This is a genomic window from Micromonospora sp. WMMC241, assembly GCF_027460165.1.
Taxonomy (GTDB): domain Bacteria; phylum Actinomycetota; class Actinomycetes; order Mycobacteriales; family Micromonosporaceae; genus Micromonospora; species Micromonospora humi.
Genome location: NZ_JAPZBF010000001.1, coordinates 2,449,131 through 2,564,473, shown reverse-complemented (window position 1 = coordinate 2,564,473; position 115,343 = coordinate 2,449,131). Strand labels below are relative to the sequence as shown.

The 115,343-nt window shown below is 74.1% G+C and carries 98 protein-coding genes, 1 pseudogene and 2 riboswitches (2 of these 101 cut by a window edge); of the genes and pseudogenes, 43 read left to right on the top strand and 56 right to left on the bottom strand.

Translation table 11 applies throughout. The annotated features are described in order from the left end of the window. From O7598_RS11855 to O7598_RS11845, 3 genes are all read left to right on the top strand, one after another. Window positions 1-287, top strand: partial view of a flavin monoamine oxidase family protein gene (locus O7598_RS11855; protein WP_269691376.1) — the 3' end only. It extends 1,021 nt beyond the left edge of the window; only the last 287 of its 1,308 coding nucleotides appear in the window; its start codon lies beyond the left edge, outside the window; its stop codon occupies window positions 285-287. Between the two features lie 125 nt (window positions 288-412). Next, window positions 413-1,159 carry a lysozyme gene (locus O7598_RS11850; RefSeq protein ID WP_269691375.1) on the top strand — a complete coding sequence of 249 codons (747 nt, stop codon included), beginning with the start codon at window positions 413-415 and terminating at the stop codon, window positions 1,157-1,159. 68 nt (window positions 1,160-1,227) lie between these two features. After that, window positions 1,228-1,887, top strand: coding sequence for a peptidoglycan recognition protein family protein (locus O7598_RS11845; RefSeq protein ID WP_269691374.1), 660 nt, complete (start codon window positions 1,228-1,230; stop codon window positions 1,885-1,887). A gap of 96 nt (window positions 1,888-1,983) precedes the next feature. On the opposite strand, the gene O7598_RS11840 is transcribed toward O7598_RS11845, so the two are convergent. Genes O7598_RS11840 through O7598_RS11825 form a run of 4 tightly spaced genes read right to left on the bottom strand, consistent with a single transcriptional unit; the run spans window position 1,984 to window position 6,992 of the window. Next, complete coding sequence (locus O7598_RS11840) at window positions 1,984-4,182, bottom strand: MMPL family transporter (RefSeq protein WP_269691373.1); 2,199 nt, start codon at window positions 4,180-4,182, stop codon at window positions 1,984-1,986. Then, window positions 4,182-4,895 carry an LmeA family phospholipid-binding protein gene (locus O7598_RS11835; protein ID WP_269691372.1) on the bottom strand — a complete coding sequence of 238 codons (714 nt, stop codon included), beginning with the start codon at window positions 4,893-4,895 and terminating at the stop codon, window positions 4,182-4,184. Before O7598_RS11835 ends, O7598_RS11840 begins: the two co-directional genes overlap by 1 nt. A gap of 55 nt (window positions 4,896-4,950) precedes the next feature. Continuing rightward, window positions 4,951-6,309, bottom strand: coding sequence for a sensor histidine kinase (locus O7598_RS11830; RefSeq protein WP_269691371.1), 1,359 nt, complete (start codon window positions 6,307-6,309; stop codon window positions 4,951-4,953). Then, window positions 6,306-6,992 carry a response regulator transcription factor gene (locus tag O7598_RS11825; protein WP_269691370.1) on the bottom strand — a complete coding sequence of 229 codons (687 nt, stop codon included), beginning with the start codon at window positions 6,990-6,992 and terminating at the stop codon, window positions 6,306-6,308. Before O7598_RS11825 ends, O7598_RS11830 begins: the two co-directional genes overlap by 4 nt. 84 nt (window positions 6,993-7,076) lie before the next feature. On the opposite strand from O7598_RS11825, the gene O7598_RS11820 reads away from it, so the two are divergent. The 4 genes from O7598_RS11820 to O7598_RS11805 all read left to right on the top strand — a co-directional run bounded on the left by O7598_RS11820 (window position 7,077) and on the right by O7598_RS11805 (window position 9,281). Continuing rightward, on the top strand, window positions 7,077-7,442 hold the full coding sequence (locus O7598_RS11820) for an ArsR/SmtB family transcription factor (RefSeq protein WP_269691369.1): 366 nt from the start codon (window positions 7,077-7,079) through the stop codon (window positions 7,440-7,442). Further along, window positions 7,439-8,080, top strand: a complete 642-nt coding sequence (locus O7598_RS11815) for an SRPBCC family protein (protein WP_269691368.1) — start codon at window positions 7,439-7,441, stop codon at window positions 8,078-8,080. The genes O7598_RS11820 and O7598_RS11815 overlap by 4 nt, the downstream gene beginning before the upstream one ends. A 120-nt stretch (window positions 8,081-8,200) precedes the next feature. Continuing rightward, window positions 8,201-8,761: an NADAR family protein gene (locus O7598_RS11810; RefSeq protein ID WP_269691367.1), complete on the top strand. Its 561-nt coding sequence runs from the start codon at window positions 8,201-8,203 to the stop codon at window positions 8,759-8,761. Window positions 8,762-8,771: 10 nt separating this feature from the next. Continuing rightward, window positions 8,772-9,281, top strand: a complete 510-nt coding sequence (locus tag O7598_RS11805; protein ID WP_269691366.1) for an NUDIX domain-containing protein — start codon at window positions 8,772-8,774, stop codon at window positions 9,279-9,281. Window positions 9,282-9,284: 3 nt separating this feature from the next. Here the strand turns inward: O7598_RS11805 and O7598_RS11800 are convergent. Beyond that, window positions 9,285-9,449, bottom strand: a pseudogene (locus O7598_RS11800) (LLM class flavin-dependent oxidoreductase); the annotation flags it as partial. 58 nt (window positions 9,450-9,507) lie between these two features. Between O7598_RS11800 and O7598_RS11795 the strand changes: the two are divergent. The 4 genes from O7598_RS11795 to O7598_RS11780 are packed head-to-tail and all read left to right on the top strand — an operon-like array spanning window position 9,508 to window position 13,060. Continuing rightward, window positions 9,508-9,672, top strand: coding sequence for a hypothetical protein (locus O7598_RS11795; RefSeq protein WP_269691365.1), 165 nt, complete (start codon window positions 9,508-9,510; stop codon window positions 9,670-9,672). A gap of 16 nt (window positions 9,673-9,688) precedes the next feature. Beyond that, the gene (locus O7598_RS11790) at window positions 9,689-11,095 is read left to right on the top strand and encodes a selenium-binding family protein (RefSeq protein WP_269691364.1); all 1,407 of its coding nucleotides are present in this window, start codon (window positions 9,689-9,691) and stop codon (window positions 11,093-11,095) included. After that, window positions 11,092-11,730 carry a hypothetical protein gene (locus O7598_RS11785; protein WP_269691363.1) on the top strand — a complete coding sequence of 213 codons (639 nt, stop codon included), beginning with the start codon at window positions 11,092-11,094 and terminating at the stop codon, window positions 11,728-11,730. Before O7598_RS11790 ends, O7598_RS11785 begins: the two co-directional genes overlap by 4 nt. Before the next feature lie 52 nt (window positions 11,731-11,782). Next, window positions 11,783-13,060 (top strand): sulfite oxidase, encoded by a 1,278-nt coding sequence (locus O7598_RS11780; protein ID WP_269691362.1) that lies wholly within the window; start codon window positions 11,783-11,785, stop codon window positions 13,058-13,060. On the opposite strand, the gene O7598_RS11775 is transcribed toward O7598_RS11780, so the two are convergent. From O7598_RS11775 to O7598_RS11760, 4 genes are all read right to left on the bottom strand, one after another. Next, window positions 13,047-13,595 carry an RNA 2'-phosphotransferase gene (locus tag O7598_RS11775; protein ID WP_269691361.1) on the bottom strand — a complete coding sequence of 183 codons (549 nt, stop codon included), beginning with the start codon at window positions 13,593-13,595 and terminating at the stop codon, window positions 13,047-13,049. The two genes, O7598_RS11780 and O7598_RS11775, sit on opposite strands and share 14 nt — an antisense overlap. Before the next feature lie 76 nt (window positions 13,596-13,671). Continuing rightward, window positions 13,672-14,778, bottom strand: a complete 1,107-nt coding sequence (locus O7598_RS11770; protein WP_269691360.1) for a hypothetical protein — start codon at window positions 14,776-14,778, stop codon at window positions 13,672-13,674. Between the two features lie 342 nt (window positions 14,779-15,120). Next, window positions 15,121-16,170 (bottom strand): aldo/keto reductase, encoded by a 1,050-nt coding sequence (locus tag O7598_RS11765; protein WP_269691359.1) that lies wholly within the window; start codon window positions 16,168-16,170, stop codon window positions 15,121-15,123. A gap of 78 nt (window positions 16,171-16,248) precedes the next feature. Continuing rightward, entirely contained in the window at window positions 16,249-18,189 is a 1,941-nt protein-coding gene (locus O7598_RS11760) for an ATP-binding cassette domain-containing protein (RefSeq protein WP_269691358.1), read from the bottom strand. A 223-nt stretch (window positions 18,190-18,412) separates the two neighbouring features. Here O7598_RS11760 and pgi point away from each other — a divergent pair, with 223 nt between their 5' ends. Together pgi and O7598_RS11750 are read left to right on the top strand one after the other, a co-directional pair. Then, entirely contained in the window at window positions 18,413-20,047 is a 1,635-nt protein-coding gene (gene pgi / locus O7598_RS11755; RefSeq protein WP_269691357.1) for a glucose-6-phosphate isomerase, read from the top strand. 389 nt (window positions 20,048-20,436) lie between these two features. After that, a complete protein-coding gene (locus O7598_RS11750; RefSeq protein ID WP_269691356.1) occupies window positions 20,437-21,861 on the top strand; it encodes a vanadium-dependent haloperoxidase in 1,425 nt (474 codons plus the stop codon). Window positions 21,862-22,108: 247 nt separating this feature from the next. Here the strand turns inward: O7598_RS11750 and O7598_RS11745 are convergent, their stop codons facing one another. The 5 genes from O7598_RS11745 to O7598_RS11725 are packed head-to-tail and all read right to left on the bottom strand — an operon-like array spanning window position 22,109 to window position 25,927. Continuing rightward, window positions 22,109-22,519 carry a type II toxin-antitoxin system Phd/YefM family antitoxin gene (locus tag O7598_RS11745; protein ID WP_269691355.1) on the bottom strand — a complete coding sequence of 137 codons (411 nt, stop codon included), beginning with the start codon at window positions 22,517-22,519 and terminating at the stop codon, window positions 22,109-22,111. Window positions 22,520-22,557: 38 nt separating this feature from the next. After that, window positions 22,558-23,100, bottom strand: coding sequence for a GNAT family N-acetyltransferase (locus O7598_RS11740; protein ID WP_091055706.1), 543 nt, complete (start codon window positions 23,098-23,100; stop codon window positions 22,558-22,560). A 50-nt stretch (window positions 23,101-23,150) separates the two neighbouring features. After that, a complete protein-coding gene (locus O7598_RS11735) occupies window positions 23,151-24,872 on the bottom strand; it encodes an acyl-CoA dehydrogenase family protein (RefSeq protein ID WP_269691354.1) in 1,722 nt (573 codons plus the stop codon). Then, window positions 24,869-25,447 carry a PadR family transcriptional regulator gene (locus O7598_RS11730; RefSeq protein ID WP_269691353.1) on the bottom strand — a complete coding sequence of 193 codons (579 nt, stop codon included), beginning with the start codon at window positions 25,445-25,447 and terminating at the stop codon, window positions 24,869-24,871. Before O7598_RS11730 ends, O7598_RS11735 begins: the two co-directional genes overlap by 4 nt. A 39-nt stretch (window positions 25,448-25,486) precedes the next feature. Next, entirely contained in the window at window positions 25,487-25,927 is a 441-nt protein-coding gene (locus O7598_RS11725) for a hypothetical protein (protein ID WP_269691352.1), read from the bottom strand. A 109-nt stretch (window positions 25,928-26,036) separates the two neighbouring features. Beyond that, window positions 26,037-26,147, top strand: a riboswitch (SAM riboswitch). Window positions 26,148-26,389: 242 nt separating this feature from the next. Between O7598_RS11725 and O7598_RS11720 the strand changes: the two genes are divergently transcribed. Genes O7598_RS11720 through O7598_RS11710 form a run of 3 tightly spaced genes read left to right on the top strand, consistent with a single transcriptional unit; the run spans window position 26,390 to window position 28,802 of the window. Continuing rightward, the gene (locus O7598_RS11720; protein ID WP_269691351.1) at window positions 26,390-27,247 is read left to right on the top strand and encodes an ABC transporter substrate-binding protein; all 858 of its coding nucleotides are present in this window, start codon (window positions 26,390-26,392) and stop codon (window positions 27,245-27,247) included. 38 nt (window positions 27,248-27,285) lie between these two features. Next, window positions 27,286-28,062, top strand: coding sequence for an amino acid ABC transporter permease (locus O7598_RS11715; RefSeq protein WP_269691350.1), 777 nt, complete (start codon window positions 27,286-27,288; stop codon window positions 28,060-28,062). After that, window positions 28,059-28,802, top strand: a complete 744-nt coding sequence (locus tag O7598_RS11710; protein WP_269691349.1) for an amino acid ABC transporter ATP-binding protein — start codon at window positions 28,059-28,061, stop codon at window positions 28,800-28,802. Before O7598_RS11715 ends, O7598_RS11710 begins: the two co-directional genes overlap by 4 nt. Here O7598_RS11710 and O7598_RS11705 read toward each other — a convergent pair whose 3' ends face one another. From O7598_RS11705 to O7598_RS11565, 29 genes are all read right to left on the bottom strand, one after another. Next, complete coding sequence (locus O7598_RS11705; protein ID WP_269691348.1) at window positions 28,803-29,723, bottom strand: carbohydrate ABC transporter permease; 921 nt, start codon at window positions 29,721-29,723, stop codon at window positions 28,803-28,805. It abuts the gene before it with no gap. Further along, window positions 29,720-30,733: an ABC transporter permease gene (locus O7598_RS11700; protein ID WP_269691347.1), complete on the bottom strand. Its 1,014-nt coding sequence runs from the start codon at window positions 30,731-30,733 to the stop codon at window positions 29,720-29,722. Before O7598_RS11700 ends, O7598_RS11705 begins: the two co-directional genes overlap by 4 nt. Then, a complete protein-coding gene (locus O7598_RS11695) occupies window positions 30,730-32,409 on the bottom strand; it encodes an extracellular solute-binding protein (protein WP_269691346.1) in 1,680 nt (559 codons plus the stop codon). Before O7598_RS11695 ends, O7598_RS11700 begins: the two co-directional genes overlap by 4 nt. A 102-nt stretch (window positions 32,410-32,511) precedes the next feature. Continuing rightward, window positions 32,512-33,201: a RibD family protein gene (locus O7598_RS11690; RefSeq protein ID WP_269691345.1), complete on the bottom strand. Its 690-nt coding sequence runs from the start codon at window positions 33,199-33,201 to the stop codon at window positions 32,512-32,514. Then, entirely contained in the window at window positions 33,198-33,827 is a 630-nt protein-coding gene (locus tag O7598_RS11685) for a GTP cyclohydrolase II (protein WP_269691344.1), read from the bottom strand. The genes O7598_RS11690 and O7598_RS11685 overlap by 4 nt, the downstream gene beginning before the upstream one ends. Before the next feature lie 68 nt (window positions 33,828-33,895). Continuing rightward, entirely contained in the window at window positions 33,896-34,837 is a 942-nt protein-coding gene (locus tag O7598_RS11680) for a lysylphosphatidylglycerol synthase transmembrane domain-containing protein (RefSeq protein ID WP_269694844.1), read from the bottom strand. Between the two features lie 195 nt (window positions 34,838-35,032). After that, window positions 35,033-35,839, bottom strand: a complete 807-nt coding sequence (locus O7598_RS11675; RefSeq protein ID WP_269691343.1) for a class I SAM-dependent methyltransferase — start codon at window positions 35,837-35,839, stop codon at window positions 35,033-35,035. Continuing rightward, window positions 35,836-36,873, bottom strand: coding sequence for a glycosyltransferase family 4 protein (locus O7598_RS11670; protein WP_269691342.1), 1,038 nt, complete (start codon window positions 36,871-36,873; stop codon window positions 35,836-35,838). The genes O7598_RS11675 and O7598_RS11670 overlap by 4 nt, the downstream gene beginning before the upstream one ends. 4 nt (window positions 36,874-36,877) lie before the next feature. Then, window positions 36,878-37,276, bottom strand: coding sequence for a 6-pyruvoyl trahydropterin synthase family protein (locus tag O7598_RS11665; protein WP_269691341.1), 399 nt, complete (start codon window positions 37,274-37,276; stop codon window positions 36,878-36,880). Between the two features lie 2 nt (window positions 37,277-37,278). Continuing rightward, window positions 37,279-38,256: a zinc-dependent alcohol dehydrogenase gene (locus O7598_RS11660; protein ID WP_269691340.1), complete on the bottom strand. Its 978-nt coding sequence runs from the start codon at window positions 38,254-38,256 to the stop codon at window positions 37,279-37,281. Window positions 38,257-38,350: 94 nt separating this feature from the next. After that, window positions 38,351-38,626: a hypothetical protein gene (locus O7598_RS11655; protein ID WP_269691339.1), complete on the bottom strand. Its 276-nt coding sequence runs from the start codon at window positions 38,624-38,626 to the stop codon at window positions 38,351-38,353. A 110-nt stretch (window positions 38,627-38,736) separates the two neighbouring features. Further along, complete coding sequence (locus O7598_RS11650; RefSeq protein ID WP_269691338.1) at window positions 38,737-40,764, bottom strand: heavy metal translocating P-type ATPase; 2,028 nt, start codon at window positions 40,762-40,764, stop codon at window positions 38,737-38,739. Window positions 40,765-40,816: 52 nt separating this feature from the next. Then, the gene (locus tag O7598_RS11645) at window positions 40,817-41,167 is read right to left on the bottom strand and encodes a DUF1622 domain-containing protein (RefSeq protein WP_269691337.1); all 351 of its coding nucleotides are present in this window, start codon (window positions 41,165-41,167) and stop codon (window positions 40,817-40,819) included. A 131-nt stretch (window positions 41,168-41,298) separates the two neighbouring features. Further along, a complete protein-coding gene (locus O7598_RS11640; RefSeq protein ID WP_269691336.1) occupies window positions 41,299-42,684 on the bottom strand; it encodes a cellulose binding domain-containing protein in 1,386 nt (461 codons plus the stop codon). A 20-nt stretch (window positions 42,685-42,704) separates the two neighbouring features. Continuing rightward, window positions 42,705-44,108 carry a pectinesterase family protein gene (locus O7598_RS11635; RefSeq protein ID WP_269691335.1) on the bottom strand — a complete coding sequence of 468 codons (1,404 nt, stop codon included), beginning with the start codon at window positions 44,106-44,108 and terminating at the stop codon, window positions 42,705-42,707. 172 nt (window positions 44,109-44,280) lie between these two features. Next, window positions 44,281-46,425: a sigma-70 family RNA polymerase sigma factor gene (locus O7598_RS11630; RefSeq protein WP_269691334.1), complete on the bottom strand. Its 2,145-nt coding sequence runs from the start codon at window positions 46,423-46,425 to the stop codon at window positions 44,281-44,283. 103 nt (window positions 46,426-46,528) lie between these two features. Then, window positions 46,529-47,194, bottom strand: coding sequence for a TcmI family type II polyketide cyclase (locus O7598_RS11625; protein WP_269691333.1), 666 nt, complete (start codon window positions 47,192-47,194; stop codon window positions 46,529-46,531). Window positions 47,195-47,222: 28 nt separating this feature from the next. Continuing rightward, window positions 47,223-48,449 (bottom strand): cytochrome P450 family protein, encoded by a 1,227-nt coding sequence (locus O7598_RS11620; protein ID WP_269691332.1) that lies wholly within the window; start codon window positions 48,447-48,449, stop codon window positions 47,223-47,225. Further along, window positions 48,446-48,757, bottom strand: coding sequence for a putative quinol monooxygenase (locus O7598_RS11615; protein WP_245716202.1), 312 nt, complete (start codon window positions 48,755-48,757; stop codon window positions 48,446-48,448). The genes O7598_RS11620 and O7598_RS11615 overlap by 4 nt, the downstream gene beginning before the upstream one ends. Before the next feature lie 5 nt (window positions 48,758-48,762). Further along, a complete protein-coding gene (locus O7598_RS11610; protein WP_269691331.1) occupies window positions 48,763-51,042 on the bottom strand; it encodes an FAD-dependent oxidoreductase in 2,280 nt (759 codons plus the stop codon). Between the two features lie 184 nt (window positions 51,043-51,226). Further along, the gene (locus O7598_RS11605; protein ID WP_269691330.1) at window positions 51,227-53,914 is read right to left on the bottom strand and encodes a helix-turn-helix transcriptional regulator; all 2,688 of its coding nucleotides are present in this window, start codon (window positions 53,912-53,914) and stop codon (window positions 51,227-51,229) included. 120 nt (window positions 53,915-54,034) lie between these two features. Next, on the bottom strand, window positions 54,035-54,928 hold the full coding sequence (locus tag O7598_RS11600) for an alpha/beta hydrolase family protein (RefSeq protein ID WP_442929850.1): 894 nt from the start codon (window positions 54,926-54,928) through the stop codon (window positions 54,035-54,037). Between the two features lie 111 nt (window positions 54,929-55,039). Continuing rightward, complete coding sequence (locus O7598_RS11595) at window positions 55,040-56,149, bottom strand: glycoside hydrolase family 26 protein (protein WP_269691329.1); 1,110 nt, start codon at window positions 56,147-56,149, stop codon at window positions 55,040-55,042. Then, window positions 56,143-57,999 carry a glycosyltransferase family 2 protein gene (locus O7598_RS11590; protein ID WP_269691328.1) on the bottom strand — a complete coding sequence of 619 codons (1,857 nt, stop codon included), beginning with the start codon at window positions 57,997-57,999 and terminating at the stop codon, window positions 56,143-56,145. Before O7598_RS11590 ends, O7598_RS11595 begins: the two co-directional genes overlap by 7 nt. Window positions 58,000-58,056: 57 nt before the next feature. After that, window positions 58,057-59,205 carry a glycosyltransferase family 39 protein gene (locus O7598_RS11585; RefSeq protein WP_269691327.1) on the bottom strand — a complete coding sequence of 383 codons (1,149 nt, stop codon included), beginning with the start codon at window positions 59,203-59,205 and terminating at the stop codon, window positions 58,057-58,059. A gap of 178 nt (window positions 59,206-59,383) precedes the next feature. Continuing rightward, entirely contained in the window at window positions 59,384-61,708 is a 2,325-nt protein-coding gene (locus O7598_RS11580) for a glycoside hydrolase family 3 N-terminal domain-containing protein (RefSeq protein ID WP_269691326.1), read from the bottom strand. Between the two features lie 39 nt (window positions 61,709-61,747). After that, window positions 61,748-62,608, bottom strand: a complete 861-nt coding sequence (locus O7598_RS11575; RefSeq protein WP_091055644.1) for a carbohydrate ABC transporter permease — start codon at window positions 62,606-62,608, stop codon at window positions 61,748-61,750. 3 nt (window positions 62,609-62,611) lie between these two features. Next, window positions 62,612-63,610 (bottom strand): carbohydrate ABC transporter permease, encoded by a 999-nt coding sequence (locus O7598_RS11570; RefSeq protein ID WP_091055641.1) that lies wholly within the window; start codon window positions 63,608-63,610, stop codon window positions 62,612-62,614. After that, window positions 63,607-64,920 (bottom strand): ABC transporter substrate-binding protein, encoded by a 1,314-nt coding sequence (locus tag O7598_RS11565; protein WP_269691325.1) that lies wholly within the window; start codon window positions 64,918-64,920, stop codon window positions 63,607-63,609. The genes O7598_RS11570 and O7598_RS11565 overlap by 4 nt, the downstream gene beginning before the upstream one ends. 135 nt (window positions 64,921-65,055) lie before the next feature. Between O7598_RS11565 and O7598_RS11560 the strand changes: the two genes are divergently transcribed. Next, window positions 65,056-66,060 (top strand): LacI family DNA-binding transcriptional regulator, encoded by a 1,005-nt coding sequence (locus tag O7598_RS11560; protein ID WP_269691324.1) that lies wholly within the window; start codon window positions 65,056-65,058, stop codon window positions 66,058-66,060. 7 nt (window positions 66,061-66,067) lie between these two features. Here O7598_RS11560 and O7598_RS11555 read toward each other — a convergent pair whose 3' ends face one another. Then, a complete protein-coding gene (locus tag O7598_RS11555; RefSeq protein ID WP_269691323.1) occupies window positions 66,068-67,552 on the bottom strand; it encodes an RICIN domain-containing protein in 1,485 nt (494 codons plus the stop codon). Window positions 67,553-67,726: 174 nt separating this feature from the next. On the opposite strand from O7598_RS11555, the gene O7598_RS11550 reads away from it, so the two are divergent. After that, window positions 67,727-68,920: an endo-1,4-beta-xylanase gene (locus O7598_RS11550; protein ID WP_269691322.1), complete on the top strand. Its 1,194-nt coding sequence runs from the start codon at window positions 67,727-67,729 to the stop codon at window positions 68,918-68,920. A gap of 7 nt (window positions 68,921-68,927) precedes the next feature. Here O7598_RS11550 and O7598_RS11545 read toward each other — a convergent pair whose 3' ends face one another. The 4 genes from O7598_RS11545 to O7598_RS11530 all read right to left on the bottom strand — a co-directional run bounded on the left by O7598_RS11545 (window position 68,928) and on the right by O7598_RS11530 (window position 71,423). Continuing rightward, on the bottom strand, window positions 68,928-69,485 hold the full coding sequence (locus O7598_RS11545) for a DUF5872 domain-containing protein (RefSeq protein ID WP_269691321.1): 558 nt from the start codon (window positions 69,483-69,485) through the stop codon (window positions 68,928-68,930). Between the two features lie 39 nt (window positions 69,486-69,524). Further along, entirely contained in the window at window positions 69,525-70,058 is a 534-nt protein-coding gene (locus tag O7598_RS11540; RefSeq protein WP_269691320.1) for a hypothetical protein, read from the bottom strand. Window positions 70,059-70,129: 71 nt separating this feature from the next. Next, window positions 70,130-70,843, bottom strand: coding sequence for a hypothetical protein (locus O7598_RS11535; RefSeq protein ID WP_269691319.1), 714 nt, complete (start codon window positions 70,841-70,843; stop codon window positions 70,130-70,132). Further along, window positions 70,836-71,423, bottom strand: a complete 588-nt coding sequence (locus O7598_RS11530; protein WP_269691318.1) for an RNA polymerase sigma factor — start codon at window positions 71,421-71,423, stop codon at window positions 70,836-70,838. Before O7598_RS11530 ends, O7598_RS11535 begins: the two co-directional genes overlap by 8 nt. Before the next feature lie 62 nt (window positions 71,424-71,485). On the opposite strand from O7598_RS11530, the gene O7598_RS11525 reads away from it, so the two are divergent. Beyond that, window positions 71,486-73,060 (top strand): FMN-binding glutamate synthase family protein, encoded by a 1,575-nt coding sequence (locus O7598_RS11525; RefSeq protein ID WP_269691317.1) that lies wholly within the window; start codon window positions 71,486-71,488, stop codon window positions 73,058-73,060. A gap of 15 nt (window positions 73,061-73,075) precedes the next feature. Here the strand turns inward: O7598_RS11525 and O7598_RS11520 are convergent, their stop codons facing one another. Both O7598_RS11520 and O7598_RS11515 read right to left on the bottom strand, forming a co-directional pair. Then, window positions 73,076-74,317 carry a DUF1501 domain-containing protein gene (locus O7598_RS11520; protein WP_269691316.1) on the bottom strand — a complete coding sequence of 414 codons (1,242 nt, stop codon included), beginning with the start codon at window positions 74,315-74,317 and terminating at the stop codon, window positions 73,076-73,078. A gap of 12 nt (window positions 74,318-74,329) precedes the next feature. Continuing rightward, window positions 74,330-75,631 carry a DUF1800 domain-containing protein gene (locus O7598_RS11515; RefSeq protein WP_269691315.1) on the bottom strand — a complete coding sequence of 434 codons (1,302 nt, stop codon included), beginning with the start codon at window positions 75,629-75,631 and terminating at the stop codon, window positions 74,330-74,332. 96 nt (window positions 75,632-75,727) lie between these two features. Between O7598_RS11515 and O7598_RS11510 the strand changes: the two genes are divergently transcribed. Then, window positions 75,728-76,927, top strand: coding sequence for a sugar efflux transporter (locus O7598_RS11510; RefSeq protein ID WP_269691314.1), 1,200 nt, complete (start codon window positions 75,728-75,730; stop codon window positions 76,925-76,927). Window positions 76,928-76,933: 6 nt separating this feature from the next. Here the strand turns inward: O7598_RS11510 and O7598_RS11505 are convergent, their stop codons facing one another. Further along, window positions 76,934-77,593, bottom strand: a complete 660-nt coding sequence (locus O7598_RS11505; RefSeq protein ID WP_269691313.1) for a class I SAM-dependent methyltransferase — start codon at window positions 77,591-77,593, stop codon at window positions 76,934-76,936. Window positions 77,594-77,900: 307 nt separating this feature from the next. Further along, window positions 77,901-78,953 (bottom strand): S1 family peptidase, encoded by a 1,053-nt coding sequence (locus O7598_RS11500; protein ID WP_269691312.1) that lies wholly within the window; start codon window positions 78,951-78,953, stop codon window positions 77,901-77,903. Window positions 78,954-79,367: 414 nt separating this feature from the next. Between O7598_RS11500 and O7598_RS11495 the strand changes: the two genes are divergently transcribed. The 10 genes from O7598_RS11495 to O7598_RS11450 all read left to right on the top strand — a co-directional run bounded on the left by O7598_RS11495 (window position 79,368) and on the right by O7598_RS11450 (window position 94,708). Then, window positions 79,368-79,598 (top strand): DUF2188 domain-containing protein, encoded by a 231-nt coding sequence (locus O7598_RS11495; protein WP_269691311.1) that lies wholly within the window; start codon window positions 79,368-79,370, stop codon window positions 79,596-79,598. A 219-nt stretch (window positions 79,599-79,817) separates the two neighbouring features. Then, the gene (locus O7598_RS11490) at window positions 79,818-85,280 is read left to right on the top strand and encodes an ATP-binding protein (RefSeq protein ID WP_269691310.1); all 5,463 of its coding nucleotides are present in this window, start codon (window positions 79,818-79,820) and stop codon (window positions 85,278-85,280) included. Between the two features lie 151 nt (window positions 85,281-85,431). After that, window positions 85,432-85,824 carry an SCO5389 family protein gene (locus tag O7598_RS11485; RefSeq protein WP_269691309.1) on the top strand — a complete coding sequence of 131 codons (393 nt, stop codon included), beginning with the start codon at window positions 85,432-85,434 and terminating at the stop codon, window positions 85,822-85,824. Between the two features lie 184 nt (window positions 85,825-86,008). Continuing rightward, window positions 86,009-86,590, top strand: coding sequence for a copper chaperone PCu(A)C (locus tag O7598_RS11480; RefSeq protein WP_269691308.1), 582 nt, complete (start codon window positions 86,009-86,011; stop codon window positions 86,588-86,590). Further along, window positions 86,587-87,816, top strand: a complete 1,230-nt coding sequence (locus O7598_RS11475; RefSeq protein ID WP_269691307.1) for a Dyp-type peroxidase — start codon at window positions 86,587-86,589, stop codon at window positions 87,814-87,816. The genes O7598_RS11480 and O7598_RS11475 overlap by 4 nt, the downstream gene beginning before the upstream one ends. Window positions 87,817-87,842: 26 nt before the next feature. After that, the gene (locus tag O7598_RS11470) at window positions 87,843-88,409 is read left to right on the top strand and encodes a copper resistance CopC family protein (RefSeq protein WP_269694841.1); all 567 of its coding nucleotides are present in this window, start codon (window positions 87,843-87,845) and stop codon (window positions 88,407-88,409) included. A 50-nt stretch (window positions 88,410-88,459) separates the two neighbouring features. Further along, on the top strand, window positions 88,460-90,526 hold the full coding sequence (locus tag O7598_RS11465; RefSeq protein ID WP_269691306.1) for a bifunctional copper resistance protein CopD/cytochrome c oxidase assembly protein: 2,067 nt from the start codon (window positions 88,460-88,462) through the stop codon (window positions 90,524-90,526). A gap of 140 nt (window positions 90,527-90,666) precedes the next feature. Then, on the top strand, window positions 90,667-92,127 hold the full coding sequence (locus O7598_RS11460) for a PepSY-associated TM helix domain-containing protein (RefSeq protein ID WP_269691305.1): 1,461 nt from the start codon (window positions 90,667-90,669) through the stop codon (window positions 92,125-92,127). 66 nt (window positions 92,128-92,193) lie between these two features. Further along, window positions 92,194-93,417 (top strand): cytochrome P450, encoded by a 1,224-nt coding sequence (locus tag O7598_RS11455; protein ID WP_269691304.1) that lies wholly within the window; start codon window positions 92,194-92,196, stop codon window positions 93,415-93,417. A gap of 91 nt (window positions 93,418-93,508) precedes the next feature. Next, window positions 93,509-94,708, top strand: a complete 1,200-nt coding sequence (locus O7598_RS11450; RefSeq protein ID WP_269691303.1) for an alpha/beta hydrolase family protein — start codon at window positions 93,509-93,511, stop codon at window positions 94,706-94,708. Window positions 94,709-94,715: 7 nt separating this feature from the next. Here the strand turns inward: O7598_RS11450 and O7598_RS11445 are convergent, their stop codons facing one another. After that, a complete protein-coding gene (locus O7598_RS11445) occupies window positions 94,716-95,519 on the bottom strand; it encodes a PrsW family intramembrane metalloprotease (protein ID WP_269691302.1) in 804 nt (267 codons plus the stop codon). 107 nt (window positions 95,520-95,626) lie between these two features. Further along, window positions 95,627-95,833: riboswitch (cobalamin riboswitch) on the top strand. A gap of 123 nt (window positions 95,834-95,956) precedes the next feature. Here O7598_RS11445 and O7598_RS11440 point away from each other — a divergent pair. Together O7598_RS11440 and O7598_RS11435 are read left to right on the top strand one after the other, a co-directional pair. Continuing rightward, complete coding sequence (locus O7598_RS11440; protein WP_269691301.1) at window positions 95,957-98,311, top strand: ribonucleoside-diphosphate reductase subunit alpha; 2,355 nt, start codon at window positions 95,957-95,959, stop codon at window positions 98,309-98,311. A 23-nt stretch (window positions 98,312-98,334) separates the two neighbouring features. After that, window positions 98,335-99,330 (top strand): ribonucleotide-diphosphate reductase subunit beta, encoded by a 996-nt coding sequence (locus tag O7598_RS11435; RefSeq protein ID WP_269694840.1) that lies wholly within the window; start codon window positions 98,335-98,337, stop codon window positions 99,328-99,330. A gap of 48 nt (window positions 99,331-99,378) precedes the next feature. Here the strand turns inward: O7598_RS11435 and O7598_RS11430 are convergent, their stop codons facing one another. The 3 genes from O7598_RS11430 to O7598_RS11420 are packed head-to-tail and all read right to left on the bottom strand — an operon-like array spanning window position 99,379 to window position 103,204. Then, the gene (locus O7598_RS11430; RefSeq protein WP_269691300.1) at window positions 99,379-100,599 is read right to left on the bottom strand and encodes an MFS transporter; all 1,221 of its coding nucleotides are present in this window, start codon (window positions 100,597-100,599) and stop codon (window positions 99,379-99,381) included. 39 nt (window positions 100,600-100,638) lie between these two features. After that, entirely contained in the window at window positions 100,639-102,078 is a 1,440-nt protein-coding gene (locus tag O7598_RS11425) for a condensation domain-containing protein (RefSeq protein WP_269691299.1), read from the bottom strand. Window positions 102,079-102,088: 10 nt separating this feature from the next. Beyond that, the gene (locus tag O7598_RS11420) at window positions 102,089-103,204 is read right to left on the bottom strand and encodes a glycosyltransferase (protein ID WP_269691298.1); all 1,116 of its coding nucleotides are present in this window, start codon (window positions 103,202-103,204) and stop codon (window positions 102,089-102,091) included. A 105-nt stretch (window positions 103,205-103,309) separates the two neighbouring features. On the opposite strand from O7598_RS11420, the gene O7598_RS11415 reads away from it, so the two are divergent. From O7598_RS11415 to O7598_RS11365, 11 genes are all read left to right on the top strand, one after another. Next, window positions 103,310-104,584, top strand: coding sequence for a DegT/DnrJ/EryC1/StrS family aminotransferase (locus O7598_RS11415; protein WP_269691297.1), 1,275 nt, complete (start codon window positions 103,310-103,312; stop codon window positions 104,582-104,584). Between the two features lie 41 nt (window positions 104,585-104,625). Beyond that, window positions 104,626-105,840 carry an inositol-3-phosphate synthase gene (locus O7598_RS11410; RefSeq protein WP_269691296.1) on the top strand — a complete coding sequence of 405 codons (1,215 nt, stop codon included), beginning with the start codon at window positions 104,626-104,628 and terminating at the stop codon, window positions 105,838-105,840. A gap of 76 nt (window positions 105,841-105,916) precedes the next feature. Further along, entirely contained in the window at window positions 105,917-107,143 is a 1,227-nt protein-coding gene (locus O7598_RS11405; protein ID WP_269691295.1) for an acyl carrier protein, read from the top strand. Then, entirely contained in the window at window positions 107,140-108,654 is a 1,515-nt protein-coding gene (locus O7598_RS11400; RefSeq protein ID WP_269691294.1) for a class I adenylate-forming enzyme family protein, read from the top strand. The genes O7598_RS11405 and O7598_RS11400 overlap by 4 nt, the downstream gene beginning before the upstream one ends. Next, a complete protein-coding gene (locus O7598_RS11395) occupies window positions 108,647-109,894 on the top strand; it encodes an alanine racemase (RefSeq protein WP_269691293.1) in 1,248 nt (415 codons plus the stop codon). Before O7598_RS11400 ends, O7598_RS11395 begins: the two co-directional genes overlap by 8 nt. Window positions 109,895-109,898: 4 nt before the next feature. Beyond that, window positions 109,899-110,153 (top strand): phosphopantetheine-binding protein, encoded by a 255-nt coding sequence (locus O7598_RS11390; protein ID WP_269691292.1) that lies wholly within the window; start codon window positions 109,899-109,901, stop codon window positions 110,151-110,153. Next, window positions 110,150-111,310, top strand: coding sequence for an acyl-CoA dehydrogenase family protein (locus tag O7598_RS11385; protein ID WP_269691291.1), 1,161 nt, complete (start codon window positions 110,150-110,152; stop codon window positions 111,308-111,310). The genes O7598_RS11390 and O7598_RS11385 overlap by 4 nt, the downstream gene beginning before the upstream one ends. Next, entirely contained in the window at window positions 111,303-112,493 is a 1,191-nt protein-coding gene (locus O7598_RS11380; protein ID WP_269691290.1) for an acyl-CoA dehydrogenase family protein, read from the top strand. Before O7598_RS11385 ends, O7598_RS11380 begins: the two co-directional genes overlap by 8 nt. Window positions 112,494-112,524: 31 nt before the next feature. Continuing rightward, on the top strand, window positions 112,525-114,024 hold the full coding sequence (locus O7598_RS11375; RefSeq protein ID WP_269691289.1) for an amino acid adenylation domain-containing protein: 1,500 nt from the start codon (window positions 112,525-112,527) through the stop codon (window positions 114,022-114,024). Next, entirely contained in the window at window positions 114,024-114,557 is a 534-nt protein-coding gene (locus O7598_RS11370) for a flavin reductase family protein (RefSeq protein WP_091055558.1), read from the top strand. The genes O7598_RS11375 and O7598_RS11370 overlap by 1 nt, the downstream gene beginning before the upstream one ends. After that, a protein-coding gene (locus tag O7598_RS11365) for an inositol monophosphatase family protein (RefSeq protein WP_269691288.1) crosses the window boundary here: on the top strand, window positions 114,554-115,343 show its 5' portion. Its footprint extends 62 nt past the window's final position; the window shows 790 of its 852 coding nt (coding positions 1-790); its start codon is at window positions 114,554-114,556; its stop codon lies off the right edge, out of view. Before O7598_RS11370 ends, O7598_RS11365 begins: the two co-directional genes overlap by 4 nt.

Here is a 115,343-nt window from a genome sequence, read left to right as displayed (position 1 = left end):
GGCGCGCCGCGGTGCGGGACGCGTTCGTCGCGCTCGTCGGCCCGGCCGCCGCCGAGCCCGAGGACCTCGTCGAGTACGACTGGTCGGCCGATCCGTGGACCCGCGGTTGCTTCTGCGGCATGCTCACGCCCGGCTCGTGGTGCGACTACGGACCCGAGCTGCGCGCGCCGGTGGGCCGGGTGCACTGGGCCGGCACGGAGACCGCGACCCGGTGGAGCGGCTACCTGGAGGGCGCGGTGACCGCCGGCGAGCGCGCCGCCGCCGAGGCCCTCGCCGCGCTCGGCTGAGCACCGAAATTCAAAGAAAATCTTCGATACGTCTATTGAAGAGTTTCTCCGTCGTGTGACCTAATGTTGACAGTTCCTTTCGTCCGACTCCCGCCGCCACGAGCGGCAACCCCCAGGGAGGAAAGATGCACCGACTCCTGCGAAGCGTGCTGCGCACGACCGGCGCCGCCGCGCTCGCCACCGTCACCGCCGCCGCAGCGGCCCTGATCGGCGCCGCCCCCGCCCACGCCGCCCCGGCCGGCCTGCCCGGCATGGACGTCTCCAGCTACCAGGGCAACGTGAACTGGTCGACCGCCTGGGCCAACGGCGCCCGGTTCGCGTACGTCAAGGCGACCGAGGGCACGTACTACACGAACCCGTACTTCGCCCAGCAGTACAACGGCTCCTACAACGTCGGGATGATCCGCGGGGCGTACCACTTCGCCCGTCCGGACACCACAAGCGGCGCCACCCAGGCCAACTACTTCGTCGACCACGGCGGCGGCTGGTCGCGGGACGGCAAGACGCTGCCCGGCGCGCTCGACATCGAGTACAACCCGTACGGCGCCACCTGCTACGGGCTGAGCCAGGCGTCGATGCGGAGCTGGATCGCCTCGTTCGTCAACCAGTACTACGCCCGCACCGGCCGGTGGGCCACCATCTACACCACCACCGACTGGTGGAGCACCTGCACCGGCAACACCTCGCAGTTCGCCGCCAACAACCCACTGTGGATCGCGCGCTACGCCAGCAGCGTCGGCACGCTGCCGGCCGGCTGGGGCACGTACTCGTTCTGGCAGTGGTCCTCCTCCGGCACCTTCCCCGGTGACCAGAACGTCTGGAACGGCACCCTGGACCGGCTCCGGGTGCTGGCCTGCAACGGCACCTGCTGACCCACCGCGGCGGGACGGGCCACGACGGTCCGTCCCGCCGCGGCGTCCGTACCCACGAGGAGGCCCCGATGTCCGTTCCCCTCCCCCGGCGGGCCGTGCTGCGCGGCGCGGTCCTGCTCGGCGCCACCACGCTCGCCCAGGCCGGCGCCGGCGGCGCGTGGGCCGCCGCGGCCCGGGTCGACCAACCGACCATCGCCAACTGCGCGACCTGGGGCGCCCGGCCGCCGTCGTCGCCGGTGAGCGTGGTGCAGAACCGGCCCAACAAGATCATCATTCACCACACGGCGTTCCCGAACACCACCGACTACAGCCTCGCCCAGGCCTACCGGAACTCCCGCGACATCCAGAACCTGCACATGGACTCCAACGGGTGGCTCGACTCCGGCCAGCACTTCACCAACAGCCGGGGCGGCTACCTGACCGAGGGCCGGCACGGCAGCCTCTACGGGCTGCTGCACGGGCAGAGCATGGTGCAGGGCGCACACTGCGTCGGGCAGAACAGCCAGGCCATCGGCATCGAGAACGACGGCATCTACCTCGACGTGCAGCCACCGCAGGCGCTCTGGGACAGCCTGGTCTGGTTCTGCGCGTTCACCTGCCAGCAGTACGGCATCGCGCCGACGGAGATCTACGGGCACAAGGACTTCAACTCCACCCAGTGCCCCGGCCTGCTGCACGACCGGCTGCCCGAGCTGCGCCGCACCGTCGCCACCCGCCTCGGCGGCTGAGATGCAAGGCGGGGCCCCTTCTTAACGCATTCGGTAGAGGAAGGGGCCCCGCTTAACTCAGCGAAGCGGGTGCGCCGGACGTCAGGCGTCGCGCCGTCAGCACACCGGCACGGGCGGCGTCCGCTCGGCGGCCCGGCTCCGCCGGCCGGGCCGCCACCAGTTGGCCCGGCCGAGCAGGGCCATGGTGGCCGGCACCAGGAGCGCGCGGACCACTGTGGCGTCGACCGCGACCGCCACCGCCATGCCGAGGCCGAACATCTTGATCACCGGATCGTCCTGGAGCACGAAGCCGGCGAAGACGGTCACCATGATCAGCGCGGCCGAGGTGATCACCGGGCCGGTGCCGGCCAGCCCTTCGCGGACCGCCACCCGGTTGTCGCCGGTGAGCTGCCAGGACTCCTGCACGGCGGTCAGCAGGAACACCTCATAGTCCATGGAGAGCCCGAAGAGCAGCGCGAACAGCATCATCGGCAGGTAGCTCTCCACCGGCACCGGACCGGACAGGCCGGTCAACCCCGCGCCCCAGCCCCAGGCGAAGACCGCGGTCAGCACCCCGTACGCGGCCCCGATCGAGACCAGGTTCATCACCGCTGCCTTCACCGCGACGACCGGCGCCCGGAACGCCGCGTACAGCAGCAGGGTGGCCAGTCCGACCACCACGGCGATGACCCAGGGCATCCGCTCCCCCACCCGGTCGGCGAGGTCAACCCGGGTGGCCGTCGCACCGCCCACGTGCACGGTCACGCCGGGCGCGTCGAGGGTCCGCAGCGTACGCACCAACGTGGCGGTCGCCGGGTCGCTCGGCGCCGTCTGCGGGTACGCGGTCAGCACCACGACCCGGCCGCCGTCGGCGAGCCGGGCCGGGGTGACCCGGGCGACGCCGGCCGTGCCGGCCACCCGGGCGGTCAGCTCGCCCACCCGGGCGTCGGCGCCGGAACCGGCCGGCGGCGCCAACTCGGCGACCGCTGTCAACGGTCCGTTCACGCCCGGCCCGAACCCGGCCGCGAGACGGTCGTAGCTGGCCCGATCGGCCGTGCCCACCGGCTTGTCCCCCGGATCCACCTGTCCCAGCCGCAGGTCGAGGGCCGGCGCGGCGAGCGCGCCGAGCAGCAGCAACGCGAGGATCGCCCAGCGCCACGGCCGGCGGGTCACCCGGTCCGCCTGCCGGGCCCAGCCGGTCACCCGTCGCTCCCCGGTGCCGCTCGCCGTGGCGAGGCCGGCACCGGTGGCGGGTGACACCGGCGCCGGACGCCGGCGGTGAATCCGGAGCCGGTCGAGCCGATGCCCGAGCAGGGCCAGCAACGCCGGCAGCAGGGTCACCGCGCCGGCCACCGCGACGACCACCACCAGGCCGGTGGTCCAGCCGAGCGTGCCGAGGATCGGTACGCCCGCCACCGCCAGCCCGCCGAGGGCGACCACCACGGTCCCGCCGGCGAACACGACCGCGCTGCCCGAGCCGGCGACGCTGCGGGCGACCGCCTCGGGCACCGGCACCCCCTCGGCCAGCAACCGACGGTGCCGGGTGACGAGGAACAGCGCGTAGTCGATGCCGACGCCGAGACCGACCATGGTGGCCAGCGTCCCGGCCACCGCCGGCACCGCCACCAGGTGCCCGGCCAGCCCCACGGCGCTGACCGCGCACGCGAGCGTGAAAAGCGCGGTCACCAGCGGCACCGCCGCCGCGACCAGGCCGCCGAAGGCGAGCAGCAGCACGATGGCGGCGACCCCGAGGCCGAGCAGCTCACTGTCCCGTGAGCTGCCCCGTTCGGCCGCCGAGGCGAGCACCCCGCCCGGGGTGACCTCGATGCCGGCCGCCTCGGCGGGCGTCGCCGCGTCCGAGACCGCCTGGGCGAGCGCCCTGTCCACGTCACGCGGGGACACGTCCAGCCGCACGGTCAGCCAGCCGGTGCGCCCGTCCGGGCTGAGCGTGCCCGCGGCGGCGCTCGCCGCGTCCACACCCGTCACGTGGGGCACCTCGGCGACCTCCCGGGCCACCCGCGCGAGCGCGTCCCGCCGGGCCGGGTCGTCGAGGCGGCCGTCGTCGGCGTACAGCACCAGTTGACCGCCCGTGCCGCCGTCCGACCCGGTCCCGTCGATCAGGTCGCGGGCCTGCTGGGCGTCGCTGCCGGGCAGCGCCACGTCGTTGTCCACCGGCCGGCCGAAAATCGCCGCCGCGCCGACCAGGGCGACGGCGAGCATCAGCCAGCTCGCCAGCACCGTCCGGGGGCGGCGGGCGCAGAGCCGGCCGAGCCCGCCCAGGATCCGGTGGACCCGGCTGCCGTCGTCGACCCGCATCATGCTCCTCCACAGCGCGCGCCGGCGCGGCCACCGGCCGCCGGCAGGGTGAGATCGTGCCCCTCGACCCGTACGAGGAGCCCGTCGGCGGTGGCCGCGACCGACCGGTAGGACAGATCCGCCGGCAGGGCCGGCAGGGCGCGGCCCAGGTCGGGGCCGCCGCCGAGCCGGTCAAGCAACTTGCCCGCCGGACGCCGGACGCCGAACACCTCCACCTCGATCGGGGTGAGGTTGAGCCGCCCACCGTCCAGCGTGGGACGCACCAGCAGGGTGACCGGCACGGCGGCCATCTGTGTGTCGATGCCGAGCAGCCCGCCGGCGTAGCGGTAGCGCAACGCGCGACCGGCCGCCTCGGCGGGCAACGCCTCGTAGCCGACCAGCACAGCCACCGCGGCGTCTCCGATCCGCGCCGGCCCGTCACCGGTGCGGACGTCGCGCAGCTCGGCATCGACACGGTCGACGTGAAGGCCGCCGGCCCGGGCGCCGACCACGCCGACCCGGATCCGGTCCAGCCGGCCGCCGACCACCTGCGGCAGCACCGGGAAACCGGACAGCTCGACCGAGGGCCGGGACACCCCGGTCGCGCAGGCCACCCGGTCGGCGAGCCGCCCGGCGACCAGCCAGGCCGTCACCCGGTCGGCGACCACCGCCGCCACGACGAGGAACAGGACCGCCGTCCCGGCAAGCAGCCGGCGGCGGATGGATTTCCGCATGGGGCGAGCACACCAGGGCCGGCTGGGCGTCCGACCGGAGCCGGATGAGAGAACGTCAAGAGCGGGCCCGGGGCAGCCGGAACCAGACCGTGACACCTGTTCCCTCGGCGGTATCCAGGCCCAGCTCGCCATCGTGCGCGGCGAGAATCTCGGCGACGATGGCCAGCCCCAGCCCACTGCCGCCGTCGGCGCCGTGGCTGAACCGCTCGAACGCGCGCGCGGCCAGCTCCGGCGACATTCCCGGGCCGCTGTCGCGGACCGCCACCTCGACCCGGTCGCCCCGAGCGTGTACCTCGACGACGGCCGGCGTGCCCGCCGGGGTGTGCGCGCGGACGTTCGCGAGCAGGTTCCCCAGCACCTGGCGCAGCGCGTCGGCGTCCCCCCGCACCGGGGCCGCGTCCGGCGCGACGACCCGCAACGGCCGGCCGGGCTGCACCGCCAACGCGTCGGCGACCGACTCGCGCGCCACCTCGGCCAGGTCGACGTCCTCCCGGTCGAGCCGGGGCTCGGCGTCGAGGCGGGCCAGGTAGAGCAGGTCGTCGAGGATCCGGCTCATCCGGGTCGCCTCCTCGGCACCCCGGCGGAGCACCTCCGGGCGGCGCGCGGGCTCGACCATGTCCCGGCTGAGCAGGTGCAGGTAGCCGCGGATGGAGGTCAGCGGCGTCCGCAGCTCGTGCGAGGCGTCCGCCACGAACGTGCGCAGCCGCGCCTCCGAACGGGCCCGGGCGGCGATCGCCGACTGGAGTCGGGCGAGCATCCCGTCGACCGCACGGGTCAACCGACCCACCTCGGTCCGGTCGCTCCCCTCGACCGGCACCCGGCGGCCCAGGTCGCCGCCGGCGATCGCGGTCGCGGAGTCGGTGATCCGGTCCAGCGGGCGCAGGCCGCGCGCCAGCAGCACCCGGGCGAAGCCGGCGAGGAGCACCAGCACGGTCAGCCCACCGGCCAGCTCCACCAGGACCAGGCGGCGCACCGTCTCGCGTACCGGGGCGAGCGGGAGCGCGATGAGCACGACCGCGCCGCCGGTCCGGACGGTGACCGCCCGCCAGGCTCCCCGGTCGAGCGTGGTCGCCGGGCCGGGACCGCCGCCCGAGGGCGGGGCCGGGGCTCGCTCCAGCAGCGGGGTGGCCGGCGGCGAGCCGCCGAGCCGGGTCAGCGTGCCGTCCGGGTGCCGGATCTCGACCAGGTAGTCGGAGGGCGCGACGACCGCGCGCGCCGCCCCGCCGGGCTCGCGCAGCAGCACGCCGACCCGCTGGGTCGCCAGCGCCGCGCCGGCGCGGAGCTGGTCGTCGGTCCGTTGCAGCAGGTACGCCCGCAGCCCGGCGGCGCTCACCACACCGGCCACCAGCAGCGCCACGGTGGTCAGCGCCACCATGCCGGTGAGCAGGCTGCGCCGCAGCGGCAGCCGGGTCATCCGCCGGCTCTCAGCGCGTACCCGAAACCGCGTTGGGTGACGATCAGCGGCGGCCCGAGCGGGTCCAGCTTGCGGCGCAGGTAGCCGACGTAGGTGTCGACCACGTTCGAGGCGCCGCCGAAGTCGTAGCTCCACACCGCCTCCAGGATCTGGGTACGGCTGAGGACCCGCCCGGGATTGAGCATCAGGTAGCGCAGCAGTTTGAATTCCGTCGGGGAGAGCGCCAGCAGGTGCCCGGCGCGCCGGGCCTGGCAGGTCTCCTCGTCCAGCTCCAGGTCGGCGTACCGGAGCAGGCCGGAGCCGGCCTCGACGTCCGGGCCGATGCGGCGCAGCACGGCCCGGACGCGGGCGACCAGCTCGTCCACGGAGAACGGCTTCGTCACGTAGTCGTCGCCGCCCCAGGTCAGCCCGGCGATCTTGTCCCGTGGCGCGTCCCGGGCGGTGAGGAAGACGATGCCGAACCGGTGTCCCGCGGCGCGCAGCCGGCGGCAGAGCGAAAAGCCGTCGCCGTCGGGCAGCAGCACGTCCAGCACCACCAGGTGCGGCGGCCGCTCGCCGGAGAGCCGCTCCGCCTCCCGCGCGGTGCCCGCGGTGACCACCTCGAAACCGTGGAACCGCAGCACGGTCGCCACCATGTCGACGATGTTCGGCTCGTCGTCGACCACCAGAACCGTCGTACGCATCGGTGCCAGCAGAGCACAGTTCCATGGGAGTTCGATGAGAATGCAGCACTCGCTTATATAAGTTCAACCTGATATAAAGAGGTCGTGCACGCCTTCGACGTCCTCGGCGATCCGGTCCGACGACGGATCCTGGAGCTGCTCGCCGACGGTGAGCAGCCGGCCGGCGCGCTCGCCGACACCGTGCGGCGCGAGTTCGGCATCAGCCAGCCCGCCGTCTCCCAACACCTCAAGGTGCTGCGCGAGCACGGCTTCACCACCGTGCGCGCCGAAGGCACCCGCCGGCTCTACGCGGTCGACCCCGGCCCGCTGCGCGAGATCGACGCGTGGCTGGCCGGCTTCCGCCGCTTCTGGGCGCCGCCGCTGGCCGCGCTCGCCACCGAGCTGGCCCGGGGTCGCCGGGAACGGCGGCTGCGCGAGGACCACCCCGACGACGAGAGGACCAACCCGTGATCGACGTGACCGGTCAGATCAGCGCCGTCGAGCGCCGGATCGGCGACCGTACGCTCCCCGCCGGGCAGGCGCGGGTGCTGACCATCAGCCAGACGTACGACGCGCCGGTGGACGACGTCTTCGACGCCTGCACCAACCCGGAACGGATCCCGCGCTGGTTCCTGCCGGTCTCCGGCGACCTGAGCGTCGGCGGCCGCTACCGGCTGGAGGGCAACGCCGAGGGCACCGTCGAACGTTGCGACCCGCCGCACGGCTTCGCCGCCACCTGGGAGTTCGGCGGCGAGGTGAGCTGGATCGAGGTACGCCTGAGCGACGCCGGCGCCGGCCGTACCCGGTTCGAGCTGGAGCACGTCGCGCACGTCGACGACCAGCGCTGGGCCGAGTTCGGGCCGGGCGCGGTCGGCATCGGCTGGGATCTCGCGCTGCTCGGCCTCGCCTCCCACCTGGGCGCCGCAGGCGAGGGCGTCGACCCGGCCGCGGCAGCCGAGTGGATGGGTTCCGACGAGGGCCGCCGGTTCGTGGCCGGATCCGGCGAGCGGTGGACCGCGGCCAGCGTGGATGCCGGCACCTCGGCCGACCAGGCCCGCGCCGCGGGCGAGCGGGTAACCGCCTTCTACACCGCCACCCCCACCGGCTGAGGTGCAAGGCGGGGCCCTTGTTAACGCATTCGGTAGCGGAAGGGGCCCCGCCTAACTCGACGGACCCGTCGAGCGAGCGGCGTGGGTGGGGATGTCGGTGAGGGCTGGCAGGATCGGGCCATGCCGATCCGTTCCGTCGCCGAGCTGACCGCCGCCGAAGAATCCGGTGAACACGTCAAATACCTGCACTTCTGGGGGCATCAGCCGCAGCGGGACGGCAGCGTCGGCGCCGGCTGCCTGAGCCAGTGGTGGCCGGCGGCGTTCACCGTGGACGGTCGGGAGTTCGCCACCGCCGAGCACTGGATGATGTGGCACAAGGCCGTCCTCTTCGACGACCGCGCGATCGCCGAACGGGTGCTCACCGCGCCGCATCCGCACCGGGCCAAGGCGCTCGGCCGGCAGGTGCGCGGCTTCGACGAGACCGTCTGGACGACCCGCCGCTGGGAGATCGTGGTGGCCGGCAGCGTGGCGAAGTTCGGCCAGCACGAGCCGTTGCGGCGGTTCCTGCTCGGCACCGGTGACCGGGTGCTGGTCGAGGCGAGCCCGACGGACCGCGTCTGGGGCATCGGGCTGGCCGCCGGCGATCCGCGCGCCGCCGACCCGGCGACCTGGCGGGGCCAGAACCTCCTCGGCTTCGCCCTGATGGAGGCGCGCGCCGCGCTCGCCGGCCGGGACGGGTAACGTGCGCCGCGTGACCGCGTACTCGCACTGCTCCTTCTGCGGCGCGGCCTACCCGGCGGGCGCCGGGTGGCCGCGCGTCTGCCCGACCTGCGGCGAGACGGTGTGGCGCAACCCGCTGCCCGTTGCGGTGGCGGTGCTGCCGGTCCGTACGCCCGAAGGCCTCGGCGTGGTGGCGGTGCGCCGCGACATCGAGCCGGCCCGCGGCGAGCTGGCGCTGCCGGGCGGCTTCGTCGAGTACGGCGAGGAGTGGTCCGAGGCGCTGGTGCGGGAGCTGCGGGAGGAGACCGGGCTGCTCGCCGAGGCCGAAGAGGCGCGGCTGTTCGCGGTGCACGGTGCGCCGGCCGGCGGCACCATGATGGTCTTCGGGGTGCTGCCGGAGCGGCCGGCCGGTGACCTGCCGCCGTCCGCGCCGACCGAGGAGGCCACCGAGTGGCTGGTGCTCACCGAGCCGGTCGAGCTGGCGTTCTCCACGCACACCCGGGTGCTCGCCGACTTCCTCGCCGGGCAGCGCCCGAGCTGACCGTCAGGCCCGGGCCGGCACCGGCCGGGGGGAGAACGGCACGCTCGCCGGCGCCTCGGCGGCCTGGTCGCCCGCCGGGTGCCGCCACAGGCCGCGTCGGCGCAGGATCGGCAGCACGCCCTCGCCGAACCGGTACGCCTCCTCCAGGTGCGGGTGCCCGGAGAGGATGATGCTGCGCCGGCTACGCGCCCAGCACGGGTTCGCCGCGCTGCTGGTCACCCACGACGTGGAGGAGGCGCTGCTGCTCGCCGACCGCGTCCTGCTGCTCGACGGTGGCATCATCGCGGAGGAGATCCCGGTCGATCTCGGCCCGACCCGCAGCCCCGACGAGCCGGCCTTCGGCGCGCTGCGGCGCCGGCTGCTCGACCGCCTCGGCGTGCCCACCGCCTGACCCCCAGGGAGACCCGATGACCCGCTGGACCCCCGACCCGACGTTCTATCCCTCCCCCACCCTCGCCGGGGAAGCGCCGGCCGAGAAGCTGGCGTACGTCGCCGCGTTCGACCGCGCCGGGCAGCAACCGGACGCCATCGCGGTGCTGGACACCGACCCGGACTCCGACACGTACGGCCGGGTGGTGGGCTGGACCGAGCTGCCGCACACCGGCGACGAGGTGCACCACTTCGGCTGGAACGCGTGCAGCAGCGCGCTCTGCCCGACCGCGCCGCACCCGCACGTGGAGCGCCGCTACCTGATCGTGCCCGGGCTGCGCTCGTCCCGGATCCACGTGCTGGACACCAAGCCCGACCCGCGCCGCCCCGCACTGGTCAAGGTGATCGAGGCGGAGGAGTTGGGGAAGCGCGCCGGCTACTCCCGCCCGCACACCGTGCACTGCGGGCCGGACGGCATCTACGTCTCCGCGCTCGGCGGCGCCGACGGCCAGGAGGGCCCCGGCGGCATCGCCGTGCTCGACCACACCACGTTCGAGGTACGCGGGGCGTGGGAGGCCGACCGGGGACCGCAGTTCCTGGCGTACGACTTCTGGTGGCACTACACCCAGGACGTGCTGGTCACCAGCGAGTGGGGCACGCCGTCGATGATCGAGGACGGCATCGTCGGGGAGCTGCTGCTGGGCCGCCGCTACGGGCACGCGCTGCACTTCTGGGACCTGGCGAAACGCCGCCACGTGCAGCGCGTCGACCTCGGCGACGCCCACCAGATGGCGCTGGAGCTGCGCCCCGCGCACGACCCGACGAAGTCGTACGGCTTCGTCGGCGTGGTGATCAGCGTCGAGGACCTGTCCGCCTCGGTGTGGCTGTGGCACCGCGACGGCGACGCCTGGGCGGTGACCAGGGTGATCGACATCCCGGCCGAGCCGGCCGACCCGGCCGACCTGCCGGAGCTGCTCAAGCCGTTCGGCGCGGTGCCGCCGCTGGTCACCGACATCGACCTGTCGGTGGACGACCGGTTCCTGCACGTCTCCTGCTGGGGCACCGGCGAGCTGATCCGCTACGACGTCAGCGACCCGTTCCACCCGGTGCGGGTCGGCTCGGTGCGCCTCGGCGGCATCGTGCACCGCACCCCGCACCCGGCGTTCCCCGACGAGCCGCTCGCCGGCGGCCCGCAGATGGTGGAGATCAGCCGCGACGGCCGCCGCGTCTACGTCAGCAACTCGCTCTACGGCGCCTGGGACGACCAGTTCTATCCCGACGGCGTGGGCGCCTGGGTGGCGAAGCTGGACGTCGATGAGGAGCACGGCGGCCTCGTCCCGGACCCGCGTTTCTTCCCGCGCGGCGACGAGTTCCGGGGCCGGCGGGCGCACCAGATCCGGTTGCAGGGCGGGGACGCCTCGTCCGACTCGTACTGCTTCCCGTGACCGGCGCGACCTGGGCGGCGCTCGTCGGCCTCGGCGCGTTCCACGGCCTGAACCCGGCGATGGGCTGGCTCTTCGCGGTGGCCCGGGGCCTCCAGGAGCGGAGGCGGGGCGCGCTGCTGGCCGCGCTGCCGCCGATCGCCGCCGGTCACCTGGCGTCGGTGGCGGTGGTCGCCGCGCTGGTCAGCGCCACCCGGTCGGTGACCGCCGGCACCGTGGTCGCGGTCACCGGCGGGGTGCTGCTGGTCGGGTTCGGGCTGTGGCGGCTGCTGTCCGAGCGGCACTTCCGCTGGGCCGGCATGCGACTGTCGGCGGCCCAGCTCGCCGCCTGGTCCTTCCTGATGTCGGCGGCGCACGGCGCGGGCCTGATGCTGCTGCCGGTGCTGCTCGCCGAGCCGGCGGCCGGCGGTGGTCGCCATGCCGGGCACCTGGCCGCGGCGCCGGCCGGCGCGCTGACCGGGCTGGCCGCGGCGGCCGTGCACACCGCCGCCATGCTCGGCGTCGCGGTGGTCGTCGCGCTGCTGGTGTACGAGGTGCTCGGCGTCGGCGTGCTGCGCCGTGCCTGGTTCAACGTCGACCGGCTCTGGGCCGGCGTGCTGGTGGCGGCCGGCGTGGTGACCCTGCTCGTCGCCACCTAGTCCTACTGGTTGAATAGGGAAAGGCAGCGTCGCCGAACCCCGGAGGTCTCCCATGGGCCGTGTCCCGTCCCCCGCCGAAGCCGTCCACGACGCCGAGCGGAGCCGGCAGTGGCTCGCCGGTGAGGCGCGCGGCGCGGGCGTCGACCGCACCCGGCTGCGGGAGCTGGGCGCCGCGATGGCCGCGGTCACCGCCGCCGCCGCGGAACGCGAACCGGTCGCGATGGCCTCCGCCCCGGTCGGCGTCGACCCGCCGATCGCCAAGCCGCTGCCGCCGGAGCTGCTGCGCCCGCTGGGCAGCAACGCCGAGATGCGCTGGCCGGCGATGGCCGGTCAGGGCCACGTGGTGCCGAACGACCGCTTCTTCGTCCGCAACCACACCGTCACCCCGCACCTGGACCCGGACACCTGGCGACTGCGCCTCTTCGGCGACGGGCTGCGCGGCGCGCCCACCCGGTCCGCCCCGGTGGAGTTCAGCCTCGACGAGTTGCGCCGGCTGCCCGCCGAGGAGAGCGCCGCGCTTGTCGAGTGCGCCGGCAACGGGCGTCGGTTCTTCGCCGAGCAGCAGGGTGTGGCCGCCCCTGGAGTGGCCTGGGGGCTGGGCGGCGTGGGCGTGGCCCGCTGGCGCGGCGTCCGGCTGGGCACCGTGCTTCGCCGGGCCGGCCTGCGCGGCGACGCGGTCGACGTGATGCCCGAGGGCCTCGACCCGGACTACGTCACCGGCGGGGTCGACCTGGGCCGGGTCCGCCGGCCGCTGCCGATCGCCAAGGCGCTCGACGACGTGCTGCTGGCGTACGAGATGAACGGCGAGCCGCTGCCCGCCGACCACGGCTTCCCGGTGCGGGTGGTGGTGCCGGGCTGGATCGGCATCTCCTCGATCAAATGGGTGGGTCCGGTCGAGGTCTCCACCACCCCCCTGTTCTCGCCGTGGAACACCCAGTTCTACCGCCTGTTCGGGCCCGGCCACCCGGCCGACGGCACGGTGCTCGGCGCGCAGCCGGTGAAGAGCGCGTTCGAGCTGGCCTGGGACGCCCGGGTGCCGGCCGGCGAGGAGCTGCTGCTGCGCGGCCGCTCCTGGTCCGGCAACGGCCCGATCGAACGGGTCGAGGTGGACACCGGCGACGGGTGGCGCCCGGCCGACCTGATCGCCGCCGACCGGGGCGGCCCCTGGCAGCGCTGGACCGTCCGCTGGCGCCCGCCGGCGGTCGGCCGGCACACGCTGCGCGCCCGCGCCACCGACCGCACCGGCGCCGGCCAGCCCGACCGGGCCGCCCCGAACACGCTCGCGTACCTCTTCGACGCCGTGGTGGCGCACCCGGTCACGGCGTGCTGACGCTCAGATAGGCCGGCGGGACGGTGTCGGTCAGCCACACCCCGTTCGCGGACCGGTAGAACAGGTAGCCGTTGGCCGCCATCGCGGCGGCGTCGACCGAAAGGACCACCACCGCTCCGCCGCGGCGCGCGCCGACCCGCCGGGCCGTCGCCACGTCCGGCGACAGGTGTACGTGGTGCCGGCGCCCCCGGCGCAGCCCCTGCGCCCGGATGGCGGGCAGCACGTCCTCGGCGGTGCCGTGGAAGAGCCGCCCCGGCGGCACGGCCGGGGTCAGCCCGAGGTCGACCGGAACCGAGTGCCCCTGGCTGGCGCGGATGCGGTCGACCCCGTCCGGGCCGGGCTCGACGGCGAAACGCTGCTTGTCGTTGCCGGCCACCACGGCGTCCAGCTCGGCGCGGCCGATCCGCATCGCGGCGAGCAGATCGGCCACCGGCACCCAGCCCGCCCCGTCGAGGGTCAGGCCGAACCGGTCCGGACGGTGGCGCAACGCCAGCGACATCCGCTTGCTCACCCGGACCAGGTCACGGTGTTCCATCCGGACAGTGTGGACGCCCGGCCCGGTCGCGTCGACCGGGTTCCCCGTGCGGCCCCACCGGGCCGGCGCGGCCCGGTCAGCGGGTGCCGGCCGACTTCGGGTCGACCATCAGGCCGGTGGCGTCCACCACCTCGAAGTCGCTTCCGCGCAGGCGGTCCAGGGCGTGCAACGCGTCGTTGTCCCAGCGCGGATCCGGGGCGCCGGAGATGAACCAGGCCGAGCCGTGGTCGGCCACGATCATCCCGTGGGTCCGCATCGCCTCGGCCACGATCCGAGCCTGCCGGGGCAGCCCGGACAGGTCGACCGAACGCTTGAGCCGCAGCCGCTGGCCGAGCTGCGGCAGCGCCGGATCGGTGGCCGACGAGGCGGAGTGGCTGGCCGGCCACGTCCAGCCGGTGCGGGTACGCGGCACGGTCACCCGGATCGCGTGGTCGATCCGGCCGGCCGCCACCTCGTCGTAGCGGACCAGCCCGGCCAGCACCGACAGCCCGGCCGCGTCGGCGGAGGTCCAGCCCGCCCGGCGCATCCGGTTCGATCGCAGGTCGAAGACCGCACCCGAGCCGGCCCGCCAGCCGCTGCCGGAGCGGTGCGCGTCGAACAGCTCGTACGCCCGGCAGGCGGCCCGGTCCCAGACGATCACGTGCCGGTCGCCGGTGCCGGACGGGCCGCCCTCCACCTTCGCGTCGGCCGGGATCGGGTACGGCCCCGGGTCACTCTCGTCGGCGTACCCGAAGGTGACCGGGACCTTCCGCTGCCCGGCCGGGACGACGGTGACCGGGATGCCGATCGGTGCGCCCTCCCACTGCCCGGAGCCGAAGTCGGCGTGCACGTTCGCGCCGGCCCCGATCGCGCCGACCATCGCGCCCGAGCGGGAGTGCACCGGCAGCCGGGAGACGTCGGCGTGCCAGACGTTGTCGGCCGGGAAGACGGTGCACGCCCGGGCCGGAGCGTTCGGCCGGGCGCCGATCCCGGCCCGGGCGGCCGGTGCCGGCGCGCCCGCGGCAGACGGCGCGCCCGGCGTGGCACTCGAGGACCCGGACGAGGCACCACGAGCGGTGGCGGCGACGTCGGGTACGGCGGTGGCCCCGGACGCGACCGGGTCGACCTCGGACGCGGAGCAACCGGCGGTGAGCAGGGCCAGCACGGCGACGACGGCGGCGCGGCGAGGGCGGCGACGGAGCATTCCGGCGATCCTGCCCCAACCTGCCGTCCCCAGCAACCAGCCGCATCTCGCCGCCCGCATTCCCTGCCCCCGACCCACCGCCGACCACATGCCCCCACCATGTGAGATCGATAGACCACACGACAGGATCGACGTAGATCTTGGTAGGAAAGTGCCCCTATGGGGGCCATTTCGTACCAAGATCTCTGGGCGACGGCCCTAGCGGCGCTGCGCCGATGCGCAGGGACTTCGAGATGGGTGCCGTCGGGCCTGCCGGCAGGCCCGACGAAGTGGGCATCCCGAGAACGAGCACGCGAGCACCAGCACCGCGAGGACGGGCACCGCGAGGACGAGCACCGCGGGTCAGGCGGCGGCGCGCTCCGGCAGTGGGCGGCGGCGCTGCGCGGGATCGGTAAGCGTCGGCGGGGACCACGCCCCGTCCGGCTGGTAGAGGTTGACCCCCGGCGGCACGATCTCGTCGATCCGGTCGAGCACCGCGTCGTCGAGCGTCAGCGTCGCGCCGGCGAGCAGCGCGTCCAGTTGGTCCATGGTGCGCGGCCCGATGATCGTGGAGGTGACCGCCGGATGCGCCGCGGTGAACGCCACGGCCAGTTGCGGCAGCGTGCAACCGACGTCGTCGGCGAGCGCCGCCAGGTCCTCGACGGCGGCGTACTTCGCGGCGTTGCCGGGCAGCGCCGGGTCGAACCGGGCCGGGGTGAGCGCCGGCCGGCCGGCGGTGAGGTCGACCGGCCGGTCCCGCCGGTAGCGCCCGGACAGGAAGCCGGCGGCCAGCGGGCTCCAGACCAGCACGCCCATCCGGTAGCGGCGGCAGACCGGCAGCACCGACGTCTCGATCCCGCGCGCCAGGATCGAGTACGGCGGCTGCTCGGTGCGGAACCGGCCGAGCGCCCGTCGTTCGGCGACGTGCTGCGCCTCCACGATCTCGTCGGCCGGGAAGGTCGAGCAGCCGAACGCGCGGATCTTGCCGGCCCGGACCAGGTCGGTGAGCGCGCCGAGCGTCTCCTCGACGTCGGTGGTGTGGTCGGGCCGGTGGACCTGGTAGAGGTCGATCCAGTCGGTGCCCAGCCGGCGCAGGCTCTCCTCGACCTCGCGGACGATCCAGCGCCGCGAGTTGCCGCCCCGGTTGGGGCCCTCGCCCATCGGGAAGTGCACCTTGGTGGCGAGCACCACGTCGTCACGCCGGCCGCGCAGCGCCTTGCCGACGATCACCTCGGACTCCCCCGCCGAGTACATGTCGGCGGTGTCCACGACGTTGACGCCGCGGTCCAGCGCCGCGTGCACGATCCGTACGCAGTCGTCGTGGTCGGGGTTGCCGACCGCGCCGAACATCATGGTGCCGAGACAGTGGACGCTGGCCTCGATGCCGGTGCCGCCGAGGACGCGGTAGCGCATGGGAACTCCAGGGTGTGACGCCGCGCTGACCGGGCGGCGGCCGGTCCGGTCACGGTAGGGGTTCGAGTGCGCTGGAGGTCAACGGTCGGCGGCCGGCCCGCCGGCGCCGGCCAGGTAGCCGGACGCCTGCAACTCGAACAGCTCCCGGTAGAGCCCGTCGGTGGCCATCAGCGTCTCGTGGTCGCCGGACTGCACCAGCCGGCCGTGGTCCATGACGAAGATCCGGTCGGCGTGCCGGACGTTCGCGAGCCGGTGGGTGATCAGCACGACGGCCCGGTCCGGGTGTCGGCGCAGGTGCGCGAAGAGGGCGTGCTCGGCGCGCGCGTCCAGTGCCGCGGAGGGCTCGTCGCAGATCAGCAGCCGGGCGTCGCGGTAGAGGCCACGCGCGGCCACCAGCCGCTGCCACTGCCCGCCGGACAGGTCCTGGCCGTTCTTGAACTGCCGGTCCAGCAGGGTGTCGTACCCGAACGGCAGCTCACTGATCATGTCGTGCGCGGCGGCGTCGCGCGCGGCGGCCTCCACGCTGGGGCCGCCCGGCCCCGACCGGTCGTGGCGGCCGACGCGGATGTTCTGCCCGGCGGTGAACGGGAACTTCCACCATTCCTGGCTCATCACGGCGACCTGCGCGGCGGTCTGCCGCGGGTCCAGCTCGGACGCGTCCACCCCGTCCCAGCGGATGCTGCCGCCGGTGGGCCGGTAGAGGCCGGCGATCAGCTTGGCCAGCGTGGTCTTGCCGGAGCCGTTCTCGCCGACCAGAGCGACCACCTCGCCGCGCCGGAAGCTGAGGCTGACCTCGTCGACGGCGGCGCCCTCGGTGTCCGGGTAGCGCAGGCTGACCCGGTGGAGGTCGATCCGGTCGAACCCGACGACCGGACGGTCGCCGCCGGTCGGCACCCGCCGACGGGCCCGGTCGACGAAGTCCCGGTAGTCCTGGTAGTAGAGGGCGTCCTCGTAGAGCGAGTTGGTGGCGAAGATGGCGGTGTGCAGGCTGCTGCGCGCGGACTGCAGGGCGAGCAGCGCGGTGGCGGCCGCGGCCAGCGCGACCACACCGGTGAGCAGCAGGCCACCGAGCACCAGGTAGAGCCCGAACGTGGCGAGCCCGGTGACGGAGAGGCCGATCCCCCGGGTGATCGTCTGGGCGCGGGCCAGGCGCAGCTCGGCGCGGGTCTCCAGGCGCGTCATCAGCCGGTATTCCGAGAGCAGGAAGTCGCGCATCTGGTAGGCGCGGATCTCGGCCGCGGTGTGCCGGTTGGCCATCAGGTCGCCCAGCATCCACTTGCGGCGGCGTCGGGTGATCCGGGCGAGCCAGTCGACGCGTTGCCGGCGGGCCATCCGCACCGCCGTCACCGCCTCCGGGGCGGCGGCGACCAGGAGACAGGGCAGCAGCAGCGGGTGGATGATGGTCACCGCCGCCGCGGTCGCCACCACGCCGACCACGCCGGTGACCAGGTTGACCGTGTCGTTGACCAGGGATCCCGCCTCCGCCACCCCGCGGTCGCGGGCACGGTCCATCTCCTCGGCGAAGCCGGCGTCGTCGAAGGCCGCCAGCTCGACCTCGGAGGTCGTCTCGAACAGGCGCTGCTCGACCGTGTAGTTGATCTGCGGGATGAGCCGGGCCTGCGCCCACCCGGCGGCGACGGTGAGCGCGCCGCGCGCGGTGACGGCCGCCGCGGCCAGCGCCAGCGCGGGCAGCGCCGCGCGGATCCGCGTCGGTGTCGGACCGGCCGCGAAGAGTTGCTGGAGGACGCCGGTGGTGGCGAGCAGGCCGAGCGTGGTGAGCACCCCGGCGGCGACGTTGAGGCCGAGCGACGCCGCGGTGTCCCGGCGGCTGCTCGACCAGGCCAGGCTGACCGCCTCGCGGACCAGCTCGGGCAGCCTCCGCGCCACCGACCAGAAGCCGGTGTTGGCCAGTTCGGTCGCGCGGTGCATCCAGTGCGGGTCGACCAGCTCCGGCAGCGCCGACTCACCGGCCGGCTCGTCCGGGTCGGATGCGGAACGCGGGTGGATCACCCCGGCCATGACACCTCCTCGGTCGCTCAGGCAGCAGGATCCTACTGTCGGCAATAATTCGATGTCAGCCAGTGATGGGCGTGTCGAACAGGTGTCGGAACCGCGTGTCGCCCCGGACGTGCTCGGCGGGTGGGCGACGCCGGGTCGCGTCGCGACGAGCGGCTCCGGGTGGCAGGCTGGTGGGGTCGCCGGCGAATGCCGACCGCCCGTCGTGAAGGAGAAGATCGACCCGATGGCTGTGGACGTCACCACCACCGACGAATGGCAGGCGCTGCGCAAGCACGCCGAGGCGATGCGCGGCACCCACCTGCGTGAACTCTTCGCCGCCGACGGGCAGCGGGGCGAACGGCTCACCGGCGAGGTCGCCGACCTGCACGTGGACTACAGCAAGAACCTCGTCACCGACGAGACCGTCGCGCTGCTCACCGCGCTGGCCGAGCGGGTCGACCTGACCGGGAAGATCGCGGCGATGTTCGCCGGGCGGCACATCAACGTCACCGAGGACCGCGCCGTGCTGCACACGGCGCTGCGGCTGCCCCGCGACGCCTCGCTCACGGTCGACGGCCAGGACGTGGTCGCCGACGTGCACGCGGTGCTGGACCGGATGTCGACGTTCGCCGAGCGGGTGCGCTCCGGCGCCTGGCGCGGCCACACCGGCGAGCGGATCACCACCGTGGTCAACATCGGCATCGGGGGCTCCGACCTGGGCCCGGTGATGGCGTACGAGGCGTTGAAGGCCTACCGAGACGCGGGGATCAGCTGCCGGTTCGTGTCCAACATCGACCCGACCGACATCCACGACAAGACCACCGACCTGGACCCGGCGTCGACGCTGTTCGTGGTGGTCTCCAAGACGTTCTCCACGCAGGAGACGCTGGCGAACGCCGACCAGGCGCGGCGCTGGCTGCTGGCCGGGCTGGACGCCGACGACGACGCCGTCGCCCGGCACTTCGTCGCGGTCAGCACCAACGAGCAGCGGGTCCGCGACTTCGGCATCGACCCGGAGAACATGTTCGGTTTCTGGGACTGGGTGGGCGGGCGCTACTCGCTGCCGTCCGCGGTCGGGCTGTCGGTGATGCTGGCGGTCGGCCCGGACCGGTTCCGCGAGATGCTGGCCGGCTATCACGCCGTCGACGAGCACTTCCGTGCCACGCCGGTCGAGCGCAACCTGCCGGCGCTGCTCGGCCTGCTCAACGTCTGGTACACCGACTTCCTCGGCGCGGAGACCCATGCGGTGCTCCCGTACGCGCAGTACCTGCACCGGTTCCCGGCCTACCTGCAGCAGCTGACCATGGAGAGCAACGGCAAGTCGGTGCGCGTCGACGGCTTTCCGGTGACGTACCCCACCGGGGAGATCTTCTGGGGCGAGCCCGGCACCAACGGTCAGCACGCCTTCTATCAGCTGATCCACCAGGGCACCCGGCTGATTCCGGCGGACTTCATCGCGTTCAGCCGGCCCAACCACGACCTGGGCGACATGCACGATCTGTTCATGTCGAACTTCTTCGCCCAGACCGCCGCGCTCGCCTTCGGGCGGACCCGGGAGCAGGTGGAGGCCGAGGGCACCGCGGCCGAGGTGGTGCCGCACCGGGTGATGGCCGGTAACCACCCGACCACGTCGATCCTGGCGCCGAAGCTCACGCCGGCGACGCTGGGGCAGTTGATCGCGCTCTACGAGCACATCGTCTTCACCGAGGCCGCGGTCTGGGACATCAACGCCTTCGACCAGTGGGGGGTGGAGTTGGGCAAGGTGATGGCCAACCAGCTGGCCCCGAAGCTCACCGGGCCGGATCCGGACCTCGCCGAGGTGGACACCTCCACGGCCGAGCTGATCCGCCGCTACCGCGCCGAGCGCGGCCGGAGCTGACCGACCGGCGACGCCCGGGCGGGCCGACCCGCCCGGGCGTCGCTGTGACCTGCGGGTACGCCGACCCGCAATTCGGTTGCATCGAATTGCCCACTGATTACTCCCCGACACTCGACATATTCGTCACCGTCTCGCCTTGACCCGTCGCACAGGCCGTCGCAACTATGGATGAGCCGACATCGATTCGCATTTCGAGAGCGGCACGGCGGACCACCTCAGCGGTGGGCGGCCGGTTCACGACGGGGGCTCGACGGGGAACAGTATTCGCACCTCAGGAGCCGGACGTCATTCCGGCTGCACTGACGCGCGCGCATTTCCCCGGCACCCGGATCCGTTGTGGAACGGCATTGCCGCCACCATTCGTCAACGGAGTGGCAACGGGGGAAATCGTGGATCAGATCCTGTACTGGAACGAGGTGGCGCTGGAGGCGAACCGGGTCACCCACACCACGGGTGACGCGGCCGAGGCGCGATCCCAGGGCCCGGTGGGCAGCGCCCGCGCGCTGGCCGTCGTCCACCTGGCCATGCACGACGCGTACGTCGGTCTCACCGGGGCGTACGAGCCGTGGCTGGGCGACCGGCTGCCGGAGCCGCCGGCCGACGCCGACCCGGACAGCGCCGTGGCCGCGGCGGCCCGGACCGCGCTGGCCGCGCTGCATCCCGCGCAGCGGGCGTTCTTCGAGGCCCGTCACCTGGCCGCGGGTCTGGTCGCCGGCAAGCACGACGCGGCCGGGCACGCCTGGGGGCGCCGGGTCGCCGAGGAGGTGCTGCGGCTGCGCGCCGCCGACCCCGACCTGGGCGACGACGGCTACGTGCCGTCGTTGGCCCGGCAGCACCACCGCGTCGACCCGGACAACCCGGGGCAGGGCTACCACGCGCCGTTCTACGGCGCACGCTCCCGCTGCTTCGCGGTCACCGCCCGCCACCAGCTCGACGAGCCGCCCCGCCCGGGCGACCGGGCGTACGAGCGGGCGCTGCGCCAGGTGCGCGGCAAGGGCGTCGCCCCGCACCTGGCCGGCACGCTGCCGGACCGGCTGCCGCAGCGGACCGCCGCCGAGACCGCCGTCGGGCTGTTCTGGGCGTACGACGGCGCGCGGGGCATCGGCACGCCGCCCCGGCTGTACAACCAGATCGTCCGGGCCGTCGCCCGGGCGCAGGGCAACGACACGGCCCGCAACGCACGCCTCTTCGCGCTGGTCAACGTCGCGATGGCCGACGCCGGGATCCTCTGCTGGACGGACAAGTACCGGTACGACCTGTGGCGTCCGGTCCTCGGCATCCGCGAGCACGACAGCTCACTCGGCCCGACCGCCGCCGGCGACGCCGCGCTCGACCCCGCCACCGACATCGGCTGGCTGCCGTTGGGCGCGCCGAACACCAACAGCGTCGGGCAGAAGAACCGGACGCCGAACTTCCCGGCGTACCCGTCCGGGCACGCCACGTTCGGCGCGGCGGCGTTGCAGTCGGTGCGCCAGTTCTACGGGCGGGGCGCGTACGGCCCGGACGGCCTCGCCGACGGGTTGGAGTTCGTCTCCGACGAGCTGAACGGGATCAGCGTGGACAACACCGGGACGGTGCGCCCGCGGTGGGCCCGCCGCTTCCCGGACGGGTTGTGGCAGATGATCGAGGAGAACGGCCTGAGTCGGGTCTACCTGGGCGTGCACTGGTCGTTCGACGCGTTCGCGCTGGACGACGACGGCCGCGTCGACCTGGCACGGAACATCGGCGGCGTCCGTCTCGGGCTGGACGTGGCCGACGACCTGGCCGCGAACGGGCTGCGCGCCGACGCCGCGGCCGGCCCCGTCGAACCCTGAGCCGTCCGCCCGGTCGAACGGCCGAGCCCGAACCGCGGCGGTCGCTGGGCCGCCGCTCGGACGGCCGTCGTGCCGCGCGCCACGGGGGTGCGCGCGGCACGACGGCACCTCCCCGGACCACGGCTTCCGTCGGTGATCGCGCCCCACCCGGCTCGCGGGTGGACCGCCGGGGTGTCAGGGCTCAGACACCCATGCCGTTCCACCCAAGCCCGAGCCACGCGGAGGGCAGGGCGGGAGCGGAGTGGGGTCAGCGGCGCAGGAGGTCGGCGTGGGCGGCCTTCAGGCGGGCGAGCGCGGGGTCGCCGGCGGGGGCGCGGCGATCCAGCTCGGCCCACGCCTCGGCGAGCGCGTCGGTCAGGGCGCGCAGCTCGGCGGCGTGTCGCCGGCCGGACTGGCGGTGCAGTTCCTCCAGGCGGCGGGCCCAGCCGGCGCTGATCGCGGCCACCCGCTCCGCATCGGCCCGGGCCTGCGCGCCGGTGCGGGCGGCCGGCGCGGGCACGATCGCGGCGATCGGGCGGGGGTCGCCGTCGCGGGTGACCACGGTGACGGTGTCGGTCAGCTCGGCCAGGGAGACGAGTTGGGTGAGCCGGGTGCGGACCTCGCGCAGCGGCAGGGCGCGCGGCTGGGGGGACCGGTCGGCCAGTGCGGGGACAGCCATGGACACATGTTGACGTCCGGGTACGACAAGAAAGTCGCTCAGGCCGTCCACTCCGGCGCCAGCACCGACCAGACCTCCATGTCGGCCCGGCCCTCCGGCACCGGCGCGGCGTCGCGGAGCACCCCGTCGCGGCGCATGCCGAGACGCCGGGCGACCGCGATGCTGCGCTCGTTGCCGGCCCGCGTCACCCACTCGACCCGGTGGATGCCGCGCTCCCGGACCGCCCAGTCGACGACGATCCGGGCGGCCCGGGTGACCAGGCCCTGGCCCTGGGCCTCCGCCTCCAGCCAGCAGCCGGCCTCGCACACCCCGCGGGCGGTGCTCAGCGACACCAGCAGCACTCCCCCGACGAGCGTGCCGCGCTGCCAGATGCCCCAGATCCCGCCGTCGTCGCGGGCCCACCGGTCGGCGTACGCCTGAAGGACCCTGCGGGCCGACTCGGCGTCGGTGGCCACGAACGACGCACCGACCCAGGGCGCGATGTGCTCCCGGCAGCGGTCCAGGTTGGCGAGGAACTCGTCGGCGTGCCAGGGCTGCAACGGCCGCAGCTCGGCGTCGTCGGTCAGGGCGATCGCGAACATCCGTGCAACCTACCGGTCGTAGGTGGCGTCCCGCCTGCCGATTCCGCCGGTCACTGCCGCATCTCGTACGCCCCGGCCAGGTCGGCCACCCGCTGCCACACCCGGGCCGTGCGGTCGGCGTCGACGACCGGGCGCCGCAAGTGGGCGAGCGCCCAGGCGGCCTGCTCGTCGCTGGTGGCCGGCTTGCCGTGCAACTCGGTGGCGTAGCCGGAGAAGTCCCGCACCAACAGGTCGAAGATCTCGTCCAGCAGGTCCGTGTCGAGGCCGGCCGGCTCGGCCTGCTCCAGGATGAGCTGGCCGTAGACCACCAGCGCGAAGAGCTGGCCGATGGTGAGCAGGAAGTCCAGGTCGCGCTGCTGCGCCTCGTCCGGCGCGTGCGCGGCGAGCAGCGCGACCAGGCCGTCGGCCTGCTCCCGGAACCGGGCCACGTTGGGCACCCGGGCGTACGCGTCGTAGGCGGCGCGCCAGTCGTGGAACCGGATCGCACCGAGGCCCCGCGCCGGGCCCTGCCGGAACAGGAACTCGTCGTCGGCCGCGTCCCGGCGGGTCGGCACCGCCGGGTGCGACTGCGGCCGGAACAGGTAGTTGGGCATGAACTTGAGGATCAGCGCCAGGTTGACGTGCACCGTCCCCTCCAGCTTCGGCAGGCCGCGGATGTCCTTGGCGGCCTTGTCGAAGTAGGTGTCGGCCTCGAAGCCCTTGGCGGCGATGACGTCCCAGAGCAGGTCGATCACCTTCTCACCCTCGGTGGTGACCTTCATCTTGGTCATCGGGTTGAACAGCAGGTAGCGGCGGTCGTCCGGGCCGGCCGAGCGGAAGTAGTCCACCGCCCGGTCGCTGAACAGCTTCATCGCGACCAGGCGGGCGTACGCGTCGGTCAGCTCACGGCGCACGTGCGGGAAGTCGGTGACCCGCCGGCCGTACAGCACCCGGCCGTGGGCGTGGGTGACCGCCTCGTACATGGCGTGCTCGCAGATGCCGATGGAGGCGGTGCAGAGGTTGAACTTGCCGACGTTGACGGTGTTCAGCGCCGCGTCGAAGGCGGCCGGCCCGGTGTGCAGCACGTCCTCGGCGCGTACCGGGTAGTCCTCCAGCCGGAACTCGGAGACGTACATCTGGGCGTTGACCACGTTGCGGACCAGCCGGTACGCCGGGTGCCGGCTGTCCGCAGCGAAGAACACGTAGCCCTCGGGGCCCTCCACGTCGGCGCGCCGGCCGAACACGGAGACCAGCCCGGCGACGTTGCCGTTGCCGATGTAGTACTTGCCGCCGGTGGCCCGGAACCCGCCCTCGCCGTCGGGGGTGAGCAGCATGTCGGTGGCGTAGATGTCGGCGCCGTGCGGCCGCTCGGAGAGGCCGAACGCCATCACGTGCCCCTGGTCGAGCAGCTCGGCGGCGCGGGCCCGGGCGGCGGCGTTGCCGCTCTGCCAGACCGGGCCGAGGCCGAGCACGGTGACCTGCCAGGTGTACCAGTAGCCGAGCCCGTAGAAGCCGAGGATCTCGCTGAGCGCCGCGTTGCGGGCGGTGTCCCACCGCTTGTCCTTGTCGTCGCCGCCGGCGCCGGCGGGGGTGAGGAACGTGGCGAACAGGCGTTCCCGGGCGGCGAAGTCGAGGAAGTCGGCGTACCACTCGCGCTCGTGGTAGCTGTCGACGAGCGCGCGCTTGCCCCGGTTCTCGAACCAGTCGATGGTGGCGCGCAGCAGTCGACGGGAGGTCTCGTCGAGGTCGGCGGGGTCGTAGCGGTGCGGGTGGAACAGCAGCGGGTCGCTCACGGCGCGGGCCTTTCCGGGTCGGGGTCGGGGTCGAGGGCGCGGAGGGTGGCCAGGACGTCGTCCAGCCAGGCCAGCACCATCCGCTCGTACGCGATGCCACCGCGCAGCACGACGTGCTGGAGCGCCGCCCGGGCGTCCGGTGCGGCGGGGTCGGCGAAGTCGCGGCGTTCGCCGGCCAGGTAGCCGGCGAGGACGGACTCATGGTCGGCGCGGTAGCGCTCGACCTCGGCGAGCAGGGCGGCGCGCCCGGCGGCGTCGTCGAACGCGGCGCCGCGGATCTTCACGGCCAGCTCGTGCCGGACGGCCTCCGGGCGCACCGGGGCGTGCAGCCAGCCGAGCAGCGCGGCCCGGCCGGTGGGGGTGACCGACCAGACCTTCTTGTCCGGCAGGCTCTCCTGGTCGACCTGGACGCCGGTGATCCGGTCGTCGTCGGCCATCTGCTTGAGGACGCGGTAGATCTGCTGGTGGGTGGCGGTCCAGAAGCGGCCGATCGAGCGGTCGAAGCGACGGGCCAGCTCGTAGCCGGAGGCGGGTTGCTCCAGCAGCGAGACGAGGATGGCGTGCTCCAGCGACATGCCGGCCATCTTGCTATGCACTTTGTTGCATAGCAAGCCCTAGTCGGGCAGGTATCCCCGCAGCGCGTCGAACTGCGCCACGGTCAGGTAGGACGGGTTCGCCGCCTGCGGCTGCCGGAACACCTCCGCGCCGGCCAGCACCGGATCGGCGCGGAGCAACGCCCGGCGCACCCGCCACGGCTCGTCGAGAATGGTCAGGTCCAGCGGCAGCGTCCACGGCCCACCCGGCTCCCCCGGCACCGGCGCTCCGGCGACCCGCCCCACCCCCCACACGCCGTACGGCGCGCGGCCTCGACTGCCGCTGGCCCAGAAAACCACCGGCTGCCCGGCGCGCATCAGGCGGACCCGGTAGCCGGGCCGCACGCACCAACTCCCCACCCGGGGGTCGGCGGCGAAGCGGGCGGTCAGGTCCACCTGCTCCGCGTTGCCCTTGATCAGCCAGGCGCCGAGATCGTCCAGGGTCACCCGCCGGGAGTCCATCGGGCCATTCTGCGTCGCGGGCGCCGGCGCCGCCCGGTAAGGCACGGCGCGTGAGGGTGGTCATAACGGCTGGACGCCCGGCGGACCCGTGCTGCTAGCCTTCTCGGCAGGTCATGAGCGCCAGCGTCAAGCCCCGGCTCGCTGGCCGGCAACCCTCCACCACGGTGGGGTGCTCCGGGTGAGGACCAGGCGCCGGCAGCCGTCGGCGCAAGCGTGGCCTGGCACCCAGGTCAGCACCGACGACCAGGGAGACCCGATGTTCGCCCCACCCCTCGCACAGGCCCGCCCTCTGCTGGTCAAGCGCCGCCACGTCGACCTGATGCGGGTGTGCAGCGACCGCTGTCGCGTCGCGCGCTGACCGAGCGTTCCAGCCCTTTCCCGATCCACCCTCCCGGCTCCGCCGCGCCCCGGCGACGCCAGCACCGGCGCGCGCCGCGCGTCCGTCCACTCTGGAGAGTTCCTGTGCGTATCCGTACCGCCCTGACCCGCGTCGCCGCGCTCGGCGCCGCCGCCGTGCTCACCGCCACCGCGCTGACCGCCTGCGGCGGCGGTGGCGCCACCGACCAGGCCGACAACCCGTACGGCCTGCTCCAGCCCGGCGTGATCCGGGCCGGCACGCTCACCGACGCCCCGCCGAACGTCTACCTGAAGGACGGGAAGTTCACCGGCTTCGACAACGACCTGCTCACCGCCGTCGCCGGCAAGGTCGGCCTGAAGGTGGAGTTCGTCGGCACCGACTTCTCCGCGCTGCTCTCCCAGGTCAACAATCGCAAGTTCGACGTGGGCAGCTCGTCGGTCACCATCACCGAGGCCCGGAAGAAGACTGTGGACTTCGGCAACGGCTACGACTTCGGCTACTTCGGCCTGGACGTTCCCGCCGGCTCCCCGCTCACCGGCTTCGACCAGCTCACCGGCAAGCGGGTGGTGGTGGTCCAGGGCACCGTGCAGGACGACTTCGCCACCCGGGAGAAGCTGAACCCGGTGCGCGTGCCCGACTACAACGGCGCCGTCAACCAGCTCAAGGCCGGCACCGCCGACGCCTGGATCGCCCCGGCCGAGATCGGCGACAAGTCCGCCGCCGACAGCAACGGCAAGATCAAGGTCGCGGCGAAGCAGCTCAGCCCGGCACCGACCGCGTACGCGGTGGCGAAGGGCAACGACAAGCTGCGCGAGGCGCTGAACAAGGGCCTCGACGAGGTGATCGCGGACGGCACCTGGAGCCGGCTCCAGGCGCAGTACTACCCGGGCCGGCCGATCCCGGCCGACTTCACGCCCGGCAGCGGCACGGTCCCGGTGCCCTCGCCGTCGGCCGCCTCCTGACCAGGTAACCGCGAACGAGCAGGGCGGACGGAGGAACGATGGATCCACTGCGCACCCTCTGGGAAACCTTCTTCGACGGTGACTCGATGCGCGAGGCGCTGCCCGAGATGCTGACCGTCGGGTTGCCCAACACGCTGATCCTGGCCGTCTCCGCCGCCCTGCTCGGCTCGGTGCTGGGCATGCTGCTGGCGGTCGCGGGCATCTCGCGTACCCGATGGTTGCGGTGGCCGGCCCGGGTCTACACCGACGTGTTCCGCGGCCTCCCGGCCGCGGCGACCATCCTGCTCATCGGCGTCGGCCTGGCGCCGCTGGGGATGGAGGTCTGGGGGCCCAACCCCTACCCGCTGGGCGTGCTGGCGCTGTCGCTGATCGCCGCCGCCTACCTCGGCGAGATCTTCCGGGCCGGGATCCTCAGCGTCGAGGCCGCCCAACTGGAGGGCGCCCGGGCGCTCGGCTTCTCCTGGGGCGAGTCGATGCGGCTGGTGATCATCCCGCAGGGCGTACGCCGGGTGCTGCCCGCCTGGGTCAACCAGCTCATCGCGTTGATCAAGGACTCCAGCCTGGTCTACTTCCTCGGCCTGCTGGCCAGCCAGCGGGAGCTGTTCCGGATCGGGCAGGACTACGCGGCGAACACCGGCAACCAGTCCGCGCTGCTGCTCGCCGGTCTGTTCTACCTGCTGCTGACCGTGCCGCTGACGCACGCGGTCAACTGGCTGGACCGGCGGCTGCGGCAGGGCCGCCCGGCCGCGCCGCCCGAGCCCGAGCCCGACCTGGCGCCGGCCGGCGTCACCCCGACCGGAGGGAACCCGCGATGAGCACCAGCACCGCCGGCTCGGTCAGCCTCGCCGTCCGCGACGTGCACCTGGCCTTCGGCGCGCACCGGGTGCTGCGCGGCGCCGACCTGGACGTGGCCCGGGGCGGCACCGCCTGCGTGATCGGGCCGTCCGGCTCCGGCAAGTCCACGCTGCTGCGCACGATCAACCGCCTGATCGAGCCGGACCGCGGCGACGTGCTGCTGGACGGACGCAGCGTCCTGCGCGACGACCCGGACGCCCTGCGGCAGCGCATCGGCATGGTGTTCCAGCAGTTCAACCTCTTCCCGCACCTGAGCGTGCTGCGCAACGTCACGCTCGCGCTGCGCAAGCTGAAGAAGCTCGGCGAGGATGAGGCGGTGGCGCTCGCCCGGGCGCAGCTCGACCTGGTCGGGCTGGCCGCCAAGGCCGACGCCCGCCCGGCGCAGCTCTCCGGCGGGCAGCAGCAGCGCGTTGCCATCGCCCGGGCGCTCGCGCTGCGCCCGCAGGTGATGCTCTTCGACGAGGCCACCTCGGCGCTGGACCCGGAACTGGTCAAGGGCGTGCTCGCGGTGATGGCGGACCTCGCCGCCGCCGGCATGACCATGGTGGTGGTCACGCACGAGATGGGCTTCGCCCGCACCGTCGCGGACACTGTCGCGTTCATGGACGCCGGCGTGGTGCTGGAGGCCGGGCCGCCGGCCGCCGTGTTCGAGGCGCCGGCGCACCCCCGGCTGCGGCGGTTCCTGTCCCAGGTGCTCTGATCAGCCCTTGACCGCGCCGATCAGCACGCCCTTGATGAAGTGCCGCTGCACGAACGGATAGACCGCGACGATCGGCGCGACGGTCAGCACCACCACCGCCATCTTGACCGCCTCGGTCGGCGGCATGTTCACCCCGGTGGTGCCGCCGGCGGTGTGCGGCGCCTGCCCGGCCAGCAGGTAACTCTGCAGCACCCGCTGGATCGGGTACATGTCGTTGCGGTCCATGAACAGCAGCGCGTCGAACCAGACGTTCCAGTAGCTGACCGCGTAGAAGAGGCCGACCACGGCGATGACCGCGCGGGACAGCGGCAGCACGATCCGGCCCAGGGTACGGAAGTCGCTGGCCCCGTCGATCCGGGCGCTGTCCAGCAGCTCCTGCGGGATGCCCTGGAAGAAGCCGCGCACCACGACGAGGTTGAACACGCTGATCGCCGGCGGCAGGACCAACGCCCAGATGGTGTCCTTCAGGCCCAGCCCGGTGACCACCAGGTAGCGGGGCACCAGCGGCGGATAGACCAGGAACGGGATCAGGAAATACGCCAGCAGCCAGCGGTGACCGACCGACGTCGGCCGGGACAGCCCGTACGCGGCCAGCACGGTGACGGTCAACGCGATCGCCGTGCCGATCACGGTGACCAGCGTGCTGATCCACAGTGCCCGGGTGACCGCGCCGCCGGCCAGGATGGTCTGGTAGGCCGAGGTGTCGATGCTCTTCGGCACGATCACCAGGCCGCCGGCGTCGGCGATGGTCTGCCGGGAGGAGAGGCTGGTCACCAGCACCACCCAGAGCGGGAAGAGCACCCCGAGCACCAGCAGCGTGAGCAGGACGGCCTTGAGTCCCTGACCGACCGGGGTCGGTGGCTCCTCCCAGGCCGGGCGGCGGGCGCGGGCGCCGGACGGCCGGCGGATGGTCACGGTCATGACTTCGAGTAGATCCCTCGTTCGCCGAGCATGTGCGCCACCCGGTTCGCGGCCAGGATCAGCACCAGGCCGACGACGGCCTTGAACAGCCCGGCCGCCGCGCCGTAGCCGTAGTTTCCGGTGGCGATGGAGAAGTGGTAGACGAAGGTGTCGAGCACCTCGGCGGCCTGCCGGCCGACCGCGTCGCGTTGCAGCAGGAACTGCTCGAAGCCGACCGAGAGCGCGTCGCCGAGGCGCAGGATGAGCAGCAGGACGATCACCGGGCGCAGCCCGGGCAGCGTGATGTGCCACAGCCGTCGCCACCGCCCGGCGCCGTCCGCGGCGGCCGCCTCGTAGAGGTTCTGGTCGATGGTGGACAGCGCGGCCAGGAAGACGATGGTGCCCCAGCCCACGTCCTTCCAGACCGCCTCGGCCGTGACCAGGACGATGAACGTGTCCGGGTTGGTCATCACGTTCCACGGCTGCATGCCGGCCTCGCGCATGGTCTGCGCCAGCAACCCGGCGCCGCCGAGCATCGCGACGAAGAAGCTGACCACCAGCACCCAGCTGAAGAAGTGCGGCAGGTAGACGACCGTCTGGACGAAGCCGCGCAGCCGGCTGGAGAGCAAATTGTGCAGCATGACCGCGAGCAGGATCGGCAGCGGGAAGAAGAAGACGAGCTGGAACGCGGTGATGGCGAGCGTGTTGCGGAACGCGTCCCAGAAGGCCGGGTCGTCGAAGAGGAGCTGGAACTGGCCGAAGCCGATCCAGTTGCTGTGCGTGAACGCCGCCCACGGGTTGTCGCCCAGGTAGGGGTTGTAGTCCTGGAACGCGATGACGTTGCCGGCGATCGGCAGGTAGCTGAAGACCAGCAGGATGAGAAAGCCGGGCGTGACCATGGCCAGCAGTTGCCAGTCGCGGCGCAGCCGGCTGCCCAGCGGCACGCGCCGGCGGCGGGGCGCGCGGTTCGGTGGGGCCGGGGCGTCGGGTCGGGCCCGCTCGGGCCCGACCACGACGGCCGGCTCGCTCACTTGGCCGCCTTGGGCAGCGAGTCGGCGAGCAGCTTGCGGGCTTCCTCCCCGCCGTTGGCCTTCCACTCGTTGACGATGGCGTCCACGTCGCTCAGCGGACGCCGGCCGCGCAGGACGTCGGTGAACTTGTCCTCGGTCGGCACCTGGTTGGCCTTGTAGGCGGCCGGCATCTCCAGCTTGACACCGTCCCAGGGATCCTTCTCCAGGTACTTGACCATCTGGTTGGAGTAGTTCAGCACGTCCGGCACGTAGCGCGGGGTGTCCGGGAACGGCCCGATGGTGGGGTTGCGGCCGCTGATGAAGAAGTATTGGTTGGCGATCTCCTTGAACGCCAGGTCGGTCTTGACCGGCCCGTTCGGCGACCTGGTGTGGTGCTTGCCCTCGACGCCGAAGTCGCGGAGCTGGGCCTCCTGGCTGCCCAGCGGCGCGGAGCACCAGTTGATGATCCGCAGCAGCTCCTGGACCCGGTCCTTGCCGAGGCCCTTCTTGACGAAGGTGTAGGAGATCGGCTTGTCCGCCCGCCAGACGAGCGGGTCGCCACCGGTGGCGGAGAAGACCGGCACCGCCTGGATGTTCAACTTCGGGTTGGTCTTCTGGTGCTCGGCCTGGGCGCCCTGCCACATGCCGGTGCCGTCCTGCTTGAAGATGATCGCGCCGTTCTTGGCGAACAGTTGCTTGGCGTCCGCGCCCTTGCTGGCCACGATGTCCGGGTGGACCAGGCCGTCGGAGTAGATCTTGGCCATCACCTCGAGCGCCTGGCGGAACTCCGGCGTCTCGTACTTGAACTCCGGCGTCCCGTCGGAGCGCAGCCGCCACCCCTGCTTGGAGGCGGGCACCCGGTGGAACATCTGGATCATGGCGAAGACGTCGTCGAACGCCCACACCTTGCGGGCCGGGTCGGTGACCTGCTTGGCGACGGAGAGCAGGTCGTCCAGGTTGGTAGGCAGCGCCAGGCCGCGCGCGTCGAGCAGATCCTGGCGGGCGAACAACACCCACGGGAACGGGGAGTCGGTCGGGTTGGGCACGGACACCAGCCGCTCGTTCCAGACCGCCTCGCGCCAGGCCCCGCTCGGGAAGCTGGCAAGCATCGGGTACGCCTTCACGGCGTCGCCCTTGAGGTGGTCGGTGAGATCCTCGAAGAGCACCTTGATCGCCTCGGCGAAGCGCGGGATCTTCTCCACCTCCCACCCCGGCACGCAGAGCAGCTCCGGCACGTCCCGCGCGCCGAACATCGCGTTGAGCTTGTCGGCGTAGGTGATGCCGTCCTGGATGGTGAAGTTGACCGGCGTGCCCAGCTCGGCGTTGACGGCCTGGAGGTAGGCGCTCTGCGCGACGCCGGGCGGCGCCGGGCCCCAGGCGGGCGTCATCGCGGTGACCTGCTTGCCGCTGGTGCCCGGCTTCTCGGTGACGGCGTCGACGAGGGTGGCCGGGTAGCTGGTGTAGCCGTCGGCCACCGGGCGGGTGCCGACGATGTCGGGCTTGATGCCGCCGGCCAGATCCTTGTGCGTGGGCAGCACGCCGGAGACGGCGTCGAGCTGTTGGGCGCCGCCGGACCCGGCCGGCTTCTCGGAACAGCCGGCGAGCAGCGGGCCGGCGGTGGTGGCGGCCACGCCGAGGCCCACCAGGCCGAGGAAGTGACGACGGGAGGAGCCCGGTTCGGGGTGGTGCACGCTCATCGGTCCCCCTTTCGGAGGGATGCACGGAGGAGTGTTCGTATGGATGGTCAACAAACTAATCTCGACCGTGAGCTTGCACAAGAGCGAACCGGGCAGCGTCGGTCAGGCCCGACAGCGGTCGGAGAGCGCGTAGCGGGTCAGCACCACGTCACCGATCTGGCGCACCTCGACCACCCGGGCCCGGCGGCCCGGGTGCCAGGGGAAGCGCCCCTCCCCCACGAACCGGGGCGCCCGGCCGTCCCCCACGAAGAACGGCGCGACCACCAGGTGCAGCTCGTCGGCGAGGCCTGCGGTGAGGAACTGACGGTGCATCGTGCCGCCGCCCTCGACCATCAACTGGCCGATCCCGCGCCCGGCGAGGTCGGCAACCACCGCCTCCGGGGTGACCGGCTCACCGGCGTCGACCACGGTCGCCACCGCGCCCACCTGCTCGCGGGCCTTCTCCACCACCCCGCTCGGGCAGTAGACGAGCTTCAGCCCGTCACCGAGGCTGAAGAACCGCGCCGTCGGGTCGAGGTCGCCGCTGCCGGTGACCGTCACCTTGACCGGCGACGGCGGCAGCCCCCGGGCCACCCGCTCGGCCCGCCGCCGCTCGCTGCGGACCAGCAGCCGGGGGTCGTCGCGGCGGACCGTGGCCGCACCCACCATGATCGCGTCGCACCCGGCCCGCGTCGCGTCGACCCGGTCCAGGTCGTCGTCGTTGGAGAGCAGCAGCCGCTCGGTGGTCGCGTCGTCGATGTAGCCGTCGATCGACATCGCACAGCTGAGCAGCACGTACGGGCGGGTGGTCACGGCACGAACGGCAGGTCGAGGGCGTGGTCGGCCCGGCTGACCTTGGCCGCCAGGTAGTCGGCGTTCGCCGGGGACAGGTGCACGCCGGTGACCACCCGGTCGGCCACCGTGACGCCGAGGCGCTCCAGCTGGGCCGCCTTGTCGGGGTTGTTGCTGAGCAGGGCCACCCGGTCCACGCCCAGCGCGGCGAGCATCTGCGCGGCGACGGTGTAGTCCCGCTCGTCGGCGCCCCGGCCCAGCGCCAGGTTCGCCTCGTAGGTGTCGAGGCCGCCGTCCTGCAACGCGTAGGCGTCGAGCTTGGCGTAGAGGCCGATGCCCCGGCCCTCCTGACGCAGGTAGAGCAGGTAGCCACCGGCGTCGGCGATCCGCTCGACCGCCTCGCGCAACTGCGGGCCGCAGTCGCAGCGCTGGCTGCCGAACACGTCGCCGGTGAGGCACTCGCTGTGCGGGCGCACCAGCGGCGGATCGGCCTTCCCGTGCTCACCCAGGCCGAACGCCAGGTGCTCACGGCCGTCCACCAGGCCGTGGAAGGTGTGCACCAGGGCGGTGGTCACGTAACCGTCGGGGAACCGAAGCGGGACCGTGACCCGGGTCCGGACCGTAGCGGTGGGCAGGGTTTCGTCCATGGTTCTCCTCCGTCCAGTCGCCGGGCTGGCCCGGCGACGCACACCTCGCACCCTCACCGTATGCGGGATCACCGACAGTTGCCGGGCTCCCGCCGGGGCAGCCGACGCGCCAGCAGCACCACCGCGCCGGGCAGGCTGGCCACCAGGACCAGCGCGCCGTAGACCGTGCCGGTGGCCACGCCCTGCGCGGCGGTCAGGCCGGCCGCCGCGAACGCCCAGGCGGCCACGCCCTCGCGCGGCCCGAAACCGCCCACGTTGAGCGGCAGGGCCATGGCCAGCAGAGCGAGCAGGGTGAGCGGCAGCAGGCGGGACAGCGGGGCGTCGGCGCCCGCGGTGCGGGCCGCCACCATGAAGGTGGCCAGGTGGCCGGCGAACACCACGGCTGAGGCGATCACCACACCGACCCAGGTCCGGCGGGCCAGCAGCCCGGAGCGGACGTCGGCGACCGCGGTGCGGGCCGCCCGGGCGAGGCGGGACGCGCCGGAGCGGGGCACCGCGCGGGCGGCGAGCACCAGCGCCACGGCGGCCACCGCGACGGCGGCGGCCAGCGCCGGCAGGTACGGGCGCACCGGTGACGGGAACGCGGCCAGCACCGCCACCGCGATGACCAGTTGCACCACCTGCCCCGCGGTGCGCTCCCACACCACCGCGCGTACGCCCCGGGCCAGGTCCCCGGCGTCGCGCCCGTGGCGCACCGCGCGGTGCACGTCGCCGAGCACCCCGCCGGGCAGGGTGGAGTTGAGGAAGATCGCCCGGTAGCAGTGCGCCACGGCGGCCCGCATCGGCAGCCGCACGCCCAGCCCGCCGGCGACCAGCGACCAGCGCCAGGCGCAGCAGACGGTGGTGATCACGCCGATGCCCAGCGCGGCGGCGAGCGCCGGCACGTCGATCAGCCGCAGTCCGGCCAGGAACGGCCCGGTGCCCACGTACGCGACGAGCGCGGCGAGCACGGCCAGCCCGGCGGCCGGGCGTACCCACGCTCGACCGCGCCGGGCCGGACGGGGCCGCACCGGCGACGGCGCGGGCCCGACGGCCGGCGGCGGTCCGACCGGTGGCACCACGGCGACCGGCAGCGGCCCGGGCGGCACGACCGGCACCACAGCGGTGGGCACCGGCCTGGTCGGCACGGACACGGCGACGGCGACGTGTGACAAGCGGTCCTCCCTCGTTCCCACCGGATGTCACGTGTCGGCGGGCCGTACGGTTCACCCGGCGAGCAGGTCCGCGTGGTGCAGCACCACGTCGACCCGGCCGGCGGCGGCCTCGTCGAGCCGCCACTGGGTATACGTCCGGGCGGGGCCGGCCAGATGCGGACGTTCCTCGACGGCCGCCTCGACCCAGCCGGTCAGCCACTCGGCGGTCAGCGCGGCCTGCTCCGGCCCGAGCCGCCACGGGGTGGGCCGCACGGCCACCTCGACCCCGTGCCGGCCGAACGCGGCCACGGTGGCCGCCACCGCGTCCGGTCCGAGCAGCGTCCGCCCGTCGACGGTCCGCCGCTGGTGGGCGTTGAACGCGTCGGCCAGCTCCCGGTCGAGCGGGTCGGCCGGGGTGAACTCGGCCCGACCGGAGACGGTGAGCGCGAACAGCGTCGGGTGGCCGGCGCACGCCGCCGCCATCCGGTCGATCTCGTCGGCGGTGAGCATGTCCAGCAGCGCCGACGCGGTGACCAGGTGGGCGTCGGCCAGGTCGGCGGCGGTCAGGCGGGTGATGTCCGAGCCGCGGGTGGTCACCGCGACCGGGGCGCCGTCGGCGGCGGTGAGCCCGCCGTCGGCAAGCGCCAGCAACGCCGCGTCGCGCTCGTGCAGCACCCAGTGCTGCGGGCCGGGCAGCCGGGGGGCGAGCCAGCGGGCCATCGAGCCGGTGCCGCTGCCCAGGTCGTGCACGACCAGCGGGCGGTCGGCGGGCAGCCGGTCGCGGACCGCGTCGGCCAGCTCGACCGAACGGGCGGCCGCGTCGGCCGGCTCGCGCAGCCGCAGCCAGTCCGCGAAGCCGGGTGGGAGTGAGGTGGTCATGCCGCGGTCGCCTCCTTCAACGCCGTTGCCAGCCGGTCCACGGTGACCGGCCAGCCGGTGAGGGTGTCCCGCCGCTGCCGGGCGGCGCGGCGCAGCCGGTCCCGCAGCCCGGGATCGGTGAGCCAGCGGCGCAACGCGGCGGCGGTCGCGCCCGGATCGTCCGGCGGCACCAGCAGGCCCGGCCGGTCGCCGCCGGGGGCGTGCCCGAGCGTGGCCGGCAGGCCGCCGGCGTCGGCGGCCAGCACCGGCACGCCCCGGGCCAGGGCCTCGGTGACCACCATGCCGTACGTCTCCCGCCGGGACGGCTGGACCAGCAGATCCGCGGCGGCGTACGCGTCGGCCAGGTCCGCGCCGCTGCGCGCGCCGGCCAGCCGGACCCGGGCGGTCAGGCCGGCGTCGGTGAGCCGCCGGCACACCCGGTCGACGAACGCCGGGTCCCGGTCGAGCGGGCCGATCCAGTCGCAGGTCCAGCCCAGCTCCGCGACCTCGGCGAGCGCGTCGGCCAGCACGTCGTGGCCCTTGATCGGGGTGACCGCCGCGACGCAGAGCAGCCGGCCGCCGCCGGGTGTGCCGGGGGCGACCGGCGCCGGTTCGACGCCGGGCGGGGCGACCGCCACCCGGTCCGGGGCGAGCGGGTAACGCTCCAGCAGCCGGCGCCGGGTCCACTCGCTGGTGGCGACCACCGCGGTCGCCGTGGCGAGGGCCCGCCGCTCGGCCTCGTCCTCGATCGGCAGGTGCACCAGCACCACCAGGCGCAGCCGCGCGGCGTGCGGGGCGAGCACGCCCGGCACGGTGGAGGCGACCAGGCCGTCGAGCAGCACTGTCGCGCCGTCGGGGAACCCGCCGAGCAGCGCGCCCAGCGCGGCCCGTTCCGGCGGGCCGGGGTGTGGCCAGCCACCCGGCACCTGGTGCTCGTGCACGGTCCAGCCGAGCGCGGCCAGCCCGTCGCAGACGTGCCGGTCGTAGGCGTTGCCGCCGCTGGGGTTCGCCGGGTCGTCGATGTCGCCCGGCAGCACCACGTGGACGGCGGTCATCCGGTCACAGCGACCGCTCGTAGCTCGCCCACGCGACGTGCGACTCGTGCAGGGTGACGGTGATCCCGGCCAGGCCCCGCGCCCCCTCCCCCAGCCGGCCGGCGTGCACCGCGTCGGCGAGCCGGTCGGCGACGGTGCGGGCCAGCACCTCGGTGGTGGTGTTCACCCCGGCGAAGGTCGGCTCGTCGTCCAGGTTGCGGTAGGTCAGCTCGCCGAGCACGGCCTTGAGCTGCTCGGTGGCCAGCCCGATGTCGACCACGATCCCGTCGGCGTCCAGCTCCGCCCGGCGGAACGTGGCGTCGACGACGAAGGTCGCGCCGTGCAGCCGCTGGGCCGGGCCGAAGACCTCGCCGCGGAAACTGTGGGCGACCATCATGTGGTCCCGGACGGTCACGCTGAACACGTTTACTCCTCGCCGTAGGTGATGAGATGACAGAGCGCCGGCAACCGGCCCGAGGCGAGCCGGTCCAGCACGTCGGGCAGGTCGGTGAAGCGGGACCGGCCGGTGAGCAGCGCGTCGAACGCCGGGTCGGCCAGCAGGTCGAGGGCGAGGGCGAGCCGGTCGGCATAGCTGCGGTCGGCGCGCCGGGGCGACACGGTGCCGACCTGGCTGCTGCGGATGCCGAGCCGTCGGGAATGGAACGCGCCACCGAGCGCGAGAGTGACCGGGCGGTCGCCGTACCAGCTCAGCTCCAGCACGGTGCCCTCCGGGCGGAGCAGCTCCAGGCCGCGTTGCAGCCCGGCGGCGCTGGCGCTGGCGTGCACCACCAGGTCACGGTCGCCGGTGGCGTCGGCGGGCAGGGCGAAGTCGACGCCGAGCGCCTCGGCCACCCCGGCCCGGGCCGGGTCGGCGTCGACCAGCTCGACCTTGACGCCGGGGAACCGGGCCAGCAGCGCGGTCACGCCGCACCCGACCATCCCGCCGCCGATCACCGTGACCCGGTCGCCGACCAGCGGCGCGGCGTCCCAGAGCGCGTTCACCGCGGTCTCCACGGTGCCGGCCAGCACCGCGCGTTCGGCCGGCACGCCGTCCGGTACGACCACCACGGCGTCGGCCGGGACCACGTACGCGCTCTGGTGCGGGTACAGGCAGAACACGGTCCGCCCGCGCAGCTCCGCCGGGCCGGCCTCGACCGTGCCGACGTTGAGGTAGCCGTACTTGACCGGCGCCGGGAAGTCACCCTCCTGGAACGGGGCGCGCATCGCGGCGTGCTGGTCGGCGGGGACCCGGCCGGTGTAGACGAGCGTCTCGGTGCCCCGGCTGACCCCGGAGAACCGGGTGCGGACCAGCACCTCGTCGGGGCCGGGCGGGTCGAGGCGGACCGGCCGGATCTCACCCTCGCCGGGAGCGCGGAGCCAGAAGGCGTGGGCGTCGACGGTCACGAACCCTCCTCATTTCCCGCATTCCGACCGAGTTGTCGATCATAAACACGGAAGCGAGGCGTCCATGGTTCGAACCGCCCGGCACCCGGGCCGATCAGGCGGCCCGCCGACGCCGCGCGGCGACCCGGGCGTCCGGCTCACCGTACTCGGCGCGGCCGGCGTCCCCGGCCATACGCATGGCGCGCAGCGCGGCCTCCATCGGCTCGCAGGGCGCCGGCCGGCCGGCGCAGAGCAGGCTGGAACACCGTCCGGCGGCGTCCGGCCGGTGCGCGGCGGCCACGTCGTAGGCGGCCCGCCACAGCAGCGCGTCGGTGACGCCGCGAGGCAGCACGGCGTCCTGACTGGACCTGGTCCGGTTCGTCTCGGGCACCGGCGTTCCCCTTCCGTCGTCACTCCCGGTATCAGTGACCCGGTGAGTCGAGATCAAACCTCCCACCTGCGGACACGTGCCGGCCAGCAATACATCTCACGTTCGGCGGGTCAGTCGGCCGGGGCGAGCCGGACCCGGCGCAACAGCTGCGCGTTGAGCGCCACCACGATGGTGGAGGCGGACATCAGCACCGCGCCGAGCGCCGGGCTGAGCGCCACGCCCGCCCAGGCCAGCACGCCGGCGGCGAGCGGGATCGCGACCACGTTGTAGCCGGCCGCCCAGGCCAGGTTCTGCCGCATCTTCCGGTACGACGCCCGGGACAGCCGGATCACGCCGCCGACGCCGCGCGGGTCGGAGCCGGCCAGCACCACCCCGGCGGACTCGATCGCCACGTCGGTGCCGGCGCCGATGGCCACCCCGACGTCGGCGCGGGCCAGGGCGGGCGCGTCGTTGACGCCGTCACCGACCATGGCCACGGTCAGTCCGCGTGACTGCAGGTCGGTCACCGCCTTGTCCTTGTCGGCCGGGAGCACCTCGGCGAAGACCTCGTCGACGCCGGGCCGGAAGCCGAGGTCGGCGGCGACCGCCTCGGCGACCGGGCGGGCATCGCCGGTGATCATCACGATCTTGCGTACGCCCAGCTCACGCAGCTCGGCGACGGCGGAGCGGGCCTCCGGGCGGACCTGGTCCTCCAGCGCGAACGCGGCCACCGCCTCGGCGCCGGCGGCGGCGGGCAGCCGGACCAGGTGCAGCACGGCGGCTCCCCGTCGGGACCACTCCTCGGCGGCCCGGGTCAGGGTGCCCGGGACCGCGGCGTCCAGCTCGCGCAGCAGGGCCGGCCCGCCCACCGCCCAGTCGACGCCGTCCACGGTGGCCCGTACCCCCCGCCCGGTCAGCGACCGGAAGCCGCGCGCGGTCGGCCGCCCCGGGGCCGCGCCGGCGGCGGCGACCAGGGCCCGGGCGAGCGGGTGTTCGCTGTCCGCCTCCACGGCGCCGGCCAGGCGCAACGCGGCGTCGTCGGTCAGCCCGCCGGTGGCGGCCACGCCGGTGACCGCGTGCCGGCCGCTGGTGAGCGTGCCGGTCTTGTCGAACAGGACCGTGTCGACCGTACGCATCCGCTCCAGCGCGAGCCGGTCCTTCACCAGGATGCCGGCGCGGGCGGAGAGCGCCGTGGAGAGTGCCACCACCAGCGGGATGGCCAGCCCGAGGGCGTGCGGGCAGGCGATCACCAGCACCGTCACGGTGCGCACCACGGCCTGGTCCGGGTCGCCGAGCAGCAGCCAGACCACGAACGTGGCGAGGCCGGCGGACGCCGCCAGGTAGAACAGCAGCGCGGCGAACCGGTCGGCGAGGACCTGCGCGCGCCCACCGGAGGACTGCGCCTCGGCGACCAGCCGGCCGATGCCGGCCAGGGCGGTGTCCGCGCCGACGGCCTCGACGCGTACCCGCACTGTGGAGTCGGTGGCCACGGTGCCGGCGACCACCCGGTCCCCGGCGGCGCGGGGCACCGGCCGGGACTCCCCGGTGATCATCGACTCGTCCAGTTCGGCCGCGCCCTCGACGATCCGTCCGTCGGCCGGCACCCGGCCGCCGGAGCGGACCAGCACCAGGTCGCCCACCCGCAGGTCGGCCACCGGCACCGGCTGCGGCCGGCCGGCGTCGTCGAGGCGCTCGGCGTCGTCGGGCAGCAGGGCGGCCAGCGCGCCGAGCGCTCCGCGCGCTTGGCCGACCGCGCGCATCTCCTGCCAGTGGCCGAGCAGCATGATGGTGACCAGCGCGGCCAGCTCCCACCAGAAGTCGAGGTCGAACGCGCCGAGGCTGGTGGCGGCCGAGGCGAGGTAGGCGACCACGATGGCCATCGAGATCAGCAGCATCATCCCGGGGGCGCGGTCGCGCAGCTCGCGGAGCCCACCGGCCAGGAACGGCCAGCCGCCGTAACCGAAGACGACGGTGCCGAGCACCGGGCCGACCCAGCGCGCGCCCGGGACGTCGAGCGAGTAGCCGAACCAGTCCATCACCATGTGGCTGGTGAGCACGATCGGCACGGTCAGCGCCAGGCTCAGCCAGAACCGGCGGCGGAACTGCTCCGGGTCGTGCCCGGCGTGCGCGTCGTGCCCGGCACCGTGTGCGTGATCCATCGGGTCACCTCCAGCCGCCACCGTATACCCATACCCCCCAGGGGTAGCAAGCTCAACCGCCGGGCCGGCCCTGCCAGGGCCAGCGGCCGTCCAGCTCCACCTCGAGGGAGAAGCTGAGGAACGTCCGGACCAGCACGATCAACGCCAGCACGCCGACGCTGGTGAACGTGGGCGACACCGCCACGGTACGGATGATGTCGCCGCCGACCAGGAACTCCAGGCCGAGCAGGATGGCCCGGCCCACCCCCTGCCGATACGCCCGGTAGTGCGCCACCACCTCCCGGGTCCGGCCGCAGCGCATTGCGAAGACCACCGTGGCGACCGCGACGCCCACCGCGATGACCAGCACCCCGGCCAGGTCCAGCAACGCCCCGACGTGCTGGATGATCTCCTTCGTCGACACCCCGCCACCCCCGTACGCCTCAGCCTGGCGTATCCGGTGCGGCGGCGAGCGGGTTTCCGCGACCGGGCGACCGGCGGGGACGTCCGGCCGGGACGGCGGGCGGGTGGCCTGCGCCGTCCCGGCCGGTCACGTCACTGGCCGATGGCGGCCTGCGGGCCGGCGTGGGTACGCAGCAGTGCGGGCACGTCGGCGGCGGGGTCGAGTCGGTAGGTGTAGAAGCTCGACGGGGTGAACGCGGATCCACCGGTCTCACGCTGGCCGGTGCAGGCGACACAGACGCTGCCGCTCTGGCGCAGCTCGGCGGTGTCGTCGCGGTAGTAGGGGTCCTTGACGGTGTCGTAGTAGGTGTTCTCGATGACCATCCTGGTCCGGCCGCGGGAGTAGTTGCCGTAGCCGCGGACGTTCTGCATGTAGTTGTTGTAGAGGTGGGCGTACGCGACGTTGTCGGTGCTGGGGTTGCGCACGTTGGTGTCGTGGATCCAGTTGTGGTGGATGGTGATGCGGGCCGTGACGTTGTCGGTCCAGCCGATGCCGAAGGCCTTGTTGCCCTCGGCGATCACGTTCCAGGACACGGTCAGGTTTGTGGTGTCCTTGCGGCTGTCGATGAGTCCGTCGTTCATCCGCACGATCTGGTTGTGGTCGATCCAGATCCGGTCGGCGGTGTCCATCTGGATGCCGTCGTAGTCGAAGTCCTTGTCGTCCGGGTCGTCGGACGCCATCCGGGTGTCCCGGATGGTGAGGTTGCGGATGATGACGTTGCCGGTGCCGACGCCGAGGTTGAACCCGCCGTTGACGATCTGCCCGCTACGCCCCACGCCGACGACGGTCTTGTTCGACCGGACCGGGATCTCCCGGCCGTACGGGCTGACGGTGATCGCCGCGGCGACCCGGATCACGTACGGGGTGCTGGCCGAGGCGTAGCGCTCCAGGTCGGCCTGATTGGTCACGGTGACGGTGACGCCGCCGGCGCCACCGGTCGTGCCGGCCGCGCCGGCGAACCCGTCCGGCGCGTTCGGGTACGGCACGCCGCCCGGTGGCGTGGTGGGCGTCGGGCCGGGCGAGGTCGGGCTGGGCGCGCCGGTGGTCGGGGTGACCCCGCCGGTGCAGGCGGTGCCGTTGAGCGTGAACGCCGTCGGCGCCGGGTTGGTGGCGCCGCGCGAGCCGGTGAACCCGAACGAGACACTGCCGCCGGTCGGCACCGCGGCGTTGTAGTCGACGTTTGTCGCGGTGACGCTCGACGTTCCGGCGGGAATCGTCGCGTTCCACGCCTGGTTCACCTGCTGCCCGGCGGGGAACGTCCAGGCCAGCCGCCAACCGTTGAGCGCGTCGCCCAGGTTGGTGATCGTCACGTCGGCGTTGAAGCCGCCGCCCCACTCGCTGGACACCCGGTAATCGACCCGGCACCCGGCCGCCGCCTGCGCGGTGACCGCGGTGACCGCACCGGCCACCGCCAGCGCCGCGGTCGCGCCCAGGACCAGGACGGTACGCCAGGACCGGCGCGTCTTCGGATGCGTCATGTCACTCTCCCCGGTGGTGGTCACAGCGGGTTCCAGCCGTCGGTGCCGGCCAGGTACCGCTGCGGCGTGTAGTTCGCGGCCTGCGCGTCGCTGAGCTGGGGGCGGTTGCCGTTGACGGTGGCGCCGGGGCCGGTGTTGCGGTATTCGGAGAAGCGGGCGTTCTGCCAGGTGGCGTCGCCCATGTTGGTCCATGGCTGGCTGATCTTGATGGTGTTGCTGAGCGTGGACTCGCGGTAGAGGACCTGGGCGCCCTGGCCCCAGGGGCGGCCGAGGGTGGTGTTGTTGCTGCCGGTGCCGGTGACGGTGGACTTGTAGATCAGGAAGCCGTAGGTCTTGGCGGGGTCGGTTCTGGCGGCGGTGATGGCGCTGCCGGTGGAGCGCTTCTCGTGGATGGTGGAGGCGTTGATGACGATGGTGCCGTCGCCGAAGATGAAGTCGGTGGTGCCCTCGATGTAGGAGCCGACCACGTAGGCGCGGGCGCGGGCGTTGACCAGGAAGGTGTCCTGGTCACCGAGGAGCCGCACGTTGCGCAGCACGGCCCGGTCGGCGTTGAGGTTCAACGCGACGGCCTGCTGGTTGACGGTGGTGGAGTTCTCGTCGTAGTCGTTGGCGATGGTCAGGTTTTCCGCGACGAAGTTCGCGCCGTCGACGAACATGCTGGCGCTGGCGAAGGTGCCGCCGTTGTTCGCCGAGTTGTTGAACACGAGCACGGTGTTCGACGGAGACGAGCCGAGCCCCTGGAAGGTGATGTTCGGCTTGTTCGACGGCACGCGCACCACCTGCCGGTAGGTGCCCGCCTTGATGGTGATGACCCGGCGGGTGGTGTTGTTCGCCGGCACCGCGTCCACCGCCTCCTGCACGGTGCGGTAGCTGCCGCTGCCGTCCGCGGCCACCGTCGGCTTGCCGGCCGGCGGCGGCGTGGTCGGCCCGGACGTCGGGGCGGGGCTCGCCGTCGGTGTGGCGGTCGGCGGCGGCCCGGCGGTCGGCGGCGGCGTGGACGAGCCGGCGCAGGCGACGCCGTTGAGCGTGAACGCGGTCGGGCTCGGGTTGGTGGTGCCGGTCGAGGCGCCGTTGAAGCCGACCTCGACGCTCGCGCCGGTGGCGATGGTCGCGTTCCAGTCGACGTTGGTGGCGACGACGGCCGCACCGGACGAACTGGCGGTGAAGCCCCACGACTGGGTGACGGTCTGCCCGGCCGGGAACGTCCAGCCGAGACGCCAGCCGGTGAGCGTGTCACCGAGGTTACGGATGGTGATGGCCGCGCTGAAGCCGCCGGACCACTGCGACGTGACCCGGTAGTCGACCTGGCAGCCCGCGGCGGCCTGGGACGGACCGGCGGTGGCGACGCCGGCGACGGCGAACGCGGTGGTGGTGACGAGGGCGGCGAGCAGGCCGGCCGCCCGCCGTCGGACGAGATGTCTCACGATTCTCCCCGGAGATCCTGGTGTTTGCGGTGTGTCGGCCCCGCCGACACCGCCATCGCTGACGGTGGCCCGCACGGTGGAGACCGGTGCCCGGAGACGGAGGCTGCCCGGCGCCCCGTCCGCACACAGACGGGCCGCCACGCCCCTCGACAACGCTTTTGCGGCGGATTTCTCAGGAGGCGGTCAGGTCGGCGCCGACCGGTGTGCCGGTATCCAGGTAGCGGGTGGACGGCAGCGTCCCGTCCGGCCGGCGCGGCCCCTCGGCCGTGGCCGGGTCGGTCGACCGCAGCCGCACGGCGTTCCCACCGTCCCATGAGTTGCCGGTGGTGGCGGCGTCCGGGACGCCGCGGACCGGCGTGGCGTTCTCCACCGCCAGGTTCCGGCGCGCGGTGACGTCGCCACCGGTCAGGTCGAAGCCGGCGCCGCCGTTGCGGAAGGCCGTGTTGCCGATCAGGTCGATCGACCCGGTGTTGGCCTCCACCCCGAAGCCGTGTCCGCGGTTGCCCCAGGTCGCGTTCTGCAGCACCCGGTGCCCGGCGGGGATCGGCTCACCGCCGCCGAGGGAGAAGCCACCTCCGTTGCTGTCCCAATCGGCCACGCCCCAGCGGTTCTGGCCGTTGCCGTAGGACCAGTTCCGCTCCACTGTCACCGGGTCGGCGAAACCGCCGAGGTCGACACCGTCGTCGGCGTTGTGGAAGGCCCGGTTGCCGCGCAGCACGTTACCCGCGCCGGCGCCGAACTTGACCGCCAGCCCGATCCCGGAGCCGCCCGGGTCGGCCGGGTCGTAGCTGCGGAAGAAGTCGCTGTCGAGCACCTGGTTGTCGACCGTTCCCGGGTCGCGAAGCGTCAGGCCGGAGCGGGTGTTGTCGTGCATGGACAGCCGGCGGAACACGGTATGGGCACAGGACCGGCAGACCCAGGCGTGGCTGCGCGATCCCCGTACCTCCAGGTCCTGCACCGTCCACCACGCGGTCCGTTGGGTGACCGCCCACCTGTCGGCGGGGAGCGCGGCGGCGTCGAGCACCGGCCGCTCGGCCCGGTAGGCGCTGAGCACGATGCGCCGGTTCGCGGTGCCGTCGGTGGTGATGGTCACCGGCTCGGTCATCCGGTAGGTGCCGCCGCGCAACGCGATGATCTGCCCGGGCCGGACCACCTCGACCGCCCGGCCGAGCGTGGCGAACGGGCGGCGAAGGCTGCCGTCGCCGTCGTCGCGGCCGTTCGGGGCGACGACGATGTCGGCGTCGGTGACGCCGGTGAGAGCCCGCGACGGTCGGGGCGTCGGGGTGGCGCTCGGCGATCCGGACGGCGCGGGCCGGGCCGAGGGGAGACCGCGGCCGGGGATCGTCGGCGCGGCGGCAACCACGCCGTCGCGACCGTCCGGGGCGTGCCGCACCGCCAGCACGAGGCCACCGACGGCGACTACCGCGACAGTGCTCGCCGCGACCGCGGCCTTGAGCGACAGGACCCCGCGCAGGCCGCCCGTCGCACCGGACGCGGCGGCCGTCGCGGACGGCACGACCGCCGGCGCCTCGACCGCGGCGCGCAGCCCGGCGGCGAGACCGGCCGGCACCGCCAGCCCGGCCAGGGTGGGCAGCACCCGGGCCGGGTCGGGCCGGCGCCCGCCGGCGGCGAGGCAGCGCGGGCAGGCCAGCACGTGCCGGCCCAGCCGCTTGCGCCAGAGCGGCGCGAGCACGCCGTCCCAGCCCCGCGCCGCGACGGCCAGCTCCGGACAGCGCGGCCGGGCCTGCCACGCGGCCAGCATGGTGTACGCCTGCGCGAGCCGGGCGCGCATCCGCTGCACCCGGACCGCCGCGTGTCCGGGGGCGACCGCCAGCGCCTCGGCCAGGTCGGCGCGGGTCAGTTCGCCGTTGAGCTCCTGCCACCACAGCGCGAGCACCTCACGGTCGTCGCTGTCGAGCCAGGCGACCGCGGCGAGCACGTCCCGCCGCGCGGCGGCCCGGTCCACCCCGGCCACCGCCTCGCCGGCCACGTCGACCGCCGCGTCCGGCACCTCCGCGTACACCTCCAGCGGCACCTGCCGCGCGGCGGCCCGCCGGCGGGCGTGGTCCCGGACCTGACGGATGACGATGGTGACCAGCCAGGCCCGGAAGCGTTCCGGGTCGCGCAGCGTGGGCAGCCGCTCGACCACCCGCAGCATGGCCTCCTGGACCACGTCGTCGACGTCGGCGTGCCCGGCGAGCGCGCGGCCGACCACGTTGTGGACCAGCGGCAGGTGGGCGGTGAGCAGCGCGGTGAGCGCGCTCCGGTCGCCCCGGCGCGCGGCCGTCACCAGTTCGACGTCCACGCCCGCCGTCACGGCGCACCGCCCTCCGGCCCCCGGAGGATCCCGACCACCGGCGATCGTGGGAGCGCGCCCACGAGGCGCGCACAGCGCTACCGGCGTGTAAACCCCGCGCGGCTCAGTCCTGCGCGCGCCAGCGGTAGAAGACCTTCGCCACCTGGTCCTGCGGGCCGTGGCAGAGATCCGGCCGGTACGGCTCGACGTACGGCCCGAGATCCTGCATCACCTTGCCGAAGGCCGGCTTCTCGGCGTGCTGGTTCCGGGTCGCCTCGGCCGCCGACGACTCCTGCTCCAGCAGGTGCACGTAGACGTCGTCGATCGAGTAGAGCCAACGCCCGGTGACGCCCAGGTCCCTCGGGAGCGACCCGGCGTCGGACTCGCCGAACACCCGGGCCACGTCCGGCTCGGCGCCCGGCTTGATCCGCCCGACGATCACGGTCAGCGTGGTGTCCTCGGGCGGCTCGCCCTCGGGCGCCCAGTGGTAGAACTCCTTCGCCACCGAGTCCGACGGGTTCTTCCAGTAACGCGGGTACGGCGTGACGTACGGGCCGATCTCCTCGGCGATCTTCTGGAAGGCGGGCAGGCCGCGGGTCTGCCCGGAGATCCTCGGGTCCTGCTCACGCTCGATCACGTGCAGGTAGAGGTCGTGGTGCGACAGCAGGTACCGGCCGATGACCCCGAGGTCCTGGGGCCGGGTGACCTGGTCGTAGTGGCCGAAGACGTTGCCGACGATCTCGTCGCTGCCGGGGACCATGTGGCAGACGATCACGTTCCGGAAGACCATGGGTGTGCTCCTTGGCTGGGTGGGCGGGCTAGGCGGTGAAGGTGACCGGCAGTTCCAGCAGGCCGCGGAAGGGCGAGGCGGCCGGCAGCCGGCGCACCTCGGCGAGCGGGACGGCGAGCCGCAGCCCGGGCAGCCGGCGCAGCAGCGCGGAGAGCGCGAGCAGCGCCTCCATCCGGGCCAGCGAGACGCCCAGGCAGTAGTGCACGCCGTGGCCGAAGCCCAGGTGCGGGCCACGGACCCGGCGCAGGTCGAGCCGGTCCGGGTCGGTGAAGTGCGCGGGGTCGTGGTTCGCCGCGTTGATCGCCACCCCGACGATTGCGCCGCGGGGGATGCGTACCCCCTGGTAGTCGACGTCCTCGGTGGCGATGCGCGGGCTGGCCACCGGCAGCGGGCCGTCGAAGCGCAGCAGCTCCTCGATCGCGGTCGGCAGCAGGCGCGGCGTGGTCCGCAGCAGCTCCAGCTGCTCCGGATGGGTGAGCAGGGCCAGCACCGCGTTGCCGAGGAAGTCGGCGGTGGTCTGGTGACCGGCGAACAGCAGCAGGAACGTGGTGGTGACCAACTCCGCCTCGGACAGCGTCCGGTCCCGGTCGACCGCGTCCACCAGCGCGCCGATGATGTCGTCCGCCGGGTCGTCGCGCTTGGCCCGGACCAGGTCGGCGAGGTAGTGGTGCAGCCGCAGCTGGGCCTCCTGCACCGCGGCCCGCTCCTCGGCCGGGGGCCGGCTGGTCGAGCCGGAGGTGCGGATCACCTGGGTCCAGTCGAGCACCCGGTCGTGGTCGGCCGGTGGGACGCCGAGCAGCTCGCAGATGACCGTCATCGGCAGCGGGATGGCGAAGTCCCGCATCAGGTCCGCCGCACCCTGTGGAGCCATCTTGTCGATCAGCTGGTCGACGATCGCGGCCACCCGGGGACGCAGCGCCTCGATCCGCCGCGGCGCGAACGCCTGCGACACGACCCGGCGCAGGCGGGTGTGCTCCGGCGGGTCCGAGTTGAGCATGTTGCGGTTCAGCCCCTCCGAGTTCGGGCCGAAGATCCGCAGGTAGTGCTGGTCGGGACCGTAGAGGTCCTTGGACAGGCGCGGATCGGTCAGCGCCGTGCGCGCGTCGTCGAAGCGGGTGATCAACCACGAGTCGAAGCGCGGCGAGCCGACCGGGCAGACCGGCCGCTGCGCCCGCAGCCGGGCGAAAGTGGGATAGGGATCGGCCGCGAACGCGTCCGTGTACAGCTCACTCGCCGGCATGACGTCCTCGGTCATCGGGCCTCCCCCGGTTCGCCGGTCACGCTGTGCAGCACCTGATAGGTGTGTCGCTCGGCGGACTCGCGCAGCTCCCGGACCACCCGCAGCAGCCGGTCGCGGTGCGCGCTGCGGCCGAACGCGTCCAACCGCTCCCGGTCCGCCCAGTCGCTGATCACCAGATAGACGCGCGGGTCGTCGGCGTCGCGGACCAGGTCCTGGTGCAGGCAGCCGTCCAGGGTGCGGATCTCCTCGGCGGCCGCGCGCCACTCCGCCTCGAACCGCTCCTCGCAGCCCTCCCGGGTCCGCATCGCCAGGACCGTGCGCACCCGGTTCACCGCGGGCCGCCGAAGATCAGGTGCAGGTGCTTGCGCAGCGCGTCGGCGTCGACCGGGGCGCCGCGGAACCCGACGTGCCCGTCCGGGCGGATCAGGTAGAGCCCGGTGCCGGCCAGGCCGTACCCGGCGCGGAAGCGGCGGTCGCCGTCGCGCAGCACCGGCGGGTCGGTCCGGCGCGGTTCGGCGACGTCCGGGTCGAGCAGCAGGTACGCGTCCAGTTCCCCGCCGGCCTGCCGCCGCGCGTCGGCGCAGAGGTCGGCGAACCCGGCCAGCTCCGCCGCGTCGGCCGTGGCGTCGGCGTAGAGCAGCAACGTGTGCCGGGTGCCCCGGGTCAGGTCGCGCAGCCGCAGCGGGTGCCCGACGCCGCGCCGGCGCAGACCCTCGACGTCCGGCGCGCGGTCGCCGGGGCGAGGCGCGTCACCGAGCGCGGCCGGGTCGGAGACGGTCTCCCCGACCAGCGGACTGCCGGCGTAGCTGAGCAGCAGGGACATCTCCTGGAGGAACTGCCGTTCCAGGTCGGCCCGGTCCACCTCCTCGGTGCCGGCCATCCGCACCGCGCGGCCGACGATCTCCTCACCCTCCGGACGCCGCTCCGCCTCGTAGCTGTCCAGCAGGCCGGGGGCGGCCTGCCCGCGTACCGCCAGGGCCAGCTTCCAGGCCAGGTTCCAGGAGTCCTGGATGCCGGTGTTCATGCCCTGGCCGCCGGCCGGCGGGTGCAGGTGGGCGGCGTCGCCGGCGACGAAGACCCGACCGTGGCGGTAACGGTCGACGATGCCGTGGCTGATCCGGAACACCGACGACCAGCGCAGGTTCGTCGCCCGGGTGCCGGGCGGGGCGAGGCGGTCGAGGGCGGCCTGCACGTCGTCGAGGGTCGGCTCGCCGAGCTCCTCGCTGAACCCGGGCGGGGCGTCCTGGCCGCCGGTGCGGGCGAAGAACCGCGGCGGGGCCAGGGTGGCGATGCGGTAGCGGTGCTCGCCGCGCAGCGGCACGCAGACCAGCATCCCGTCCATCCGCCCGTCGGTGGTGTGCAGGAAGCGCAGCAGGTGCCCGTCGGGCATGTCCCAGTCCACATCCACGTCCACGAGCATGAACAGCTGCGGGAAGCGCCCCAGGCCGCCGGTGAAGGTGAGGCCGAGCCGGTCCCGGACCCGGCTGTGCGCGCCGTCGCAGCCGACGAGGTACGCCGCGCGTACCGTCTCGGTGGCGCCGTCGGCGGTGCGCACGGTGGCGGTCACGCCGTCCGCGTCCTGGGTGAAGTCGACCAGTTCGGCGCCGAGCCGCGGGCGCACCCCGAGCGTGGCCAGCCGGGCGGTGAGGATGCGTTCGGTCTCGTACTGGGGCAGGCCGAGGTGGGCGTAGGGCAGGCCGGGCAGCTCCCAGCTCATCCGGTGGGTCTGCTCGCCGTTGACGAAGACCATGTTGCCGGTGAGCCAGATGCCGGCGTCCATGGCTTCCCGGACGACGCCCTGCTCCTCCCAGATCTCCATGGTCCGGCAGTGCACGCCGATCGCCTTGTCCGCCTGTCCGGCCGGTGTCGCCCGCTTGTCGATCACCCGGCAGTCGATGCCGCGCCGGGCCAGCTCGACGGCGGCGGTCAGCCCCGTGGGGCCCGCCCCCACGACCAGTACGTCCGTTGTCCTCTGCACGTCGGCCTCCCTGCCGGTGGTGTGGAGTCGCCGGCCGTCCCCACCGGGCACGACGTGGAACAGGCGGCGGTGGATGTCGAGAAGGAACGGCGCGATCGGCCCGGCCTGCGCCGAGGCGTGCGCCGGGTCGGCGATCCAGTCGAGGAACGGCGCGGCGGCATCCCATTCCGCGAAGATGTGGTGCGTGTCGGAGTCGGGTACGCGGAGCAGCTGCTCGCGCCGGTAGCCGGGTATCGCCGCCATCCGCCGCACCACCTCGGGGTAGCCCCGGTGGAACTCGGCGAGCCGGTCCCGCGGCACGGTCAGCTCGACGTCCACGTAGACCGGGCCGTCGCCGTCGCCGTCCTCCCGCATCGGCGGGTAGTCGGGCGGACCGGCCGGTTCGGTCAGTGGCCGGAGCAGGTCGGCCAGGCGGGCGGCCACCGGGCCGTCCCGGTAGGCGCGCAGCGCCTCGTCGTCGACCCACTCGGTGACCACGACGAAGCCGTACGGGTCCAGCGCGTCGGCCAGCAGCTCGTGCCGGAGGCCGCCGGGGAGGGTGCCGAGCTGCCCGGCGATCATCTCCCAGGCGGGACCCACGGCGGGCTCGCATCCCGGGTGCGCGCGCAGCCGGAGCATCGTCCTGATCATGCCGTCCCCTCGCGCCGTGCCGTCCTCGTGCCGCGACCCTGCCGGAGCCCGCGTCACCCGGCCGTCACCGGCGCACCGGGCGGTGTCGCCCGGTGGTGACGCCGCCGCGACGCCACAGGTCCCGGCCGGTGGCACGACATCGGCGGCCGGCCTCGACGCGCCGCGCCGTGGCCCCCGGTGAGCCTCAGGCGAGCAGGCGGGCCAGCTCGGTGCGGGAGCGCACGCCGAGCCGGTGGAAGACGTTGCGCAGGTGGTGATCGACGGTCCGGGTGGACAACGACATCCGGACGGCGATCTCCCGGTTGGTCGCCCCCTCGGCGACCAGTCGGGCGATGTGCAGCTGCTGCCCGGTCAACAGCAGCTCCGGTGGCCGTCGCACCGGCCCGACCGATTCCCCCGCCGCGCGCAGTTCCTCGCCCGCCCGCTCGGCCCAGACCGTGGCGCCGAGCAGGAGGAACGCCTCCCGGGCCCGGTGCAGGTGCGCCCGGGCGTCCCGCGGCCGGCGGCTGCGCCGCAGCTCACAGCCGAACAGCAACTCGGTGCGGGCCCGCTCGAAACGGTCGGTGTCGGCCGGGTGCAGCCGCAGCGCCGTGCGGAACTCCCGTTCGGCCTCGGCGCCGCCCCGGGGCGCGAGCAGGGCGCGGCAGCGGGCGGCGAGCGCCCGGCGGGACGTGCTGACGGTGCTGCTGGCCCAGTGGTCGAAGACCGCCAGCGCGGCGGTGGGCCGGCCACCGTCGTGGGCGGCGGCCTCCACCAGGTACGGGGTGGCCATGACCTGCACCAGCACCTGCCCCCGGCCGGTGCCGACGCGGGCGAGCGCGGCCAGCCGGGCGGCGGCGTCGGCGTGCCGCCCGTCGACCAGGTCGAGCACCCCGAGCGCCCAGCGCGCGTAGGCGTCCGGCCGGCTGCCGGAGGCGGCACGGTCACCGATCTCGGCGATCCACGCGAGCGCGGCGGCCCGGTCCGCCCGCACGGCGGCCAGCACCGCGAGGATGCCCAGGTGCACCTGGGCGCAGGCGTCCTGCCCGGTGGACCGGGCCACCCGGAGCCCCTCACGGGCGGTCTCCGCCGCGAGCTCGTGTCGACCCAACCAGTACTCCGCGACCGCCCGCAGCTCCAGGGCCCGGGGCAGCAGCGACAGCTCACCACGCGCCCGCGTCGAGGCCACGGCCCGCCCGGCGAGGTCGTGGGCGGCGCCGTCCACCGCCACCAGCAGTCCGGCCGCGGCGGCGCACACCAGCGCGGCCGGGCTGGGCGCCGGCCCGGCGAGCCGGCCACCGAGAACCACGACCCGTCGCAGCGCCGGACCACCCCACGCGTGGTCGCCGCGCAACGTCGCACCGACCCCCGTCGCGAACGTGGCCAGTAGTTCGACGTCCGGCGGGTCCCCGGTGCCGCGCAGCGCCTCCGCACGGCGTGCCACCTCGGCGTAGCGGTAGTGGTCGCCGGTGACGCAGATGGCCTCCCCGGCGCGGACCAACGCGAGCAGTGCCTGCCGCCGGTCGGTCGCGGCGAGCGCGTCCGCGGCGGCCAGCAGGGTGGCCACCGCGGCACCCGGGGCCTCGCAACGTAGTTGGATGTCGCCCCGCAGCAGATCGACCGGGCCGCTCGCGGCGGCGGTCGGCAGCCGGCGCAGCAGGTCCCGCGCCTGTGCCGGGTCGCCCCCGGCCCAGGCGTGGCGGGCGGCCGCCACCATCCGTTCCGCCGCGCGCGCCGGCTCGGCGGTCAGCTCCGCGGCGCGTCGCAGTGCGGCGATCGCCCTGGCCCGCTCGGTGGTCCGTTCGGCAGCCGCCTCCAGCTCCGCGGCGAGCGCCGGATCCGGGCCGTCGGCGACGGCGGCGCGGTGCAGGGTACGGCGCAGCCGCCCGATGCCCTGCACCCCGGCCAGCAGCAGGTGGGCGGCGCGCATCTCGGCCAAGGGCGCGACGGCCTCGATCATGGCGCGGGCCAACGGGTGCGGGAACGTCACGCCCGCCGGACCGGTCCGCAGCAGGCCGGCGGCCTCGGCCGGCGCGAGCGCGTCGACGGTCAGGCCGGCCGCCCGCGCGGCGTGGACCAGGGTGTGCGGGTCGTCGTCGGTGTCGAGCGCCGCCAGCAGCACCATCCGGCGTGTGGACGCCGGCAACCGGTCGAGGCGGGCGCGGTACGCGGCGCCGAGAGCGCCGTCCGCCGGCGGCGCGTCGGGCAGCGGCTCCTCGCCCTGCCACTGGGCCGGCGTGAGCGCCTCGGCCAGGTCGGCCAGCGCCTGCGGGTTGCCACCGCTGAGCGCGGCGAGGGCGGCGGCCACCCGGGCCGGTGGAGGCGGGTCCCGGCGGTCGGCGAGCAGTGCCCGGCACTGGTGCGGGTCGAGTGGGCGCAGCCGGTGCGCCGGGATGCCGTCGACCGGCGCCGGCACGCCGGCGGTGAGCAGCAGGGTCACCGGCAGCCGGCGCAGCCGGCGCGCCACCACCGCGAGCGTCCAGGCGGTCTGCCGGTCGCCGAGGTCGACGTCGTCCACGGTGCACAGCAGGGGGCGGTCGCGCGCCGTGGCGGCGAGCACGGAGCGTACCGCCGCGGCGAGGGCCAGCCGCTGGTCGGACGGGCACTCCCCGCCGTTGAGCGCGCGGCGCAGCAGCCGCCGCTGGCGGGTGGGCAGCGCCCGGGCCGCGTCGAGCACCGGGTCGAGCAGGCGGTGCAGCCCGGCGTAGGGCAGGGCCGCCTCGTCGACGAGGCCGGCGCCGGTGAGCACCGCGCGGTCGCCGCCCTCCCGCCGGGCGTACGCCAGCAGCGCGCTGCGCCCCGAGCCGGGCGGGCCGTGGCAGAGCAACGCGCCGCCGTCGGCCTGGTCGAGGAGGCGCCGGATCGCGGCGCACTCGTCGTCCCGACCTCGCAAGGCTATTTGCACTGTCGATGCAGGAACCATGCGTCCAGTGTCACCCATCGGCAACCGGTCGGAAAAGACGCGCGCGCGACCCGGGGGCGACCGCCGTGGCGGCCGCCCCCGGAACCGGCGTCAGGAGCTGGGGCAGGTGTTGCGGTACTCCTCGATCGCGCTGCCGCTCGGACCGGGGCAGAGGAACTGCTCGTAGCGGGTGTCGTCGTCGACGAAACGCTTCAACCAGGCCACGGTCTGCCTGGCCGTCGGCGTGTTCACGGTCTGCGGGAAGAAGTGGCTGGCCCCGTTCAACTCCAGGTACGCCTTCTCCGACGAGGCCGGGATGCTGGTGTAGAACGGGACGGAGTGGGTGGCGACCGGCGCGATCGAGTCGCTCTCACCGCCCACGATGAGCGTCGGCACCCGTACCCCCGACCAGGTCTTGTCCAGGTTCCACGGTGCGAGCGGGACGGCGGCCTGCAGGGACGGCCGGGCCGCGGCGGCCTCCAGGCTGCCCCCGCCGCCCATCGAGTGCCCGGCCACGGCGAGCCGACCGGCGTCGATCCGGCCGCGCACCGAGCTGCGCTGCACCAGGTAGTCCAACGCGGCCAGGAGCTGGCGGCCCCGGCTGTCCGGCTGGTCCAGCAGGGTGTTGGTCTCGATGCCGATCACCACGAAGCCGTGCGAGGCGATCCGCGGGCCCAACCAGCTCAGGCTGGACCAGGTGGCGGTGTAGCCGGGCGAGATGGCGACCGCCCCGAAGGTGCCCTCGGCGGTGCTGGTCGGGTAGTAGACGACGCCACCGCCGAAGCCGGTGACGCTCAGCGCGGAGACGCTGTAGGACGAGGTGGCGAACGGCCCGCGGCTGGCCTCGAGGACGGCGACGGTCGGCGCCGGGCCGCGCTGGTAGGGGTTGTCGGCGGCGGCCGCCGACGGGACGGCCAGTGCGCCGCCGGCGGCGAGCACGGCCGCCACGGCGAGCCGGGCCAGGGCACGGACGGGGATGCGGGGGCGGGTGGCGATGGTGGGCACGTCGGTCACTCCTTGCCGGGGCGGGGGAACATCGACATGCGTCAGCATCGATGCCCGGCGCGCCGACCGCATCGGCGAAATCGCCGGTCGTCGGCGAGGAGACCGCCGGGTCTACCCGTCCGGCCCGGTCCGCGGCGTCATCGCCGGCGACCAGGTCAGGTCGTAGCGGTCGGTGGCCACCGACTCGGCGAACGCGTCCGCCGCCGCCGGCGAGTCGGCGATGCGCCAGTCCTGTTCCTTGTCCACCTCGAACCAGACCAGTCCGATCAGGTTCCGGTAGCGCGGTAGCGAGTCGAACGTCTCCCGGATCCAGCGGGCCTTACGCGCGTCGACGTCGGAGGCGCCGGTCTCGGTGACGACGAGCGGCTTCCCGGTGACGCCGCGGATCTCGGCGATGGTCGGACCGAAGATCTGGTCGAACGACCAGTAGGTCTTGGTGAACGCGCCGGTGCCGTAGTAGCCGGTGACGCCGACCCAGTCGACGTAGTCGTCACCCGGGTAGAGCCCGCCCAGCCCGGCGGTCGTCTTGTCCCACCGCGCGTTCGGGCTCCACACCCAGGTGACGTTGGTGGCGCCGGCGGCGGTGAAGACGTCGTGCACGTGCCGCCAGGCCCGCACGTAGTCACCGCGCCGGTTGCCGTTGGCCCGCTCGCACCAGGGGTACCAGTCGCCGTTCATCTCGTGCGCGAAGCGGATCGCGACCGGGTAGCCCAGTGACCGCACCCCGTCCGCCCAGGACCGCAGGTAGCCGTCGAAGTCGCCGGTGGCGATGCGGTCCAGCCGGAAGTCCGGCTGGGTGGCCCGGATCCGGTCCACCCGGCGGGCCGGCAGCCCGGTCCGCCGGGCCGCCTCGTCCACGGTGTGGTCCCACGGCTCCCAGCCCAGCATCGGCATCATGCCCCGCTCGGCGATCCGGTCGAACAGGCTCCGGTCGAAGGCGGCCGACGCCCAGCTCGCGCCGAAGAGCATCAGCTGCGGCGCGCGCCGGGCGGCGGCGGCGAACCGGTCGGTGTCGGTGAGGTCGTAGGGGCCCTTGTCGGTCATCACCCCGAAGAACGCCCGGCCGGCCGGCGGGAACACGCCGCCCGCCGGGACGGACGCGGTCGCCGCCGGGGCGTCGGCCGTCGCGCGCCACGCGCCGGGCGCCACCACGAAGGCGTACGCCAGCAGCAGCGCACCGGCCAGCGCCAGGCCGACCCGGGGCACGGTCAGCCTCAGCACGGCGCCCCCTCGCGGACCGGCCTCGGCCGCTCGGGCGCGGGCGCCGGTTCGACCCGGCGGGCACGGGCGTTCTCCACCCAGGCGATCAGCGGCGGTGCGATCCCGGTGAGCAGCGTCAGCACCGGCCAGACCCTCAGCAGCGGGTGGCCGTGGTCCAGCGCGACGCTCGCCGCGAGCAGGCCGGCCGCGGCTCCCGCCCAGCACAGGTGCAGCCGGAAGGTGCGCGGCGACTCGACGGTGCGCAGCGTCCCCTTGGCGGTGACCACGAAGCCGAGCCGGCGACGCAGCAACGCGCCGGCCGCGGCGGCCAGGTAGACCGGGCCGGCGAACAGCGCGAGCGCCATGCCGACCATGCCGACCTCCTCCCGCTCGTGCGGGGCGATGTTGAACCGGCGCAACCAGAGCCACAGCAGGAACCAGGTGCCGATGGTGGCGCCCCACAGCGTCGCCCACACCTGCGGGTCCAGCCGGCCCGCCGACACGCCGGTGAGCAGGTAGAGCGCGGTGGCGGCGTTGCCCAGCAGCAGGCTGACCGCCACACTCGGGTAGTAGAACTGGAGCAGGCGGTACTGCCAGCGACGCCGGGACGGCAGCTCGCGCGGCGCGCGCAGCTCACGCCGGAGCAGGATCTCGCAGATGCCGGCCGCCCAGCGCTTCTGCTGGTTGAAGTAGTCGGCCCAGGAGGTCGGTCCCTCCCCCAGCGCCACCACGTCCGGGGTGTAGACGCCCTTCCACCGCCGGCCGGTGGCCGGGTTGACGGCGGCGTGGATCCGGATGCTGGTGAGATGGTCTTCGATGATCGAGTCCTGGTAGCCGCCGATGGTCCGCCAGGCCGCCGGGCGGTAGAGGTGACCGGTGCCGGTGAGCAGCGGCGCGTCCAGGCCGTTGCCGCCGCGCGCGATCAGCCCGTTGTAGAGGTACTGCTGCACCGAGGCGCCGTGGGCGACGAAGTTCTGGTGCATGTTGCCGTACACCTGGGGGGTCACCACGAACGCCACGTCGGGGTCGCGGAAGTAGCCGAGCGTGCGTTCCAGGAAGTTCGGCAGCGGCACGTGGTCCGGGTCGACGTTCGCCACCACGTCGTAGCCGTGCTCGTGCTCGGCCCGCCAGGCGTTGTGGTTGCCGGACTTGGTGCGGGCCCGGAACTCGCCGCGCGGTTGGTTGTACTCCGGCCGGCCCTTGCGGGTGAAGTGGCGCACGCCCAGGCGCGCGGCCATCGCCCGGACCGCCGGGTCGTCGCCCTCGTCGAGGATCCACACGTCGACGCGTCCGCAGTAGACGATCTCCCGCAGCCGGCGCAGGGTGCGCTCCGCGACGTCGAGCGGCTCCTTGCTCGGCACGATCGTGGTGAGCAGGGCCACCCGCAGGCCGACCGGCGGGTCGACGGGCACCGGGTCCTTGGCGTGGAAGGCGAAGACCCACACCACCGCGTTCTGCGCCAGCCGGATCAGCTCGATGCCGACGACCACGCAGAACGCGAGCCGGGCGGCGGCCGTCTGCCAGCCGCCCAGCCCGACCACGCCCGGGCCGGGCACGTGCTGCGGCAGCAGCAGCCAACCGACGAAGAGCAGGCCGGCCGCGCTGTTGACCAGCACCAGCAGGGTGAGCACCAGCCGCGCGGCGACCGAGGCGGCGGGGCGGAGTTCGACAGGCGCGTCGGGGCGGCGGGGCGGGCGCAGCGGCCCGGTGGTCGAGCCGCAGCGGGCGTACGCCAGGCGGGCCCGGATGTTGCGCTGCCGGCGGTCCGGCCCCGGGTGGACGGGCCGCCCGGGTGGCGTGGTCGGCGGGCGGTCGCCCGGAGTGCCCGGCCGGGTGGCGCGGGACAGGCGTGTATCGGCGGCGACGGCCACGTTTCCCCCATGGTCTGCATCGGGCTCGCCCGAACGTGACCGATCCTAAGCCGACAATCAACTACAAAGTGCCTGAATCAGGCGGATTGCCGGCGCCCCGGCCACCTGCGCCGGCACGCCCAGCAGGGCGATCGCCGCCAGCCCGGCCACCGCCCAGCGGGTGCCGAGCCGGGACAGCGCGACCGCGCCGAGCACCGCCCAGGCCGGCAGCGTGAAGAACAGGGCCGCCGGCGACCAGACCGGGACGGCCCACGCGGCGAGCAGCATCGCCAGCGCCGGCACCAGCGCCCAGGCCGTGCAGATCGCGGCCGCGTACCGCAGCGGGAGGCTGAACAGCGCCAGGCCGGCCAGCACCGCGCCGAGCGCGGTGACGCCGAACAGCTCCCGCGGCGCCGCCGCCAGGACGGCCGGATCGGGCCGGACACCGGGCGGGAGGAACCCGCCGCCCCGCCCGGCCCACCAGAGCGACACGATCACGAGCAGCACCCCGGGCGCCGCGGCGGCGAACCAGCGACCCGCCGCCCGACGCCGGAAGGCCAGCACGACCCAACCGTGGCCGGCGAGCAGCAGCAGCGCCCCGGGCTGACACAGGCCGAGCAGGGCCACCCCGGCGGCGTACGCCACGAGTCGGCGTGCGGTCGGCCGGTCGAGGATCGGCAGCAGCAGCCAGGTGGCGAGCACGGCGGCGAGCAGCGCCACCGCGTGCGGCCGGGCCTCCTGCGCGTACCGGGTGGTGGTCGGCAGCACCGCGAGAAGCACGCCGGCCAGCACGCCCGTGCCCGGCGCGAACAACCGGGCGGCCAGCCCACCGACGAGCGCCACGGCCACGGTCACCGCCAGCAGCGACGGCAGCCGCAGGGCGACGTCGGAGGCGCCGAACAGCTCCGCCCACCCCCGCATCAGCAGGTGGTACGGCGTCGAGGCGGCGTCGCCCCCGGTCAGCGTGTCGCGCCAGGGGGACGTGGCGGCGCGCCAGGTCGCCAGCTCCTCGGTCCGCAGCCCCGGCGTGGAGAGCCCGGCGCCGCCGAGGCCGCCCGCCAGCAGCGCCGGCAGCAGCCACGGGACCGCCCGCCACCGGCCGGCGCCGGCCGCGGCGCGCGTGGCGGCCCGGCTGCGGCGCGGCGGCCGGTCCTCGCCCCACGGGTCCTCGACGCCGGCCTCGGTGGGCCCGAGGCGGGGCAGGACCATGGTGTCCGCGTCCATCATCGTCGACTCACGCATCCCTGTCGGGCCGGCACCGGAAGCCCCGGTCCAGGGGCTGGATGACATCCCGGAGCCTACGGAGGGCAAGCCCGACATAGGCCTCATATGCGTTTAAACCGATGATACGGGGAGGAAGTGCTTCCGCCGCCGGCCGCCCCGTGGACGGCCGGCGGCGGACACCTCAGCTCAGCTCGGTGGTCGTCCAACGCGCGGACGCGTTGGTGACCCGGACCGTGTCGCCGACCAGCGTGGTCGACGCCTCGGTGTCCCGCCGCGCGCTGGTGCCGACCCACAGCTCGACCGCGCCGGGCTCCACGACCCGGGTGAGCGTGCGGTCGGAGAAGGCCAACCGCGTCGTGGGCACCGTCAGCCCGACCGTCACCGACTCCCCCGGCTCCAGGCGCACCCGCCGGTAGCCGAGCAACTGCGCCACCGGCCGGGTCACCGGGGCCACCACGTCGTGGCCGTAGAGCTGGACCACGTCGTCGCCGGCGACCGCGCCCGTGTTGGTGACGCGCACCGTCACGGGCAGCGCGCCGTCGGTGGGCACGGTGGCCGGCACGGTCAGGTCGCGATACGCGAACGTCGTGTACGACAGGCCGTGGCCGAACGGCGCCGCCGGCGTCGCCGGCAGGTTGGTGCCGTTACCGCCCGCGCCGAGCGTCGGGTGCAGATACGAGTACGGCTGCGCGCCGGCCGAGCCGGGCAGGCTGACCGGCAGCCGGCCCGACGGGTTGACCCGCCCGCGGAGCACGCCGGCGATCGCGCCCGCGCCCTCCTCGCCGGGGAAGAACGACTGCACCACGGCCGCGCACCGGGTCAGCGCCCAGTCGATCGCGTACGGGCGGCCGGTGAGCAGCACCAGCACGACCGGGGTGCCGGTCGCCAGCACCGCCTCGACCAGTTCCCGCTGGACGCCCGGCAGCTCCAGGTCGTCCCGGTCGCAGCCCTCGCCGACCGTGCCCCGGCCGAAGAGGCCGGCGTGGTCGCCGACGACCAGGACGGCGACGTCGGCGGCGGACGCGGTGGCGACCGCCTCGTCGAAGCCGGACCGGTCGGCACTGTCCACGTCGCAGCCACCGGCCCAGGTGACGAGGTCGGCGCCCAGCTCGGCGCGGATCGCGTCCAGGACGGTCGGCACCTCGAAACCGGCCTCCACGCCGGGATGCTGGACCAGCACGTGGTTGAGGAAGGAGTAGCACCCGAAGAGCGCGCCCGGCCGGTCCGCGTTCGGGCCGACGACCGCCACCCGCCGGCCCGCCGGCAGTGGGAGCACGCCCTGGTTGGCGACCAGCACGATCGACTCCTCGGCGAGGCGACGGGCGATCGCCCGGTGCCCCGGCGGGTCCAGGTCGATCGCCTGGGGCGGCTCGTCGGTGAACGTGGCGTCGAGCAACCCCACCTCCTGCTTCTGGCGCAGGACCCGCAGCACCGCCCGGTCCACCAGCGCCTCGTCGACCCTGCCGGCCCGGACCGACTCGGCCAGGGTCAGGAAGGCGTCGCCGGTCGGCAGCTCGATGTCGAGGCCCGCGGCCAGCGCCTGCCCGGCCGCGTCCGCGTTGTCGGCGGCGACGTGGTGCAGCAGGTTCAGGAAGGCGACCCCGTAGTAGTCGGCCACCACCGTGCCGTCGAAGCCCCACCGGTCCCGCAGCACGCCGGTCAGCATCGCCGGGTCGGCGGCCACCGGCACCCCGTCGATCTCGGTGTAGGAGTGCATGACACTGCGCGCGTCACCGTCGAGGATCGCCATCTCGAACGGCAGGAACAACACGTCCGCGAGTTCCCGGGGGCCGGCGTGCACCGGGCCGAAGTTGCGCCCGGCCCGCGACGCGGAGTAGCCCGCGAAGTGCTTCAACGTCGCGAGCACCCCCTGCGACTGCAGGCCGCGCACGTACGACGTGCCGATGGTGCCGACCAGGTAGGGGTCCTCGGCGACGCACTCGTCGACCCGGCCCCAGCGCGGGTCCCGGATCACGTCGAGCACCGGGGCGAGCCCCTGGTGGATGCCGAGCGCCCGCATCGACGACCCGATCGCCGCGGCCATCTCGGTCACCAGCTCCGGGTCGAACGCGGCGCCCCAGGCCAGTGGCGTGGGGAAGGTGGCCGCCTTCCACGCCGACAGGCCGGTGAGGCACTCCTCGTGCACGATCGCCGGGATGCCCAGCCGGGTGCCGGTGACCAGGTTCCGCTGGAACTCCCACAGCCAGGCCGCGCGCGCCGCGGCGTCGACCGGACGGGTGCCGTAGGCGCGGGTGAGATGACCCAGCCCGTGCCGGACGAAGTCCTCGAGCCGGACGGCGTCGGTGAACTCGCCCTGCAGGGGCGCGACCGCCTCGCCGTCCGCCTTCTCCCAGAACCCGACGAGCTGCGCGACCTTCTCGTCGAGCGTCATCCGGCCGAGCAACTCGCGCACCCGTGCCTCACCGGTGTGCCCGTCGGGCCGGTCGTGGTCCGGAGCTGCCTGGACCGGTGCCGGCCCGCCCACCACCGCGTGGACCTCTGTCATGGTGTGCCTTTCCCTTGGTTGTGCTCGTACCGCTGCCGCTCAGCCCTTGACGGCGCCTTGCAGGCCGCCGACGATCTGCTTCTCGGCGAGCGTGAAGAAGAGCAGTGCCGGCAACATCGCCAGCGAGGTGAAGGCGAGAACGCCCGCCGTGTCGGTGGTGTACTGGCTGGAGAAGTTCTGCACGCCCAGCGGCAGGGTGTGCAGGTTGGCGTCACCGAGGACCAGCAGCGGCAGCAGGAACGCGTTCCAGCTCGCCACGAACGCGAGGATCCCGACGGTGACCAGCGCGGGTCGCGACAGCGGCAGCACGATGCGCCAGAGGAAGCCGAGCCGGTCCGCGCCGTCGATCGCGGCGGCGTCCTCCAACTCCCGGGGGATGGCGGACAGGAACGGTCGCAGGATGACGATCGTGATCGGCAGTGAGAAGGCGACCTGCGGGAGGATCACCGCGTAGTAGGAGTTGATCAGGTTCAGGTCACGCAGCATCAGGTAGAGCGGCAGGATCGCCGCACCGGCCGGGAAGAGCAGGCCCAGCGTGAAGAAGGTGTGCAACGCCTCCCGCCCACGGAAGGTGTAGCGGGCGATCACGAACGCGGCGCAGAGGCCGAGCACCACGACGCCGAGCGTGGTGCCGAGCGCGATCACCGCGCTGTTGAACGCCTGCCGCCAGAAGTCGCTCTGGGTCAGCACCCGGGCGTAGTTGTCCCAGACCCACGGGTCGGGCAGCCCGGCCGGGTCGGCGACGATCTGCGGGGTGGTGCGGAAGCCGCCGACGATCACGTAGACGATCGGCGCGATCGACACCGCCGCGACGGCGAGCGCGAGCGCGTACGTCAGCGGTGTGCCCCAGGTGAGCGGGCGACGGCTGGCGGGCCGGGAGAGGACGGAGTTCGCGGTCACGTTTCAGTTCGCCCTTCTCGTGATGGCGCCCTCGATGTCCCGGCGGAGCAGGAAGCGCTGGAACAGCAGCGCCGCGACGAAGGAGATGACGAACAGGATCACGGCAACCGCGTTGCCGTAGCCCCACAGCCGGGCGAAGAACCCGTTGTCCACCATGTAGGTCGCCATGGTGGCCGACGCGCCCAGGGAGCGGACCGCGGGCACCGAGGTCACCCAGACCACGTCGAAGACCTGCAACGAACCGATCATGGACAGGAACATCCAGATCCGGATCGTCGGGCCCAGCAGCGGCAGCGTGATGTGGCGCTGGATCTGCCACCAGCTCGCGCCGTCGATGGCGGCGGCCTCGGTCAGCTCGTCCGGCACGTTGGACAGGCCGGCGAGCAGCAGGATGATGGCGAAGCCGACGTACTTCCAGGTGAGGACGAACAGCAGGGTCCAGATGACCACGTCGAGGTCGGCGAGCCACGCCTGCACGAAGCCGCCCAGGCCCACCGCCCGCAGCAGCACGTCGACGGTGCCGTCGCCGGTCAGGATCAGCTTCCACATGATGCCGACGGTGACCTCGGCGAGCACGTACGGCACGAACGCCAGCAGGCGGAACGTGGAGCGCCCGCGGAAGCGCCGGTTGAGCAGCAGCGCGACGCCCAGCGCGATCGGGCCCTGGATCAGCAGCGACCCGAACACGACGATGGCGTTGTTGCGCAGCGCGTCGAGGAAGATCGGGTCCTGGAAGGCCAGGACGTAGTTCTTGAAGCCGACGTACTCGGTGGGCGGGCCCACCCCGCGCCACCGGAACAGGCTGTAGTAGAACGCGAAGCCCATCGGCACCAGCACGAAGGTCACGTAGACGACGAGCGCCGGCGTGGTGAGCCCGACGATCTCGTACCACTTGCGACGGGTCTGGGCCCGGCGGGCGGACGGGCGCGCGGCGGGCCGGAGGCCCGCCGGCGGCGCGGAGACGCCGCCGGCGGGGAACCGGGTCTGGTCGGTGGAGGTCACTTGCTCGCGGCCGCCTTCATGGCCGCGACGACCTTCTCCGGGCTGCCGTTGCCGGCGAAGATGGCGACGATGGCGTCGTTCATCGCGTTGCCGACCGTGCTGCCGTAGGCGGTGTCCAGCCAGAGCTGCACGTAGGTGGCGTCGGAGGTGGCGGTCAGGATGGACTTCAGCGCCGGGTCCGTCACGCCGTCCGCGGCGCCCTTGGCGACCGGGAGGCCGGTGCCGGTGGCCGCGTAGCCCTTCTGCACCTCGGGGCTGACGAGGTACTTGAGGAACTCGACGCACTCCGCCGGGGCCTGCTTGGCACAGGCGAACCCGTCGCCGCCGCCGAGGGCCGCCTTCGGGTCGCCCGCGGATCCGGAGATCGCCGGAACCGGGAACCAGCCGAGGAACTTGGCGAGCTTCGCCTTGTCGGTGGCGACCGTGTCCAGCGTGCCCCGGTTCCAGTCGCCCATCAGCTCCATCGCGGCCTTGCCGTTGGCCAGCAGGCCGTTGGCGCTGGTCGGGTCGTTCTGACCGGGCGTGGCGATGAAGTTGTTCTGGAACGGCTTGGTGTCGATGAAGGCCTTCAGGTCCTGGCCGGCCTTGACGAAGCACGGGTCGTCGAAGTTCCGGTCGGTGCTCGCCTTCTTCAGCGTGTCGACCGAGCAGGCCCGCAGCGCGAAGTTGTACCACCAGTGGGCGGCCGGCCACTTGTCACCCGCGCCCAGCGCGATCGGGATGACGTTGATCGCCTTGAGTTTGGCGACCGCCGCGTTCAGCTCCTCGAACGTGGTCGGCGGCGCCGCGATGCCCGCCTTGGCGAACATGTCCTTGTTGTACCAGACGCCCTCGATGCCCATCCGGAACGGCAGGCCGTACTGCTTGCCGTTGACCTGCCAGATCTCGGAGGCGCTGCCGATGTCGGCGACCTCGCCCTTGACCTGGTCGGTGACGTCCTTGAGGTAGTCGGCCTCCACCTGCTCGCGCATCTCGCCGCCGCCCCACGCCTGGAAGATGTCCGGCGGGTCGTTGCTCAGCAGCGCGGCGGGGAGCCGGGTGCGCTGGAGCTGGTTCGTCTCGATCGCCTCGATCTCGATCTTGACGGTCGGGTGGGCGGTGGAGAAGTCCTTGGCGACCTTCTCCCAGTACGTCTTGCCGGGGCCGTCCTGGGAGGCGTTGTGCCACCAGGTCAACGTCACCGGGTTCTTGTACAGCTCACTTCCCGTGTCTGGTGCTTCGTCGTCGCCACCGCCGCTGCATCCGGCGGCGACGAGGGCGCTTGTCATCAACAGTGCCAGGACGGCACCGGCGCGGCGCTTCATCGCCATTAGATGTCTCCTCGACCGCTCAGTCGGGTTACCTGTCGGGGAGTTTTACAGTCACGAAACTTGATGTCAATCGGTATCGATAACGTTTTCGAAACCGTCGCGACGCGGCCACCAGCGCCCTCTATCATCGTCGGCGTGGCCTTCCCGCAGCGCGTCAAGATGTCCGACGTGGCACGTACCGCAGGTGTCTCGGTGGCGACCGTATCAAAAGTTGTCAATGGCCGGTACGGCGTCGCCCAGGCCACCGTCGAGCGCGTGCAGCAGGTCATCCACGACCTCGGGTACGAGGCCGACCTGGGGGCGCAGAGCCTGCGCAGCCACCGCACGAACGTCCTGGGCATCCTGGTCGCCGAGTTCGAGCCGTTCTCCACCGAGCTGCTCAAGGGCGCCTCCCGGGAGGTCGCCGGCAGCGGCTACCAACTGCTGGCCTACTCCAGCGGTGACGGCGCGGGCGCGGCCATCGGCTGGGAACGACGATCCCTGGCCCGGCTCTCCGGGACGCTCATCGACGGCGCGGTGATCGTCACGCCGACCGTGGTCGAGACCAAGCACGGCTTCCACGTGGTGGCCGTCGACCCGCACACCGGCCCGTCCGGCCTGCCCACCGTCGACTCGGACAACTTCGCCGGCGCCGTGCTCGCGACGAACTACCTGCTCTCCCTCGGCCACCGGCGGATCGGGCACATCAGCGGTCGCCCCGACCTCGAGTCGGCGCGCCTGCGCGAGGCCGGCTTCCGGCAGGCCATGGCCGACGCGGGTCTGGTGGTGGACGAACGGCTCGTCCGCGTCGGCGGTTTCCGGATCGAGGGGGCCGCCGGCACCGCCGCGGAGCTGCTCGCGCTCCCCGACCGGCCGACCGCCATCTTCGCCGGGAACGACCTGTCGGCCATCTCCACGCTCGACGTGGCCCGGCACATGGGCATCGCGGTCCCGGACGAGCTGTCGGTGATCGGCTTCGACAACGTCCCGGAGTCCGCGCTCGTCGACCCGCCGCTGACCACGATCCGGCAACCGCTGCAACGAATGGGCGCCGAATCGCTGCGCCTGCTGATCGACCTGATCGCCGGCGTGGAACGCGACGCGCACATCCGGCTTCCCACCGAGCTGGTGGTGCGAGCCTCCTGCCGGCCGCTCGGCTAGCCGGCCGTCAGACGGCGGTACGCGACCACCGCTGGTTGGCGCCGGTGTTGCACGGATACTGCTTGAGGACCACGCCGTCCGCGGTCGAGGCGGCCGGCACGTCCACGCACTTGCCGCTGTGGCGGGCCCGGAGCTGGAACCAGGTGCCGTCGGCGACCATCTGGAACTGCTGGTTCGTGCCGCTGCCGCAGGTGTACTGGATCAGCTCGGCGCCGTCGGCGGTGGAGGCGCCCACCACGTCGAGGCACTTCCCGCTGTGCCGGCTGACGAGGCGCCAGAAGCCGCCGCCGGCGTCGGTGAACTGCCACTGCTGCCACGCGTTGCCGCCGTAGGTGTACTGGCCGACGCGCGCGCCGTTGTCGGTGTTCGGCGACTGGACGTCCATGGCCTTGCCGCTGTGGCGCACGACGACCCGGTAGAACGTCCCGGTCGACGGCGGAGGCGTCGTGGGGCCGCCGCCGACGGTGTCGCCCCACCCGTAGCGGATCCGGTCCGCGCCCGAGGTGTTCCGGACGGTCAGGCGGAGGTCGGTGCCGCTGCCGCCGAGCGAGAACATCGAGTACCAGTCGTACCCGATGGTGCCGGGCTTGCCGCCGAGGGCGGGCCAGTAGGTGCCGCCCATCCGGTTGTCCCGCATCACCTGTGCCACGGCCCTGATGTGCCGCACGAAGTTGTCGGTGCTGTTCGCGTCCGCGTAGTCGCGGCCGTCGTTCATCGGCGCGCCGAACTCGGTGACCACCGCGCGGGAGGCGCAGGCGCCGAGGCGGGTCTGCACATGACTCCGGAAGGCGTCGTAGCTCATCGGCTCGTAGAAGAACGCGTAGTGGTGGAAGGAGAACAGCGTCGAGGCGAAGCGCGGGTCGTTGCAGACGTCGCGCAGGTCCTGGCTGAACCCGGTGCCGCCGATGAGCACCCGGGCGGGCACCGCCGAGTAGTGGTAGCGGAGCCACTCGGCCGCCACGTCGCGCCACTGCGCCGAGCTGTAGCCGTGCGGCTCGTTCATCGGCTCGAAGTAGACGTTCGGGTTCGCGCCGTAGGTGTTCGTCACCGTGGACCACATCGCGTTCCAGGCGGCCAGGTTCGTGATCCGGCCGCCGGATGCGGCGCCGTCCTCCCAGTAGGCGAGGATGACCTTGAAGCCGCGGGCGGTGGCGGCGTCGACGGCGCCTCGATAGGCCTCCCACCAGGCCGTGCCCACCGTGTGGGTGTTGATCGGCAGCCGGACGGTGTTGACCCCCATGCTGGACGCCATGGCGTCGTAGAGGGCGTTGGCCTTGGCGCGCACCGTCGCGTTGCTGTCGGACGCGCTGAGGCCCTGCACGACGAGCGGACCGGTGCTGAAGTTGTCGCCCAGCACGGCCCAGTTCATGCCCCGGAACCCGTCGGTGGCGGCGGTGGCCGGCGGCGATGCGACGACCACGCCGCCGACCGTCGCGGTCACGGCCGCCACCAGCGCGATCAGCGTGCGACGAACCGATCGACCTCGCGCCATGACGCCTCCCTCTAACGATGTTCGTCTATGTTCACGTTAACACCTCCGCACGTCAAGGCATCGAGGGGTGGCGCGGGCGATTGACGGAGCCGCATCGACCGTCGTAACGTTCCGGCCGAGTTTCGGAAATGTTCCCGGAAGTTTCGGACGTTCGCGCTCGCCGGAAGGACCACCATGAAACCGAGCCGCTGGCTCGCCGTCGGCCTCGTCGCCGTGGCGACCGCCGCCGCCCTCAACGTCGTGCCCGCCACCGCCGGGCGCCCCTACGACCCGACCACGCAGAGCCTGCGCGACCTGGCCAAGCGCCACGGCCTGTACGTCGGCACCGCTGTCGACATGGCCACCCTCGACAACGCCGCCGAGCCCCGCTACCGGGAGTTGGCCGGCTCCGAGTTCTCCACCGTCACCGCCGAGAACGTGATGAAGTGGGAGAGCCTGGAGCCCACCCGGGGCACCTACAACTGGGGTCCGGCCGACGAACTGGTCGCCTTCGCCCGCCAGCACCAGCAGCGGGTCCGCGGCCACGTGCTGGTCTGGCACAACCAGTTGCCGACCTGGCTCACCGAGGGGGTCGCGGACGGCTCGATCGACACCGCCGAGCTGCGGCAGATCCTGCGCGACCACATCACCGCCGTGGTCCGCCACTTCAAGGGCCAGATCTGGCAGTGGGACGTGGTCAACGAGGCGGTCAGCGACCCCTGGGACACCCCGTCCACCCTGCACTACAAGGGCTTCTGGGCGCAGCACCTCGGCCCCGGCTACGTCGCCGACGCGTTCCGCTGGGCCCGCGCCGCCGACCCGAAGGCGCTGCTGTTCTACAACGACTACAACATCGAGGCCTTCGGCTCCGGGAACCCGGCCGACGACAAGACGCAGTTCGTCTACGAGATGGCTCGTGACCTGCGGGCCCGCGGCGTGCCGATCGACGGGGTCGGCAGCCAGGGGCACCTGGGCACCCAGTACGGCAACTACGACACCCTCCAGGTCGTCGCCGCGCTGCGGAAGTTCGCCGGCCTGGGTCTGGCGACGGCGTTCACGGAGGTGGACGTGCGCAGCCAGATGACCGCCGGGGTGCAGGCGGGCGACTCCGCCGAGATCAACCCGCGGTTGCAGGCCTCCGCGGCCAACTTCAGCACGCTGCTGCGGGCCTGCCTGGCCGAACGGCACTGCCTGTCGTTCACGCTCTGGGGCTTCACCGACAAGCACTCCTGGGTACCGGGCGCGTTCTCGGACCCGCCGGAGGGCCTGGCCACCGTCTACGACGAGAACTACCGGCCGAAGCGGTCGTACCAGGAGTTGAAGGCGGACCTCATCTACTCCGGGCCGCCGTTCGTGCTGCCCCGCATACCGCAGCAGCCGCGCCGGTAGGCCGTGCTCACGCTGTCCGGCGGCGGAGTTCCGACTCCAGCCGCCGGATCAGCGTGACGCGGGCCCGGCCGCGGCGCTCCCGACGCAGCGCCGCGTCGAGCTGGCGCCGGTCGAGCTCGCGCACGAGCTTGGCCGCCTCGGCCACCGGCAGTTCGTTGACCTGCTCGGCGGCGGTCGCGTCCCGCCGGGCCCGCTTCGCCGGGCCGGTGTTCGGGACGTACTGCCGGCCGGAGCGCGACGCGCGCCGCTTGCGGGTGTCGGTCGCCCGCCGGTCCTTCTCCGACAGCTCCTCCCATGCCTGTTTCGGCAGGTAACGCTCGGTTTCGCCGTCGTGTCGGGCCCGCGTCTCCCCCGAGCGGGTCTGCCACTGCTCGCCGCCCCACCGCTGCAACGAGCGCTGCCGTGCGTCCTTCGGACCCGCGAAGCCCCCGCCACGCTTCTTGTACTCGTTGGTCAGCAACTGCGACTTGCGGGCCGACCACTGCCCCGGCCGGCCCCCCTTGTCGGAGGCCTTGATCTCCTCCTTGAGCTGTTCCCGGAGTTCCGGCTTCGTGTACTTCGCCATGACCCGGCGTTACCCGGACCGGGCGCGGCCATGCCCGCCTCAGGTACCGGCGGCGTAGCCGAGGTCCATCGTGTCGACCCGGCCGGACCAGGCCAGCCGCAGGTGCCAGCACCCGGCCGCGGGCAGGTCGACGATGGACGGTCCGGGGCCGCCGGCGACCTCCCGGGTGACCCGGGTGCCGCTGCCGTCGAGCGTCGCGGTGATCACCAGCGTGGTGGACGCCGCCGGGTCGGGCGAGGCGGACGCCGGACGCCCCACCCAGAGGATCTTGTTGGTCGGCCCCTCGCTCCGGCTGACGGTCAGCGGGTGCCCGAACAGGATCGCGACGATCTCGCCCCGGTCACCGAACACGTGCGGCATCCGGGTGTCGCCGCTGAACCCGGCGTCCGCCCAGTCCGGCAGCCGACCGGTCGCCACCGGGGAGTGACAGCCGGCCGACGCGGCCGGCGCGGCGGCGCTCGACCCGGCCGGCGCGGCGCCCGACGCGGCCGGCGGCGGAGTCGGCGATCCGGCGCTCGCGCAGCCGCCCAGCAGCAGCACCGACACCAGCGAGATCCTGCCCGGACGGGACATCCGGCACCCCCGATCGATCGACGACGAACCCCATCAGCAGGACACCGGCCACGCCCAGGACGTTCCCCTGCTCAGCCCAGCGAGCCCGCGATGTCGAGCGCCTCGCCCTCGGTGAGGTCGCCCTCCAGGCGATAACTCACCCCGGCGTCCTGCCAGATCAGCGTCGCGGCGGACAGGCGCGCGGTGGCCACCCGCACCGTCCCGCGCCGATCGACGTACGCCAGCGCGTGCGGGCCACCGACCCAGATCGCGAAGTCGCCGCGCACCTGGGTGAGCGTCACGTCCGCGCCGACGGCCCGCTTGTGGAACGCGACGTCGAGCGAACCGTCGAACGCGTCCAGGCGCAACGCCCCGCCCCGCCAGAGCAGGCTCGCCACCCGGTGGGCGCCCGCGCCGTCCGGGTCGGCCACCAGCACCCGCTCGGGGGCGCCGAGCCGGGTCGGCACCCGGATCGGGAAGCGGACCTGGCGCTGCGCCTCGGCCAGCGCGACCGGGCGCTGCCCCGGCAGCGGCGACGGCGTACCGGTGGGTGACGCCGGGGCGCCCGAGGTGTCGACGACGACGCCGGCGAACCGCAGCAACCCGGACACCGCGTCGGCGACCGCGGCGCGCCCCGGCGGCAGCGCCGCCACGAGCAGCGCGGCGAGCGCGGCGGACAACCAGTACCGCCAGCGCCGGCGCGGCGGCGCGGCGACACGGGCGTGGACCCGGGCGACCACGTCCGGCGGCGCGGTCGGCTCCAGCCAGGCGGACAGGGCTCGCAGCTCCCGCTCCAGCTCATCCACGGTGCACCGCCTCGCGGTCGAGCAGGCCACGCAGCTTCGCCAGGGCGCGGTGGGTGCGCGACTTCACCGTGCCCCGGGGCAACCCCAGCACGGTCACGGTCTCCTCCTCGGTGAGGTCGAGCAGGTAGCGGCAGGCGATCACCTCACGATCGCGGGCGGGCAGCCGGCGCAGCGCCGCCACCAGCGCCGCCCGGCGCTCGGCGGCGAGGACCGCGCCGAGCCCGTCGTCCGCTGTCGCCTCCGTCCCCGGTGCCGCCGCCGCGGCCCGCAGCACCAGCCCGTCCCGCCGGCCGCGGGAGCGGTGCAGGTTGCGGCTCTCGTTTGCCACGATCGCGAGCAGCCAGGACCGGAACGACGCGTCACCCCGGTAGCGGGACAACTTCCGGTACGCCTTCACGAACGCCTCCTGGATGACGTCCTCCGCGTCCGGACCGGCGCCCAGCAGCACCGCCGTCCGGTACGCGGACGCGGTGTGCCGGGCGACCAGGAGGTCGTACGCCTCCCGGTCACCGGCGCGTACGCGGGTGACGATCTCCTCGTCGTCCAGGGCAACCTCCGCCTCGGTCCACTTCCCTGACACCGCTCGCGCGGCGAGGGTTCCACCGGAGTTTGACCGGCACCCCCGGCGGAAAGAGTGGCGGGATGAGCTGGGCCAGAAGAGCCGTACCCGCCGCCGTCGCCGCCGTCGCCGCCATGGCCGCGCGGGACCTGCTGCAACGCGACCACGCGCTGCGGCGCAACTTCCCCGTCCTGGGCCGCGCCCGTTACCTGATCGAGTCGATCGGGCCCGAGCTGCGCCAGTACGTCGTGGCCGGTAACGACGAGGAGCGGCCCTTCACCCGCGACCAGCGGCGCTGGGTGTACGCGTCGGCGAAGCAGGAGAACAACTACTTCGGCTTCGGCACCGACAACGACATCGAGCACACCCGCGGCTACCCGATCATCAAGCACCGCACGTTCGGCCGCGCCGTGCCGCCGTCCGCCCCCGGCGCCGGGCACGACGTGACGCTGCCCTGCGCCAAGGTGCTGGGCGCGGCGCGCGGCCGGGCGCGGGCCTTCCGGCCGGAGTCGGTGGTCAACATCTCCGGGATGAGCTTCGGTTCGCTCTCCGGTAACGCGATCGAGGCGCTCAACCGCGGTGCCGCGCTCGCCGGCTGCCTGCACAACACCGGCGAGGGCGGGCTGTCGCCGTACCACCGCAACGGCGGCGAGGTGGTCTTCCAACTCGGCACCGCCTACTTCGGCTGTCGGGACGAGCGCGGCCGGTTCAGCCTGGACCGGCTCAAGGACCTGGTGGCCGGCGCGCCGGTGCGGGCGTTGGAGATCAAGCTCAGTCAGGGCGCCAAGCCGAGCCTCGGCGGCCTGCTGCCGGCGGCGAAGGTCTCCGCCGAGATCGCCGCCACCCGGGGCATCCCGGCGGGGCAGGACTGCGTCAGCCCGTCGCGGCACGCCGAGTTCTCCGACTGCGACAGCCTGCTGGACTGGGTGGAACTGCTCGCCGCCGAGACCGGCCTGCCGGTCGGCATCAAGTCCGCCGTGGGTGACCTGGACTTCTGGGAGGAGCTGACCACGCTGATGCGCGACACCGGCCGCGGCGTGGACTTCGTGACCGTCGACGGCGGCGAGGGCGGCACCGGAGCCGCCCCGCTGATCTTCAGCGACTCCGTGTCGTTGCCGTTCCAGCAAGGCTTCTCCCGCGTCTACCGGACGTTCGCCGAGCGCGGCCTGCACGAGCAGGTGGTGTTCGTCGGCGCCGGCAAGCTCGGCCTGCCGGACAACGCGGTGGTCGCGTTCGCGCTCGGCGCCGACATGGTCAACGTGGGCCGGGAGGCGATGCTGGCGATCGGCTGCATCCAGGCGCAGAAGTGCCACACCGACACCTGCCCGACCGGCGTCGCCACCCAGAACGCGTGGCTGGCCCGGGGCCTGGACCCGGCCCGCAAGTCGGTGCGGGCCGCCAACTACATCCGTACACTCCGCCGGGACCTGGTCAAGGTCGCCGAGGCGTGCGGCGTCGAACACCCCGGGCTGATCGGCACCGACTCCGTCGAGATCGTCGACGGCCGGACCGCCTCCACCCCGCTGGGCGAGGTGTACGGCTACCGGCCGGAGTGGGGGCTGCCGTCGGCCGCCGACCGCGCGGAGATCGTCCGGCTGATGACGCCGGAGGCGCCGCAGGGCGGGAGCGCGCCGCCGTCGGCCACCGCCGTCGGCTGACCGGCGGTCGCGAGGTCAGAGCACCCCGGCGAGCCGCCCCCGCCAGCCGGCGAGCACCGCGCCGGGGTCGGTGTCCAGCACCCGCTCCAGCAGGGTGGCGTAGACGTCCCGGAAGTCGGTGGTGAACTTCAGGTCACCGTCGTCGAGGTCGGTCAGGCTGGGCGGCTCGCCGTGCAGGCCGCCGTCGACCGGTGCGCCCAGGAGCAGCATGTTCGAGGCGGTGCCGTGGTCGGTGCCGTCGGAGGCGTTGGCCCGTACCCGACGGCCGAACTCGGAGTAGACCGCCACGACCACCCGACGACCTGCTTCGGTGCGGCCCATCCGGTCGGCGAACCGGCTCAACGCGCCGTCGAGCTGACCGAGCAGCACCTGCTGGAGTTGCTTCTCGTCGGCGTGGGTGTCGAAGCCGCCGAGCGAGACCGAGAAGACCCGGGTGGCCACGCCCGCCTCGACGCACCGGGCGACCAGGTCGAGCTGCGCGTCCAGGGACGCCCGGGCGCCGCCGGTGGCGGTGGCGGGGGCGGCCTCCCCGTCGCCGTCGGCGTCGTCCCCGTCCGGGGTGGCCCGGACCTGCCGGACCATCCCGTCGACCGCGCGCAGGTCGGCGAAGCAGGCCGCGGCCCGGGCCCGGGCCGGCGACTCCCCGGGCGCCGCGGCGCCGAGCGCGGCGAGCGCCTCCGCGCCGAGTCGCGGCGTCGTCTCCCGCTCGGTCACCGGCACCGACGCTCCCGCGCCGCGCTCACCGGCCAGCAGCGGTGGCAGGGCCGGCTCGAACGAGACCGCGAGCCGGGGGTCACCGCCGGCGCCGTCGAGCCACCGGCCCAGCCAGCCCGTGGTGCCCGGCCGGTCCGGCTGGGCGGTGTGCCAGATGTCCATGGACCGGAAGTGGCTGCGGTCCGGCTTCGGATAGCCGACCCCGCGCACCACCGCGAGCCGGCCCTCGCCGTACGCGCGGTGCAGGCCGGGGAGCGCCGGGTTGAGGCCGACGCCGTCGTCGAGCCGCAGCACCTCCTCGGCGGAGTACGCCAGGTCGGGTCGCGCATCCCGGTAGGCCGGGTCGGCGTGAGGCACGACGGTGTTCAGGCCGTCGTTACCGCCGTACAGGGTGACCAGCACCAGGGTGCGGGCCCGCGGGTCACCGTCGCCCGCGGTGGCGAGCACGTCACGCAGGCGGTACGCGGCGGCGCCACCGGCCAGCGCGGTCGCGCCGACCACGCCGCTGGCCACCAGGAACCGCCGTCGGGTCAGGACATCCACGGATCGCTCCTCTCAACTGACCGCGTACTCGGGGCTGACCAGGGCGGCCACCAGCAGCCGGCGCGGCTCACCGGCCAACGGGGCCAGGGCGGCCCGGGTGCGGTCGCTCCACCGGTCGACCACCAACAGCCGGGCCAGCGCCTCGGGCCGGCCGGCCGGCGGCGCGGCGGCGAGGCGGTCCAGCACCGCCGCGTCGGCGGCACCGGCCAACTGGTCGGCCAGGCGCAGCCGGGCCTGCAACGACGAGGTGGTCAGCCAGGCCGTGCCGGCCGGCCAGCCGCCGACGCTCGGCGGGCGCAACGGCACCTGGTCGAGGGCGTTCAGCCCGGACAGCAGACGCCGCCGACCCGCCTCGGACAGCGCCGCCGGGCGCACGCCCAACTGTCGGGCCGCGCCGACCAGCCACTCGACGGGTTGCTTGACCAGGGTGTCGCGGGTCTGCGCGAACGCGGGGGCGGTGAAGATCCGGCGCAGCGTGCCGACGGTGTCCGGGCCGGCCAGGTCGGTCGGGGCCGGCGCCTGCGCGCCGGCGTAGCGGAACCAGAGCCGGCCGGCGACGAACCGGGCGGCTTCCGGGCGGCCGGCGAGCAGCGCGGCGAACGAGGCGGCGTCGAAGGCGGCGCGTCGGCCGAGGATCACCTTCGGGCCCGGGTCGTGCCGCCGGGCGACGAAACGCGCCGTGCCGGTGACCCGGTCCACCGTCCAGCCGGTGAGCGCCCGGGCGCCCTCCTTGACGTCCGCCTCGCCGTAGCCGCCACCGATCCCGAGCGTGAACAGCTCCATCAGCTCCCGGGCCAGGTTCTCGTTCGGTGCCCGGCGGGTGTTCTGCTGGCCGTCGAGCCAGAGGATCAGCGCCGGGTCACGCACCATGGCGTCGACGAGCGGGGCGAGCGGGCCTCGCCCCAGCCGTCGCAGCGTGTCCAACTGCCGCAGCATCAGCGTCGCCGACCGGACCTTCTGCGCGCTGGTGGCCCAGTGCCCGTGCCAGAAGAACAGCAGCTTCTCGTCGCACTGGTGCTCGGCGGCGACCATCCGCGCCAGCCACCACGTGGTCAGCGTGGTCACCTGTGCCCGGCGCTCGCGGTTGGCCTGCTGGCGTTGCTCCCGTCCGGCGTCCTTGCCGAGCGCCGCCGCCGGGTCGGGACCGAACGCCGGCGCCGGGGTGGCCGCAGCGCCCCGGTCCGGCCGGTCTGGGGTGAGCAGCCGGTCGAGGGTGGCCGCGAAGCCGGCCCGTTCGGCGGCGTCCACCTCGTCGGCGGTCGGCCCGAACGTCGCCCGGCGCAGCAGGTGCGCCACCGCTTCGCGTTCCGTCATGTGAGCCGACGTTAGCGGCGTGATGTTCGAGGACGGTAAGGACGGCGTACGGGTCACCTCCGCGAGGACGTCGGAGGCGCCGCGTACCGTGACGCCATGGCTGTGGACACCAGGCCGGCCGAGCGCGCCGGTCGCCTCCGGCTGCTCCCACTGGCGCTGGTGTTCCTCAGCGTCGGCGTGTCCGTCGCCGTGGTGCTGCCGTTCCTGTCGCTGTTCCTCGACAGCGAGGTGCGGGCCGGCCCGCTGCGGGTGACCGTGTTCCTGGTCGTCGCGCCGCTGTCCGGCGTCGTGGTCTCCACGCTCGTCGGCCGCCTGTCGGACCGCTGGCCGATCCGTCGCCGGCTGCTCGTCGGCGCGGCGCTGGCCGGGATGGTGGGGGCCGGCCTGACCGCGTTCGTGCGCGACTACTGGATCCTGCTGGGGCTGACCGCGACCACCGTCGCGCTGGCCAACTCGCTGTTCCCGCAGTCCTTCGCCTACGCCCGCCAGCTCCTCGACCGGGACAGTCCGGGCCGGGCCGCCCTGGGGATCAGCGCGCTGCGTACCGTCTTCTCGCTGGCCTGGGTGGCCGGCCCGGCGTTGGCCGCGGCGCTGCTCGCCGTCGGTGGCTTCCGGCTGGTCTACGGCGTGGCGGCCGGCATGTACGCGACGGCGGCGCTGGTGGCCGCCGTCGCGCTGGAGGATCTGCCCGTCCCCGCCCGGCCGACCGGCGACGCTCCGGGGGTGGACCTGCCGGGCGCGTCGCGGTGGCGGCTGGCGTTCACCGTGGTCGCCTTCGTCCTGGTGCAGTGCCCGATGACGCTCGGCGTGCAGGCGTTGCCGCTGTTCATCGGCCGGGACCTGGGTGGCGAGCCGGCCGACGCCGGGCTCGTGCTGGGCCTGTGCGCGGCGTTGGAGATCCCCCTGATGCTCGGGTTGGGTGCGTTGACCGCGCGGGTCCCGCTGCGCCCGCTGATCCTGCTCGGCGCCGGCTGCGGCGTCGCCTACTACGCGGTCGCCGCCGCGGCGCCCTCCGTCACGGTGCTGTTGCTGGCGCAGCCGGTCAACGCGACGTTCATCGCCGCGGTGTCCGGCGTCGCCATCACCTACGTGCAGGACCTGTTGCCCGGCCAGCCGGGGCGGGCGACCACGCTGTTCACCAACTCGTTCCCGATCGGCGCCATGGTGGCCGGTCCGCTGCTCGGGATCGCCGCGCAGGTCGGTTTCCGCTGGGCGTACGTCATGAGCACCGCGCTGTGCGCGGCCGGCCTGCTGGTCCTGCTGCTCACCCGGCCCCGGCCGAGCGCGCCGGCCTGACGGCGGTCAGCGTCGGCGACGGACCAGCACCACGTGGTCGACCAGTTCTCCGGTGTGCCCGTCGTGCGTGGCGGTGCGGCGAGACTCTCCCCGCCGCTCGGTCTCCCAGCCGTCCGGGTCGAGGCCGATCGCGGCGAAGATCTCCTCCGGGCTGGCGAAGCGCGGGTCGTCGGCGTCGAGCCCGGACCACGGCGGCGGCGCGCCGTGCTCGACGACGAGCAGCCGGCCGCCGGGCGCGACCGCCTCGGCCGCCGGGGGCAGCACCTTCTCCCGGGGCAGGACGAGCGGGGACTGGAAGAACTGCGCCGACACCAGGTCGTATCGGCCGGCCGGGAAGCCCTCGGCCAGCACGTCGCGGCGTACGGCGGTGATCCGGTCCGCCACGCCGGCGCGCGTGGCCTCGACCGCGAGCCGCTCCAGCGCGACGGCGGAGATGTCCACGGCGGTGACCCGCCAGCCCTGCCCGGCCAGCCAGATCGCGTCGCCGCCCTCGCCGCAGCCCAGGTCGAGCGCGGTGCCGGGCGGCAGCGCGCCGGCCACCTCGGCGAGCACCGGGTTGACCCGGCCGCTCCAGATCCGGTCGGACTGCCCGTAGCGGTCGTCCCAGAATTCGGCCGGGTCGGTGTCCGCCGGCGGGTTCTGCTGGTGCTGGTGGTGCCCGGTCATGCCTGCCTCCTTGGCCGCCGGGCGCGTCGGTAGCCCGGCTCCGCCATCGTGCGCGCCGGTCGGCTGCCCGGCAAACTTCCTTGCCATACTGGCAAATAGGCGACGGGCGTCCCGGCCGCCCACGCCCGGCGGCGACCACGCCGCGTGGCCTCTCGAAGAATGCGCACTTCTCCGCGACATACCTCAGGGTCATGATTATGCCTCTGAGGTATGTCGCTCTCGGGGCTACTTCTCTTCTGGCGCGGCACGCCCGGCGAACGGAACGGGCCACCGGTCGCCCGGTGGCCCGTTCCGTGGTGCGGAATGATCAGAGGATGCTCACGCCGTAGGCGCTGAGGGCCTCGGTGACCGGCTGGAAGTAGGTGGTCCCGCCGGAGGAGCAGTCACCGTTGCCACCGGAGGTCAGGCCGATCGCGCTGCTGCCGCTGAACAGCGAGCCGCCGCTGTCGCCCGGCTCGGCGCACACGGTGGTGCGGATCAGCCCGGAGACGCTGCCCTCCGCGTAGTTCACCGTGGCGTTCAGCGCCTCGACCGTGCCGCCGTGCAGGCCGGTGGTGCTGCCGGAGCGCTGCACCGACTGCCCGACGTAGGCGTCGGCCGCCCCGGTGATGGCCTGCGTGCCGCCGCTGTAGAGCGAGACGCTGGCCTCGGCCGCGGCGCCGTTCGTGTGCTGCACGATGCCGTAGTCGTTGCCCGGGAAGCTTCCGGTGCCGCCGGTGCCGAGCTGGTTGCTCTGCCCGGAGTCGGCGTACCAGGTGGCCGCGATGGCGGTGCAGTGCCCGGCGGTCAGGAAGTAGGTGGTGCTGCCGCTGCGCACGTTGAAGCCGAGCGAGCAGCGTCCGCCGCCCTGGGCGTAGATGGCCTCGCCGCCGGCGATGCGGGTGCCGAGCGTGCCGGCCTCGCGCTCGATCCGGACGGTGCCGTCGAGCTGCTTCGCGACGGCCTCGACCCGGGCGAGCTTCGCGCCGGTGACGGTGCTGTCGACGGAGACGACGACCTGGTTGGTCGCCGGGTCGGTCCACCAGGCGGTGCCGGGGATGCGGGCGGACCTGTCGAGCGCCGAGGTGGCACGGGCCAGCTCGTCGGCGCCGCGGGTGACGAGCCGGGGGGTGGCGCCGGCCGCGCGGACCTTCGCCGCGGCGGCGTCGTCGGTCACCGTGACGACCATGGTGCCGCGGGCGGCGGCGTACGTGCCGGCCGAGCGGTCGCCGAGTGAGGCGGCGAGCGCGGTGGCCTTCTCGGGGGTGGCGGACGTCTCGGGTGCGGCGTGTGCGGGTGCGCCGGCCAGGGAGCCGGCGACCAGCGCGCCGGCCACCGTGAGGGCGGTGGCGGAACGCCGCGTTGACCCGGAGAGTCGCATGTGGATACCTCCTGGAGCTGAGCACGGGCGGCCTCTCGGCAGCCCCGGGCAGCCGTTCGGCCGGTGAGGCTCGGCCGTTCGGGCTCCGCCGAAGTTGTCACATGTTTGTCATTGATGGCAAGAGTTCCGGTTGCGCCGGTCGGGCCGCATCTCAGCACTTGGATCACGAAGGCCCGATCGGCGGCAACTCGGGCGATTAGCGGTGTTCCCACGCGTCCTTACTGGTCAGTAACACGTTGCGGGTCACCCCTGGGCGACCCCGATCCGACCCCACCGACCAGATGGCGGGACCCGGCAAGATATCGAGCAATCGACAGTCGCCCACCGCTCCCGGCCCGGGACGCGGCAGGATTAGCACGCGGCTTCCCGGGGCAGACATTTGTCATCGACCACGGATCGAGGGGAGCCGACGGCATGGCTAAGGGCGACATCGACACCTACCAGCAGGACGGGCAGTGGAAGAACCGCCCGGAGGGCAACGAACGCGCGAGCAGCCGCCACGACACCAAGGCGGAGGCGGAGGCGGCCGGCCGGGACATGGCGGCCGAGCGCGGCACCGAGCACGTGATCAAGAAGCAGGACGGCACGATCGGCGAGAAGAACACGTACCCCCGCAGTCGCGACCCCCGCGAGATCCCGGGCTGAACCGCAGCCGGCGAGCGCCGGACGGCGCCGGACCCCGCAAGGGTCCGGCGCTGTCCGCATTTCGGCTAAAAACTTTTGTGGGATTCCTACAACGGCTCCCACTCAGGGTTCGGCGATTACGATATGGCGCCACTCGCTGGCAGCCGGAAGGGTGAGGCAGGCCGGGGGCGACGCCGCCGACCGGCGCCCCACCGTGGGTCTACCGAAGGGGACGGTCACGTGTTCACCCGTGTCGCCATCGTCAACCGTGGTGAGGCCGCCATGCGGCTCATCCACGCGGTCCGGGAACTGGCCGCGGAGACCGGCAGCCGGATCGAGACCGTCGCGCTCTACACCGACGTCGACCGCACCGCCACGTTCGTCCGCGAGGCGGACGTCGCCTACGACCTCGGGCCCGCCTCCGCCCGCCCGTACCTCGACCTGAAGGTGCTGGAACGTGCGCTGGTGGAGACCGGCGCGGACGCCGCGTGGGTCGGGTGGGGGTTCGTGGCCGAGGACCCGGCCTTCGCCGAGCTGTGCGACAAGGTGGGCGTCACGTTCGTCGGGCCCAGCCCGGACGCCATGCGCAAGCTCGGCGACAAGATCGGCGCGAAGCTGATCGCCGAGGAGGTCGGCGTGCCGGTCGCGCCGTGGAGCCGCGGCGCGGTGGAGAGCCTGGAGGCGGCGGTGGCCGCCGCGAAGCAGATCGGCTACCCGCTGATGCTGAAGGCGACCGCGGGCGGCGGCGGGCGCGGCATCCGGGTGGTCCGCAGCGACGCCGACCTGGCCGACGCCTACGAGCGCACCAGCCAGGAGGCCGCTCGGGCGTTCGGCAGCGGCGTGGTGTTCCTGGAGCGCCTGGTCACCGGCGCCCGGCACGTCGAGGTGCAGGTGATCGCGGACGGGCAGGGCACCGCGTGGGCGCTCGGCGTCCGGGACTGCTCGGTGCAGCGGCGCAACCAGAAGGTGATCGAGGAGTCGGCGTCGCCGGTGCTCGACCCGGAGCAGGTCGCCGAGTTGAAGGCGTCGGCGGAACGGCTGGCCGTGGCGGTCGGCTACCGGGGCGCGGCGACTGTCGAGTTCCTCTACCACCCCGGCGACCGGCTGTTCGCCTTCCTGGAGGTCAACACCCGGCTCCAGGTGGAGCACCCGATCACCGAGTCGACCACCGGGTTCGACCTGGTCAAGGCGCAGTTGCACGTCGCCGGGGGCGGGCGGCTGGAGGGCAGCCCGCCGGCCGAGCGGGGGCACGCGATCGAGGCGCGGCTGAACGCCGAGGACCCGGACCGGGACTTCGCCCCCTCCCCCGGCCGGATCACCCGGCTGGACCTGCCCGCCGGCCCGGGCATCCGGGTGGACACCGGGGTCAGCGAGGGCGACACCATCCCGGCCGACTTCGACTCCATGATCGCCAAGATCATCGCGTACGGCCGGGACCGGGACGAGGCGCTCGGCCGGCTGCGCCGGGCGATGGCGAACACCGTCGTGGTGATCGAGGGCGGGGCCACCAACAAGAGCTTCGTGCTCGACCTGCTCGACCAGCCCGAGGTGATCGACGCCAGCGCGGACACCGGCTGGATCGACCGGGTCCGGGGCGAGGGCCGGCTCGTCACGCACCGGCACTCCGCGGTGGCGCTGGCCGCCGCCGCGATCGAGGCGTACGAGGAGGACGAGACCGCCGAACGGCAGCGGCTGCTGTCCACCGCGGCCGGCGGCCGCCCGCAGGTGCAGCACCGCAGCGGCCGGCCGCTGGACCTGAAGCTGCGCGGCGTGAGCTACCGGATGCGGGTGGCCCGGGTCGGCCCGCACCGGTTCCGGGTCGGCATCGAGGTCGGCGGCGAGGGGCGTACCGCCGACGTCCAGCTGGACCGCTTCGACCGGCACACCGGGCAGATCGTCGTCAACGGCGTCCGCTACCGGCTGCTCACCGGCACCCACGGGCCGGTCCACCTGGTCGAGGTGGACGGCGTCACGCACCGGATCAGCCGCGACGAGGGCGGCGTGGTGCGCTCCCCGATGCCGGCACTGGTCGTCGCCACCCCGCTGGAGATCGGCGCGGAGGTCGAGGCCGGCGCGCCGGTGCTGGTGCTGGAGGCGATGAAGATGGAGACGGTGCTGCGCGCGCCGTTCCGGGCCCGCCTCAAGGAGTCCGCCGTCGCGGTGGGCACCCAGGTGGAGGCCGGCGCCCCGCTGCTGCGCCTGGAGCCGCTCGCCGACACCGACGACGAGACCGCCGCCGCACCGGACGAGCCGGCGGTGGAGCTGGACCTGCCCGCCGCGCCCGCCGACGCGCCGGCACGCAGCCGGGCCGAGCGTGGCCGGGAGGACCTGCGCGGCCTGCTGCTCGGCTTCGACGTCGACCCGCACGACGAGCGCCGGGTGCTCGACGACTACCTCGACGCGCGGCGCGCCGCCACCGACGCCGGGCACCGACCGCTGGCCGAGGAGCTGGAGCTGGTGGACGTCTTCGCCGACCTGGCCGAGCTGAGCCGCAACCGGCCCTCCGGCGACGACGGCCCGGGCGGCCACCTGCACAGCGCCCGCGAACACTTCCACACCTACCTGCAGAGCCTCGACGTGGAGCGGGCCGGGTCGCCGGAGCCGTTCCGGGCCCGCCTGGCCAAGGCGCTCGGCCACTACGGCGTCACCGAGCTGGACCGCTCCCCCGCACTCGAGGCCGCGGTGTTCCGGATCTTCCTGGCCCAGCAGCGGGCCGCCGCCGACGCCACCGCGATCGCCGCGCTGCTGCGCTCCTGGTTGCGGGAGCCGCCGCCGGACGAGGCGCTGCGCGAGCCCGCCGGCCTCGCGCTGGAACGGCTGATCTCGGCCACCCAGGTCCGCTTCCCGGTCGTCGCCGACCTGGCCCGGGGCGTGGTGTTCGCCTGGTTCGCCCAGCCGCTGCTGCGCCGCAACCGGGCCGGGGTGTACGCGCGGGTCCGCGCCCACCTGCGGCACCTCGACACCCACCCGGACGCGCCGGACCGCGCCGAGCGCGTCGCCGACATGGTCCGCAGCACCGAGCCGCTGGTCCGGCTGCTCGGGCAGCGACTGGTCCGGGACAACCTGGACAACGCCACCATGCTGGAGGTGCTGACCCGGCGCTACTACGGCAACCGGGCGCTCACCGGGGTGACCACCCGCACGGCCGGGGGCTGCGTGTTCGTGGTGGCCGGCCGCGCCTCCTCGAGCGTCGTCTCCGCCGCGGTCCGGTTCGACGCGCTCGGCGACGCGCTGCGTGGCCTGGCCGAGGTGTCCCAGGGCGAGGAGGCCGTCGACGCCGACATCTACCTGGCCTGGGAGAGCCAGCCGGAGGACCAGGACGCCACCGCCGCCGCGCTGCTCGACGTGATCAACGCGCATCCGCTGCCCGAGCGGGTCCGCCGGCTCACCACCACCGTGGCCGGGCGCAGCGGCGCGGTGATGCACCACCACTTCACGTTCCGCCCGGACGGGACCGCGATGGCCGAGGAGCGGCTGATCCGCGGCCTGCACCCGTACATCGCGCAGCGGATGCAGCTGGAGCGGCTGCACGGGTTCGACCTGACCCGGCTGCCGTCGCTGGACGAGGAGGTCTACCTCTTCCAGGCGGCCGCCCGGGAGAACCCGTCCGACCAGCGGCTGGTGGCGTTCGCGCAGGTGCGCGACCTGACCGAGCTGCGGGAGCAGGACGGCCGGCTGGTCGCGCTGCCGACCACCGAGGACACGGTCGCCGCCTGCATCGACTCGATCCGCCGGGCGCAGTCCCGGCGGCCGTCGAAGGTCCGGTTCCCGACCAACCGGATCGTCATCTACGTCTGGCCGCCGAGCGAGCTGACCCGCGAGGAGATGGAGCTGATCGCCGCCCGGGTGCGCCCGACGACGGTCGGCGCCGACCTGGAGGAGATCCTGTTCATCGGGCGGCAGCGTGACCGCCGCACCGGTGAACTGGTCAAGGTGGGCGTGCGGATCGCCTTCGACGTCACCGGGCACGGCCGGCTCACCGTCGGCGAGCCGCCGACCGAGGCGGTCCAGCCGCTGGACGACTACCGGCTCAAGGTGTTGCGGGCGGCCAGCCGCAACACGGTCTACCCGTACGAGCTGACCGGCCTGCTCGGCGACTTCACCGAGCACGACCTGGACGCCGACCACGCGCTGGTGCCGGTGGACCGGCCGAAGGGGCGCAACGCCGCGGCGATCGTGGCCGGCGTGGTGACCACGCCGACGCCGCGGCATCCGCAGGGCGTCACCCGGGTGGTGCTGCTCGGCGACCCGACGAAGTCGCTCGGCGCGCTCTCCGAGCCGGAGTGCCGGCGGGTGATCGCCGCGCTCGACCTGGCCGAGCGGATGGGCGTGCCGCTGGAGTGGTACGCGCTCTCCGCCGGCGCCCGCATCTCGATGACGTCGGGCACCGAGAACATGGACTGGGTCGCCGCCGCGCTCAAGCGGATCGTCGAGTTCACCCAGGCCGGCGGTGAGATCAACATCGTGGTGGCGGGCATCACCGTGGGCGCCCAGCCCTACTGGAACGCCGAGGCCACGATGCTCATGCACACCAAGGGCGTGCTGGTCATGACGCCCGACTCGGCGATGGTGCTGACCGGCAAGCAGTCGCTGGACTTCTCCGGCGGCGTGTCCGCCGAGGACAACTTCGGCATCGGCGGCTACGACCGGGTGATGGGCCCGAACGGGCAGGCGCAGTACTGGGCGCCGGACCTGCCGGCCGCACGCGACGTGCTGATGGCGCACTACGACCACACGTACGTGGCGCCGGGCGAGGACGCGCCGCGCCGGGCCACCACCACCGACCCGGTGGACAGGGACGTCACCACGTTCCCGCACACGGTGGCCGGCAGTGACTTCACCACGGTCGGCGAGATCTTCTCCGCCACCGCGAACCCGGACCGGAAGAAGCCGTTCGACATCCGTACCGTGATGCGCGCCCTCGCGGACCAGGACCACCCGGTGCTGGAGCGGTGGGCCGGCATGGCCGACGCGGAGACCGCGGTGGTGCAGGACGTGCACCTCGGCGGCATCCCGGTGTGCCTGCTCGGCATCGAGTCCCGGTCGGTGCCGCGGCACGGCTTCCCGCCCACCGACGGCCCGGACACCTACACCGCCGGCACGCTGTTCCCCCGCTCGTCGAAGAAGGCGGCGCGGGCGATCAACGCGGCCAGCGGCAACCGGCCGCTGGTGGTGCTGGCCAACCTGTCCGGCTTCGACGGTTCGCCGGAGTCGATGCGCAAGCTGCAACTGGAGTACGGCGCCGAGATCGGCCGGGCGATCGTGAACTTCCGCGGCCCGATCGTGTTCTGCGTGATCTCCCGCTACCACGGTGGCGCGTTCGTGGTGTTCTCCAAGGCGCTCAACCCGGCCATGACCGTGCTGGCGATCGAGGGCTCGTACGCCTCGGTGCTCGGCGGCGCGCCGGCCGCCGCCGTGGTCTTCGCCGGTGAGGTCGCCGCACGCACCGCGGCCGATCCCCGGGTACGCGAGCTGGAGGGCCGGATCGCGGCCGCCGCGGTGACCGAGCGCGCGACGTTGACCGCCGAGCTGGACGAGCTGCGCTCGTCGGTGCGGGCGGAGAAGCTGGGCGAGGTGGCCACGGAGTTCGACCGGGTGCACAGCATCCAGCGCGCGGTCGAGGTCGGCTCGGTGGACGCGGTGGTCCGCGCCGCCGAGCTGCGTCCCCGCGTCATCGAGGCGATCGAGGCGCGCCTGCGCTGACGGCGTGTGCGCCACGGGCGGCGGGCGGATCCCTTCGGGGGCCGCCCGCCGCTTCGCGTGTGCCGGTGCTTGACCGGATCCGGGTCCCGTGGTCTGCTCACCACGTCACGTTAATGGAAACGGTTGTCGTTTCCGAAGACAGGAGGAGATCATGTCGCTCGCCGTCCCACCCGCATTGCTGCGCGCCGCCGAGACCGGAGACGTCGACGAGGAGGCGTTCGTCGCCTGCGTCCGCGACTCCCTGCCGTACGCCTGGGAGACCGTCAGCCGGGTGGCCGCCGACCTGGCGACCACCGAGGCCGACTTCACCGACAACGTCGTCCCGCCACCGGGCGACGCCGAGCGCGGTCAACTGCTGCGCGCCCTGGCCAGCGACGCGATCCGCGCCGGCCTGGAACGCCACTTCGGAGTGCGGTTGGCGTTCCAGAACTGCCACCGGGTGGCCGCGTTCCGGCCGTCCGCCGCCGGCTCCGAGGCGTACCGCCGGTTCACCTCCAGCCGCGGCCAGCTGCTCAACCAGTCCCCGACGTTGCGCAACTGCTGACCGCCGGGCCCGCGGTGGGCGGGCACCCGACGGTTCTGGGTGCGTTTGTTGTCGCCCAGGCGACGACAAACGCACCCGGACGGAGGGAGCCGACGCGTGCGGGTGACCGATCGCACCGGCCGGAACTATCCGCCTCCCGGTCCCGACCAACGGTTCGAACACCGATCGTCGAGGGGACACCGACATGCCCAGCACCACCACCTGCGGCCGGCTCCGGCGTCCGGCGGCTGTGATCGGCGCGGCCCTGCTGGCCGCGTCCGTCGCCGCCTGCGGCTCCGCCGACGGCTCCACCGCCGCGACGCCGTCGGCCTCGGCGACGGTCTCCGCGAGCGCGTCGGCCGGCGTGCTCGGCGTGCGTGACCCGTGGGTGAAGGCCGCCGACAAGGGCATGACCGCCGCGTTCGGCACCCTGGTCAACGACGGCGACGCGGACGTGACGATCACCGGCGCGGCCACCGAGGTGTCCCCGATGGAGCTGCACGAGATGGCCATGAAGGACGGGAGGATGGTCATGCGGCCCAAGCAGGGCGGCATCGTGGTGAAGGCGCACTCCCGCGCCACGCTGGAGCCCGGCGGCGACCACCTGATGTTGATGAACGTCAGCAAGCCGGTGCGGGCCGGTGACGAGCTGAGCTTCACGCTCACCTTCGCCGACGGCCGCACCCAGACCTTCGCCGCCGTGGCCAAGCCGTTCACCGGCGCCCAGGAGTCCTACGCCCCGGGCCACGGCGAATCCCCGATGCCGGAGATGATCCCGGCCTCATGACCGACCCTGCCGACACCGGTCGCCCGGTGAGCCGGCGCGGCCTGCTCACCGGCGGCGCGCTCACCGTCGCCGGCACGCTGGCCGGCGGCGGCGCGGTCGCCGCCGCCCGTGCCGGCGATCCCGGGGTACGCCCCGAGCCGGTCCCGGCGGCCCAGGTCGGCGACGCGGTCGAGCCGTTCCACGGCGCCCGACAGTCCGGGGTGACCACCGAGCCGCAGGCGCACGCCGCGTTCGTCGCGTTCACCCTGCGGCCGGGCACCGGCCGGGACGCGCTGCGCCGGATGCTGCGCCTGCTCTCCGACGACGCGGCCCGGCTCACCCAGGGCCGGCCGTCACTGGCCGACACCGAACCGGAACTCGGCCTGCTGCCGGCCCGGCTGACCGTCACGTTCGGCTTCGGCCCCGGCCTGTACGCCGCCGCCGGGCGCGCCGACCGCCGGCCCGCGTCGGTGGCCGAGCTGCCCGCGTTCCGCGTCGACCGGCTGCGACCGGGCTGGTCCGGCGGGGACCTGCTGTTGCAGATCTGCGCCGACGACCCGCTGACCGTCGCCCACGCCCAGCGCGTCCTGGTGAAGGACAGCCGGCCGTTCGCCGGCGTCCGCTGGGTGCAGCAGGGCTTCCGGCGGGCCGCCGGGGCCGAGCCGGGACGCACCCAGCGCAACCTGTTCGGGCAGCTCGACGGCACCGCCAACCCGAAGCCGGGCGCCCCGGCCGACACCGCCGTGTGGGTGACCGACGGGCCGGGCTGGCTGCGCGACTCCACCACCCTCGTGGTGCGGCGGATCAGCATGAACCTGGAGACCTGGGACCTGCTGGGCCGCGCCGACCGGGAGGTCGCGGTGGGTCGCCGCCTGGACACCGGCGCGCCGCTGACCGGCGCCGCCGAGCACGACGAGCCGGACTTCGCCGCGCTCGGGCCGGACGGGCTCACCGTCATCCCGGACTTCTCGCACCTGACCCGGGCCCGCGTCACCGACGACCGGCAGAGGATCCTGCGCCGGCCCTACAACTACGACGGCGCGCCGACCGCCGAGGGGCACGCGGACAGCGGCCTGATCTTCGCCGCGTACCAGGCCGACATCGCCCGCCAGTTTCTGCCCATCCAACGCCGGCTGGCCGAACGGGACCTGCTGAACGAGTGGACCACCCCGATCGGCTCGGCCGTCTTCGCCGTACCGCCCGGCTGCCCGGAGGGCGGCTGGATCGGCGAGCAGGTACTGGGATGACCACGACCGGGAAGGCTCGCTCCGCCATGCGTACCCCCGCCGCCGTCGCCGCGCTCGCCGCGGCGCTCACCGCGCTGCTGCTGGCACCGGCCACGCCCGCCGCGGCGCACAACGCGTTGCAGTCGGCCACGCCCGCACCGGACGCCCGGCTCACCGCCGCGCCGACCACGGTGACGCTGCGCTTCCTGCAACGGCTCAACCCGGAGTTCACCACCATCGTGCTCAGCGACGCCGACCGGCGGAAGGTGCCGACCGGTACGCCGGCCGTGGACGGCACGGCGGGCACCGTGAGCGTGGACCAGCCGCTGGCCGACGGCGCCTACACGGTCGCCTACCGGGTGGTCTCCGCCGACGGGCATCCGGTGCAGGGCTCGTACCGCTTCACCGTGGCCGACCCGGCCGCGCCCACCGGGGCGGCCGGGCCCACGGATGCCGGCACGCCGCCCGGCGCCGACGCGTCGGCGGGCCCGGTCTCCGCCGCCGGGGAATCCGACGACGGCCCACCGGTGGCCCTGGTGGCCGGCGGCGCGGTCGTCGCCCTGGCCGTGGCGGGTGCGGCCGCGTCACTGCTCCGGCGTCGCCGCGCCTCCTGACCGATGCGGCCGGGGCGACCCGGCGACCCGATCCGAAACCAGGTTCCGCAGTGCACGAGCCCACGCCACCGTCCCCGCAGTCGCCGGCGCACCGGCGACCCGTCACCGGACCGCTCACCACCCGACCGCCGGGCGCCGGGGGCGTGCCGGGACCGGCCGGCTGGCTGGTCGGGGTGGCGGCGGTCGGCGCGGCGGTTGCCGTACTGCTGCTCGCGTTGCGGGCCGGCGGCGCGCTCGCCGCCGCAATCCCCGGCCTGCCCGATCCCGGCCCGGTCACCACCTGGGCGCTGCCGCCGGTCCGGCTGCTCGCCGACGGGCTGGCCACGCTCACCGTCGGCTACGCGGTGACGGCGGCGTTCCTGCTGCCCGGTGACGGGGCGAGCGTGTCCGCGCACGGCTGGCTGCTGCTGCGCCGCGCCGGCCTGGCGGCGGCCGGCTGGGCCGTGGCGGTCCTGGTGCTGCTGGTGCTGACCGTCTCCGACCTGCTCGGTGCGCCGCTCGACCGACTCGGCGCGGCGAGCGTGGTCAGTTTCGGCGTCGACATCTCGCAGGGGTGGTCGTTGCTGGCGCAGGCCGGGCTGGCGGTGGTGGTCGCGGTGGCGGCCCGGGTCGGCGTGTCCCGTGGCACGGCCGCGGTCGCGTCCGGGCTGGCGCTTGTCGGCCTGCTGCCGCCGGCGTTGACCGGACACGCCGCCGGGGCCGGCAACCACCAGATCGCGGTGTCCAGCCTCGCCCTGCACGTGCTCGCCGCCGCGCTGTGGGCCGGCGGCCTGGCCGCGCTGCTGACCATCCGCCGCAGCCGGCACCTGCCCGGGGCCGCCGCGCGCTACAGCCGGCTCGCGCTGGCCTGCTTCGTGACGGTCGCGGTCAGCGGCCTGGCCAACGCGGCGGTGCGCCTCGGCGCGGTCGACCAGCTCTGGCGGTCCGGCTACGGATGGCTGGTGCTCGGCAAGCTGGCCGCGCTGGTGCTGCTCGGCCTGCTCGGCGCGGCGCACCGCGGGCGTACCCTGCCGGGCCTCGCGGGTGGGCGGCGCGGCGCGTTCGCCCGCCTGGCCGCCGGGGAACTGGTGGTCTTCGCCGCGACTGTCGGTCTGGCGGTGGCGCTGTCGCGGAGCCCGACGCCGGTCGCCGAAACCGCCGACGCCGACCCGGTGACCGAGGCGCTCGGCTTCGCCATGCCGGCCGCGCCCACGGCGGCGCACCTGCTCGGCCAGCCGCTGCCCGACCTGTTCCTCCTGGCCGGGACCGTGGTCGGCATCGGCGGCTACCTGGCCGGGGTGCGCCGGTTGCGCCGGGGCGGGCACCGCTGGCCGGTGGCCCGCACGGCGAGTTGGATCGGCGGTCTGCTGGTGCTGGCCGCCGCCACCGGCCTCGGTTTCGCCCGCTACGCCTACGTGCTGTTCAGCGCGCACATGGCCCAGCACATGGTGCTGTCCATGGTGGTGCCGATCCTGCTGGTCGGCGGCGCGCCGGTCACGCTCGCGCTGCGTGCGCTGCGCCGCCCGACCGAACCGGGGGTACGCGGCGCCCGGGAGTGGCTGCTGCGCGCCCTGCACAGCCGGGTCACCCGGCTGCTCACCCATCCGTCGGTGGCGCTCGGCATCTACACCGCCGGCCTGTTCGGCCTCTACTTCAGCGACCTGCTCGGCACGCTGATGCGCTCCCACCTGGGGCACCTGGCCATGCTGGGGCACTTCGTGCTCTCGGGCTACCTGCTGTTCTGGGTGCTCATCGGCATCGACCCGGGCCGGCCCCGGCTCCCCCACCCGATCCTGGTGCTCGTCCACCTGGCCTCGATGATGGCGCACGGCTTCTTCGGTCTCGCGCTGATGCAGACCACCACCGTCATCGCCCCCGACTGGTATCTCGGCGTCCACCCCGGCTGGGCGTCGTCCCTGCTCGACGACCAGAAGCTCGGCGCCGGCATCGCCTGGGCGTTCGGTGAGATCCCCGCCGCCGTCGTGATGGTGCTGCTGGTGCGGCAGTGGATCCGGGCCGACCAGCGCGAGCAGCGCCGCCTCGACCGGGCCGCGGACCGGGCCGAGGCCACCGGGGAGGACGACGACCTGGCCCGCTACAACGCGTTCCTCGCCGCCGCCGCGCGCGACCGGAACTGATCGGCACATCGGCGGGAACTTCCGCGCGGTCCGGCCCGACCATTCACCCGGGAGGCGGCAACCGCGCACCACGGCACGGCTCGACGGGCAGCGGGCCGGCCATTCCCCCCGTTCCTCCTTTCCCGATCGGAGTTGCCCCGATGTCCGTGACCGAACTACCAGGCGACCGCGCGCCGGACTCCCCCACCGCGCCGCCGGATCCGGCCCGACCGGCGCGCCGGCCCGCGCCGCTGACCGCGCTGCTGGCCCGCCTGCACTTCTACGCCGGCATCCTCGTCGCGCCGTTCCTGCTCGTCGCCGCGCTCACCGGGCTGGCCTACACGCTGGCCCCACAGATCGACGACGTGCTCTACGGCGACACGCTCACCGTCTCCACCGTCGGCGAGCAGGCCCGGCCGCTCGCCGAGCAGATCGCCGCCGCCCGCGCCGCCCACCCGGACGGCACGCTCACCGGCGTGCAGCCCGGCGACGGCGACCGGACCACCCGGGTGGTGTTCGCCCGCGACGACCTCGGCGACCGGCAGCACACCGTCTACGTCGACCCGTACACCGCGCGGGTCACCGGCCGGTTGACCACCTGGTTCGGCTCGACGCCGGCCACCACCTGGCTGGACGACCTGCACCGTAACCTGCACCTGGGCGACGTCGGCCGGCACTACTCGGAGATCGCGGCGAGCTGGCTGTGGGTGCTGGTGCTGGGCGGCGTGGTGCTGTGGTGGCGCCGGCGCGCCACCGGCCGGGCCCGCGCCCGTCACCTGCTCGTACCCGACCTGTCCGCCGGCCGGGGCGTGCGACGCACCCGGGGCTGGCACGCCACCACCGGCGTCTGGCTCGCCGTCGGCCTGCTGTTCCTCTCCGCCACCGGCCTGACCTGGTCCCGCTACGCGGGGGCGAACTTCGGCGCCGGCCTGGACGCGCTGCGCGCCGGCACGCCGGAGATCTCCACCGCGCTCGCCGGGCCGCCGGCCGCCGCCGGGAGCGGGCACCACGGCGGGTCGCCCGTCGCCCCGGCGGCGGACCCGGCGACGTACGACCGGGTGCTGGGCAGCGCCCGCGCCGCCGGCCTGTCCGGACCGGTAACGATCACCCCCGCGGCGGAGGACGGCTCCGCGTGGACGGTCGCGCAGGCCGACGACCGGTGGCCGGTCGGGTACGACCGGGTCGCCGTCGACCCGGTCGCCGGCACGGTGACCGCCCGCAGCGACTTCGCCGACTGGCCGGTGCTGGCGAAGCTCAGCAAGCTGGGCATCCAGGCCCACATGGGCCGGCTCTTCGGGCCGGTCAACCAGATCCTGCTCGCCGCGCTCGCGCTCGGCCTGCTCTGCGTCGTCGTCTGGGGATACCGGATGTGGTGGCAACGCCGCCCCACCCGCGCCGGCCGCCGGGCCCCGCTGGGCGCGCCGCCGGCCCGCGGGGCGGTACGCGGGGTGCGCTGGTGGGCGCTGCTGATCGGGGTGCCGGTGGTGGCGGCGCTCGGCTGGGCGCTGCCGTGGTTCGGCGGCACGCTGCTCGGCTTCCTGGTGGTCGACGCCGTGGTCGGGCTGCTGCACCGGCGCCGACGCCCGGCCGTCCCCGTCTCACCGGCCCCGGCCGGCAACTGACCGGCTGCCGCGGTGGGGCCCCGGACCGGGGCCCCACCGCCGGCCCGGAGCTGGCACTGTGGATGGATGACGGACATCGACGACCGCCGGCCCCACCCCTTCTACCAGGACGAGGGCGGCGTCAACCGGCCGCCCGGCCCGCGCAAGCACCCGGACTACGCCCGGTTCGCCGCCAGCTCCGGCGTGGTGCCGATCGTGCGCCGGGTCGGCGGCGCGCCGGTCCCGGCGCTGCTGATCTGCCGCTACGCCGACGTGCGGGAGGTGCTGCGCCGGCAGGACGTCTTCTCCCGGGCTGCCGCCGCGCACGCCGACGAGGTCGACGTGGCGGGCACCATGCTCGGCATGGACGGCGACGAGCACGCCCGGGTGCGGGGCACCGTGAAGGACGCGTTCACCCGGCCGGCGGTCGACGAACTACGCGACGCCGTACGGGCGGTGGCCGAGGCGAGGTTGGCGTCGATGGTGGACGCCGGCCCTCCGGCCGACCTGGTCCGGGACTTCGCGGTCCCGTTCGCGCTGGACGTGATCTGCGACCTGCTCGGCCTGCCCGCCGAGGACCGGATGCGGTTCCGCCGGTGGGGCGACATGTTCCTCGGCGCCGGCGACCTGAGCCGCGAGGACGCCGCCCGGTCGGCCGAGGAGATGGGCGGCTACCTGTGGGGTCAGTTGGAGCAGCGACGCGGGCGGCCCGGCGCCGACCTGCTCGGCCGGATCGCGACCGCCGCCGCCGACCAGCCGGCGGACGTCCAGATCAAGCTGCCGATCTCGCTCGTGGTGGGCGGCTGGGAGACCACGGCCAGCTCGATCGCCACGTTCGTCCACGTGCTCCAGACCGAGTCGTACGGGCCGGACGGGACGGCGTGGGCCTACCTGGTGGCGCATCCCGACCGGCTGGACGCGGCGGTCGCCGAGCTGGAACGGTTGCACTCCACCTCCAACGGCGACGAGATGCCACGACGGGTGATGGCGGACGTGACGCTGCCCGGCGGCGCCCGGCTGGCCGAGGGCGACATCGTCGTCCCGTCGCACGACGCGGCGAACCGCGATCCGGAGGTGTTCGGAGACCCGGAGCGGATGGACTTCGACCGGGCGCCCACGCCGCACCTGTCGTTCGGGCACGGCCCGCACTACTGCATCGGGGCGCACCTGGGCGCGCTGGAGGTCCGCACCGCGCTCGGACTGCTGCTGCGGGAGCTGCCCGGGCTGCGCCTCGCGGTGCCGCCGGCAGAGGTCGGGTGGAAGGCGGGGCACGCGATCCTCGGCCCGGAGGGCCTGCCGGTCACCTGGTAGGGGGTGGTCGCGAGGCGGTTCGCGCAACCGCTTGCATCTATACACTCGGTATATATACTCGGTGTCTAATCCAGACCGAGGAGGTCAAGTGATGACCGAGACACCAGTGACGGGACGAGGAATGACCCGCCGTGGCCTGGTCGGCGCCGCGTTGGCGGTGGGAGCCGGAGCGTCCCTCGGCGTCGCCGGCCGGGCGTCGGCCGCGTCGACCGGCTCGGAACCGGTCCGGCTCACCCTTCCCGCGCCGACCGGGCCGCACCCGGTGGGCACGGCCGCGCTGCACCTGGTCGACCGGTCACAGCCGGACCCGCTGGCCGGGCCGGGCCGGTTCCGCGAGCTGATGGTCAGCGTCTGGTACCCCGCCCGGCACGTGTGGCGGCACCCGCTCGCCCCCTGGATGACCGCGGCGTCGCTGCGCGCGCTGCTGGAGTCCAGCGGGTTCGCACCCGACGCGGTACGGGCGCCGCTGACGGCCGGCCACGAGGGCGCGCCGGTACGCCGCACCGCCGGACGGCTGCCGGTGGTGGTCTACTCGCACGGCGCGGGCAGCCACCGATCGGACACCACCATAGTGGTGCAGGAACTCGCCAGCCACGGGTACGTGGTGGTCACTGTGGACCACACGTACGACGGGCCCGTCGAGTTCCCGGACGGGCGGGTGACCGTCCGGGAGGACGACTACGACTCCACACCGTGGACCTACACCCGGGACGTCCGCTTCGTCCTGGACCAGATCGGCGTCCTCGCCGCCGGGGGCAACCCCGACGTCGACCACCGGCCGCTCCCGGCCGGGCTGGGCGAGGCGCTCGACCCGCACCGGATCGGCATGTTCGGCTGGTCGAAGGGCGGCACCGCGACCGCGCTCACCATGGGCGTTGACGAACGGGTACGGGCCGGACTGAGCTTCGACGGGCCGATGCTCTCGCAGCCTCGGCCCGCCACCGACCTGGACCGGCCGTTCATGCTGATGACCGCGGAGTACACCCGCGCCACGGAGCCCGCGGTCGCCGAGTTCTGGTCGCACCTGCGCGGCTGGCGGCTCAACCTCCAGGCCGCCGGCGCGCTCCACCAGTCGTACGGCGACAACCAGTGGCTGGTGCCGCAACTGGCCCGGGTCATCGGGATGAGCGACGAGGAGCTCGCGGGCTGGATCGGCACCCTCGACCCGGCCCGCGCGGTACGCATCCAGCAGGCGTACCCGCTGGCCTTCTTCGACAGGCACCTGCGCCACCGGGGCCACCTGCTGCGTGGCCCGAGTCGCGCCTTCCCCGAGGTGTCGTTCCTGCGGTGAGCCGGTGTCAAATGGGGGCCCCGCCTATACCGGAGGCGACAACAGGGGGCCCCTCCTTCGGCTCGCGGTCGAGGTGCAGGCGCAGCAGGAGCCAGCCGAGCGACACCGCGCCGATGAAGAGGTACGCGGCCGGCGTGCCGACCGTGTCCCAGCAGGTGTGCAGCGCGACCGCGGCGGCGAAGGTCAGCAGGAACGCGCCCAGCCGGCGGCCACCGGGCGCGGCGGCGAACGCGAACAACGCGCCGGCGGTCAGGCCCGTCCAGGACAGGTGCGCGGCGGGCGCGGTGAGGCCACGGATCAGCAGGGTCTGCTCCACCGCACCGAGGTTGCCCTGCGACCCGACCAACGTGGTGAACGCGTAGCCCATCGTCTCCAACGCCGCGAAGCCGGCGCCGGACGCCACCCCGATCACCAGCCCTTCGCCCGGCGTCCGGTGCCGCCGCCACAGCAGCAGGATGCCGACCGGCACGATCAGTTTCGCGGTCTCCTCGATCAGGCCGACGAACACCATCGGCAGCACGCCGAGCCGGCGCAGCGTGTCGAACTCCAGCCAACCGGCGGCGACCACGCCGATCACCCCGCCGAGGAAGGCGGCGAGACCGACCACCGCGCCCGGGACCCGCCACCGGCCCGACCGGCCCTCGGCGAAGGTCAGGAACGTGGCCGGGGCGACGGCGGCGCCGAGCACGATCAGCGCGGGTACGAAGTTGATGTTCCGGGTGCCGATCAGTGTCTCCAGCACCAGCAGGAACAGTCCGACGCCGACCAACAGAACCACGACCCACGCCCAGCGGCGCCCCGGATTCGCCATGCCGCCGAGTATCGTCGTCGCCTCCCCGCGGCGCCATTCCTGGGCTGAGACGTAGCCGACACGCGGACCCGACATCTGGTGTTTCCCGCGCACCACCACCGCCATATATGGTGTCTCCCGCAGCTGGTTCGGCCGCGTCCCCGGGGCGCGGACGAGGCAAGAGGGAACCCGGTGGAAATCCGGGACTGCCCCGCAGCGGTGAGTGGGAACGACCGCCGTCATCAGCACTGGGCCACCGGCCTGGGAAGCGACGGCCAGTAGGAACGAGTACGACGCCCGCGAGTCCGAAGACCTGCCAGCGCGCCGTGCGCTGCCGCGCGCGGCGGTCGACGGTCGCGCGGGACGACCGACGCCAGCAGCCGGGCCGGCTGTGCATGCCGTGCCCGTTGGCGTTCTCCCGCCGTCCGAGGCCATCGGAGTGACAGCGAGGAGAGGTCATGACGGTCGTACGGGAGAACCCCCCGGAGCAGCGCCGGCTGGCGATGCGGGTCCGCAAGCGGGACGGCGACACCGAGCCGGTCGACGTCAACCGGATCGTCCGGGCGGTCGAACGGTGGGTCGCCGACCTGGACGAGGTGGACCCGCTGCGGGTCGCCACGAAGACGATCAGCGGGCTCTACGACGGTGCGACCACGTCGGAGCTGGACCGGTTGTCGATCCAGACGGCGGCGGAGCTGATCGGCGAGGAGCCGCAGTACTCGAAGCTGGCCGCCCGCCTGCTGGCCGCGTACGTGGCCGAGGAGGTGCGCGGGCAGCAGGTAACGCGCTTCAGCGAGTCGATCGGGTACGCGCACGGGCTGGGGCTGGTCGGCGACGACACCGCCGCGTTCGTGGCCCGGCACGCCGACGAGCTGGACGACGCCGTGGACCCGGACGGCGACCTGCGGTTCGAGTACTTCGGACTGCGCACGGTGGCGGACCGCTACCTGTTGCGGCACCCGCAGTCGCGGCTGGTGGTGGAGACGCCGCAGTACTGGCTGCTGCGGGTGGCCTGCGGGCTGTCGCACACGCCGACCGAGGCGGTCGACTTCTACCGGCTGATGTCCCGGCTGGCCTACCTGCCCAGCTCCCCCACACTGTTCAACTCGGGTACCCGGCACACCCAGATGTCGTCGTGCTTCCTGGTGGACTCGCCGCGCGACGAGCTGGACTCGATCTACGAGCGCTACCACCAGGTCGCGAGACTGTCGAAGTTCTCGGGCGGCATCGGCATCTCCTGGTCGCGGGTGCGCGGCCGGGGCGCGCTGATCCGGGGCACCAACGGCCGGTCGAACGGCATCGTGCCGTTCCTCAAGACGCTCGACGCCGGGGTGGCCGCGGTCAACCAGGGCGGCCGGCGCAAGGGTGCCGCCTGCGTCTACCTGGAGCCGTGGCACCCGGACGTGGAGGAGTTCCTGGAGCTGCGGGACAACACCGGCGAGGAGTCCCGGCGTACCCACAACCTGAACCTGGCCAACTGGATCCCGGACGAGTTCATGCGTCGGGTCGAGGCCGACGAGGACTGGTCGCTGATCGACCCGTCGGACGCGCCGGAACTGCCCGACCTGTACGGCGAGGCGTTCGACGCCGCGTACCGGGCGGCCGAGAAGAATGCCGTACGCACGGTGCGGGCCCGGGACCTGTACGGGCGGATGATGCGCACGCTCGCGCAGACCGGCAACGGCTGGATGACGTTCAAGGACGCCGCGAACCGGCTGTCCAACCAGACCGGCGAGCCGGGCAACGTGATCCACCTGTCCAACCTGTGCACCGAGATCCTGGAGGTCAACGACGACACCGAGACGGCGGTCTGCAACCTCGGCTCGGTCAACCTCGGCGCGCACGTCACCGCCGGGGGCGTCGACTGGGACGGGCTGCGGGCGACGGTGCGCACCGCGGTGGTCTTCCTCGACCGGGTGATCGACATCAACTACTACCCGGCCGCGCAGGCCGCCGCGTCGAACCCGCGCTGGCGACCGGTCGGGTTGGGGCTGATGGGCCTGCAGGACGCGTTCTTCACGCTGCGCCTGCCGTTCGACTCGGCGGCGGCCCGGGAGCTGTCCACGCGGGTGCAGGAGGAGATCCTGCTGACCGCGCTGGAGACGTCCGCCGGGCTGGCCGAACGGTTCGGCCGGCATCCGGCGTACCCGCAGACCCGGGCCGCCAAGGGCGACCTGCACCCGGACCTGTGGGGCGCGGAGCCCGCGCAGCGCGACCGGTGGGCCGCGCTGCGGACCCGGATCGCCGCGCACGGGCTGCGCAACTCGCTGCTGGTGGCGATCGCGCCGACCGCCACCATCGCCTCGATCGCCGGCTGCTACGAGTGCATCGAGCCGCAGGTGTCCAACCTGTTCAAGCGCGAGACCATGTCCGGCGAGTTCCTCCAGGTCAACACGTACCTGGTGCGGGAGCTGAAGGCCCGCGGCCGGTGGACGCCGCAGGTCCGCGACCGGATCCGGCGCGCGGAGGGCTCGGTGCAGGGCCTCGACGAACTGCCCGCGGAGGTGCGGGAACTGTTCCGCACCGCGTGGGAGCTGCCGCAGCGGGCGCTGGTCGACCTGGCCGCCGCCCGCGCGCCCTACGTCGACCAGTCGCAGTCGCTGAACCTGTTCCTGAGCGCGCCGACCATCGGCAAGCTCTCCTCGATGTACCGCTACGCCTGGAAGTCCGGCCTGAAGACCACCTACTACCTGCGGTCCCGACCCGCCACCCGGATCCAGCAGGCCACCGTCACGCCGGTGCTCGCCCCGGTCGTCGACGCGGCGACGGCCTGCTCCCTGGAGAACCCCGAGAGCTGCGAGGCCTGCCAGTGACCACGACCGCCGAGAACCGACCCATGCTGCTCGACCCGGGGATGAACCTCACCCTGCGCCCGATGCGCTACCCGCACTTCTTCGACAGGTACCGGGACGCGATCAGGAACACCTGGACCGTGGAGGAGGTCGACCTGCACGCCGACCTGGCCGACCTGGACCGGCTCTCCCCCGCCGAGCGGCACCTGGTGTCCCGCCTGGTGGCGTTCTTCGCCACCGGCGACACCATCGTCGCCAACAACCTGGTACTCAACCTCTATCAGCACGTCAACTCCCCGGAGGGGCGGCTCTATCTCTCCCGCCAGCTGTTCGAGGAGGCGGTGCACGTCCAGTTCTACCTGAACCTGCTGGACACCTACGTGCCCGACGAGGCCGAACGGTTCGCCGCGTTCGCGGCGGTGGAGAACATCCCGTCGATCGCCCGCAAGGCCGAGTTCTGCTTCCGCTGGATCGACTCCATCTTCACACTGCGGGAGCTGCGCACCCGCGACGACCGGCGGGCGTTCCTGCTCAACCTGATCTGCTTCGCCGCGTGCATCGAGGGGCTGTTCTTCTACGGCGCGTTCGCCTACGTCTACTTCCTGCGCTCCCGAGGGCTGCTCAACGGGCTGGCGTCCGGCACCAACTGGGTGTTCCGCGACGAGTCGATGCACATGGCGTTCGCCTTCGACGTGGTGGACACCGTACGCGCCGAGGAGCCGGAGCTGTTCGACGCCGAGACGGAACGGCAGGTCCGGGAGATGCTCGCCGAGGCGGTGGAATGCGAGGCGCAGTTCGCCGAGGACCTGCTGGAGCAGGGCGTGTCCGGCATGTCGCCGGCCGACATGCGGCTCTACCTGCAACACGTGGCCGACCGCCGGCTGGCCGCGCTGGGCATCGCGCCGATGTACGGCAGCGCCAACCCGTTCGCGTTCATGGAGTTGCAGGACGTGCAGGAGCTGTCCAACTTCTTCGAGCGGCGGGTGTCGGCCTACCAGGTCGGCGTGACCGGCCGGGTCACCTTCGACGACGACTTCTGACCGTCGTCGGCGCCCCGGCCGTCGCGCACGCGGCCGGGGCGCGGGCGGTCAGGTCGCCGCGCCCTCGCCCGGCAGCGCGCGGGCCCGCACCGGCCCCATCAACGCCACGATGGCCAGCGCCAGCACGGCCACCACCAGGAACGCGGTCCGCAGGTTCAACGCGCCGGCGAGCAGGCCGATCACCGGTGCCGCGAGCAGCGCGCCCGGCCACTGCCCCATCGCCACCACCGAGACGCCCTCGCCGGAGGTGAGGCCGGGTTGCTCACCGGCGAAGCCGAGCACCGTCGGGGTCACGCAGGCCAGCCCGAAGCCGAGCAGCGCGAACCCGGCCATCACCGCGACCGGATGGGGGTACGCCACCGGCAGCGCCACCCCGACGGCGGCGACGAACGCGGAGGCCCGGACGAAGCGGATGCGGCCGATCCGGCCGGCCAGCCGGTCGCCGAACAGCCGGGCCACGGTGGCCGCAAGGGAGAGACTGGTGTACGTGGCGGCGGCGAGCACCGCCGCGGCGCCGGCCACCTCGGTGGCGTAGAGCGCGCTCCACTGCGCGCCGGCCATCTCGACGAACGAGGCGAGGAACGCGATCACCGCGAGCAGCAGCAGTTGCGGGGTGAACCGCTCGCGCAGCCCGCGCCGGGCCTCGCCGTCCTTCGTCTCCTGCCGGGGCGTGTCCGGCAGCCACCGCTGGGTGCCGATCAGCAGCGCGCCGAGCAGCACGCTGGTGACCGCCATCTGCGCGGACGGGGAGAGCCCGACCGCGGCGGCGCCGGTGCCGCAGAGCCCGCCGGCGAGCATGCCGATGCTGAAACCGGCGTGGAAGGTGGACAGGATCGGTCGCCCGTAGCGCTTCTGCACCTCCACCGACTGGGCGTTCATCGGGGTGGCCAGCAGGTTGGCGGCGAAGCCCCAGACCGCGAGCCCGGCGACGAGCGCCACCACGGTGGTGGAGGCGGCCAGCAGCGGCGCGTTGAGAAGGATCAGCGCGGCCCCGGCCAGCGCCAGCCGGCGGGTGTTGATCCGGCTGATCAGCACCGCGACCACGACCAGGGAGACCAACTCCCCCGCGTTGGTGGCGATGTTGGCCAGGCCCCAGCCGGTGTTGCCGACGCCGACCGCGTCGCGGACCTCCGGCACGCGGGCGGACCAGCCGCCGATGGCCAGGCCCATGATGACGAAGAGCAGCACCACCGACCAGCGGGCCCGTACGGCCGACGGGGGCGGCGCGGGCGACTCCGTCGCGTCCTGGTGCGTCGAGGTGTCCGTCATGGTCGTCGTACCTCTCTCGGATCGGTGACGGTCAGTGTCCTACCCCGTGGTGTGGTCGAGGAAGCACGCACCGTCAGGCAGGCGCAGCCGCGCCGGTGGGAGGCCGGGGTCGGTGACGAGCGCCGAGACCACCGCCACGTAGTCGTCGATCAGCCCGCCGACCAGGTCGTCGCCGAAGACGCCCCGGTTGCGGATGACGACGCCGCCGGCCCGGTCGTCGTCGACGACGACGATCGGCGAGCCCCGCTTCACCCAGACCGGCAGGCAGTCCGGCGGCACGTCGGCGGCGAGCACCGGTGGCGGGGTACCGGGCGCGGCCCGGGCGGTCACGTCGATCGGCTCGACCCGCAGCCCCGGGCCGCTCAGCACCGGCGAGGCGGACGCGGCGGACTGGAACCAGGCGTCGAAGAGGTGGTTGTCCGGCCACGGGCGCATCCGGGGGAAGTCCGGCCGGACCGCGCGGGCCACCCGGTGGAACGGGGCGGCGTGGTCGATCGCCCCGGCCAGCGCGGCGTGCGCGGCGGCGACCACCGCACGCATCGGCGCGTGCGGGTCGACCGTCGCCGGCAGGTAGACATTGTTGGTGAACTGCCCGATGAGCTGCCGGGACAGCGGGCTCTCCCGCCCCAGCGTGGTGGTGCCGAGCACCATCCGCCGCCGCCCGGCCCGCAGCGACAGCAGCACCAGGTAGGCGGCGAGCAGCAGCACGTACGGACTGGTCCGCTCCGCCCGGGCGGCCGGGCGCAGCCACGCGGTGATCTCCGGCGGGAACGCGAACCGGGTGGCGACCTCGGCGCTGAGCGCGACGTCCGGCGCGGGCGCGGGCGCCGGGAAGAGCTGGTACGGCTCGACCGGGCGCAGCCGCTCACCCCACCAGCCGGCCCGGGTGGCGGCGTCGATCCCGCCCCCGGCCAGTTCCGCCTCCTGGAGCGCGGCGATCCCGGCGAAGTCCACCCCGAGCGGCGGCTGCGGGTCGACCGCGCCGAGCCGGGCCGCGTACGCGTGGCACAGGTCCTCCACGAACACCCGGCAGGACCAGCCGTCGGACACCATGTGGAAGAAGCAGAGCGCCAGCACGTGCTCGGTCGCGGAGAGCCGGATCAGCGCGGCCCGCCACAGCGGCGCCCGCCCCGGGTCGAACGCCACGTTGCGGTGCTCGTACGCGATCTGCTCGACGCGGGCCCGCTGCTCCCGGGGCGGGAGTCCGGTCAGGTCGACGTACTCCAGCGGCGAGTCGACATGCGGCAGGATGGTGACGGCCGGGTCGGCGCCGATCCGGTCGAACCGCATCCGCAGCGCGTCGTGCCGGTCCACCACGTCCTGCATGGCCTGTCGCAGCGCGTCGACGCGCAGCGTGCCGCGCAACCGGCGGAACTCCACCACCACGAGCCGGGCGTCGCCCGGGCGGTCCGGGTCGAGCGCGGTCATGAACTCCCACATCATCTGCTGGCTGGGCGCCAGCGGCAACGTCGTCGGCACGTCCGCCTCCTCAGGCCGCCACCGGCTGCGCCGGCGTCGGGTCGACCGGTTGGTAGTCGGCCTCGTCCGGTGCGCGGAAGCCGGTGAAGAGCAGGTCGGGCCGGCGCAGCCGGAGCGCGGTGACGAACGCGGCGCCGTCGAACAGCGTCTCGACCGCCACGCAGGCCACCGACTCGGCCACCGCCCGGGGGCCGCGGTCGCCGCCGAGCCGGCCGGGTGTCTTCGCGGCGATCACCGCCGCCGCGACGGCCGGCACCGCGAGCAGGCTGCGCCCGCCGCTGCGCCGGGCGGTGAGCAGCCCGGCCAGCGCGGTGACGGCGAGCGTGCTGGCGGTGTTCAGCACGAACCGGCGCCGGTGCGGATGGGCCAGGCAGAGCCACTGCTCGGAGCGGCCGTAGGTGGTGAACCGGTAGGCCGCCGCGCGAAACGTGTCGGCGACGCCGGTGTCGTGGGTGACCACCCCGTCCGGCTCGGCGAGCAGCACGTAGCCGGCGTCGGTCAGGAGCAGCCCGAGGTGCAGGTCCTCCCCGCCGATCGGCATGGGCGAGTCCTCCGGGAACCCGCCGACGGCGTCGAACGCGGCGCGCTTCATCGCGGTGTTCGCCCCGGCGCCCCAGGAGACCCGCTCGTGGTGCAGCGGCCGGGTCAGGTCGCCGAGCAGCAGGTAGGAGCGGCTCATCACGCGGAAGAAGGCGCCGTCGCCGGGCTCCACGAGCACCGGGCCGGTGACGCCGGCGACCTCCTCGCCGCTGGCGCGCAGCCGGGCCGCGTACCGGGTGATCAGGTCGGCCGGCACCCGGCAGTCGGAGTCGGTGAAGAGCAGCAGGTCGTGGCGGGCGTGCCGGACGCCGAGGTTCCGCTTGGCGCCGACGTGCCGGGGTCCGCGCACGTAGCGGGCGCCGTACTCGGCGCAGGCGGCGCGGTGCGCGGCGGCTGCGGCGGGCGCCGAGTCGTCGACCACCACCACCTCCACCGGCTCGGGACAGTTCGGGGCGGCGTCGCGGAGGCTGCGGAGCTGGCGGCGCATCTCCGGCACCCGGTCCTTGACCGGGATGACGACGGAGACGCCGCGCGTGACGGCGCGGGGTTCGGTCGGTTCGCCCACGGGCGATGCGGATCGGCTCATGTACGGAGCGTCGGCCACATCGATACAGGATCGATACACGGCAACCGTTGACGCAGATATCCGTCGTGTACCGCCGGTGTATCGACGGGCATCAAGGTCTAACCCATGACGACCTCCACTCCGCTCGACCGGCGGCTCGCCGTCGACGGCGGCCGGCCGGTCCGTCCACCGGACCGCCCGTGGCCGCGCTGGCCGATCCCCGCACCGGACGCCGCCCGCAACCTCTCCGCCGTGCTGCACGGCGGGCGGTGGGCGATCAGCAGCCCCGCCGTCGGTGACGGCGAGCTGTTCGAACGCCGCTTCGCCGCCGACTTCGCCCGCTACGTCGGCACCCGCCACTGCGTACCCGTCGACCACGGGTCCAGCGCCCTGGTGGTGGCGCTCGAATCGCTCGGCCTCGGCTACGGCGAGACCGTGCTCGTGCCGGCGCTGACCTGGACCGCCTCCGCCACCGCCGCACTGCGCGCCGGCCTGGTGCCGGTGCTCGTCGACGTGGACCGCGACACCGGCTGCGTCGGGCCCGACGACCTCGACCTGTCGGTGGACCCGCGGGCCGTGGTGGCCGTGCACTGGGCCTCCAACATGGCCGACGTGCCGGCGCTCGACGCGGTCACCGGGCCGCGCGGCATCTCGATCGTGGAGGACAGCGCGCAGGCGCACGGCGCCACCTGGCAGGGCCGCCAGGCCGGCTCACTCGGCCGGCTCGGCTGCTTCAGCTTCCAGCACGGCAAAGTCCTCACCTGCGGGGAGGGCGGGGCCGTGGTCACCGACGACGACACCCTCGCACCGATCCTCCAGGAGCTGCGGGCCGACTCGCGCCGCTACCGGGACGACCGGACGCCGCCGGGCGAGCTGGACCTGGAGGAGAGCGCCGGCGTGCAGGGCGCCAACTTCTGCCTGGGCGAGTTCTCCGCCGCGGTGGCCTGCGCGCAACTGGCCACCCTGGACGCGCAGCACGACGTGCGCAACCAGAACTACCGGCTGCTCACCGAGCTGCTGGCCGGCGTCGACGGCGTCCGGCTGCTGCAACCGGCACCGGGACAGACCCGCATCTCGATCTACGAGGGCACGATCGTCCTCGACGAGCTGCCCGCCGGCATGGACAACGCCGCCGTGGCCGCCGCGCTCACCGCCGAGCTAAGCAAGCGGTTCTACTGCACCGACGAGCCGCTGCACCGCAGCCGACTGCTCCAGCCGTGGACCAAGCCGCTGCTCGCGCCGCTGGCCGAGCGCTTCGCCGCGATCCACGCCGACCGCGCCTACCCGAAGACCGAATGGCTGGCCGCGCACACCGTCCAGACCCACCACAGCACCTTCCTCGGCAGCGAGCAGGACATGCACGACGTCGCTGCCGCCGTCGCCAAGGTGCTCGCCCGCTGATCGGCGCCACCGTCGGCGCACCCACCAGAAGGGACCATCCCGTGACCGTCACCCAGCGTGAGACCTCGCACAACCCGACCTCCGAGGCCGACGGACCCGTCGGCGTGTGGCTCAACGGCGCCCGCGGCTCGGTCGCCACCACCGCGATCACCGGCCTGCTGGCGCTGCGCGCCGGCATGACCGACTCGACCGGCTGCGTCACCGACACCGGCATGCTGCGCGACGCGCCGCTGGCCGACTGGACCGACATGGTGGTCGGCGGGCACGACATCGTCGACACGCCGCTGGAGAAGAAGGCCGAGTCGCTCGTCGACTCCGGGGTGATCCCCGCGCCGGTGCTCGCCGCCGTGCGCGGCAGCCTGCCCGCGGTCGAGCGCGACCTGCGCACCGGGTACGACGCGCGAACCGAGACCGGATCGCTGGCCGACGTGATCGACCGGCTCGCCGGTGACATCGAGGAGTTCCGCGAGCGCCACGGGCTGTCCCGGGTCGTCGTGATCAACGTGTCGTCGACCGAGCCGCCGGTCGACCACCGACCCGAGTACGACGACCTGGACGCGCTCACCCGCAGCCTGGCCGACCCGGACGACAAGGTGCTGCCGGCCAGCTCCGTGGTCGCGTACGCGGCGTTCCGCGCCGGATGCGGCTTCGTCGACTTCACCCCGTCGACCGGCGCGCGGCTGCCCGCGCTGGAGATGATGGCGCAACGCGAGCGGGTGCCGTTCGCCGGCTCGGACGGCAAGACCGGCGAGACGCTGCTGCGGACCGCGCTGGCGCCGATGTTCACCTGCCGTGCCCTGCACGTGCTCTCCTGGGCCGGGGTCAACCTGCTCGGCGGTGGCGACGGCGCCACGCTGGAGGACCCGCGCAACGCCCGGAGCAAGCTCAGCTCCAAGTCCGGGGTGCTGCCGGCGCTGCTCGGTGAGGACGTCACCGCCCCGCTGCACATCGACAACGTGCCGGACCTCGGCGACCACAAGACCGCCTGGGACCACGTCTCGTTCGAGGGTTTCCTCGGCGTGCGGATGTCGATGCAGCTGACCTGGAGCGGTGTCGACTCCACGCTGGCCGCCCCGCTGGTGCTCGACCTGGCCCGGCTGACCGCCGCGGCGCACCGGGCCGGGCACGTGGGCGCGATCGAGGAGCTGGGGTTCTTCTTCAAGGACCCGATCGGCTCCGACGAGCACGCGCTGGCCGAGCAGGCGCAGGTGCTCTCCACCTGGGCCGGCGGGCTGGACGGCCGTTCCGCCGACTGACCGTCGTCCCGGCCGCCGGCGCGGCACGTCCGCGCCGGCGGCCCCGCCCCCGTGTATCCGCTTCGAGGAGCCCACCATGTCACACGCCCGGAACGCACCCGACCCGCCGACCACGGACCCGGTGTGGACGCCGATCCTGACCGGTCTGCGCGCGACCGCGCTGGACTGCCTCCAGACGAGCTTCGCCCTGCTCGCCGACCACGCCCACGGATCCGGCAGCCACCTCGCCCTCGGCGCCCGCTACGGGTTCCGCACCCGGGAGCGGGACGGCCTGGTCACCGTCGAGGCCACCTCGGACGACCGGGCCGCCGAGGCGGTCGACCTGCTCGGCCTGCGGGTCGAGGGCCGCTGGATGCAGCTCGACGGCCCGCAGGTGCGCCGGCTGTGCGGCCCGGGCCAGCCGCTCTACGTCACCGCCGACGCCTACGACCTGCCCTGGTGTCCCTACCACGGGCACGAGCGCATGCGGCACAGCTTCCTGGTCACCGACGCCGTCGGCGGCGAGGTGACGGTGGTCGACGGCTACCACAACGACACCGCCTGGGGCGCCGCGCGGCCGGGCGTGTGGCGGCTGCCCACCGCCGACTTCGACGCGGCGCTGGCCGGTGGCGCGCACACGCTGGCCGTGGCGGCGCACCCGGCCCCGGCGATCGACGTGCCGGCCATGCTCGCCGGTAACGCCGAGCGGGCCCACCGGTCCCGCCCGGAGATCGCCGACTACCTGGCCCGCATCGGCGCCGCGCTGGGCACGGTGGCGGGCCTGCACCGCTTCGTACTCGACGTCTGGCTGCTCGGGCGCGCCCGCGACCTGCACGAGCAGTGGCTCGCCACCGCCCGGCCGGGCGCCGCCGCCGCGCTGGCCGGGCACGGCCCTCGCTGGCAGGCGCTCTCCGCGCGCAGCTACGTGGCGTTGCGGCGGGCCCAGGCGGGACGCCCGGCCACGCCGGAGCTGGCGGACGCGCTCGGCGCGCTGATCGCCGAGCACCTGGACGCGCTGGAGTCGATCGCCGCGCCCACCGGCCCGGAGGGTGCCGATGCCGCGCCGGCCGGCGGGGACGGCGTACGGGCGGCGGTGCTCGGCGCGCTCGGCGACACCCTGCACCTGGACGGGTCCGCGCTGCACACCACCGACGTGCTGCGCGAACTACCGGGCTTCGACTCGTTCCGGCTGGTCGACGTGATCGACCGGGTGGAGCGGCGGCTCGGCGTCGAGGTGCCGGCGACCGCGCTCTCCGCGGCCGACCTGCGCGACGTCGGCTCGCTGTGCGCCATGTTCGGCGCGGCCGCCGGAGGTGTCCGATGAGTACCGAACTGCTGTCCGACCTGCTGGACGCCACCGCCGACGCGCGCCCCGACGCGCCCGCCGTCGACGACGGGACCACCTGCCGCACGTACCGTGAGGTGCGCGACGCCAGTGTGCGCCTCGCCCGCCGGCTGGGTGCCGAGGGTGTCCGGCGCGGCGACCGGGTGCTGGTCGCGCTCCCCACCGACGCGGCGCTGCCGGCGCTGCTGTACGCGGTCGCCCGCGCGGGCGCGGTCTTCGTGGTGGTCCGGACGCCGGCCCCGGACGTGGCCCTGGCGCACGTGCTGGACGACGCGGAACCGGCGGTGGTCCTCACCGACGACGCCGCGCTCGGCGACCTGGCCCGCGCCCGGCACCTCCCGGTTCGCGGCGCGGCCGACCTGGCCCGCGCGGCGGCGACCGGCGACGGTGACGTGCGGGCCGGCGGTGACGCGCCGGCCGGCGCGGGCCCGCTGGCGGTCGACCCGGTCTGCCTGATCTACACCTCCGGCAGCACCGGCATGCCGAAGGCGGTGGTCTCCACGCACGCCCAGGTCACGTTCGCGGTCCGGGCGATCCAGTCGGAGCTGCGCTACCGGCCCGACGACGTGGTGCACGACGTGCTGCCCACCTCGTTCGACTACGGCCTCTACCAGATCTTCCTCAGCACCGTGGCCGGCGCCCGGCTGCGCCTGGGCGACCCCGCCGAGACCGGCGGCCGGCTCCTGGTCGGCCTGGTCGAGTCCGGCGCGACGGTGCTGCCCTGCGTGCCGTCGCTCGCCATCAACCTGATGCGGCTGCTCGGCCGGCCCGGCGCGCCGCGCCCGGCGCTGCGGCTGGTCACCAACACCGGGGCGGCGATGCCGCCGGAGGTGCTGGCCGGCCTGCGCCGGCTGCTGCCCGGCCTGAGCGTCCAGTTGATGTTCGGCCTCACCGAGTGCAAGCGCGCGGCGATCATGCCGCCGGACGAGGACCTGCGCCGGCCCGGCGCCTGCGGCCGGGCGCTGCCCGGCACCGAGATCTTCACCGTGGACGCCGACGGCCGGCGGCAGCCAGCCGGGGTCACCGGTGAGCTGGTGGTCCGCGGCCCGCACGTGATGGCCGGCTACTGGCGGCGCCCCGAGCTGACCGCCGAGCGCTTCCGGCGCGCGCACGGGCTGTTCCCGCAGTTGCACACCGGCGACCACGGCCTGGTCGATGCCGACGGCTACGTCCACTTCGCCGGCCGCCGCGACGACGTCTACAAGGAGAAGGGCACCCGGGTCAGCGCCACCGAGGTGGAGGCCGCCGCGTACCGGGTGGACGGCGTGGACGCGGCGGGCGTGCTGCCGCCGGTCGACGGCCACGACGGCGCGACGCTGTTCGTGGTGGCCGCGCTGACGCCCGGCGACGTCCTGCGCCGGCTGCGCGGCCAACTGGAGGAGATGAAGGTGCCGGCGCGCTGCGTCGTGCTGCCCGACCTCCCGCTGACCGGCAACGGCAAGGTGGACCGGCGGGCGCTGGCCCGGCTGGCGGGTGAGCGCCGTGGCTGACCTGCCCTTCGACACGCCCGCCTACCGCTACGACCTGGCCGAGGTGCGCGCCAACCACGCCACGCTGCGCGCCGCGCTGCCCACCCCGAACCGGCTCTACTACTCGCTCAAGGCCAACCCGCACCCGGCCGTGGTGGCCGCGCTGCACGAGGCCGGCTGCGAGGCCGAGATCTGCTCCCCCGGCGAGCTGGCCGCGGCGCTGCGCGCCGGGGTGCCCGGCGACCGGATGCTCTACACCGGGCCCGGCAAACGCGACGCCGAGGTGGCCGGTGCGATCCGCGCCGGGGTCCGCTGGTTCTCCGTCGACTCGCCTGTCGCACTCGACCAGGCCGACCGGATCGCCGCCGCGCACGGCGTCGAGGTGCGGTGCCTGCTGCGGGTCAACGACCGGATGCCGAACCCCGGCCAGGGGCTGACCATGACCGGTGTCGCGTCGCAGTTCGGCGCGGACGTCGACTGGATCGAGAGCGAACCGCAACGGTTCGCGTCCCGCCCGGCGGCGCGGGTGTCCGGGTTCCACCTCTACACCGGCAGCAACGTCGACTCGGTGGACGCGCTGGTCGCGCAGTTCACCGCCGCCGCGACCACCGCCCGCCGGCTGCGCGACCTGCTCGGGATCGAGCTGGACGTGCTCGACCTGGGCGGCGGCTTCGGCGCGCCGTTCGCCCGGCCCGGCGGCAACGCGGACCTGTCCGGGCTCGCCGAGCGCGTCGGCGCGGCGCTGGACGGGCTGTTCCCCGGGTGGCGCGACGACGGGCCGACAGTGGCGTTCGAGTCGGGACGCTTCCTCACCGCCACCGCCGGCACGCTGCTGACCCGGGTGCTGGACGTGAAGCGGTCGCAGGGCACCCCGGTGGTGGTGCTGGAGTCCGGCATCAACCACCTGGGTGGGATGTCCGGCCTGCGCCGGCTGCCGCCGCTCGTACCCGCCCTGCACCCGGCCGACGCCCGCGGCGGCGAGCCGCTGGACGCCGCCATCGTGGCCGGGCCGCTGTGCACGCCGCTGGACACCTGGGCCCGCGCCGCGAACCTGCCCGACGTACGCCCCGGGGACGTGCTGGCCGTGCCGAACGTCGGCGCGTACGGGCTGTCGGCCAGCCTGCTGGCCTTCCTCGGCCACCCGGCCCCGGTCGAGGTGATCTGCGACGGCGACCGGGTCGTCGAGACGTCCCGGTTGACGCTGACCCGGCTCCCGGCCGACGTGCCGGACGCCGACGAAGAACCACGAGATGAGAGGTGACGTCATGAACGCCGAATTCACCGAGCTGCTCCGGCCGTTCCTCAAGTTCGCCGGCGCCGACGAGATCACCGAGGAGTCGCGCCTGCGCGACCTCGGCCTGGACTCGATGCGCGAGATCGAGCTGCTCTTCGCCATCGAGGAGACGTTCGGGGTGGCCGTGCCCGACGACAAGCTGGTCGACTCCACGTTCGCCACCGCCGGCGGCCTGTGGGGCGTGGTCGAGGACCTGCGCACCCCGGTCGGCGGTGGTTCCCGATGACCGCCGGCGCCGGGTACGCCCCGGCCGTCGAGACAGTGGCCGAGGTGGCGGCGACGCACGCGCGGGAGGCCGACGAGACCGCCACCTTCCCGACCGAGGCGCTGGCCGCGATGCGGCGCACCGGGCTGCTGGGGCTGCTCGTCCCGGCCGACGAGGGCGGCGACGGCGGCACGCTCACCGACCTGGTCGACGTCACGCTGGCACTGGGCCGGGTCGACATGTCGGTGGCGATGGTCTTCGCCATGCACTGCCAGCAGGTCGCCGCGATCACCGCGTACGGCGGGGAGAAGCTGCGGGCCGAGGTGCTGCCGGCGGTGGCCCGGGGCGAGCGCTACCTCGGCTCGGTGACCACCGAGGCCGGCAAGGGCGGGCACCTGCTGACCGCCGAGTCGGCGCTGACGCACGACGGCGAGATGCTCGGCATCGACCGGGCCGCGCCGATCGTCACCGGCGGCCCGTACGCGGACGCGTTCCTCATCACCACCCGGGCGCCGGGCGCCGGGTCGGCGGCCCAGGTGGACCTGGTCTACGCCGACCGCGACCAGTTGGAAATCGAGGTGACCGGCGGGTGGCGCCCGCTGGGCATGCGGGCCACCCACAGCGTGCCGATGCGGCTGCGCGGCGCGGTGCCGCAGTGGCAGGTCGTCGGCGAGCACGGCGCGTTCCGGGAGATCGCCACCACGGTCTTCGCGCCGCTGGCGCACGTCGGCTGGGCGGCCGCCTGGCTCGGCGCGGCGGCCGGGGCGTACGCGCGGGTGCTGCGGCACGCGCGCAGCGAGGCGGGACGGCGACAGTTCGCCCCCTCGTCGGAGCTGGTGCTGCTGCGGCTGGCCGGCGTCCGGACCCGGCTGGACGCGGCGCACGCGCTGCTGCGGCACACCGTCGCGGTGGTCGACGACGCGCCGGACATGTCCGCGTCGCCGGTGCAGCTGCTGCTGAACACGCTGAAGATCCGGGCGGCGGAGGAGTCGTTCGCCGCCGCGCACGACCTGGTCGAGCTGGCCGGACTGCGCCACGGCTACCTGACCGACTCGCCGCTGGCGCTGGAGCGCACCTTCCGGGACCTGCGGTCGGCGTCGCTGAACTACGCCAACGACCGGCTGCGCCTGGCCAACGGGGCGCTGTCGCTGCGCGACCCGGGGGTGCATCTTGCCTGAGTCGACGCCGCGCACGCCGGGCGCGGAGGGCACCGCGCCGGCCGGGGACGACGCCGCGCCGGGCAGGGACCACCGCACCGCAGCCGGCCGGGACGCCGCGCCGGGCGGGGACCGCGCCGAGGTGCGCGCGGCCCTGGCCGGCGTCGACCCGGCCGACGCCCGCGCCGTGTGGCGCGCGCTGGGCGCCGGCGGCGTCACCGCGGCCCTCTACCCGCACGACGACCAGCCGGACCCGGGCCGGCTCGCGGCGCTGCTCACCGAGCTGGACGCGCACTGCCCGCTGGGCGTGACGCTGTCGGTCTGCGTGCAGGTCGCCACCGTGCTGCCGCTGCTGGCCGGCGCGGGCGGGCCGGCGGAGCACGCGCGGCGCGGCATGCTGCGCGGCGACACGGTGGTGGCGCTGGCAGTCACCGACGCGGCCGGATCCGGCTCGGACCTGCTCGACGCCACCACCCGGGTGAAGCTGGGCGAGGGCACGGCCACCCTGGACGGCACGAAGAGCTGGATCACCAACGCGACGACGGGCGACGCGGCGCTGGTGCTGGCCCGGCACCGCGAGGCCCGGCACTTCACCAGCTTCTGCTGGGTGCTCGCGCCGGCCGCCGCGCCGGGCGTGACGGTCTCCTCCGCCGGCCGGGCGTTCGCCGGCTCCGGCGTGGGACACCTGCGCTTCGACGGCGTGGCGCTCGACCCGGACACCGTGGTGGGCCGGCCCGGCCGGGCGCTGGCCGGCTTCGCCCGGCAGGCCGGCGTCGAGCGGCTGGCCGGCGCGTTGTGGGCGCGGGCGATGTGCCACCGGCTGCTGGCCGGCCTGGGCGACTGGCTACGGCGGCGACCGGCCGCCGAGGGCACGCTCTGGGACCGCCCGGCGATCCGGGAACGGTACGCCCGCTGCCTGGTGGCCGTACGCCAGCTCGACGCGCTGTGCGCGCCGCCGCTGGCCTCGACGGACGCCGTGGTGTCCACGGTCGACGGCATGGTGCTCAAGGTCGCCGCCGCCGAGGCGGTGGACCGGGTCGCCGCCGAGGCCGTGCGCCTGCGCGGCGCGGACGCGTTCCGCGACGGCGGCGAGGCGCACCTGCGCGGCGAGGTGGCCATGTTCGGCATCGCCGGCGGTGCCACCGGAGCGATGTTGGCCGGCATCGCCGACCACGCCGACGAACTGGTCGGCGCCGGGATCTGACCGCACCAACAGCACGGAAGGGAGCAACGCCGTGAGTCTCTACCAGTGGTTCCGACGCAGCGCGGAGCGCGTGCCCGAGGCGGTCGCGCTGGAGGTCGGCGGCGAGTCGCTGACCTACCGCCGGCTGCAGGAGGTCGCCGACGGTCTCGCCGGGCGGATGCACGCCCAGGTGGGCCGGCGGCCGCGGGCGGTCGGCCTGCTGGCCGCGCGCAGCCTGCCGGCGTACGCCGGTTATCTGGCCGCGCTGCGGGCCGGCGCGGTCGTGGTGCCGCTCAACCCGGCCTTCCCGGCGGCCCGCAACGCCCGGCTGTGCCGCGACGCCGGGGTGGACGCCCTGGTGGTCGACGCCGCCGGCGCGGCGGTGGCGGCCGACGTCGCGGGCGACGCCGTCACGGTACGGCTCGACGGCCCGCCGCCCGCCGCCGCGCCGGAGCCGGTCGTGCGCCCGGACGACGTGGCGTACCTGCTCTTCACGTCCGGCTCGACCGGCCGGCCCAAGGGGGTGCCGATCCGGCACCGCAACGTGGACGCCTATCTGACGCGCTGCCTCGACGTCTACCGCGTCGGCCCGGGCGACCGGCTGTCGCAGACCTTCGACCTGACCTTCGACCCGTCGGTGTTCGACATGTTCGTCGCCTGGGGCGGCGGCGCCACGCTGGTGGTGCCGCAGCCGGACGAGGTGCTCACGCCGGTGCGGTTCGTCAACGAGCGGCGGATCACCCACTGGTTCTCGGTGCCGTCGGTGGTGTCGCTGGCCCGCCGGATGCGGATGCTCTCCCCCGGCGCCATGCCCGGCCTGCGGCACAGCCTCTTCGCCGGCGAGCAGCTCACCGTCGAGCAGGCGCGGGCGTGGGCGGCGGCGGCGCCGGGCAGCGTGGTGGAGAACCTCTACGGCCCCACCGAGCTGACCGTCACCTGCACCGCGCACCGGTTGCCGGCCGATCCGGCGGCCTGGCCGGAGACCTCGAACGGCACCGTGCCGATCGGCGACGTGCACGACGACCTCGACGCGATCGTGCGGGCCGAGGACGGCACGACCGGCGGCGACGACGGCGAGCTGTGCGTACGGGGGCCGCAGTGCTTCGCCGGCTACCTCGACCCGGCCGACGACGACTGCCGGTTCGTCACGCACGACGGCCGGCGCTACTACCGCACCGGCGACCGGGTCCGCCGCGAGCACGGCACGCTCGTGCACCACGGCCGCCTCGACGACCAGGTGAAGCTGCGCGGCTACCGGATCGAGCTGGGCGAGGTCGAGATGGTGCTGCGCGGGCATCCCGGCGTGCAGGACGCGGTGGTGCTGGCGCTCGGCGCCGGCGACGACGTGACGTTGCAGGCGGTCTACACCGGCGCGGCCGGGATCGCCGCCGAGCTGTCCCGCCGCTGCGCGGACCGGCTGCCCGGCTACATGGTGCCGGCCCGGATCCACCACGTGGCCGCGCTGCCCACCAACGGCAACGGCAAGACCGACCGACGCCGGACCGCCGCCCTGGTCGGCGACGGGACCGGCGGGACGAGAGGAGAACGGTGATGACCGGGATCAGCAACGCGTACGAGCAGGAGCGGGCGTTCCGCTCCGTGGCGGGGCGTTTCGCCACCGGAGTGGCGGTGGCGACGGCGCTCGGACCGGACGGGCCGCTCGGCATGACCGTCAACTCGTTCACCACCGTGTCGTTGTCCCCCCGGATGCTGCTGGTCTGCCTGCGCCGGGACTGCCGGCTGCTGGACGCGGTCCAGGGCAGCGGCCGGTTCGCGGTCACCGTGCTCGCCGACGACCAGCGCGAGGACGCGGCCTGGTTCGCCAGCCGGGGCCGGCCCACCGGCGCGGAGGGGTTCGCCGGCGTCGCCTACGACGCGGAGCGGGAGACCGGCTGCCCACGGCTGACCGACGGGGTGGCGTACTTCGGGTGCGAGGCGGTGTCGGCCGAGCCGGCCGGTGACCACGCCGTGCTGATGGGGACCGTCCGCGCCGCCGGCCTGCTGCGGTCCACGCCGCCGCTGCTCTTCGTGGACGGGCACTACGCGCAGGTCGCCGACCTGCGGGAGACGGAGGTGGCGCGATGAGCATCGGCGCCGCTCCCGGCGACCTGCGCCACCTCAGCCTGCGCGCCGCGCGGGCCGGGGCGGACGCGATCCGCCAGGCGCGTCACCGGGGCTTCCAGACCATCCACAAGGGAGGCGCGGCGCAGGACCCGGTGACCACCGCCGACCACGCCAGCGAACGGGCCATCCTCGACCTGCTCGCCCGCGACCGCCCGCAGGACGCCGTGCTGGCCGAGGAGTCCGGGCTGAGCGCCGGCTGCTCCGGCCTGCGCTGGATCGTCGACCCGCTGGACGGCACGCTGAACTTCAGCCACGGCGCGAGCCGCTACGCGGTCAGCATCGCCGTGGCGGCGGGCTGCGACGTGGGCGACGGCGAGGGTCGGGTGGTCGCGGCCACCATCCTGCAGCCGGCCTCCGGCGCCTGCCTGGTGCTCGACGCCGACGGCGCGCACGACGGCGACGCCACGGTCGCGGTCAACCGCGACGCGGTGCCGGAGCACGCGCTCGTGGCGTTCGCGGTGCCGAACGCGCCCGGCCCCCGGCGGCGCGCCTACCAGGCGCTGGTCGGCCTCGCGCCGCGCGTCGCGGACCTGCGCAACTCCGGCTCCACGGTCTGCGACCTGGCGGCGGTGGCCTGCGGGGAGCTGGACGCGTTCGTCAGCTTCGACCCGGCGGAGTGGGACGTCGCCGCCGGCACCGCGCTGGTGGAGGCCGGCGGCGGGGTGACCAGCCGGTGGTGCCGGGACGGGCAGACCGTCTTCGCCACCGGCGCCCCGGCCGTGGTGGCGGCGCTGGCGGACTGGCTGG

Excerpts from the sequence above, each read along its gene's own strand:
- O7598_RS11850 (WP_269691375.1), top strand. The coding sequence starts at position 413 with ATGCACCGACTCCTGCGAAGCGTGCTGCGCACGACCGGCGCCGCCGCG.
- O7598_RS11845 (WP_269691374.1), top strand. The coding sequence starts at position 1,228 with ATGTCCGTTCCCCTCCCCCGGCGGGCCGTGCTGCGCGGCGCGGTCCTG.
- O7598_RS11840 (WP_269691373.1), bottom strand. The coding sequence starts at position 4,182 with ATGCGGGTCGACGACGGCAGCCGGGTCCACCGGATCCTGGGCGGGCTC.
- O7598_RS11835 (WP_269691372.1), bottom strand. The coding sequence starts at position 4,895 with ATGCGGAAATCCATCCGCCGCCGGCTGCTTGCCGGGACGGCGGTCCTG.
- O7598_RS11830 (WP_269691371.1), bottom strand. The coding sequence starts at position 6,309 with ATGACCCGGCTGCCGCTGCGGCGCAGCCTGCTCACCGGCATGGTGGCG.
- O7598_RS11825 (WP_269691370.1), bottom strand. The coding sequence starts at position 6,992 with ATGCGTACGACGGTTCTGGTGGTCGACGACGAGCCGAACATCGTCGAC.
- O7598_RS11810 (WP_269691367.1), top strand. The coding sequence starts at position 8,201 with ATGCCGATCCGTTCCGTCGCCGAGCTGACCGCCGCCGAAGAATCCGGT.
- O7598_RS11790 (WP_269691364.1), top strand. The coding sequence starts at position 9,689 with ATGACCCGCTGGACCCCCGACCCGACGTTCTATCCCTCCCCCACCCTC.
- O7598_RS11780 (WP_269691362.1), top strand. The coding sequence starts at position 11,783 with ATGGGCCGTGTCCCGTCCCCCGCCGAAGCCGTCCACGACGCCGAGCGG.
- O7598_RS11775 (WP_269691361.1), bottom strand. The coding sequence starts at position 13,595 with ATGGAACACCGTGACCTGGTCCGGGTGAGCAAGCGGATGTCGCTGGCG.
- O7598_RS11770 (WP_269691360.1), bottom strand. The coding sequence starts at position 14,778 with ATGCTCCGTCGCCGCCCTCGCCGCGCCGCCGTCGTCGCCGTGCTGGCC.
- O7598_RS11765 (WP_269691359.1), bottom strand. The coding sequence starts at position 16,170 with ATGCGCTACCGCGTCCTCGGCGGCACCGGCATCGAGGCCAGCGTCCAC.
- O7598_RS11760 (WP_269691358.1), bottom strand. The coding sequence starts at position 18,189 with ATGGCCGGGGTGATCCACCCGCGTTCCGCATCCGACCCGGACGAGCCG.
- pgi (WP_269691357.1), top strand. The coding sequence starts at position 18,413 with ATGGCTGTGGACGTCACCACCACCGACGAATGGCAGGCGCTGCGCAAG.
- O7598_RS11745 (WP_269691355.1), bottom strand. The coding sequence starts at position 22,519 with ATGGCTGTCCCCGCACTGGCCGACCGGTCCCCCCAGCCGCGCGCCCTG.
- O7598_RS11740 (WP_091055706.1), bottom strand. The coding sequence starts at position 23,100 with ATGTTCGCGATCGCCCTGACCGACGACGCCGAGCTGCGGCCGTTGCAG.
- O7598_RS11730 (WP_269691353.1), bottom strand. The coding sequence starts at position 25,447 with ATGTCGCTGGAGCACGCCATCCTCGTCTCGCTGCTGGAGCAACCCGCC.
- O7598_RS11725 (WP_269691352.1), bottom strand. The coding sequence starts at position 25,927 with ATGGACTCCCGGCGGGTGACCCTGGACGATCTCGGCGCCTGGCTGATC.
- O7598_RS11715 (WP_269691350.1), top strand. The coding sequence starts at position 27,286 with ATGGATCCACTGCGCACCCTCTGGGAAACCTTCTTCGACGGTGACTCG.
- O7598_RS11710 (WP_269691349.1), top strand. The coding sequence starts at position 28,059 with ATGAGCACCAGCACCGCCGGCTCGGTCAGCCTCGCCGTCCGCGACGTG.
- O7598_RS11705 (WP_269691348.1), bottom strand. The coding sequence starts at position 29,723 with ATGACCGTGACCATCCGCCGGCCGTCCGGCGCCCGCGCCCGCCGCCCG.
- O7598_RS11695 (WP_269691346.1), bottom strand. The coding sequence starts at position 32,409 with ATGAGCGTGCACCACCCCGAACCGGGCTCCTCCCGTCGTCACTTCCTC.
- O7598_RS11685 (WP_269691344.1), bottom strand. The coding sequence starts at position 33,827 with ATGGACGAAACCCTGCCCACCGCTACGGTCCGGACCCGGGTCACGGTC.
- O7598_RS11675 (WP_269691343.1), bottom strand. The coding sequence starts at position 35,839 with ATGACCACCTCACTCCCACCCGGCTTCGCGGACTGGCTGCGGCTGCGC.
- O7598_RS11670 (WP_269691342.1), bottom strand. The coding sequence starts at position 36,873 with ATGACCGCCGTCCACGTGGTGCTGCCGGGCGACATCGACGACCCGGCG.
- O7598_RS11650 (WP_269691338.1), bottom strand. The coding sequence starts at position 40,764 with ATGGATCACGCACACGGTGCCGGGCACGACGCGCACGCCGGGCACGAC.
- O7598_RS11640 (WP_269691336.1), bottom strand. The coding sequence starts at position 42,684 with ATGACGCATCCGAAGACGCGCCGGTCCTGGCGTACCGTCCTGGTCCTG.
- O7598_RS11625 (WP_269691333.1), bottom strand. The coding sequence starts at position 47,194 with ATGGTCTTCCGGAACGTGATCGTCTGCCACATGGTCCCCGGCAGCGAC.
- O7598_RS11620 (WP_269691332.1), bottom strand. The coding sequence starts at position 48,449 with ATGACCGAGGACGTCATGCCGGCGAGTGAGCTGTACACGGACGCGTTC.
- O7598_RS11610 (WP_269691331.1), bottom strand. The coding sequence starts at position 51,042 with ATGATCAGGACGATGCTCCGGCTGCGCGCGCACCCGGGATGCGAGCCC.
- O7598_RS11585 (WP_269691327.1), bottom strand. The coding sequence starts at position 59,205 with ATGATGGACGCGGACACCATGGTCCTGCCCCGCCTCGGGCCCACCGAG.
- O7598_RS11580 (WP_269691326.1), bottom strand. The coding sequence starts at position 61,708 with ATGACAGAGGTCCACGCGGTGGTGGGCGGGCCGGCACCGGTCCAGGCA.
- O7598_RS11565 (WP_269691325.1), bottom strand. The coding sequence starts at position 64,920 with ATGGCGATGAAGCGCCGCGCCGGTGCCGTCCTGGCACTGTTGATGACA.
- O7598_RS11555 (WP_269691323.1), bottom strand. The coding sequence starts at position 67,552 with ATGGCGCGAGGTCGATCGGTTCGTCGCACGCTGATCGCGCTGGTGGCG.
- O7598_RS11550 (WP_269691322.1), top strand. The coding sequence starts at position 67,727 with ATGAAACCGAGCCGCTGGCTCGCCGTCGGCCTCGTCGCCGTGGCGACC.
- O7598_RS11545 (WP_269691321.1), bottom strand. The coding sequence starts at position 69,485 with ATGGCGAAGTACACGAAGCCGGAACTCCGGGAACAGCTCAAGGAGGAG.
- O7598_RS11540 (WP_269691320.1), bottom strand. The coding sequence starts at position 70,058 with ATGTCCCGTCCGGGCAGGATCTCGCTGGTGTCGGTGCTGCTGCTGGGC.
- O7598_RS11525 (WP_269691317.1), top strand. The coding sequence starts at position 71,486 with ATGAGCTGGGCCAGAAGAGCCGTACCCGCCGCCGTCGCCGCCGTCGCC.
- O7598_RS11515 (WP_269691315.1), bottom strand. The coding sequence starts at position 75,631 with ATGACGGAACGCGAAGCGGTGGCGCACCTGCTGCGCCGGGCGACGTTC.
- O7598_RS11510 (WP_269691314.1), top strand. The coding sequence starts at position 75,728 with ATGGCTGTGGACACCAGGCCGGCCGAGCGCGCCGGTCGCCTCCGGCTG.
- O7598_RS11505 (WP_269691313.1), bottom strand. The coding sequence starts at position 77,593 with ATGACCGGGCACCACCAGCACCAGCAGAACCCGCCGGCGGACACCGAC.
- O7598_RS11500 (WP_269691312.1), bottom strand. The coding sequence starts at position 78,953 with ATGCGACTCTCCGGGTCAACGCGGCGTTCCGCCACCGCCCTCACGGTG.
- O7598_RS11495 (WP_269691311.1), top strand. The coding sequence starts at position 79,368 with ATGGCTAAGGGCGACATCGACACCTACCAGCAGGACGGGCAGTGGAAG.
- O7598_RS11485 (WP_269691309.1), top strand. The coding sequence starts at position 85,432 with ATGTCGCTCGCCGTCCCACCCGCATTGCTGCGCGCCGCCGAGACCGGA.
- O7598_RS11480 (WP_269691308.1), top strand. The coding sequence starts at position 86,009 with ATGCCCAGCACCACCACCTGCGGCCGGCTCCGGCGTCCGGCGGCTGTG.
- O7598_RS11475 (WP_269691307.1), top strand. The coding sequence starts at position 86,587 with ATGACCGACCCTGCCGACACCGGTCGCCCGGTGAGCCGGCGCGGCCTG.
- O7598_RS11470 (WP_269694841.1), top strand. The coding sequence starts at position 87,843 with ATGCGTACCCCCGCCGCCGTCGCCGCGCTCGCCGCGGCGCTCACCGCG.
- O7598_RS11460 (WP_269691305.1), top strand. The coding sequence starts at position 90,667 with ATGTCCGTGACCGAACTACCAGGCGACCGCGCGCCGGACTCCCCCACC.
- O7598_RS11455 (WP_269691304.1), top strand. The coding sequence starts at position 92,194 with ATGACGGACATCGACGACCGCCGGCCCCACCCCTTCTACCAGGACGAG.
- O7598_RS11450 (WP_269691303.1), top strand. The coding sequence starts at position 93,509 with ATGACCGAGACACCAGTGACGGGACGAGGAATGACCCGCCGTGGCCTG.
- O7598_RS11445 (WP_269691302.1), bottom strand. The coding sequence starts at position 95,519 with ATGGCGAATCCGGGGCGCCGCTGGGCGTGGGTCGTGGTTCTGTTGGTC.
- O7598_RS11440 (WP_269691301.1), top strand. The coding sequence starts at position 95,957 with ATGACGGTCGTACGGGAGAACCCCCCGGAGCAGCGCCGGCTGGCGATG.
- O7598_RS11435 (WP_269694840.1), top strand. The coding sequence starts at position 98,335 with ATGCTGCTCGACCCGGGGATGAACCTCACCCTGCGCCCGATGCGCTAC.
- O7598_RS11430 (WP_269691300.1), bottom strand. The coding sequence starts at position 100,599 with ATGACGGACACCTCGACGCACCAGGACGCGACGGAGTCGCCCGCGCCG.
- O7598_RS11420 (WP_269691298.1), bottom strand. The coding sequence starts at position 103,204 with ATGAGCCGATCCGCATCGCCCGTGGGCGAACCGACCGAACCCCGCGCC.
- O7598_RS11415 (WP_269691297.1), top strand. The coding sequence starts at position 103,310 with ATGACGACCTCCACTCCGCTCGACCGGCGGCTCGCCGTCGACGGCGGC.
- O7598_RS11405 (WP_269691295.1), top strand. The coding sequence starts at position 105,917 with ATGTCACACGCCCGGAACGCACCCGACCCGCCGACCACGGACCCGGTG.
- O7598_RS11400 (WP_269691294.1), top strand. The coding sequence starts at position 107,140 with ATGAGTACCGAACTGCTGTCCGACCTGCTGGACGCCACCGCCGACGCG.
- O7598_RS11390 (WP_269691292.1), top strand. The coding sequence starts at position 109,899 with ATGAACGCCGAATTCACCGAGCTGCTCCGGCCGTTCCTCAAGTTCGCC.
- O7598_RS11385 (WP_269691291.1), top strand. The coding sequence starts at position 110,150 with ATGACCGCCGGCGCCGGGTACGCCCCGGCCGTCGAGACAGTGGCCGAG.
- O7598_RS11370 (WP_091055558.1), top strand. The coding sequence starts at position 114,024 with ATGACCGGGATCAGCAACGCGTACGAGCAGGAGCGGGCGTTCCGCTCC.